Annotated in this window: 104 protein-coding genes, 1 tRNA gene and 1 riboswitch (2 of these 106 cut by a window edge); of the genes, 45 read left to right on the top strand and 60 right to left on the bottom strand. The window is 45.6% G+C overall.

Annotated features, from left to right (window positions below):
• The 4 genes from ABDW33_RS12435 to ABDW33_RS12420 all read right to left on the bottom strand — a co-directional run.
• Window positions 1-505, bottom strand: partial view of a RagB/SusD family nutrient uptake outer membrane protein gene (locus ABDW33_RS12435; protein WP_343690391.1) — the start only. Its footprint begins 1,088 nt before the window's first position; the window shows 505 of its 1,593 coding nt (coding positions 1-505); it begins with the start codon at window positions 503-505; the stop codon falls past the left edge of the window.
• Between the two features lie 18 nt (window positions 506-523).
• Window positions 524-3,481 carry a SusC/RagA family TonB-linked outer membrane protein gene (locus ABDW33_RS12430; protein WP_343690390.1) on the bottom strand — a complete coding sequence of 986 codons (2,958 nt, stop codon included), beginning with the start codon at window positions 3,479-3,481 and terminating at the stop codon, window positions 524-526.
• Between the two features lie 325 nt (window positions 3,482-3,806).
• Window positions 3,807-4,814 carry a LacI family DNA-binding transcriptional regulator gene (locus tag ABDW33_RS12425; protein ID WP_343690389.1) on the bottom strand — a complete coding sequence of 336 codons (1,008 nt, stop codon included), beginning with the start codon at window positions 4,812-4,814 and terminating at the stop codon, window positions 3,807-3,809.
• 54 nt (window positions 4,815-4,868) lie between these two features.
• Entirely contained in the window at window positions 4,869-5,213 is a 345-nt protein-coding gene (locus tag ABDW33_RS12420) for a hypothetical protein (RefSeq protein ID WP_343690388.1), read from the bottom strand.
• 161 nt (window positions 5,214-5,374) lie between these two features.
• On the opposite strand from ABDW33_RS12420, the gene nirK reads away from it, so the two are divergent.
• From nirK to ABDW33_RS12380, 8 genes are all read left to right on the top strand, one after another.
• Entirely contained in the window at window positions 5,375-6,814 is a 1,440-nt protein-coding gene (gene nirK / locus ABDW33_RS12415; protein WP_343690387.1) for a copper-containing nitrite reductase, read from the top strand.
• Complete coding sequence (locus ABDW33_RS12410; protein WP_343690386.1) at window positions 6,814-7,635, top strand: formylglycine-generating enzyme family protein; 822 nt, start codon at window positions 6,814-6,816, stop codon at window positions 7,633-7,635. The genes nirK and ABDW33_RS12410 overlap by 1 nt, the downstream gene beginning before the upstream one ends.
• Before the next feature lie 2 nt (window positions 7,636-7,637).
• Complete coding sequence (locus tag ABDW33_RS12405; RefSeq protein ID WP_343690385.1) at window positions 7,638-8,198, top strand: SCO family protein; 561 nt, start codon at window positions 7,638-7,640, stop codon at window positions 8,196-8,198.
• 126 nt (window positions 8,199-8,324) lie between these two features.
• On the top strand, window positions 8,325-8,900 hold the full coding sequence (locus ABDW33_RS12400; protein WP_343690384.1) for a TerD family protein: 576 nt from the start codon (window positions 8,325-8,327) through the stop codon (window positions 8,898-8,900).
• Window positions 8,901-9,000: 100 nt separating this feature from the next.
• On the top strand, window positions 9,001-9,636 hold the full coding sequence (locus ABDW33_RS12395; protein WP_343690383.1) for a VWA domain-containing protein: 636 nt from the start codon (window positions 9,001-9,003) through the stop codon (window positions 9,634-9,636).
• 9 nt (window positions 9,637-9,645) lie between these two features.
• On the top strand, window positions 9,646-10,701 hold the full coding sequence (locus ABDW33_RS12390; RefSeq protein WP_343690382.1) for a TerY-C metal binding domain-containing protein: 1,056 nt from the start codon (window positions 9,646-9,648) through the stop codon (window positions 10,699-10,701).
• 3 nt (window positions 10,702-10,704) lie between these two features.
• Complete coding sequence (locus ABDW33_RS12385; protein WP_343690381.1) at window positions 10,705-11,952, top strand: PP2C family serine/threonine-protein phosphatase; 1,248 nt, start codon at window positions 10,705-10,707, stop codon at window positions 11,950-11,952.
• 3 nt (window positions 11,953-11,955) lie between these two features.
• Complete coding sequence (locus ABDW33_RS12380; RefSeq protein WP_343690380.1) at window positions 11,956-13,488, top strand: kinase; 1,533 nt, start codon at window positions 11,956-11,958, stop codon at window positions 13,486-13,488.
• A gap of 123 nt (window positions 13,489-13,611) precedes the next feature.
• Here ABDW33_RS12380 and ABDW33_RS12375 read toward each other — a convergent pair whose 3' ends face one another.
• The 3 genes from ABDW33_RS12375 to ABDW33_RS12365 form a co-directional block, all read right to left on the bottom strand.
• Complete coding sequence (locus ABDW33_RS12375; protein ID WP_343690379.1) at window positions 13,612-13,887, bottom strand: hypothetical protein; 276 nt, start codon at window positions 13,885-13,887, stop codon at window positions 13,612-13,614.
• Window positions 13,888-14,095: 208 nt separating this feature from the next.
• Window positions 14,096-14,644, bottom strand: coding sequence for a putative glycolipid-binding domain-containing protein (locus ABDW33_RS12370; protein WP_343690378.1), 549 nt, complete (start codon window positions 14,642-14,644; stop codon window positions 14,096-14,098).
• A 117-nt stretch (window positions 14,645-14,761) separates the two neighbouring features.
• Entirely contained in the window at window positions 14,762-14,926 is a 165-nt protein-coding gene (locus ABDW33_RS12365; RefSeq protein ID WP_343690377.1) for a hypothetical protein, read from the bottom strand.
• Window positions 14,927-15,035: 109 nt separating this feature from the next.
• On the opposite strand from ABDW33_RS12365, the gene ABDW33_RS12360 reads away from it, so the two are divergent.
• On the top strand, window positions 15,036-16,307 hold the full coding sequence (locus ABDW33_RS12360; RefSeq protein ID WP_343690376.1) for a DUF2130 domain-containing protein: 1,272 nt from the start codon (window positions 15,036-15,038) through the stop codon (window positions 16,305-16,307).
• Between the two features lie 727 nt (window positions 16,308-17,034).
• Here ABDW33_RS12360 and ABDW33_RS12355 read toward each other — a convergent pair.
• From ABDW33_RS12355 to pyrF, 3 genes are all read right to left on the bottom strand, one after another.
• Complete coding sequence (locus ABDW33_RS12355) at window positions 17,035-17,985, bottom strand: FAD:protein FMN transferase (RefSeq protein ID WP_343690375.1); 951 nt, start codon at window positions 17,983-17,985, stop codon at window positions 17,035-17,037.
• A gap of 1 nt (window position 17,986) precedes the next feature.
• A complete protein-coding gene (locus ABDW33_RS12350) occupies window positions 17,987-19,165 on the bottom strand; it encodes an acyl-CoA dehydrogenase family protein (RefSeq protein ID WP_343690374.1) in 1,179 nt (392 codons plus the stop codon).
• Between the two features lie 184 nt (window positions 19,166-19,349).
• The gene (pyrF, locus tag ABDW33_RS12345) at window positions 19,350-20,171 is read right to left on the bottom strand and encodes an orotidine-5'-phosphate decarboxylase (protein ID WP_343690373.1); all 822 of its coding nucleotides are present in this window, start codon (window positions 20,169-20,171) and stop codon (window positions 19,350-19,352) included.
• A gap of 667 nt (window positions 20,172-20,838) precedes the next feature.
• Here pyrF and ABDW33_RS12340 point away from each other — a divergent pair.
• Window positions 20,839-21,648, top strand: coding sequence for a sugar phosphate isomerase/epimerase family protein (locus ABDW33_RS12340; RefSeq protein ID WP_343690372.1), 810 nt, complete (start codon window positions 20,839-20,841; stop codon window positions 21,646-21,648).
• Window positions 21,649-21,661: 13 nt separating this feature from the next.
• Complete coding sequence (locus ABDW33_RS12335; RefSeq protein WP_343690371.1) at window positions 21,662-23,017, top strand: Gfo/Idh/MocA family oxidoreductase; 1,356 nt, start codon at window positions 21,662-21,664, stop codon at window positions 23,015-23,017.
• Window positions 23,018-23,106: 89 nt separating this feature from the next.
• Here the strand turns inward: ABDW33_RS12335 and ABDW33_RS12330 are convergent, their stop codons facing one another.
• Window positions 23,107-24,204: an Mrp/NBP35 family ATP-binding protein gene (locus ABDW33_RS12330; RefSeq protein ID WP_343690370.1), complete on the bottom strand. Its 1,098-nt coding sequence runs from the start codon at window positions 24,202-24,204 to the stop codon at window positions 23,107-23,109.
• A 167-nt stretch (window positions 24,205-24,371) separates the two neighbouring features.
• On the opposite strand from ABDW33_RS12330, the gene ABDW33_RS12325 reads away from it, so the two are divergent.
• Complete coding sequence (locus ABDW33_RS12325; RefSeq protein ID WP_343690369.1) at window positions 24,372-25,037, top strand: carboxypeptidase-like regulatory domain-containing protein; 666 nt, start codon at window positions 24,372-24,374, stop codon at window positions 25,035-25,037.
• 70 nt (window positions 25,038-25,107) lie between these two features.
• The gene (locus ABDW33_RS12320; protein WP_343690368.1) at window positions 25,108-26,004 is read left to right on the top strand and encodes a 3-hydroxybutyryl-CoA dehydrogenase; all 897 of its coding nucleotides are present in this window, start codon (window positions 25,108-25,110) and stop codon (window positions 26,002-26,004) included.
• 25 nt (window positions 26,005-26,029) lie between these two features.
• On the opposite strand, the gene ABDW33_RS12315 is transcribed toward ABDW33_RS12320, so the two are convergent.
• From ABDW33_RS12315 to ABDW33_RS12300, 4 genes are read right to left on the bottom strand one after another with little or no spacing between them, the layout of a single operon-like run.
• Entirely contained in the window at window positions 26,030-26,626 is a 597-nt protein-coding gene (locus ABDW33_RS12315) for a YigZ family protein (RefSeq protein ID WP_343690367.1), read from the bottom strand.
• 9 nt (window positions 26,627-26,635) lie between these two features.
• On the bottom strand, window positions 26,636-27,910 hold the full coding sequence (locus ABDW33_RS12310) for a hypothetical protein (RefSeq protein ID WP_343690366.1): 1,275 nt from the start codon (window positions 27,908-27,910) through the stop codon (window positions 26,636-26,638).
• A gap of 1 nt (window position 27,911) precedes the next feature.
• Window positions 27,912-28,877 (bottom strand): bifunctional diaminohydroxyphosphoribosylaminopyrimidine deaminase/5-amino-6-(5-phosphoribosylamino)uracil reductase RibD, encoded by a 966-nt coding sequence (gene ribD / locus ABDW33_RS12305; RefSeq protein WP_343690365.1) that lies wholly within the window; start codon window positions 28,875-28,877, stop codon window positions 27,912-27,914.
• The gene (locus ABDW33_RS12300) at window positions 28,832-29,104 is read right to left on the bottom strand and encodes a hypothetical protein (RefSeq protein WP_343690364.1); all 273 of its coding nucleotides are present in this window, start codon (window positions 29,102-29,104) and stop codon (window positions 28,832-28,834) included. The genes ribD and ABDW33_RS12300 overlap by 46 nt, the downstream gene beginning before the upstream one ends.
• 74 nt (window positions 29,105-29,178) lie before the next feature.
• Between ABDW33_RS12300 and prmC the strand changes: the two genes are divergently transcribed.
• Window positions 29,179-30,036: a peptide chain release factor N(5)-glutamine methyltransferase gene (prmC, locus tag ABDW33_RS12295; protein ID WP_343690363.1), complete on the top strand. Its 858-nt coding sequence runs from the start codon at window positions 29,179-29,181 to the stop codon at window positions 30,034-30,036.
• Window positions 30,037-30,267: 231 nt separating this feature from the next.
• On the opposite strand, the gene ABDW33_RS12290 is transcribed toward prmC, so the two are convergent.
• The 3 genes from ABDW33_RS12290 to pepT all read right to left on the bottom strand — a co-directional run bounded on the left by ABDW33_RS12290 (window position 30,268) and on the right by pepT (window position 32,890).
• Window positions 30,268-30,684, bottom strand: coding sequence for a biopolymer transporter ExbD (locus ABDW33_RS12290; protein WP_343690362.1), 417 nt, complete (start codon window positions 30,682-30,684; stop codon window positions 30,268-30,270).
• A gap of 8 nt (window positions 30,685-30,692) precedes the next feature.
• The gene (locus ABDW33_RS12285) at window positions 30,693-31,409 is read right to left on the bottom strand and encodes a MotA/TolQ/ExbB proton channel family protein (protein ID WP_343690361.1); all 717 of its coding nucleotides are present in this window, start codon (window positions 31,407-31,409) and stop codon (window positions 30,693-30,695) included.
• A gap of 236 nt (window positions 31,410-31,645) precedes the next feature.
• Window positions 31,646-32,890: a peptidase T gene (gene pepT / locus ABDW33_RS12280; RefSeq protein WP_343690360.1), complete on the bottom strand. Its 1,245-nt coding sequence runs from the start codon at window positions 32,888-32,890 to the stop codon at window positions 31,646-31,648.
• 224 nt (window positions 32,891-33,114) lie between these two features.
• On the opposite strand from pepT, the gene metE reads away from it, so the two are divergent.
• Window positions 33,115-35,409, top strand: coding sequence for a 5-methyltetrahydropteroyltriglutamate--homocysteine S-methyltransferase (metE, locus tag ABDW33_RS12275; protein WP_343690359.1), 2,295 nt, complete (start codon window positions 33,115-33,117; stop codon window positions 35,407-35,409).
• A 70-nt stretch (window positions 35,410-35,479) separates the two neighbouring features.
• Complete coding sequence (locus ABDW33_RS12270) at window positions 35,480-35,695, top strand: cysteine-rich CWC family protein (protein ID WP_343690358.1); 216 nt, start codon at window positions 35,480-35,482, stop codon at window positions 35,693-35,695.
• Between the two features lie 170 nt (window positions 35,696-35,865).
• On the opposite strand, the gene ABDW33_RS12265 is transcribed toward ABDW33_RS12270, so the two are convergent.
• Window positions 35,866-36,294 carry a peptidylprolyl isomerase gene (locus tag ABDW33_RS12265; protein WP_343690357.1) on the bottom strand — a complete coding sequence of 143 codons (429 nt, stop codon included), beginning with the start codon at window positions 36,292-36,294 and terminating at the stop codon, window positions 35,866-35,868.
• A 134-nt stretch (window positions 36,295-36,428) separates the two neighbouring features.
• On the opposite strand from ABDW33_RS12265, the gene ABDW33_RS12260 reads away from it, so the two are divergent.
• Together ABDW33_RS12260 and fmt are read left to right on the top strand one after the other, a co-directional pair.
• Window positions 36,429-37,592, top strand: a complete 1,164-nt coding sequence (locus ABDW33_RS12260; RefSeq protein WP_343690356.1) for a DUF1343 domain-containing protein — start codon at window positions 36,429-36,431, stop codon at window positions 37,590-37,592.
• Entirely contained in the window at window positions 37,582-38,514 is a 933-nt protein-coding gene (gene fmt / locus ABDW33_RS12255) for a methionyl-tRNA formyltransferase (RefSeq protein WP_343690355.1), read from the top strand. The genes ABDW33_RS12260 and fmt overlap by 11 nt, the downstream gene beginning before the upstream one ends.
• Before the next feature lie 19 nt (window positions 38,515-38,533).
• Here the strand turns inward: fmt and ABDW33_RS12250 are convergent, their stop codons facing one another.
• On the bottom strand, window positions 38,534-40,855 hold the full coding sequence (locus ABDW33_RS12250) for a TonB-dependent receptor (RefSeq protein ID WP_343690354.1): 2,322 nt from the start codon (window positions 40,853-40,855) through the stop codon (window positions 38,534-38,536).
• A gap of 256 nt (window positions 40,856-41,111) precedes the next feature.
• Here ABDW33_RS12250 and ABDW33_RS12245 point away from each other — a divergent pair, with 256 nt between their 5' ends.
• Window positions 41,112-42,215, top strand: coding sequence for a hypothetical protein (locus tag ABDW33_RS12245; protein WP_343690353.1), 1,104 nt, complete (start codon window positions 41,112-41,114; stop codon window positions 42,213-42,215).
• 52 nt (window positions 42,216-42,267) lie between these two features.
• Here the strand turns inward: ABDW33_RS12245 and ABDW33_RS12240 are convergent, their stop codons facing one another.
• The 7 genes from ABDW33_RS12240 to hemH all read right to left on the bottom strand — a co-directional run bounded on the left by ABDW33_RS12240 (window position 42,268) and on the right by hemH (window position 50,133).
• The gene (locus ABDW33_RS12240) at window positions 42,268-43,248 is read right to left on the bottom strand and encodes a LysM peptidoglycan-binding domain-containing protein (protein ID WP_343690352.1); all 981 of its coding nucleotides are present in this window, start codon (window positions 43,246-43,248) and stop codon (window positions 42,268-42,270) included.
• 69 nt (window positions 43,249-43,317) lie between these two features.
• Window positions 43,318-44,700, bottom strand: coding sequence for an RNA methyltransferase (locus tag ABDW33_RS12235; RefSeq protein WP_343690351.1), 1,383 nt, complete (start codon window positions 44,698-44,700; stop codon window positions 43,318-43,320).
• A 78-nt stretch (window positions 44,701-44,778) separates the two neighbouring features.
• Complete coding sequence (locus ABDW33_RS12230; RefSeq protein WP_343690350.1) at window positions 44,779-46,155, bottom strand: NAD(P)(+) transhydrogenase (Re/Si-specific) subunit beta; 1,377 nt, start codon at window positions 46,153-46,155, stop codon at window positions 44,779-44,781.
• Between the two features lie 3 nt (window positions 46,156-46,158).
• Window positions 46,159-46,470, bottom strand: coding sequence for an NAD(P) transhydrogenase subunit alpha (locus tag ABDW33_RS12225; protein WP_343690349.1), 312 nt, complete (start codon window positions 46,468-46,470; stop codon window positions 46,159-46,161).
• Between the two features lie 7 nt (window positions 46,471-46,477).
• Window positions 46,478-47,593 (bottom strand): Re/Si-specific NAD(P)(+) transhydrogenase subunit alpha, encoded by a 1,116-nt coding sequence (locus tag ABDW33_RS12220; RefSeq protein ID WP_343690348.1) that lies wholly within the window; start codon window positions 47,591-47,593, stop codon window positions 46,478-46,480.
• 159 nt (window positions 47,594-47,752) lie between these two features.
• Window positions 47,753-49,093: a protoporphyrinogen oxidase gene (hemG, locus tag ABDW33_RS12215; protein WP_343690347.1), complete on the bottom strand. Its 1,341-nt coding sequence runs from the start codon at window positions 49,091-49,093 to the stop codon at window positions 47,753-47,755.
• 2 nt (window positions 49,094-49,095) lie between these two features.
• Window positions 49,096-50,133, bottom strand: coding sequence for a ferrochelatase (hemH, locus tag ABDW33_RS12210; RefSeq protein WP_343690346.1), 1,038 nt, complete (start codon window positions 50,131-50,133; stop codon window positions 49,096-49,098).
• A gap of 338 nt (window positions 50,134-50,471) precedes the next feature.
• On the opposite strand from hemH, the gene hemA reads away from it, so the two are divergent.
• Genes hemA through hemL form a run of 7 tightly spaced genes read left to right on the top strand, consistent with a single transcriptional unit; the run spans window position 50,472 to window position 57,583 of the window.
• Window positions 50,472-51,725: a glutamyl-tRNA reductase gene (gene hemA / locus ABDW33_RS12205; protein WP_343690345.1), complete on the top strand. Its 1,254-nt coding sequence runs from the start codon at window positions 50,472-50,474 to the stop codon at window positions 51,723-51,725.
• A gap of 5 nt (window positions 51,726-51,730) precedes the next feature.
• Window positions 51,731-52,651, top strand: a complete 921-nt coding sequence (gene hemC / locus ABDW33_RS12200; protein ID WP_343690344.1) for a hydroxymethylbilane synthase — start codon at window positions 51,731-51,733, stop codon at window positions 52,649-52,651.
• Entirely contained in the window at window positions 52,641-53,345 is a 705-nt protein-coding gene (locus ABDW33_RS12195) for a uroporphyrinogen-III synthase (RefSeq protein WP_343690343.1), read from the top strand. The genes hemC and ABDW33_RS12195 overlap by 11 nt, the downstream gene beginning before the upstream one ends.
• Window positions 53,346-53,350: 5 nt before the next feature.
• Window positions 53,351-54,376, top strand: a complete 1,026-nt coding sequence (gene hemE, locus ABDW33_RS12190) for a uroporphyrinogen decarboxylase (RefSeq protein WP_343690342.1) — start codon at window positions 53,351-53,353, stop codon at window positions 54,374-54,376.
• Complete coding sequence (gene hemF, locus ABDW33_RS12185) at window positions 54,376-55,284, top strand: oxygen-dependent coproporphyrinogen oxidase (protein WP_343690341.1); 909 nt, start codon at window positions 54,376-54,378, stop codon at window positions 55,282-55,284. The genes hemE and hemF overlap by 1 nt, the downstream gene beginning before the upstream one ends.
• Window positions 55,285-55,311: 27 nt before the next feature.
• Window positions 55,312-56,280 carry a porphobilinogen synthase gene (gene hemB, locus ABDW33_RS12180; protein ID WP_343690340.1) on the top strand — a complete coding sequence of 323 codons (969 nt, stop codon included), beginning with the start codon at window positions 55,312-55,314 and terminating at the stop codon, window positions 56,278-56,280.
• Between the two features lie 16 nt (window positions 56,281-56,296).
• Window positions 56,297-57,583 (top strand): glutamate-1-semialdehyde 2,1-aminomutase, encoded by a 1,287-nt coding sequence (hemL, locus tag ABDW33_RS12175; RefSeq protein ID WP_343690339.1) that lies wholly within the window; start codon window positions 56,297-56,299, stop codon window positions 57,581-57,583.
• A gap of 62 nt (window positions 57,584-57,645) precedes the next feature.
• Here hemL and ABDW33_RS12170 read toward each other — a convergent pair whose 3' ends face one another.
• From ABDW33_RS12170 to ABDW33_RS12160, 3 genes are all read right to left on the bottom strand, one after another.
• Window positions 57,646-58,419, bottom strand: coding sequence for an alpha/beta hydrolase (locus tag ABDW33_RS12170; RefSeq protein ID WP_343690338.1), 774 nt, complete (start codon window positions 58,417-58,419; stop codon window positions 57,646-57,648).
• Window positions 58,420-58,550: 131 nt separating this feature from the next.
• Window positions 58,551-59,345 carry a class I SAM-dependent methyltransferase gene (locus tag ABDW33_RS12165; RefSeq protein ID WP_343690337.1) on the bottom strand — a complete coding sequence of 265 codons (795 nt, stop codon included), beginning with the start codon at window positions 59,343-59,345 and terminating at the stop codon, window positions 58,551-58,553.
• 4 nt (window positions 59,346-59,349) lie between these two features.
• Window positions 59,350-60,087: a glycosyltransferase family 2 protein gene (locus ABDW33_RS12160; protein WP_343690336.1), complete on the bottom strand. Its 738-nt coding sequence runs from the start codon at window positions 60,085-60,087 to the stop codon at window positions 59,350-59,352.
• Between the two features lie 275 nt (window positions 60,088-60,362).
• On the opposite strand from ABDW33_RS12160, the gene ABDW33_RS12155 reads away from it, so the two are divergent.
• Both ABDW33_RS12155 and ABDW33_RS12150 read left to right on the top strand, forming a co-directional pair.
• The gene (locus ABDW33_RS12155; RefSeq protein WP_343690335.1) at window positions 60,363-61,613 is read left to right on the top strand and encodes a hypothetical protein; all 1,251 of its coding nucleotides are present in this window, start codon (window positions 60,363-60,365) and stop codon (window positions 61,611-61,613) included.
• Between the two features lie 80 nt (window positions 61,614-61,693).
• A complete protein-coding gene (locus ABDW33_RS12150; RefSeq protein ID WP_343690334.1) occupies window positions 61,694-62,635 on the top strand; it encodes a LysR substrate-binding domain-containing protein in 942 nt (313 codons plus the stop codon).
• Window positions 62,636-62,677: 42 nt separating this feature from the next.
• On the opposite strand, the gene ABDW33_RS12145 is transcribed toward ABDW33_RS12150, so the two are convergent.
• From ABDW33_RS12145 to prmA, 3 genes are all read right to left on the bottom strand, one after another.
• Window positions 62,678-63,484, bottom strand: coding sequence for a M48 family metallopeptidase (locus tag ABDW33_RS12145; RefSeq protein ID WP_343690333.1), 807 nt, complete (start codon window positions 63,482-63,484; stop codon window positions 62,678-62,680).
• A 165-nt stretch (window positions 63,485-63,649) separates the two neighbouring features.
• A complete protein-coding gene (plsY, locus tag ABDW33_RS12140) occupies window positions 63,650-64,288 on the bottom strand; it encodes a glycerol-3-phosphate 1-O-acyltransferase PlsY (protein ID WP_343690332.1) in 639 nt (212 codons plus the stop codon).
• Between the two features lie 135 nt (window positions 64,289-64,423).
• Window positions 64,424-65,245: a 50S ribosomal protein L11 methyltransferase gene (gene prmA, locus ABDW33_RS12135; RefSeq protein WP_343690331.1), complete on the bottom strand. Its 822-nt coding sequence runs from the start codon at window positions 65,243-65,245 to the stop codon at window positions 64,424-64,426.
• A gap of 168 nt (window positions 65,246-65,413) precedes the next feature.
• On the opposite strand from prmA, the gene ABDW33_RS12130 reads away from it, so the two are divergent.
• Window positions 65,414-65,986, top strand: coding sequence for a hypothetical protein (locus tag ABDW33_RS12130; RefSeq protein ID WP_343690330.1), 573 nt, complete (start codon window positions 65,414-65,416; stop codon window positions 65,984-65,986).
• Window positions 65,987-66,086: 100 nt separating this feature from the next.
• Here the strand turns inward: ABDW33_RS12130 and ABDW33_RS12125 are convergent, their stop codons facing one another.
• From ABDW33_RS12125 to ABDW33_RS12110, 4 genes are all read right to left on the bottom strand, one after another.
• Window positions 66,087-66,899, bottom strand: a complete 813-nt coding sequence (locus ABDW33_RS12125; RefSeq protein WP_343690329.1) for an NIPSNAP family protein — start codon at window positions 66,897-66,899, stop codon at window positions 66,087-66,089.
• Window positions 66,900-67,043: 144 nt separating this feature from the next.
• Window positions 67,044-69,416, bottom strand: coding sequence for a polyribonucleotide nucleotidyltransferase (locus ABDW33_RS12120; protein WP_343690328.1), 2,373 nt, complete (start codon window positions 69,414-69,416; stop codon window positions 67,044-67,046).
• An 87-nt stretch (window positions 69,417-69,503) separates the two neighbouring features.
• A complete protein-coding gene (gene rpsO / locus ABDW33_RS12115) occupies window positions 69,504-69,776 on the bottom strand; it encodes a 30S ribosomal protein S15 (RefSeq protein WP_072361215.1) in 273 nt (90 codons plus the stop codon).
• 165 nt (window positions 69,777-69,941) lie between these two features.
• On the bottom strand, window positions 69,942-70,637 hold the full coding sequence (locus ABDW33_RS12110) for an ATP-binding cassette domain-containing protein (protein WP_343690327.1): 696 nt from the start codon (window positions 70,635-70,637) through the stop codon (window positions 69,942-69,944).
• Window positions 70,638-70,732: 95 nt separating this feature from the next.
• On the opposite strand from ABDW33_RS12110, the gene ABDW33_RS12105 reads away from it, so the two are divergent.
• From ABDW33_RS12105 to ABDW33_RS12095, 3 genes are all read left to right on the top strand, one after another.
• On the top strand, window positions 70,733-71,107 hold the full coding sequence (locus ABDW33_RS12105; protein ID WP_343690326.1) for a BlaI/MecI/CopY family transcriptional regulator: 375 nt from the start codon (window positions 70,733-70,735) through the stop codon (window positions 71,105-71,107).
• Window positions 71,104-72,279: a M56 family metallopeptidase gene (locus tag ABDW33_RS12100; protein ID WP_343690325.1), complete on the top strand. Its 1,176-nt coding sequence runs from the start codon at window positions 71,104-71,106 to the stop codon at window positions 72,277-72,279. Before ABDW33_RS12105 ends, ABDW33_RS12100 begins: the two co-directional genes overlap by 4 nt.
• 115 nt (window positions 72,280-72,394) lie before the next feature.
• Window positions 72,395-72,850 (top strand): energy transducer TonB, encoded by a 456-nt coding sequence (locus ABDW33_RS12095; protein ID WP_343690324.1) that lies wholly within the window; start codon window positions 72,395-72,397, stop codon window positions 72,848-72,850.
• A 94-nt stretch (window positions 72,851-72,944) separates the two neighbouring features.
• On the opposite strand, the gene ABDW33_RS12090 is transcribed toward ABDW33_RS12095, so the two are convergent.
• A complete protein-coding gene (locus ABDW33_RS12090; protein WP_343690323.1) occupies window positions 72,945-74,123 on the bottom strand; it encodes an AIR synthase related protein in 1,179 nt (392 codons plus the stop codon).
• Between the two features lie 259 nt (window positions 74,124-74,382).
• On the opposite strand from ABDW33_RS12090, the gene ABDW33_RS12085 reads away from it, so the two are divergent.
• On the top strand, window positions 74,383-75,315 hold the full coding sequence (locus tag ABDW33_RS12085) for a bifunctional riboflavin kinase/FAD synthetase (protein ID WP_343690322.1): 933 nt from the start codon (window positions 74,383-74,385) through the stop codon (window positions 75,313-75,315).
• An 82-nt stretch (window positions 75,316-75,397) separates the two neighbouring features.
• On the opposite strand, the gene holA is transcribed toward ABDW33_RS12085, so the two are convergent.
• The gene (holA, locus tag ABDW33_RS12080; protein ID WP_343690321.1) at window positions 75,398-76,393 is read right to left on the bottom strand and encodes a DNA polymerase III subunit delta; all 996 of its coding nucleotides are present in this window, start codon (window positions 76,391-76,393) and stop codon (window positions 75,398-75,400) included.
• Between the two features lie 8 nt (window positions 76,394-76,401).
• Window positions 76,402-77,130, bottom strand: a complete 729-nt coding sequence (locus ABDW33_RS12075) for a ribonuclease H-like domain-containing protein (protein WP_343690320.1) — start codon at window positions 77,128-77,130, stop codon at window positions 76,402-76,404.
• A 108-nt stretch (window positions 77,131-77,238) separates the two neighbouring features.
• Between ABDW33_RS12075 and ABDW33_RS12070 the strand changes: the two genes are divergently transcribed.
• Both ABDW33_RS12070 and ABDW33_RS12065 read left to right on the top strand, forming a co-directional pair.
• On the top strand, window positions 77,239-78,201 hold the full coding sequence (locus ABDW33_RS12070) for a hypothetical protein (RefSeq protein WP_343690319.1): 963 nt from the start codon (window positions 77,239-77,241) through the stop codon (window positions 78,199-78,201).
• 343 nt (window positions 78,202-78,544) lie between these two features.
• Window positions 78,545-78,943 (top strand): response regulator, encoded by a 399-nt coding sequence (locus ABDW33_RS12065; RefSeq protein ID WP_343690318.1) that lies wholly within the window; start codon window positions 78,545-78,547, stop codon window positions 78,941-78,943.
• 84 nt (window positions 78,944-79,027) lie between these two features.
• Here the strand turns inward: ABDW33_RS12065 and ABDW33_RS12060 are convergent, their stop codons facing one another.
• Window positions 79,028-80,674, bottom strand: a complete 1,647-nt coding sequence (locus ABDW33_RS12060; RefSeq protein WP_343690317.1) for an ATP-binding cassette domain-containing protein — start codon at window positions 80,672-80,674, stop codon at window positions 79,028-79,030.
• Between the two features lie 213 nt (window positions 80,675-80,887).
• On the opposite strand from ABDW33_RS12060, the gene ABDW33_RS12055 reads away from it, so the two are divergent.
• From ABDW33_RS12055 to ABDW33_RS12025, 7 genes are all read left to right on the top strand, one after another.
• Window positions 80,888-81,541 (top strand): carbonic anhydrase, encoded by a 654-nt coding sequence (locus ABDW33_RS12055; protein WP_343690316.1) that lies wholly within the window; start codon window positions 80,888-80,890, stop codon window positions 81,539-81,541.
• A gap of 4 nt (window positions 81,542-81,545) precedes the next feature.
• On the top strand, window positions 81,546-82,364 hold the full coding sequence (murI, locus tag ABDW33_RS12050; protein WP_343690315.1) for a glutamate racemase: 819 nt from the start codon (window positions 81,546-81,548) through the stop codon (window positions 82,362-82,364).
• A gap of 275 nt (window positions 82,365-82,639) precedes the next feature.
• Window positions 82,640-83,230 carry an RNA polymerase sigma-70 factor gene (locus ABDW33_RS12045; protein WP_343690314.1) on the top strand — a complete coding sequence of 197 codons (591 nt, stop codon included), beginning with the start codon at window positions 82,640-82,642 and terminating at the stop codon, window positions 83,228-83,230.
• Between the two features lie 78 nt (window positions 83,231-83,308).
• Entirely contained in the window at window positions 83,309-84,481 is a 1,173-nt protein-coding gene (locus tag ABDW33_RS12040; protein ID WP_343690313.1) for a FecR domain-containing protein, read from the top strand.
• Window positions 84,482-84,506: 25 nt separating this feature from the next.
• The gene (locus ABDW33_RS12035; protein ID WP_343690312.1) at window positions 84,507-87,710 is read left to right on the top strand and encodes a SusC/RagA family TonB-linked outer membrane protein; all 3,204 of its coding nucleotides are present in this window, start codon (window positions 84,507-84,509) and stop codon (window positions 87,708-87,710) included.
• A 12-nt stretch (window positions 87,711-87,722) separates the two neighbouring features.
• Window positions 87,723-89,105, top strand: coding sequence for a RagB/SusD family nutrient uptake outer membrane protein (locus ABDW33_RS12030; protein WP_343690311.1), 1,383 nt, complete (start codon window positions 87,723-87,725; stop codon window positions 89,103-89,105).
• Window positions 89,106-90,242, top strand: coding sequence for a TlpA disulfide reductase family protein (locus ABDW33_RS12025; RefSeq protein ID WP_343690310.1), 1,137 nt, complete (start codon window positions 89,106-89,108; stop codon window positions 90,240-90,242).
• Window positions 90,243-90,337: 95 nt separating this feature from the next.
• On the opposite strand, the gene ABDW33_RS12020 is transcribed toward ABDW33_RS12025, so the two are convergent.
• The 8 genes from ABDW33_RS12020 to ABDW33_RS11985 form a co-directional block, all read right to left on the bottom strand.
• Window positions 90,338-92,398: a S9 family peptidase gene (locus tag ABDW33_RS12020; RefSeq protein WP_343690309.1), complete on the bottom strand. Its 2,061-nt coding sequence runs from the start codon at window positions 92,396-92,398 to the stop codon at window positions 90,338-90,340.
• Between the two features lie 106 nt (window positions 92,399-92,504).
• Window positions 92,505-93,836, bottom strand: coding sequence for a Gfo/Idh/MocA family oxidoreductase (locus tag ABDW33_RS12015; protein WP_343690308.1), 1,332 nt, complete (start codon window positions 93,834-93,836; stop codon window positions 92,505-92,507).
• Between the two features lie 172 nt (window positions 93,837-94,008).
• Window positions 94,009-94,773 (bottom strand): succinate dehydrogenase/fumarate reductase iron-sulfur subunit, encoded by a 765-nt coding sequence (locus tag ABDW33_RS12010; RefSeq protein WP_343690307.1) that lies wholly within the window; start codon window positions 94,771-94,773, stop codon window positions 94,009-94,011.
• A 53-nt stretch (window positions 94,774-94,826) separates the two neighbouring features.
• Window positions 94,827-96,800 (bottom strand): fumarate reductase/succinate dehydrogenase flavoprotein subunit, encoded by a 1,974-nt coding sequence (locus ABDW33_RS12005; RefSeq protein WP_343690306.1) that lies wholly within the window; start codon window positions 96,798-96,800, stop codon window positions 94,827-94,829.
• A 15-nt stretch (window positions 96,801-96,815) separates the two neighbouring features.
• Window positions 96,816-97,499 carry a succinate dehydrogenase cytochrome b subunit gene (locus tag ABDW33_RS12000; protein ID WP_343690305.1) on the bottom strand — a complete coding sequence of 228 codons (684 nt, stop codon included), beginning with the start codon at window positions 97,497-97,499 and terminating at the stop codon, window positions 96,816-96,818.
• A 209-nt stretch (window positions 97,500-97,708) separates the two neighbouring features.
• On the bottom strand, window positions 97,709-98,272 hold the full coding sequence (locus ABDW33_RS11995; protein ID WP_343690304.1) for a hypothetical protein: 564 nt from the start codon (window positions 98,270-98,272) through the stop codon (window positions 97,709-97,711).
• An 87-nt stretch (window positions 98,273-98,359) separates the two neighbouring features.
• Entirely contained in the window at window positions 98,360-99,175 is an 816-nt protein-coding gene (gene murQ, locus ABDW33_RS11990; protein ID WP_343690303.1) for an N-acetylmuramic acid 6-phosphate etherase, read from the bottom strand.
• A gap of 17 nt (window positions 99,176-99,192) precedes the next feature.
• On the bottom strand, window positions 99,193-100,038 hold the full coding sequence (locus ABDW33_RS11985; RefSeq protein ID WP_343690302.1) for an N-acetylglucosamine kinase: 846 nt from the start codon (window positions 100,036-100,038) through the stop codon (window positions 99,193-99,195).
• 164 nt (window positions 100,039-100,202) lie between these two features.
• Between ABDW33_RS11985 and ABDW33_RS11980 the strand changes: the two genes are divergently transcribed.
• The gene (locus tag ABDW33_RS11980) at window positions 100,203-101,813 is read left to right on the top strand and encodes a S41 family peptidase (protein ID WP_343690301.1); all 1,611 of its coding nucleotides are present in this window, start codon (window positions 100,203-100,205) and stop codon (window positions 101,811-101,813) included.
• Window positions 101,814-102,022: 209 nt separating this feature from the next.
• Here ABDW33_RS11980 and ABDW33_RS11975 read toward each other — a convergent pair whose 3' ends face one another.
• The 5 genes from ABDW33_RS11975 to ssb form a co-directional block, all read right to left on the bottom strand.
• A complete protein-coding gene (locus tag ABDW33_RS11975; RefSeq protein WP_343690300.1) occupies window positions 102,023-102,226 on the bottom strand; it encodes a hypothetical protein in 204 nt (67 codons plus the stop codon).
• 87 nt (window positions 102,227-102,313) lie between these two features.
• Window positions 102,314-103,636, bottom strand: a complete 1,323-nt coding sequence (gene der, locus ABDW33_RS11970) for a ribosome biogenesis GTPase Der (protein ID WP_343690299.1) — start codon at window positions 103,634-103,636, stop codon at window positions 102,314-102,316.
• 147 nt (window positions 103,637-103,783) lie between these two features.
• Entirely contained in the window at window positions 103,784-104,650 is an 867-nt protein-coding gene (gene era, locus ABDW33_RS11965; RefSeq protein ID WP_343690298.1) for a GTPase Era, read from the bottom strand.
• Between the two features lie 113 nt (window positions 104,651-104,763).
• Window positions 104,764-104,835, bottom strand: a tRNA-Met gene (locus ABDW33_RS11960).
• A 321-nt stretch (window positions 104,836-105,156) separates the two neighbouring features.
• Complete coding sequence (ssb, locus tag ABDW33_RS11955) at window positions 105,157-105,753, bottom strand: single-stranded DNA-binding protein (RefSeq protein ID WP_343690297.1); 597 nt, start codon at window positions 105,751-105,753, stop codon at window positions 105,157-105,159.
• Between the two features lie 190 nt (window positions 105,754-105,943).
• A riboswitch (TPP riboswitch) is annotated at window positions 105,944-106,036 on the top strand.
• Between the two features lie 93 nt (window positions 106,037-106,129).
• On the opposite strand from ssb, the gene ABDW33_RS11950 reads away from it, so the two are divergent.
• A complete protein-coding gene (locus ABDW33_RS11950; protein ID WP_343690296.1) occupies window positions 106,130-108,508 on the top strand; it encodes a TonB-dependent receptor in 2,379 nt (792 codons plus the stop codon).
• Window positions 108,509-108,681: 173 nt separating this feature from the next.
• Window positions 108,682-109,680, top strand: a complete 999-nt coding sequence (locus ABDW33_RS11945) for a hypothetical protein (RefSeq protein ID WP_343690295.1) — start codon at window positions 108,682-108,684, stop codon at window positions 109,678-109,680.
• Between the two features lie 53 nt (window positions 109,681-109,733).
• On the opposite strand, the gene argH is transcribed toward ABDW33_RS11945, so the two are convergent.
• The 6 genes from argH to argC all read right to left on the bottom strand — a co-directional run.
• The gene (gene argH, locus ABDW33_RS11940; protein ID WP_343690294.1) at window positions 109,734-111,065 is read right to left on the bottom strand and encodes an argininosuccinate lyase; all 1,332 of its coding nucleotides are present in this window, start codon (window positions 111,063-111,065) and stop codon (window positions 109,734-109,736) included.
• Window positions 111,066-111,071: 6 nt separating this feature from the next.
• Window positions 111,072-112,142, bottom strand: a complete 1,071-nt coding sequence (locus tag ABDW33_RS11935; RefSeq protein WP_343690293.1) for a M20 family metallo-hydrolase — start codon at window positions 112,140-112,142, stop codon at window positions 111,072-111,074.
• Window positions 112,143-112,145: 3 nt separating this feature from the next.
• The gene (argB, locus tag ABDW33_RS11930; RefSeq protein ID WP_343690292.1) at window positions 112,146-112,934 is read right to left on the bottom strand and encodes an acetylglutamate kinase; all 789 of its coding nucleotides are present in this window, start codon (window positions 112,932-112,934) and stop codon (window positions 112,146-112,148) included.
• 47 nt (window positions 112,935-112,981) lie between these two features.
• Window positions 112,982-113,935, bottom strand: coding sequence for an N-acetylornithine carbamoyltransferase (locus tag ABDW33_RS11925; RefSeq protein ID WP_343690291.1), 954 nt, complete (start codon window positions 113,933-113,935; stop codon window positions 112,982-112,984).
• 154 nt (window positions 113,936-114,089) lie between these two features.
• A complete protein-coding gene (locus ABDW33_RS11920; protein ID WP_343690290.1) occupies window positions 114,090-115,214 on the bottom strand; it encodes an aminotransferase class III-fold pyridoxal phosphate-dependent enzyme in 1,125 nt (374 codons plus the stop codon).
• Window positions 115,215-115,235: 21 nt separating this feature from the next.
• Window positions 115,236-115,343, bottom strand: the 3' end of a protein-coding gene (gene argC, locus ABDW33_RS11915) for an N-acetyl-gamma-glutamyl-phosphate reductase (protein WP_343690289.1). 876 nt of this gene lie beyond the right edge of the window; 108 of the gene's 984 nt are visible here — the last part of the coding sequence; its start codon lies beyond the right edge, outside the window — the gene reads right to left on this strand; its stop codon occupies window positions 115,236-115,238.

The raw sequence follows: 115,343 nt of genomic DNA, 5'->3' as shown, positions 1-115,343 counted from the left end.
GGAACCGGGCTTCTGCCCTGAAAGTTCTGGCCGTTTCAGCATCATTTCCACTGATACCATTGCTGCTCAGTTTCGCATCAGATGTCTGACGGATAAACTCATTACATTGAGAGATCTGGTAGAAAAGACGAGCAAACATCGCAGTGATGAAGTTGTCATCCGCTGTCCAGTTCATCCTGTGGAAGTTCTGGATCGTACCATCATTCCATCCCATCACCACTTCGTCAGTAGGTAATTCCTGCATCTGGAAATATGCACGGATGTAGTTGGAAGTACCTTCGTCAATACCACTGATATCGGGCGTACCAGTTGGCCCGGTTTGCCCTGTAGTAGCCAGCCCCGCGTACAGCTTGGCCAGGATACTTTTGTAGTTACTGAAGTTGGTATATACGCTGGCCGTTGTTGCCTCCGTAATAGGAGTGCGGTCCAGGTCTTTTGTACAAGCTGCCAGTCCCCATATCATCACACCGGCAAGTATTGTATTATATATGAATTTCCTGCTCATAACGTTCCTGTTTGTGAATTAAAAATCAAGGTTAACGCCCAGGGAATACACACGTGGACGTGGATAGAACTTATCATCTATACCGCTGAATACTTCCGGGTCCTGACCACTGTATTTAGTAATCACGAACACGTTTTGTACGTTCGCATTTACCCTCACACCCAGCTTCTGATGCCAGATACGACCAAAGTCATAAGCAAGGTTCAGGTAATCCATGCGCACAAATGAACCATTCTCTACGTAGTAGTCAGACCAGTACTGAGGATTGGCAAAATTTGTTTTCAGCACACTGGAAGACATATTTGCCAGGAACGCCGCATTCTGGAAAGACTTGTAGTTGCCGAAGTTGGAAGCCTGGTTGTTATAGATGTAGTTACCAATGTTGCTACGCAGACTGAAACCAAGAGTCCACTGTTTGTAATTGAAGTTTGAATTGAAGCTCAGGTATAAAGTAGGATTGGGTGATTTGTAACGGTATTTATCTGCCGCAGTAATCGCACCATCGCCGTTCCTGTCTTCATATAAACCTTCAATTGGTTTCCCGTTTTTATCGTAGATCTGTTTGTATACGTAGAAGGAATTGATCGCATAACCGGTAGAATTGATCTGGATAGTATTTCCCGTACCGCCGGAGATACCACCTGTTGCGAAACCTACGGCTGTATCACTCTTCACTTTGGAGAGAGACAGGATCTTGTTGTGGTTGTAGGTAATATTGAAACCAGCATTCCAGGTAAAGTCCTTCGTCATGATAGGTGTTGCATTCACAATGAATTCCACCCCCCTGTTTTCCAGGCTACCTACGTTCGTGAACAAGGTGTTTGTAAGGTTAGTACCTGCAGGAGCTGTGACAGTTGCCAGCAGATCGCTTGTTTTCTTGTAATAGAAGTCTACACTACCATTGATCCTGTTATTCAGGAAGCCATAATCCATGGCAATGTTGTAAGTAGCAGTTTGTTCCCACTTGATGTTCTGGTCATACCCCGCTGCACGCAGTGTTTTATAATAAGTATCTCCCAGCTCATAGGAAGAAGCAGCATCACCATAGGTATAACGGCTTACAGCAGCATAATCCTGCCCGATATCTTCCTGACCGGTTACACCATAACCCAGTCTCAGTTTCAGGTCAGAAAGCACTTTGGAATTCTTTAGGAAATTCTCATCCTTAATTCTCCATGCCAGTGCGACAGAAGGGAAGTTACCCCAGTGTTTCGCAAAGCGGGAAGTACCGTCGCGACGCAGGGTAGCGGTCAGCATGTACTTCTCATTGAATGTATAATTCAAACGACCAAAGAAGGACACCAGTGTATGCTGAGATTTGCTGTAGTTACCAGCCGCAGTAGTTGTATCACCAGCACCATCCAGTGTTGCAAATGCAGGAGTGGTTGTGATGAAATCCTGGTATGAATAACCAGCAGTCGCATTGATTGAACTCTTAATTGCCTTCAGTGATTTGGTATAGTTCAGGTAGAAGTCAAACAGTTTATCCTGTTTTTCCTGCTCGTAGTGATGGTAAGAACCACCCTTACCATTATAGTAAGACAATGCAGCATAAGCAGGGATATTAGTATTACCGGTACCTTTAGAGTAATCATACCCCAGGTTCATATTCGCATGCAGATCAGGCAGAAAATGGAACTTGTAGTCGAACTGTAAGTTGCCGATACTTCTCTTCACTGTAGATGCATCATTTTTCAGTTTCAGCATACCCAGTGGGTTTCTTGTAGCCAAAGCGAACAAAGCATCATTCTGCATCCACTCATAGTAACCACCGAAATTATCATTCCCGGAATAAACTGGTTTTGTAGGATCAAAAGCCACAGCTGCATTGATCGCTCCCGGGTCAGCAAAGCGGTTATCTGCCACAGCACCTTTAAGGTTCAGGTTAATTTTCAGGTGATCGTCAAAGAGACTTGGAGAAAGATTCACCGCACCGGAAGTTCTTTTCAGGTTAGAGGTTTTGAGAATACCATCCTGGTAAAGGTTGCCGATAGAAACACGGTAAGGTAATTTCTTCCAGGATCCGCTGATACTCAGGTTATTGTCAGTGCTCAGAGCGGACTGGTAAATCTGTTTCTGCCAGTCAGTATTATCAGTACCAAGCATGGCAATTTGTGCATCGGTACCATGAGCTTTCACAACATCGGTAAATTCTGCGGCAGACAATACCGGCGAGAAACTGGTGACTTTAGATACTGCATTGTTGGTGCTGAAAGCCAGTTTCAATTTATCGCCCGCACGACCTTTCTTCGTAGTAATGATCAGTACACCATTAGATGCACGGGAACCATAGATCGCGGTTGCAGATGCATCTTTCAGCACGCTGAATGATTCGATATCGTTGGGGTTCACCATAGCCAATGCATTGGAAGAACCGCTTACATTTCCATTCTCTACAGGTACACCGTCAATTACTACCAGCGGATCGTTGGTTGCATTCAGAGAAGCGCCGCCACGTACACGGATGGTACTACCACTACCAGGTGCACCACCATTGGAAGTGATCAGCACACCGGGTACTTTACCAGTAATCAGTTGTTCAGGAGAAGAGGCCGGGCCTTTGTTAAAATCTTTCGTAGATACGAGGGCGACAGATCCGGTAAGGTCACTCTTCTTTTGTGTACCATAACCAATTACCACCACCTCGCTTAATCCTTTTGTATCAGTTTTCAGTTGAATATTAAGTACTACATTTTCACTTCCTACAGTGATGGCTTTCTCCTGTGCTTCAAAGCCGGCCATCCTTACTACCAGTACATAACTACCGGCACTTATGCCATGAATAATGTAATGACCTACACTATCCGCTACTGCATTTTTGCTGCTACCTTTTAAGAAAAGGATAGTCCCCGGTGCCGGACTATTCACGTCGTCCGTAACGGTTCCGCTGATACTTCCTGACTGGGCATATACACCTGCAGTAAGCAGGATAAAACACAACAGCAGCGCTAACCGGGTAAAGTGTGTTCGTTTCATTTAACGTTTCATTTTAAAGACAAGGAATTGCTGATACGCTACTGCCTGATGCAGCGCGTTTAGTAAATGACAAGAAAATAGCAGTAGAATTCCTCCAAAGAATTCAGGTACTGTTTCATTGCTGTGATGGGAAGGGATAAATGTTGTTCAATAGCTGGTCCCAGTCCCCCTGTTATTTGTCCGTAATTTCTAAGTTGAAAGCATATGTATCGGTGTTGAACATTTCCGGGAACGTTCCCGGAACGTGGAATAAAAAAGAATTATGCAGCTAAAGTATGTAATTTTTTGTTTTCCCTAACATTTTGTTTCTTTTTTTTTCTTTTGCTTACACTTTGGCCGAGGAAAAACGCGGGATGAGTTTGGAGCCCAATACGATATGATTATTCTGGGGTGGAGTACCCTCCAGTACTTTGAAAAGCATTTCTGCAGCATGCGTACCTAACTCATAGGCAGGCTGTGTGATCGTGGACAACGCCGGGTTGAGGAGGGACGCAATTTCCAGGCTGGAAAAACTCACCACCTTCACATCCCTGGGAATATTGATACCCAGGTCATGGCAAACGTAATAACTGGAAATGGCAAGACGTTCTACTGCGGTGAACAGCCCATCAGGGCGTTCATGCAGGAGGAATTCCGTCAGTATCTGGTAGTTTTTGTCATAGTCATTGCTACAGTCCACCACCAGGCGCTCCTCGAATGGAAGACCAGCGTCCTGCAATGCATCTCTGTACCCCTGCATACGCACATTACCAATAGAAAGGCTCTTATTAATTACAAGAAAAGCAATCTTCCTGCACCCCGCTTCTATGAGATGACGGGTAGCAGCAAAACTACTTTCATAGTCATCTGTAGTTACTTTCGGTACATCTATATCATCATACACCCTGTCGAAGAATACCAGTGGGATCTGTTTGCTCCCCGTATTCTTCAGGTACCGGTGGTCATTAGCTTCCCCGGAGGCAGACATGATAATCCCATCTACCCGCCCGTTGTAGAGCTTTTCGATGAACATCACCTCTTTATCATAATCATCATCCGTAAGGTAGATCAAAGTATAATAGTCTTTCTCCCTGGCTACACGTTCTATGCCGTGAATGGCCTGGGAAAAAAAGTTGTTGGCTATTTCCGGTACAATGATGGCTATAGTATTGCTACGCTTATCCCGCAGGTTGCTGGCATGGTGGTTTGGCTGGTAATTGAATTCCTTTGCTGCAGCCAGGATTCTTGCTTTAGTTTCCGGATTGATATCGCTGTTACCTCTAAATGCCCTTGAAACAGTAGACGTGGATAGGTTGAGCTTTTCTGCTAATCTTTTTATATCAACACGCTCCATAAAAGGTGGTTTTTGACCCTAAGGCCCAAATTATAGAAAATAGTGGAAAAACAATCAGGTTATATAAAACAACCGGATAATTATACAACTCCCCAGTAAAAGCACCAACAAATGTATAAGCATGATACGCATGATTTTCTTCCTGTTTAAATCCAGCCGATTCCTGAACCCCAGCGTAATCAGGAATGAGATCAGGGAGACAATAACAATCACTCCTACCCCATAGGTCCACACCATATAATTGGGATCATGATGCGCTACTGGTCCTGGAATGCCATCTAATACCAGCTCTACAAAAGCCACCAGGTTATAAATTACCGTTAGATAAAAGATGCCCAGCAGACCAATTGCGTTCATCGCTACCAGCAGCAGTAGATAGATTAACTTCCCTTTCTTCATAACCAACACAAGATACTCATTTTTCTTCCTGACCAAAATCATGGGTCTGCATAACCAATATGGTTGTCCTCCCCAATTTCTCCGCATATTTTTGAACCAGTAAATAAAAGATAAAAAAGTCTTTTATTCAACACCCGATAAGCCACTCAAATACTTATACCATGACCAGACTCAAATTTTTCTTCAGCGTATTCCTCAGCGCATATTTGCTGAATTCCTGTTCCAGCAGCACACCGGAACAAACCAAAACATCCCCAGCAGAAATGAAGGTCGTAGGTGAAAGCATTGCTGAACTCACTTCGCCCCCGCTCGTGCCCAAACCTGTTGGCAACAGGGCGGCGACCAAACTCATTGTAAACATGGAAATAGTAGAGAAAGAAGGAACGATGGCCGATGGCGTTAAATACCTGTACTGGACTTTCAACGGTACTGTACCAGGTAGTTTCATCCGCACCCGCATTGGTGATGAAGTGGAATTTCACCTGAAAAATCATCCCAACAATAAGCTGCCGCATAACATCGATCTGCATGCTGTAACCGGCACCGGTGGCGGCGCCGCATCTTCCTTTGTAGCACCCGGCCATGAGGTGACCTTCTCTTTTAAAGTATTAAATCCGGGCCTCTTCGTTTACCACTGTGCAACGGCTCCTGTTGCGATGCATATCGCCAACGGTATGTACGGCCTGATCCTGGTTGAACCGGAAGGCGGCCTGCCACCTGTTGACAAAGAATACTACATCATGCAGGGTGACTTCTACACCAAAGGTAAGAATGGTGATCCCGGCCTGCAGCCTTTTGATATGCAGAAAGCCATCGACGAACGTCCTGATTACGTGGTATTCAATGGCCGCGTAGGCGCCCTGACAGGTGATAATTCCCTGAAAGCAAAAGTAGGTGAAACTGTACGCCTCTATGTGGGTAACGGTGGTCCGAATATGGTATCCTCTTTCCACGTGATCGGCGAGATCTTTGATCACGTCAATGTTGAAGGCGGAGACCTGATCAATCACAACGTACAGACTACGCTGATCCCTGCCGGTGGCGCTTCTATCGTCGACTTCAAATGCGAAGTGCCCGGTACTTTCGTGATCGTAGACCATTCTATTACCCGCACTTTCAACAAAGGTTCCCTCGGTATGCTAACCGTAACCGGCGATGAGAATAAGGAAATCTATTCCGGCAAGCAAACGGAAGGCATCTATCAACCTGAGGGCAGCACTATACAGAATATGCCTGGCGAAAAAGCACCCGATGCCCCCAAAGCTGAAAACCATGATGAAAGAGTGTCCCTGGGTAAATCTGTTTTTGCTAAAACCTGCCAGGCCTGCCACCAGGAAAATGGTCAGGGTATTCCGAATGCATTCCCTCCACTTGCGAAATCTGATTTCCTGAATGCGGACGTGAACAGGGCAATCGGTATCGTACTGCATGGTAAAACAGGTGAAGTAGTAGTGAATGGCAACAAATTCAATGGCGTCATGCCTGCCCAGGTACTGAGTGATGAAGAAGTAGCCAACGTGCTGACATTCGTCTACTCCAGCTGGGGCAATAAGAAACAGGAAATTAAGCCGGCAATGGTTGCTGCTCAAAGAAGTCACTAATGAAAACGACAATCCTTCTCGCTGCAGGCATCTGTTGCAGCCTGTCCTGCAAACGTGTGCCTTTGCAATACGATACGCATACAACTGTCACACAACCGGCATTAGTGCCGGTAGCTGATACTGTAAAGATGGCTGAAGTAGCAGGCGGCGCTTATACTCCTTTCTTTGGGAAAAAAGACACAACCATCGTAGTACGGGGATTCATGATGGACGTGGTCCCCGTTACCAACCGTCGCTTCCTGGAATTTGTAAAGCGCAACCCGCAATGGCGGCGTTCACAGGTAAAACACATCTATGCTGAAAGTAACTACCTCGTGAACTGGATGAATGACACGACCCTTTCTCCTGCTATAGATCCGGAAGCTCCCGTCACAAATATCTCCTGGTTCGCTGCCAAAGCTTACTGCGATGCCACCGGCAAGTCACTGCCTACTGTCGATCAATGGGAGTATGCCGCGATGGCGGATGAAAAAACAAAAGATGCCCGTTATAAAACCGCTTATAACCGGGAAATTCTGGGTTGGTATGAAAAACCCAACACTGCCGGTAACCGTGTAGATCAGACACCTGAAAATGTATGGGGTATCGCAGACCTGCATGGACTGGTATGGGAATGGACCGCTGATTTCAACGAAGTAATGTTGTCAGGTGAATCAAGGAAAGATGTATCCAGTGATGTGGCGAAGTTCTGCGGTAGTGGTTCTGTTGGAGCAACTGACCTGATGAATTACGCCGCGTTCATGCGCTTCGCTTTTCGTGGCAGTTTAAAAGCGAATTACTGTGTACAGAACCAGGGATTCAGAGCTGTTAAAAATTTATAACTATGAAAAGCATGATCTGCTTACTGTTTGCGCTTTGTATGGCTTGTAAGCAACCGTCAGCAACTACCAGCATTTCCGATAAATCTATTTTCAACCTCGTTGCTACCTGGCATACTGAAGAAGGAAAGGCCATTCAACTGAATGACCTGAAAGGAAAAGTATTGGTGGTAGTGATGATCTACACTTCCTGCAAAGTGGCCTGCCCCCGCCTGGTTGCTGATATGCAGGACATTCGTAAAAAGGTCGGCACAACTGATAAAGTACAATATGTACTGGTGAGTATTGATCCGGAAACCGACACACCTGAACGGCTAAAAGCATTCGCTATCGCAAAAGAGATGGATGGCAGTGAATGGACTTTTCTGCAGGGCGATCCGGAATCAGTCCGGGAGTTTGCAAATGTATTGTCTGTTAAATACAAAGAGATTTCACCGATGGACTTTTCTCACTCAAACATCATCAGCGTATTCAGTCCCGGAGGTGATCTGCTGCATCAACAGGAAGGCCTTGGGGTGAATAACAAAGAAACGATTGCGGCGATCTTACAGGCAGCCGGCCATTAATAGAAAACCTGCTCCGGTGAGCAGGTTTTTCTTTTTATATTTACATATAGTATATTTACCTTTAATGCGAATCAGATAGGGACAGTTATTGTTAACACTCACCCGAATTAACTAAATACCCAATATATGGCCATCAATTTACAGAAGGGACAAAGAATAAACATCGGCTTAAGCAAGATCACTATCGGACTAGGTTGGGACCCAAATGACGGAACAGGATATGCCTTCGACCTCGATGCCTCTGCATTCATGCTGGACGACAAACGCCTCATCCCTGCCGAAGGTTTTTTTGTATTCTATGGGAATGCTGATTCTGAAGATACCGCCCTCCATCACTCCGGCGACGACCCAACCGGCGGAAACAGCGATGGGGGCGATGACGAAAGTATCAAAGTAGACCTCTCTGTGGTAGATCAGCGTGTACAGGAAATACTGTTTGTTGTGACTATACACGAAGCCCAGCAACGCAGGCAAACTTTTGGCCAGGTGCGTAACTCCTATATCCGTATTGTAGATGATGCAAATGGTCAGGAAATAGCGAAATACGAACTGGGAGAAGATTTCTCTATCGAGACTGCCGTGGAATTCGGACGCCTGTACAAGCGGAATGATCAATGGAAGTTTGAAGCCTCCGGAATTGGTTACAGGGAAGACCTCGCTTTCTTCCTCTCCCGGCACTTCAAAGGACAGATCATTAAATAAGCCGTATCGCTATACGCCTGGTAAAAGATCAATCCATTGATATGAACATGCAACCTTGCTGAACTAAATATTGTAACCTGATAAAATACTTTAACCATACATGAGAAGACTACCCGTTTATCTCCTGCTGGATACATCCGGATCTATGAACGGAGAACCCATACAGGCATTAAACAATGCTTTAAGTGGTATGATTGCCAACCTGCGATCAGATCCGTTAGCCATGGAGACCCTTTGGATCAGCATCATCACCTTCGATAAGGAAGTGAAGGAAGTGCTGCCATTGACTGATCTTCCCTCTTATAATGTGCGGGAAATCACCTGCCCGGAAAGTGGCCCCACCCATACAGGGCAAGCCCTGGAGTTTGTGTATGAAAAAGTGAAACAGGAACTCCGCAAGGGCAGCGATACACAAAAAGGAGACTGGCGGCCTTTACTGTTTATTTTCACCGATGGGCATCCCAATGACCTGTACCTCTACCAGGAGATGATACCACAGGTCAGATCGCTGAACTTTGCCTCTATTGTGGGTTGCGCAGCAGGCAAACTCTCCAGCGACGAATTCCTGAAAGATCTCTGTGATGTAGTAGTACACCTGGATGTGGCTGATAGCACTACTTTAAAAAGCTTCTTTAAATGGGTGTCAGCAGCCATTGAGCATGGCAATAAGAGCATGGGCACTACTGATACCATTGACCTGCCTCCCCCGCCAGATGAGATTCATTTTGTCATTTAAACTGATCGTATGCGAAGACTACCCATATACTTCCTGATTGACGTTTCTGAGTCAATGGTAGGAGAACCTATTTCACAAGTCGAAGAAGGGATTTCGACCATCATACAGGCATTGAAAACAGATCCTACTGCGATCGAAACTGTATGGATCTCTATCATTGTATTTGCAGGCAAAGCAAAAACCATTCTTCCATTGCAGGATATTATCAGTTTTTATCCGCCTAAATATCCCATCGGCAGCGGCACTTCGCTGACTAACGGTTTGCGACACCTCATGAACGAACTGGATGGCAACGTGAAGAAAACGACTGCTACTTCAAAAGGCGACTGGAAGCCGATCGTATTCCTCTTCACCGATGGGGTACCCACTGATCATACAGATACTGTGATCAGTGAATGGAAACAACGATGGCAACGCGCTGCCAATCTCGTCGCTGTATCTTTTGGCAGCGAAGCAAATGCCGGGATCTTAGGCCAACTGACGGAACATGTATTATTCTTCAGGAACGCGAACATCGACTCCTACAAATATTTTTTCAAATGGATCACGGCATCTATCACTACCAGCAGTGTCAATATTGAAAACAACGGCACGGGATTAGAACTGGAGAAGATCGACAATGACTGGTTGTCGAAAATAGATATCTCCAAAAGCGACCCGGTTGTGCAGCTCGTGGATGATAACTTTGTGGTGTTGCTGGCGAAATGCCAGACATCCCACCGTCACTTTCTTATCAAATACAGGAAGAGCATTGGCAGCAATAACTGGGGTGGATTAAACCTTGATACCCGTTCTTATTTGCAGGTGGGCGCCTTTCCACTAAAGGATGATTATTTTGAACTATCAGACGGCGCAGGCAATCAGAAGATCAATACAGCTGAGTTGGTAGGTGCACCTGCCTGCCCCTGCTGCAGTAACCAGTTTGCGCTGGCACAATGTAGTTGTGGCCAGATTCACTGTATTGGTTATGAAGAAATGAATACCTGCCCCTGGTGTGGTAAAACATCCAGGTACATCGTAGTGGAAGAAGGAGGCGGATTTGATGTAAACCGTACACAGGGTTAGCTTATGGAACATACAATCGAGAACAGGATCAACGATATTCTCACCGCACCTATCACTATCCCCAACGGTAGTGTGAATAAGCCCTACAAAGCTGTCATTGATCCTGAACAATGGCACATGGGCGATGTAGTGTACCTCGAATGGAAAGGCCTGGAGGCCATTGGTCTGGCATACAACGCGGAAAGCAAAGCAATTGAAGGCACTCCCACCGTAAGCGGAGATGTGAAAATTCAATTACTCTTTAGTTTACCGGGTACCCCTGTTCATGTAAAGGTATTGAACCTGATTGTAAACCCGGATCCCCGAAGTTTATGGAAAGACACACCGGTCGATATAAATGATCCTTACTGGAAACCGGATGATGTAATAAAGTCGGGCACATTAGGTGACAGGCACATTGCAGTTGTTTCAAAACGCGGACGGTCACACAAAAACACCGGTGCCTTCAGGGACGATGATTGCGCATTCCATTCATTTGAAGAAAAAGGCTGGTCTGTAGTAGCAGTGGCAGATGGCGCCGGTAGCAGCCCCTTTTCAAGAAAGGGAGCAGAGATCGCCTGCAGGGAGACAATCGCATTCTTCAAACAATATTTTGCTGACAACAAAGAAAAAGAAATCGAACATGCAGCCCCTGACGATATGAATAGTATCGCTAAGCAACATATGTACCTTGTGGTAAAACATGTATCTGACAAAATAAAAGAAGAAGCAGCACGACATGCAGCCACACACCCGGGATTATTTACCGGCAGGCATACAACAGCCATCGAATACTATCATACAACATTCATTTTTGCAGCATTCAGGCGGTTCGATTTTGGGTATATGATCCTGACTTTTGGTGTAGGAGATTGCCCGATTATTCTGTTGAATAACGATCAGGTACAACTCCTGAACCGGCTGGATATAGGTGAATTTGGCGGAGGTACAAGATTTATCACACAACCTGACATCTTCGCTTCGAAAGAGATTCCCATAGAGTCTAGGTTCAACGTTACGATCACACAGGAGATGTCCTACCTGTTCCTGATGACCGATGGCATTTACGATCCTAAATTTGAAGTGGAAGTCAACCTGCGTAGCCTGGCACACTGGCGGCAATTTATGGAAGATCTAAACGGGAATAATGAAGCGAAAGTAATAGTAGATTTTAAGCAACCTGCCAATGAGGTAGCGAATCAACTTGCTCACTGGATGGACTTCTGGAGTCCCGGCAACCATGATGACCGAACACTGGCAATAATATATTAAGCGATGACTGTAAAAGTAGTGCACTCTATAATTCATCCCGGAAAGACCTATCAGTATGTAGATGATGGCGAACCTATGAAAGGCGGGATGAAAGATGTATTTTTCAGTCCCGACAAATCGTACGTGGTAGCTATTTACAGAACAACACCTGATAATAACGCCAAAGAAAGACTTCGAAAGATCGTCACACAATACTTCGACAGCTTCTTTAACAAGGAAGGTGGCAGCTACTATAAAGCGCTGTATAGCTGGCCGGTGGATGTAGTAGAGACGGACCACAAAACAGGCATCATAGTACCGGTTTACAATGATAATTTCTTCTTCAAAAAGGGGTATGCAAACAATGACCTGCTCAAAGGCCGGGAAAAAGAAGGAAAATGGTTTGCCAGTGCCAGGTTCAGGTCACCCAAATCAAGAACAAAACTGGCTGATTCAGAACTGGGTGACTGGCTGAGCTACTTCCAGGTAGGCGTCAATATTGCCCGGGGCGTAAAGCGTCTACACGCCGCAGGGCTGGCGCATTCTGACCTGTCATACAAAAATGTACTGATCGACCCGGTAAGTAAAACTGCTGCTATCATAGATATTGATGGTCTGGTGGTGCCCAACTTATATCCACCGGATGTGTTAGGCACGGCGGATTTTATTGCCCCTGAAGTACTTGCAACAAAGCACCTGGACAAAAACGACCCGGCCCGTAAACTCCCCAACCGGCTCACAGACCTGCATGCATTGGCAGTATTGATCTATATGTACCTCTTTTACAGGCATCCCTTAAGAGGTGGCAATTATTTCGGTCCCCTTGAATCCGAGCAGGAAGAAGAGCTACTGATGGGCGAAAAGGCATTGTTCATAGAACATCCTACAGATAGCAGCAACCGTAACTTTGCCAGGGAATATGGTGATAATATGGCCATTTATCACCCGTGGACGGACCTCGCAAAAACACCCTATACTATTGCCGGTCCTTATCTGAAAGAGCTTTTTGATCAGGCATTCATAACGGGCCTCCACGATCCCTTACAGCGCCCTACTGCGGATGCATGGGAACAGGCATTGATCAAAACCAATGACCTGAAATTAAGGTGCGCAAATGATAACTGTAGCCAGAAGTGGTTTATTTACAATAATACAAAGCATACCTGTTGTCCGTTTTGTGGCACGCAGTACAACGCCAGTATACCCGTACTGGATTTGTACTATCAGTTTAAACCTAATGTATGGAAGCCGGATAATTTAAGATTGGTTATCTACCATCATACAACATTACATTACTGGCATGCAAACAGGCATATCATGAGAAATGAGCGCCTGGCAGACGGCCTGAAAGATAGAGTGGGATACTTCTCGTATCATAATGGACAATGGTTATTTGTGAATGAGAAATTGACCAGTGCGAAAGACATTACCAGGGGAGTAGAGATTGAAATTGGTGCAGCAGTGGTATTGGAAGATGGGAATAAATTACTATTATCTAAAGAAGAAGGTGGTCGTATAGTGACGATCACCTTCGCAAATAAACCTGGCGGCAGTTAAAAAGTGCCATTTCTTCATCTCTGGTTCAATGCTTTTATACATGCAGACACAGCATCCGCATATCGCTGGCACTCCCTTTTACATCAATGCCCGGTAAAAGGCAGATACACCCCAAAGTAGTGACTACTTCATCCTGTTCAATCCATTCATCACGCCTGCAATCTCCTTCATCACCCGCCGGGTCTTGTCCACATTCCCCTCAGCCTCTGCAAAAGCATTCTTCAGCACAAGCAGGCTGTCCATTATACTCGCTGAACAGGTACCATACTTCTCTAAAATTGTAAAAACTTCCTCCAGTTGCGGAGCTGCATAACTATGAATCTTGAATGTATAGGGCGGATCAAGAAAGTACAATTTGATCTCCGCCATCCGCACGGTGTCCGTATTATTCATTTTCATAGTACAAAGGTACGATAAATAAAAAAACTGGCAGGAATCAACCTGCCAGTTTAGTACTATTCATATTGTGCGAACAATATGTCTATGTGTTAAAAAATTTCTTTTATAGTCAGTTTTTCATGGATTTAACAGATGTGGAAGATAAAAAAGCGGGTTAGGAGATAAAGTTGGCGCAATCCTGATCTAAAATTATCGCATAGTCACAATCTTAATATATCTGCTGCCATATACCCGGATAGTCTACAACATACCCGTCCTTATCGACAATTAACTCAGAGATATAACCTGAGTCTTCATTTTCATACTTGTAAATCTGACTACCCTTGTTCAGATAACGCTGTTTCACTGTTTTAACCACCCCGTTCCTGACGTCTACATACACCACTTTGATGTCCTGTCCCTCACCTTTCGTGAGTTGCAGCCGGTTGATGGGTAATGAATTTGTAAAAGGAGTAAAAGAGATATCTACATCTATGCAACCATCGAAGGCTGCCAGATGCTCTCCCTTTTCATTCATCCACTGCTGCAATTCGTTCTTATGCAACGAAATGGTGTAGTTCTGCTCAGACATTACTTCAATGAATACAGTCTGTGCCTCCCAACGTGGATTGAGTGTCAGCGTATAATTTACCTGCCACGGCTTCTCATAGCCTTCGCCGGTAATATATCCTTTGACGGTAGTCATTTCTTCCTTTTCAATACTGACGAATTCAGTCAGATTCATCATACTGTTTTTCCAAACTTTTATCTTTTGCATATCTTAATTTATGAATTTTAATCCTTCTCTTCAAATAGAAAGGCAAAAAATTAACGCCAACATAATCGCAGAACAATAGATTAATTTTGATAACAATATATTTCGTGTACATATATACTACAGTACGATGGAGAGGTCAGCATATGCACGGTAACTGCTGATAATTGTACAGGTGGAGGGATGTGCCGCCAAAATACAACTTGCTGTATCTTCAACAGGCATGCCGGTCATCCATGTAAACAAAACGATCAACAGCCGATCGCATTCCGGAAATAAGTGCATAATCAAATCTACTTACTACCCTCCAGGTGAGCTGTGATATATAGGAAAAAAAGCGATACGCATATCCAATGCGTAGCACCCCTTGTACTTTTATCGTAACTTCGAAGTCATGGGAACACAAATCACCTGTCCTAACTGCAGGCACCAGTTTGTCATGGAGGATGCATTTGCAGCAGATATTGAAAAAGAGATGCGCGGTAAAATGGAAACTGAATGGCGCAAACGTGTGGATGCATTACAAAATGAAAAGAACCAACTGGCACAGATCCGCCAGCAGGTAGAGCAACAAAAGCAATCACAACAGGAAGAACTGACGAGATTACTTGAATCAGAAAAGAGTAAACTGCAGGCTTCCCTATCTGAGAATATCCGTAAGAGCGTATCCGCCACTTATGAAAACCAGTTGCAACTACTGCAGCAGGCCAACTCCGAACAGGAAGAAAAGCTGAAAGAGGCCCGGCGCCAGGAGCTGGAGTTCCTGCGCAAGGAACAGGAATTACTGGCCAAAGAACAGGAAATCGAAATCGCCATCCAGAAAAAACTGCTGGAAGAACGGAACCTGCTCACCGAAAAGATCCGCCGGGAAGAGGCGGAGCGCAACCAGCTGAAAGACCATGAGCACCAGTTAAAACTGGCTGAAATGGCCAAACAACTGGAAGACCAGCGCAAGTTAGCCGAAGAAATGCGTCGTAAAGCAGAACAGGGTTCTACCCAGTTACAAGGGGAAATCCAGGAACTGGTCCTGGAAGAATTGTTGAAAGGTGCCTTTCCTTTTGATGAGGTCATGGAAGTAGGCAAGGGTGTAAGAGGTGCTGACTGTATTCAGCTGATCAGGAACCAGTTTGGTCAGGAATGCGGCAAAATCATCTATGAAAGCAAGCGTACCAAAGACTTTGCCAGGGACTGGCTGGAAAAACTGAAAGCAGATATGCGTAGCCAGGGGGCGGATATTGCCATCCTTGTTACCCAGGCGATGCCAAAGGATATGGAACGCTTTGGAGAAAAAGAGGGCGTATGGATCTGTACCTTTGCAGAGGTAAGAGCACTGGCACATGTACTGAGAGAAGGTATTATCAAGGTGGCAGGTGCACTCAAGACCCAGGAAAACAGGGGCGATAAAGTGCATATGCTCTATGGCTACCTCACCAGTGGTGAATTTGCGGAACAGTGGAAAGCGATCCGTGAAGGATTTATGGCCATGAAGATCTCCATACAGAAGGAAAAAGATGCGATGGAGAAAATCTGGAAGGCCAGGGAAAAACAACTGGAAAAGGTGCTGTTGAATGCCGCGCATATCAAAGGCTCCATCGAGGGTATTGCCGGTACAGATTCTGTGGATCTGAAATTATTGGAAGATGCCGCAGATGCCATGCTGGACTAAGCAGCCAGCTTACAAAATACTCAGTTAACAATAAAAGCGCTTTTGCCTTACGGCGAAAGCGCTTTTTTCATGAAACGAACTGATTCCACAAGTGTTACATAAAAGTGTAGCTTTTCTGCTACAGTATTTCTCATTCCTTTTACTCACATTTTTTAGTAAACTCAGCCGGATCCTGGCAAAATAAATCATATCATCATATGATAACATTAAGATAATCAATAAGTTAATTTTAATACTACATTAACAATTGATGAGTGAACTTTGGATAACATTTTGGTGTTAAAATCGTTGTATTAGAAGTGATAAAACTGTTTGGCATATTTCATGTTGTAAAAAGTGTAATACCACTAAAAAAACTAACTACATTACAATCAGTTTATTTTCGTTGAAATTCGTGAACAGTACAGAGGGCAATTTTTTTACTTTCATATTTTTGAATAATAGATAATAATTTAGGATATTGGTGATTGAGTATTATTGGATTAGCAAAACCGTATCATATTATTATTCCGTATGTAATAATGCGTTGGTCTGCTAACTAATTTGTGAGTAATTCTTGCCAGCGTTCTTTAATTGAAAAATCACCCACTTAGTTGAAAAATGAAATGTGTCTTATTACTATGTAATAAAGGATAGAGATATACGTGTGGGTGAACAAAAAAATGGATTTTCGCATATTCTATAAAAAACCAAAGTATGAGAGGGCTGCTATTTTTAGCAGCCCTGATTATTTAGGGAAACCCGTTGAGTAAGCCTCCTGTATATTACCTTCGGCATCTTTATAAATGAACCCTGCTTCCAGTTGCAATGCCGGGTGGCGTTTTATAAAATCGAACGCACGTGTCACGCCCATCAGGATAAGTGCATTGTCAAAACCGTCCGCTGTGATAGCATCTTTTGCGACGACGGTGACACTAATGATATTATTGTGAATGGCTTCACCACTTCGCGGATCTATTGTGTGAGCAAATCTTTTTCCCCCTGAATCAAAAAAGCGGCGATAATTACCGCTGGTAGTCACCGCGCGGTTCTCTAATGGGATGATGCGCTGATCTTCTCCTTCTATACCTACCGTCCAATATTGCTGATGTGCATTCCGGCCACGGGCACAAAGCTCCCCTCCTACATCCACCAGGTAGTCCGTGATACCTTTGCTATACAGGAACCGACCTATTACATCGGTCGTATAGCCCTGCGCAATACCGTTGCAATCAATCGTTACTTTTGATTTGGTACGAAAAAGCTCCCGGCCTTTTACTTTTAGATATTTAGATCCGATATAAGCAAGAATGGTATGGAGTGTATCGCTGGAAGGGATCTTTCTTTCTACCGGCCTGTTTACGCCAAATCCCCATGCATCCACCAGTGGCTTGACGGTGATATCAAAGGCGCCGGCGGTCATCCTGCTGATCTCCAGCGACCTGGTAATCACGGCCTGCATGTGTGCATCCATCTGTACATGCCCTTTTTCGTTGAACTGGTTGATCAGGGAGTTGGGTTGGTACAAAGAAAGGGATTGGTCAATACTGGCAAAAATCGAGTCAATCTCTGGCTGCAGGGAGCTGGTATCAGCCGCGATGTATTTAATGACATAGTAAGTCCCCTGCGCTTTGCCCTCCAGCACCGTCTGGGCGAAGGCTGTCAAAGGCAGGAATAAGAACAATAATAATAACCGCATATCAATGAAAAGCATCCAGTCCGGTGATGTCCTGACCTGTGATCAATAAGTGAATTTCGTGGGTACCCTCGTACGTAATCACGCTTTCGAGGTTCATCATGTGTCGCATGACCGGGAACTCCCCGGTGATGCCCATTCCTCCCAGTATCTGCCGGGCGTCACGGGCTATTTTAGTGGCGATGTCGCAGGAGTTACGTTTGGCCATGGAAATCTGGGCGGGGGTCGCCTTACCTTCATTCTTCAGCACACCCAGTCGCCAGTTCATCAGCTGCGCTTTGGTGATCTCGGTGATCATTTCAGCCAGCTTCTTTTGCGTGAGCTGAAAGCCCCCGATAGGACGTCCGAATTGCTCTCTTTCTTTGGCATAACGAAGTGCAGTATCATAGCAATCCATTGCGGCACCGATCACGCCCCAGGCAATGCCGTAACGGGCGGAAGACAGGCAACTCAGCGGGCCTTTGAGTCCTTTGGCCCCTGGCAGTATATTATCTTTCGGTATCCTGACATTGTCAAAAACGAGTTCGCCGGTGGCGCTGGCCCGGAGGCTCCACTTCCCTTTTGTTTCAGGTGTGGTGAACCCTTCCATGCCTCTTTCTACGATAATCCCTCTTATAATTCCCGCTTCGTCTTTGGCCCATACAACAGCGATCTGTGCAAAAGGAGCATTGGAGATCCACATTTTTGCACCATTCAGGATCACGTGATCTCCATCTTCCCTGAAATGGGTGACCATTCCGGAAGGATTGGATCCGAAGTCAGGTTCGGTAAGGCCAAAGCAACCCATCCATTCGCCAGTAGCTAGTTTGGGCAGGTATTTTCTTTTCTGTTCTTCACTGCCAAAGGTAAAAATGGGATACATGACAAGAGAACCCTGTACAGAGGCGGTGGAGCGAACACCGCTATCTCCTCTTTCCAGTTCCTGCATCATGAGACCATAGGCAATGTGATCCATGCCGCCACCACCATACTCCTGTGGGATAGTAGGACCAAAACAGCCGAGTTCACCCAGTCCCGGAAGTATCTGGGATGGAAAGGTAGCTTGCTGGCAGGCGTCTTCAATAATGGGCGAGATTTCTTTTTTAACCCATTGTCTGACAGCGTCGCGCACCATGAGGTGTTCGGAGGTAAGGAGGTCGTCTATCCGGAAGTAGTCGGGGGATTGAAACAAGTCTTTCAGCATGTGGAACAGGTTAGATAAGAAGTCAATTTAATGAAAATATGCGAAAAATCCGGTCAGCCATTGGTTGGCCGGATTTTTCGAAGGGGTGCATAAAAAAACACCGCCAGTGAGCGGTGTTTTTATGCTTGATTCATGAAAGCCATCAGTAAACTAAAAAGTAACAGGGGATCTAAAATAATCCGGCTTACCTGGCAGCAGGTGCCACGTCCAGATATTCTGCCATCTCCTGCTGTAAAGCCTGTGCAGCGATCCTGGCATCCTGTGCGAAATCCTCTCCATTACCTGCATAAATAATAGAGCGGCTGGCATTCACCAGCAATCCGCAATCTTTATTCATGGCAACGGCAGATATCTCCTGCAGGTTACCGCCCTGTGCTCCTACCCCGGGTACCAGGAAGAAATGATCCGGTACCAATTGACGGATATAGGCCAGCTGCGCACTCTGGGTGGCACCAATCACGAACATCATATTGTCCGGGGTGCCCCAGCTCATACCTGCTTTCAGCACCTTCTCATACAGCATTTCATCTCCGCTCTGTGTAAGCTGGAAATCCTGGCTGCCTTCGTTGGAAGTAAGACCCAGCATAATGGTCCACTTCTCATGGAAAGAGAGGAAGGGCTGTACACTGTCGCGACCCATATAAGGCGCAACAGTCACGGCGTCGAAATTATATGTGTCAAAGAATGTCTTGGCATACTGTGTAGAGGTATTACCTATATCTCCGCGTTTGGCATCGGCGATGGTAAAGTGTGTGCTGGGGATGTACTCCACTGTGCGTTGCAGCGACTCCCAGCCACGGATACCCATACATTCGTAAAAGGCAGTATTGATCTTGTAAGACACGCAAAGATCCTTAGTGGCATCGATAATAGCCTTGTTAAAAGCAAATACCGGGTCTGCATGTGAAAGCAAGTGACGGGGAATCTTCGTGATGTCGGTGTCTAACCCAACACACAGATAAGATTGCCTCTCCTTGATCAGATTCACCAGTTCGTGTCGGTTCATATAAATACTTATTTGGGGCGCAAAGGTAAGTAAAACTTAATCAATGCGGGCGTGATGAGTGATATTATACAATTTTATTATGACTATATAGCAGTAAACTCCCTCTCGTGAAAGTTAAAGTTCTGGTAAATTTTTTAAAAAATGAAAAGAACCTTTAATGGGTCGTGCTATGTTTTGGTTAACTATATGTTCAATGCGCTTCAGCCAAAGGTCTGCAGGGTCAACAGGCAATTTTAATGATTAAATATCCCGGTAGGTCAGCGATAGGTAAAATACAGGACTAATAGTACACTAATAGGTCATTATAAGGGCACTAAAAGGACACTTCAATATCCCGGGGATATTGAGGTGATATATTGGTGCCCTTTTAGTGCCCTTATAATGAACTGTAGGTTATGGAGAAGAAGTATCGTTTCGCTATGGAAAACAGGAAGGAATTACCGGAAAAAATGGAGGGAAGTACCCGTAACAAGTTGTTTTACCCCAAAACTGGCTCGAACAGCCGGCATTCAGCCGGGTAAGCACAAACAGCCCAGGGGCGCCTACCGTTTATCAAGAAGATTTTTGATTTTTTAAATAATGTTCCTACCTTTTCTATCCACGTTTCATGGAAGGATATATGAAAAACTCCCCCAGCTGGCTAATATGCCTTTTTTTATTCATTTGTTTGCAATCGGTTGCACAAACCCGGCTGCCCACATTAGGTGTTACGACCACTTATAGAAACGACTCCCTGTTATACACCGCCGGATTTGACTATATTGAAGGCAGCGTTGGTAAACTCCTTTCTCCTGACATTCCGGAAGACACCTTCCAGGTATTCCTCAGAGACCGGCAAAAGATGCGATGCTCGTTCAACACCTGCAATGGCTTCATTCCCGCCGAAATACCTATCGTAGGCCCGCAGGCCGATGAACAGAAAATCCTGACATATGTAGATAAAGTAATGCAGCGGGCTAAAAAAGCAGGCGTGAAAACCATCGTGCTTGGCAGTGGCAATGCCCGTAAACTTCCTGAAGGCTGGACTCCTGAAAAGGAAAACCCTCACTTCGTCATGATCTGCCGGAAGATTGCAACGACAGCGGCTAAATACGACGTGACCATTGCCATCGAAAACCTGAACAGTACAGAAACGAATTATATCAATACACTGGCCGATGCAAATGCTATCGTGACAGCTGTGAATCATCCGAATTTTAAACTCACGGCAGACATTTACCACATGCTGAAGGAAAATGAACCTGCTGCAAACATTGTAAAAGCTAAAAAGAACCTGGTCCACTGCCACATTGCAGAGAGAGAAAAACGGACTGCACCCGGTGTAGCCGGTGATGAAGTGAGACCTTATATTGCAGCACTGGCAGACATCCATTACCAGGGAGGTATTTCTGTAGAAAGCCGCTGGGATCCTATGGACGTACAGGCTGCGCCAGCACACCATTATTTACATCAACTCATCCTTGAACTGTATCATTAAAAATTCTAATCCAATGAAATCACGTCGTGAATTCCTGAAGCAATCCCTGCTGGCCGGTGCAGGTGTTTCTATCACAGCCATGGGCATGCCAGCCAGTAGTTATGCCCGCATTCTGGGGGCCAATGACAGGGTAAATATAGGATTGGTCGGATTTTCTGATCGTGCACGTCAAACACTCCTGCCCTGCTTCTTTAACAACAACAAAGAACTGAATTTTGATATCATCGCTGTATCGGATATCTGGAAACGACGCAGAGAAGAAGGGAAAGCTTTTATCGCTCAAAAAGCAGGACATGATATTCAGGCATGTGTCAACAATGATGAACTGTATAAGATCAAAGATCTCGATGCTGTGATCATTGCCACTGCCGATTTTCAACATGCTTACCACACGATTGAAGCCGTAGGACAGAAGAAAGACGTGTACTGCGAAAAACCATTTGCAGAAACGATGGATGATGCCCGTAAAGCATTGAAGGCCGTGAAAGATTCCGGCAAGATTTTCCAGGTGGGTACGCAACGTCGTAGTGGCGATAGCTACCACGCTGCCAACAACTTCATCAAAGAAGGAAAATTTGGTCCTATTACCATGGTTGAAATGACCTGGAATGTAAACCAGCCTGGTCGCTGGCGTCGCCCGGATTTAGTAAAAGAGATCAGGGAGCAGGACACTGACTGGACCCGTTTCCTGGCTGGCCGACCAAAGGATAGCTGGGATCCGAGGAAGTACCTGGAATATCGCCTTTTCTGGCCTTACTCTTCTGGTATTTTCGGCCAGTGGATGACGCACCAGATCGATACGGTGCATTGGTTTACAGGGCTGAAACATCCACGCAGTGCAGTGGCAAACGGCGGTATTTATATGTGGAAAGATGGGCGTAAAAATGCAGATACCATCACGGCTGTATTTGATTACGGCCCTGACAATGATCCTACTTCAGGGTTCCAGGTACAGTATAGCTCCCGTTTCTCCAATTCAGCAGGTGGCGTGAAGGAAATGTATTACTCTAACGGTGGTACGATTGATATCGATAAGAATAAGATCTCTCCTACCGGGGGGCTGACTGAACACGAAGCAAAAGAAATGGGCATGCATGCGAACCTGCTGCCTGAAATGACGTTGAGCAGCAACAGCACAGGTGTGGCCACCGGTGCTAATATGGGTGGTGATCCACTGACAAATGCACATGTACGTAACTGGATGGAGAGTGTGCGGAGCAGAAAGCAGGGAAATGCACCGATTGAGGCTGCTTATTCACATTCCATTGCGCTGATTATGGCCAATGCGGCATATAGAACAGGAATGAAGGCGACGTTTGACGAGAACAAACAGGATGTAATAGTAGGTGGCAAGCCATTTATTATATAGTCAGTTTTAACAGCACAAAAAAAGCTTCCACCTTCGGCGGAAGCTTTTTTTGTGCCCATTGGCCTGTAGCCGGCCTACATGCAATATGCTTATACAAATACTTCTACAATCTTCGTAGGCGCTACATTCGCATTTCTCATCGCAATGCTCCTCGCTGCCGTACTTGCAAATCCCATAAACGCCAGCTTGGTCGCATCCTCCCCGCTCAGCATCGCCGGTACACCTTCATCTCCACCTTCACGAATACTCTGTACAATCGGAATCTGGCCCAGGAATGGTATTTCCAGGTCCTCTGCCAGGCGCTTACCGCCATCTTTACCAAAGATGTAATATTTGTTGTCAGGCAGCTCAGCCGGTGTGAAATATGACATGTTTTCCACCAGCCCGATGATCGGAACATTGATCTGTGGACCATTGAACATGGCAATTCCCTTTTTGGCATCCGCCAGTGCCACATCCTGCGGCGTAGTCACAATAACAGCGCCTGTAACCGGTACAGTCTGTACCAGGGTCAGGTGGATATCGCCGGTGCCGGGAGGCATGTCAATTACAAGATAATCCAGCTCACCCCAGTATACATCGGTGATGAATTGCTTGAGGGCGCTGCTGGCCATAGGACCACGCCATACTACCGCCTGCTTCTCATCGATCAGTAAACCGATGGACATCAGCTTGATACCATGCTTCTCCAGAGGAACGATCATGCCCTTTCCTTCTACATTCACCATCATAGGACGGTGACCACGAACTCCAAACATAATAGGTACTGAAGGTCCGTAAATATCTGCATCCATCAGCCCTACTTTGGCTCCGCCTTCACTCAGGGCGAGGGCCAGGTTGGCCGCTACAGTGGACTTACCTACGCCTCCCTTCCCGGAAGCCACCACGATGATGTTTTTCACCTCCGGCAGCAGGCTCTTTCCATCCTTACGGTTGGAATTAACGTTGGCAGTCATATTTACATGCACTTCAGCATCTTTGCTAACCAGGTGATGGACAGCATTGATACAGGCATTTCTGATCAGATCTTTCAATGGACAGGCAGGGGTCGTAAGCACAACGGTGAACGTCACTTTATTCCCATCTATCTCTATGTCTTTCACCATGTTAAGCGTTACCAGGTCCTTCCCCAGATCAGGCTCTTCCACATTGCTCAAAGCCTTTAAAATCTGTTCCGTAGTGATCATAAATAGTTGTTAATTTTAATTCGAGGCTGTAAAGTTAACCTAATTGCTAGTTACTTTGTCAGCGCTGTCCATAGTTTTTGTCAATTGCTTCCGTTCATCCATCTATATGTACAGGAAAAAATTCCTATGGCTTGTGTTTAATTCAAATCATTTATCTTAGAGGCGGCATGCATAAGAAGATTTCCTACATACTGTTTTCACTTTTGTTCCTACCTTTTCTGCTGAAAGCTCAGTTAACGCAGTTCAAGGATAGCATCATCCAGATTTCCGGTATTACCATGACCGCCGATAGTTTGAGAGCGGTGCCTGCAGTCAGCATTCTCATTAAAGGACAGAACAGGGGTACCATCTCCAACTCCCAGGGGGTGTTTTCCATCGTTGCGTTTAAAGGTGATACACTGACTTTCTCAGCAATTGGCTATAAGAAAAAGGAATTTAAGATTCCCACCACCCTGCCAGGTAACGCTTATTCCCTGTTGCAGCTGATGGTAGATGATACGACTTACCTGCCGGTGACGATCATTAAACCCTATCCTTCCAGGGAGGAGTTTGAAAAGGCATTTGTAAGTATGGATATTCCTGACGACCAGTATGAACTGGCCAGAAAGAATACGGAAGAGGCGAAAATGAGGGCAATTTCGAGATATGTGCCACCAGATGCGGCCGAGGCAACAAATATGTACTTCAACAGGCAGGCGCAGAACCTGTACTACGCAGGACAGTTACCGCCGCAGAATATTATGAACCCCCTGGCATGGGCCCAGTTTATACAGGCATGGAAGCGAGGGGATTTCAAGAGTAAGAATAACAACCAATACGGATACGGATATTAAAAAGAAGAACCCTCCGGCTTACGCCGGAGGGTTCTTCTTTTTTGCCTTAAATTTGGCCAAATTCAATTCCATGTTCTCATCAAAAAATATTGCCGTGATCGGCGCCGGCACCATGGGTAATGGCATCGCACACGTTTTTGCCCAAAACAATTTTACCGTTACCCTTATCGATGTATCTGCACCCGCCCTGGAACGCGCCCTGCAAACGATCGACAAAAACCTGGACAGACAGGTTGCAAAAGAAACTATCTCTGTCGGTCAAAAGGCACAAACCTTACAAAATATTACCACCTCTACCGACCTGGCTACCGGTGTTAAAAATGCCGACCTCATCGTGGAAGCTGCCACTGAAAACACTTCCCTGAAACTGAAAATATTCCAGGACCTGGATCAGCATGCCCAGCCAACGGCGATCCTCGCCACCAATACCTCTTCGATTTCTATCACGAAGATCGCTGCTGCCACCAAACGCCCCGGCAAAGTGATCGGCATGCACTTCATGAATCCTGTGCCTGTAATGAAACTGGTGGAGATCATCAATGGCTACGCCACCGAGAAAAGTGTGACCGAAACCATCGTTGCTCTCTCTGAACAGCTGGGCAAAGTGCCTTGCGTAGTGAACGACTATCCGGGTTTTATTGCTAACAGGATCTTAATGCCCATGATCAATGAAGCCATCAGTTCATTGTACGAAGGCGTAGCAGGGGTAGCTGAAATTGATACTGTTATGAAACTGGGAATGGCACATCCCATGGGGCCTTTACAGTTAGCCGATTTTATCGGGCTGGATGTATGCCTCTCCATCCTGAGAGTGCTGCAGGACGGATTTGGCAATCCTAAATATGCCCCTTGTCCGCTACTGGTGAATATGGTCACAGCAGGTTACCTGGGGGTGAAAAGCGGGGAAGGATTTTACAAATATGAAAAGGGAAGCAAAGACCTGATCGTCAGCGATCGTTTTAAATAAAGCTTTTAAAAAAATAAAGAAGGCGTTATGCCTTCTTTATTTCTAATCCATGAATATCTTTTAATTTTAACAACGCCAGCTCCTCCACAGCTTTCGGAATCCCGATATCCATACTACAGAACAGCTGCAGCTCCTGTGCGTATACGGTACAGTTCTGCTGCTTTACGATGATCATGATATCATTCAGGATCGTGTAATCAAAAGTCAGATGATACTTTGCCTCAACATTTTTCTGTACCGCCGGAATGACCTGCAGCACCATAGATGCAGACATCTTGTAGGCATTGATCAATCCCGGCGCACCTAACAATGTACCACCAAAGTAACGTACTACGACGACTAACGTATCTGTCAGTCCCTTGCTGTCAATCTGCCCCAGTATTGGTTTGCCGGCAGTGCCGGAAGGTTCTCCGTCGTCGCTGGCGCGAAACTGTAATCCATCTGTACCCAGCCTGTAAGCAAAACAATGATGGGTAGCTTTGGGGTGCTCTTTTTTCACGTCCTGCAGGCATTCCTTCACCTGCTCTACCGACTTCACCGGCCATGCATAAGCCAGGAACTTACTGCCCCGGTCCTTAAATTCAGCCGTTGCTGATTTTTCTATAGTAAAATAAACGTCCATGCCTGATTGTTAAGGGGTATAATTGATCAAAAGCAGGTTGTTCTGCTTCAGATCCGTCTTGACGCGCACATACTTCCTGATCCTGCCTGCAGTGATCTTCATCACGGCAGTGTTGGGAGGAATACTCCCCAAATTGTCTGCCAGTAATATCATCCGGTTTTCGCCCGGTTGGAGTGTAACGGCTAATTTTTGTTTACGCTTTAATACCGGGAATCCGCTCACGACAATCTTATCGTTCAGGCGGATGGAAATACTGTCCCCATCTTCAGCAGCATCATCCCAAAGCTCCAGTTCCACCTCTCCTGTGTTCACGGTGATCTGGTCCAGCAGGCTGTTACGCCTTTCCGTTACCCTGTTATCCACCGGGGTAGCCGGTATTTGTTGCCGGGGATTTGCTTTTCTATATACCTGCGCTACCAGGAAAGTAGCATAGAAATTCGATTTGTCCCGGAAATCGTAGATCGCTGCTACACTATCCGTCCTGATCTTAAAAGAACCGGTGTTGGGGGGAAGTCTGCCGTAGTTATCAGCAAAGAATCCCAATATATTCATGCCCGTGTCCAGCTTCACCTGGAAGAGGGAGCCGCCGGGACTTATATATTCTTTGTTCAGGAGGGTCTTGCCATTGTGTACAAAGGTGACAGTGTCCTTATCGTCTACATCTTCATCTCTGATGAAAATGGGAATAATGGAATCAGACACAGTGATCTTATCATACACACCGAAGTAAACGGAATCACCTTCAGGATGTACCATGCGTTGGGTATCGGGACTTTTCCAGGCTATGTTATCCTTCTTCTTTAATAAGATAGGTTTCTTTGACAGCATTTCACGGAGGTAGTCTTTCATTGTACCATAAATCTCATCATCATCATACAATCCCTGCATGTACAATTCAAAGGAGTTAATCCACATGCGATCTACAGTGATGCCATTAGGTGTAAGATTCAGGGTACCATTGAGGTACAGCATCCAGGCACCGATCCTGAATGGCTTTTCAGAGATGGGGTATTTATTTCTGCCGATGCCAAGTTCGTGATCGTTCTTTTTGCACAACAATACTTCGTACGATGCGGAAAAAGTGCGGTAGTCAATTCTGAGCAACGCCGGATACAACATTTTGTTGGTAGGTTCGCTGATCTGCAGTTCCATCGTAATTTTGGAAGAGCCAGTGGGGGTATAGTCCATATGCCAGGTACCGGTCCATTTATCTTCCTGGCCCACTGCCTGCAGTGAACAAAGAATGAATAACCATATGCATATCGGAGCCCTGAATTTATACATGTTATTGTTCCCTGTGGTAAATAAAAATATGATCGCCCAATAGTGATGTTTCAGCAGTTAACTTAGCATTTGTAAGCCTGGGTGCAGACAATCCTCCCGGCAGCGTGATCGCCCCTCTGATCACACGTGCTTCATCCCAGAGACCGGCTTCAATAAAGCGATGAAGGGTACCGGCACCTCCTTCTACAATTACACTGAGCACGCGTTGCTCATGTAGTTCCTGCATCAGTTGTGCCAGTGTCTGGCCGCTAAAGAAAAAGGTCGGCTGACTACCATCGTACAGGTGATGGGTATGGGGTACCTTCTGCTGCGGGTCGATCACAATTCTCAGGGGATCTTTGCCAGTCCACAACCTGTTATTGAGCCGGGGATTATCCATTACTGCTGTACCGCTGCCAACGAGGATGCTACTTTCCTCACTGCGCCAGCGATGTACGAGCCTGTCAGTATATTGATTGGAAATACGCACAGGATGCCCATCCTCACTTCCCATATATCCAGCCTGGCACTGGGCCCACTTCAATATGATGTAAGGACGTTTTTGTTCATGAAAAGTAAAAAACCGGCTGTTCAATTCCCTGCATGCTGCTTCCAGGATACCGGTCCGCACGGTGATACCAGCGTTTTCCAGGATACGGATGCCTTTGCCGGATACAGCACTGAAGGTATCGACACAACCGATCACCACTTCAGGTATCTTTTCGGCTACGATCAGGTTAGCACAGGGAGGAGTTTTGCCGTAATGCGCACAGGGTTCCAGGCTCACATAGATCGTGGCCGCCGGAATCAGGTGGCGGTCTGCTTCCTTCACGGAATTGATACAATTTACCTCGGCATGGGCCTGCCCGTATACCTCATGGTATCCTTCTCCGATTATCCTGCCTTCGTGTACCAGCACCGCGCCTACCATAGGGTTCGGGGCTACAGACCCCGCTCCCAGGGTAGCCAGCTGTATACAACGTGACATGAAAAATTCATCATTCCGGCGGTCCATGATTGTGTTTGTATCTTTAATTTGCCTGGGAAAATATCATCCTGAATAACAGGAAGATCATCCTCCACAGTGTTCGTATCTTTAATTTCACCTGCAAAAATATCATCCTGAATTACAGGAAGATCATCCTCCACAGTATTCGCATCTTTAATTTCACCTGCAAAAATATCAACCTGAATTGCAGGAAGACCATCTTTCACAGTGTTTGTATCTTTACTTTTGCCTGCAAAAATATCGTTTACGCAGGGATTTTCCCTTTTTTATACCAGCGCTTATGACCATTCAGGCCGCATTTATACAGATCATCTCCGTCCTAACCCCCATCCATGGCGACCGGGAGGCTGCCAGTATTGCTCACATATTAATGGAGCATATTACCGGCTGGGGCAAAATGGACAGGATTGTTTATAAAGATAAAGAATTGACTGAGGATCAGCATGTTCAGTTTGAGAATGCCTTGCAGGCTATGCTTCGGCATGAACCGGTACAATATGTAACGGGCACGGCGTGGTTTTATGGGATGGAACTCAGGGTCACCCCGGATGTATTGATTCCCAGACCCGAAACGGAGGAACTGGCAGAATGGATCATAGCAGATGTGAAGAAGGCAGGTACACAACCAAGGGTCCTGGATATAGGCACCGGCAGTGGGGCCATCCCGCTGGCGATTAAACAACATCTGCCCCAGGCAGAGGTAAGTGCGATTGATATCAGTGCAGGGGCATTGGGTATAGCGCAGGAAAATGCCGAAAAACTGTCATTAGCGGTGAATTTTTCACTGGTGGATGTGTTGGATGAGGGAGCCACGGCAGCATTGGGAGAATTTGATATTATCGTAAGTAATCCACCCTATATCTGTGAGCAGGAGCGTGCAGGTATGCAGGAGCAGGTAGTGAGTTATGAGCCGGGTATTGCGCTGTTTGTACCCGATAATGATCCTTTGCGGTTCTACCGGAGAATAGGGTTGCTGGCACAGGAGAAGTTGGCCGCAGGCGGGGCGCTGTATTTTGAAATCAATGAGGCATATGGGCCACAAACGGTGAGTTTGCTGGAACAGCAGGGGTATCACCCGGTCCTATTAAGGCAGGACCTGTTTGGGAAGGATAGGATGGTGAAAGCGGTGAAACTTTAACACTTTAATTTTTAAACCCTGGTTGTTAACGATGGTCTTTATAACAGCAGTCTGTCATCTGCATGCGAACTAACTTTTTTTATTGCTGCTTAATTTCTTATTACTTCTCAATGGGCAAAAAAAGAACGGCTCCGGAACTGATGCAGTTCGGAGCCGTTTAAGTTTCGTCTTCTTATTGTCGTTAGACTGACCGGGTAAAATCTCCAGATCTGCCGGGAGTAAAAAGTATCCTTACTTTGTTTCCGGCGGCTTGCTGGTCGCCAGTACTACCCTGGCGCCTATTTCACGTGCTATTTCCATGATAGATACAACATCTTCTACCGGTACAGACTTTTCCGCGTTGACCACAATAGTAGGATCTACTTCTTTGGAATCGCGGGCAATAGATGCCGCAAGCATCTGCTTGAGACTTCCAAAGGCCACCTTGTTGGTACCTACAAAGAATTCCCTTTTATCATTAATGCTGACAACCACGGTCTGTTTAGACTTGGTATTGCTCTTCGCTTTTGGCAAAGTCAGCTTGATTACGTTTGGATTAGCCAGCGTAGATACGATCAGGAAGAAGAGCAGCAGAATGAACAAGATGTCATTCAGCGCACCGCTGTGCATCTCCACGTGATTTTTATTTCTTCTGTTGCGTAAGTTCATAAGCTTGATTATCTGGTTGGCTCCTGTAAAATATCAATAAACTCAGCAGAAGCAGCTTCCATTTTATTGATAGTCTTGTCTATCTGCGCATTCAGGAAACTGTAGCCGATATACGCCACCAGACCGATAATCAGACCCGTCGCAGAAGTGATCATCTTCACATAGATACCACCGGCGATGGTGCCAAGCGTGATATCGGAGGTGATAGATATGTTGAAGAAGGTCTGGATCATACCGGCGATGGTACCAAGAAACCCGAACATAGGAGCGATACCGGAGATAATGGAGAGGATCACAAGGTTCTTTTCCATTTTATAAATTTCCAGTTTACCTACATTTTCCATGGACTTTTCAATGCTCTCGATAGGCTTACCTATACGCTGTATGCCTTTGTCGATCATACGGGCAATAGGGCTGTTGGTGTTCTTTGACAAAGAACGGGCAGCCTGTATATTACCATTGGAGATATGATCACGGATCATTGGCATAAAGTTATCTTCCAGTTTGCCCGCTTTGGAAATGGTAAGGTACCTTTCTACGAAGGAGAAAACGGCGATAATGGAAAGAATCCCGAGAGGGATCATGAGGACGCCCCCCTTCACCAGCAGGTCTAATAACCTGATATGCTGATCGGCAGCGGCGGCGGTACTTACGCCGGCGGCCACTGTATCGGCCTTTGGCGTTAATAAGGAATCCTGGAGTAATGTTACTAATCCTAAGAGCATGAATAAAAATTTAACCTTGCAAAAGTATTACATCAAATGCAACAAGCAGGGAAAGATACCAATATTATGTAAACATTTAACGTATATGTCCTTAAAATATTATCCCCATCTATCATAAGAAGGTTGTGTAACCCCTCCGTTAGTAATGAGTTGGCTATGTAAACCCTTTATCAGCGATTTCTATGCCAGATGTAAATAAGCCCTGGTTAATCTTCTCTGGAAGGAATTTATCACATCTACGCCTTCTCCTCCCATACCTGTGCAAGGTGTACAATCGTCTGCACCGCCTTTTGCATATCCTGTATGCTTACATATTCAGACTTACCATGCAGCGCCATTTCGCCTGTAAAGATATTCGGACAGGGTAATCCCATAAAAGAAAGACGGGAGCCATCTGTTCCACCACGGATAATCATTTTCAGCGGCGCTACCCCTGCCCTGCTGATGGCCTCTTCAGCATAGGCAGTGACCTCCGGATGCAGGTTCAATACTTCTTTCATGTTGCGGTACTGCTCTGTCACAGTGAGTTTCGCACTCGCTGCAGGATATTTCGCCATCACCGTATCCAGTATATGCTGCAGGAAAGCTGCGTGGTCTTTGAGTTTGGCCGTCACGAAGTCGCGGAGAATAAAATCGATCTCGGCATGTTCTACGATACCGCTTACTCTCACCGGGTGAATGAACCCCTGCCGGTCTTCCGTCGTTTCAGGTGAAAGGCTGTCTTTAGGCAATGCCTCCACTATTTCTGCCGCTATCTTGATAGCACTCACCAGTTTATCCTTTGCAGTACCCGGGTGTACACTCACCCCTTCGATCACGATTTTAGCGGCATCTGCACTGAAACTTTCATCTTCCAGTGAGCCCAGCTCACCGCCATCCATGGTGTAACCAAACCGGGCACCGAGTTTAGTCATGTCCAGTTTTTCCACGCCACGACCCACTTCTTCGTCAGGCGTGAAAAGTATACGAATCTTACCGTGCCTGATGTCGGGATGTGTGATCAGGAAATAGGCTGCGTCCATAATTTCCGCAACGCCTGCTTTGTCATCAGCACCTAACAAGGTATTGCCGGCAGCAGTGATAATGTCATCCCCTTTCTTGGAAGCAAGGTATGGGTGAAGTGCGGCTTTGATCACCGTATTATCTTCCGGCAGCTCGATATCTCCTCCGTCATATTGCATGTGGATAATGGGCTTTACACCTGTACCACTGCAATCACTGCTGGTATCCATGTGTGAGCAGAAACAAATAACAGGAACGTCTTTAGTAGTATTAGCAGGGATGGTGGCGAATACATAGCCATGTTCATCCATTTCAGCATCAGCGATCCCGATCTCCTGCAGTTCCTTTACGAGCAGGCGACCAAGGTCTTTCTGTTTTTCTGTAGAAGGAAAACTTTTACTCAGCGGATCTGACTGGGTGTCTATCTGGACGTAGCGCAGGAAGCGCTCAGTAACGGTGTATTTGTAATTATTGAACATAGTGCAAACGTAAGAAATATGGGGAAAAGAGAAATGTACTATTTGATACGGGAAACATGGCTGTTTGTAGTACAAATGGATAGTTATTTCTTATTTATTAGAATTTTAAACCAAATTATCATTAAATAATAGTTCATTTTATCTTTATTAATAGGTTTGCGTAGAATTTTGTACTACGGAATAAGCCGGGTGCAGTTTTTTTCACCTTCAAAATCATATTTATCATGAAAACCAACGTTCCCGGCTATCCGCGTATTGGTAGCAACAGAGAATTAAAGAAAGCAAATGAAGCCTATTGGGCCGGTAAAATTTCACTGGAAAAACTACAGATGACTGCCCGGCAATTGAGGCGGCAGAATTGGGAAACCTTGCGTGATGCAGGTATTGACCTGATTCCGTCCAATGACTTTTCTTATTATGACCAGGTACTGGATCTGTGTATCATGATGAATGCCATTCCATCCCGGTTCCAGCCGTTACAGGCTTCACAGGCTGCCGGTAATAGTCCTGAGTTATACTTTGGCATGGCGCGTGGCTACCAGAAAAATGGATTTGACCTGACTGCGATGGAGATGACAAAGTGGTTTGACACCAACTACCATTACCTTGTGCCCGAGTTTGATAGCACACAACAATTTGCGCTCACGTACAACAAAGCGCTGGAAGAATTTGAAGAAGCAAAGGCATTAGGCATTCACACGAAACCTGTGATTATCGGGCCGGTGAGCTTCCTCTTGTCAGGCAAGATAAAAGACGATCAGTTGCAGGTAGCAGATCTGCTGGACAGATTATTGCCGGTGTATATTACACTGCTCCAGTCTTTAGAGCAGGCAGGTGCTACCTGGATCCAGATAGATGAGCCAATGCTGGTGATGGATCTAACACCTGAGCAACAGGCCCTGTTTCAATATGCTTACAATAAAATAGCGGCCGTTCTTTCGTCTGTGAAATTGTTGCTGACCACTTATTTTGGCGGGTTACAGGATAATACAGCATTGGCTTTAAATCTACCGGTGCAGGCCCTGCATATTGACTTGGTAAGAGCACCGGCGCAATTGGAAGTCGTGTTAAACACTATTCCCAAACACCTGCAACTCTCTCTGGGCGTAGTGAATGGCCGGAACATCTGGAAGAATAATTACGAAAATAGCCTGGCACTTATTCAAAGAGCGGTGCAGGTAATCGGTGAACAAAATGTAATGATCGCCAGTTCCTGTTCCCTGCTACATGCACCATATGACCTGGATCTGGAAGAATTGACGCCACAGTTTAAAAACTGGATGGCGTTTGCAAAACAAAAGGTATACGAGCTGGCAGATCTTAAAAAGATCCTGGCGGGTGATGTGGAGGTGCTCCATAAAAATAAAGCTGCCATGTTGGATAGAGCCACCGCTGATATTATTCACAACCCTGCGGTCAGGGCCCGTCTGGCAGCACTGACTGCCGGTGATGCAAATCGTAAGAGTACGTTTGCAATCCGCCAGCAGGCGCAGGAGGCAGTGTTGAAATTACCGTTGTTCCCGACAACTACTATTGGTTCATTTCCACAAACAGCAGAGATCCGTCAGCTGAGGGCGGATGTGAAGAAAGGTGTGATCACGCAGGAGGCGTACGAAGTTTCGATCCGCAAAGCAATTAGTGAGTCAGTACAGCTGCAGGAAAGCCTGCATATAGATGTACTGGTGCATGGAGAATTTGAGCGGAATGATATGGTGGAATACTTTGGTGAACAGCTGGAAGGTTTTGTATTTACTAAAAATGGCTGGGTACAGAGTTATGGATCACGGTGTGTAAAACCGCCGGTGATTTATGGAGACGTATCAAGACCGGCACCGATGACAGTTGCCTGGAGCAGTTATGCACAATCGCTGACACGTAAGCCAATGAAGGGAATGCTGACCGGGCCGGTGACTATTTTGCAGTGGTCGTTTGTGAGAGATGATCAGCCGAGGGCGGATACAGCATTACAGATTGCGCTGGCAATCAGGGACGAAGTGCTCGATCTGGAGAAAGCGGGGATCAGGGTGATACAGGTAGATGAACCAGCCATCAGAGAAGGATTGCCCTTGCGCAGGGCAGACTGGCCGGCATACCTGGAGTGGGCAGTGCGCGCTTTCAGAGTAGCGGTTGCAGGGGTGGAAGACGCGACGCAGATCCATACCCATATGTGTTACTCCGAGTTCAATGATATCATGGAGAGTATTGCTGCGATGGATGCAGATGTAATTACGATTGAGACTTCGCGGTCACAGATGGAATTACTGGAGGTGTTTTCAACATTCAGGTATCCCTATGAAATAGGGCCGGGCGTGTATGACATACATTCGCCAAGAGTACCCACAGTAGAAGAGATGAAGGTATTGCTGGAAAAGGCAGTACAGTTATTGCCTGCGAGGAATATATGGGTAAATCCGGATTGCGGGCTAAAGACGCGGAAATGGCCGGAAACGGAGCAGGCGCTGAGAAATATGGTGACGGCAGCAGCGCTGCTGCGCGTAGCTGTTGCCCAGCCAGCCTGATCGCCGGTTCCTGTGAACAGTTCCGCTGTTCACTAAAATCGTACGAGTGGTATTTCCGTATCTTTGTAACATGGCAGAACATGAAACAGTCAGTTGTCCACGCTGCAAAAAAACATTCGAATGCCGGGTCGGCTCTATTCTTCGTTGCCAATGCCAAACAGTACAGCTAACGGCCGAAGAGCGGTTATATATTGCAGACAATTATGCAGGCTGTCTTTGTGCCGCATGCATGGAGGAGATGAAAGAAAAATACAAATCGGCCATACCACATTCGAAGCGCCAATAATCATTGTGCCACCTATATGTACATTTTCAACGATCAGTGATGAAAAGCTGCTGATACCTGTTTCTATTGCATATTATGATTGGCTGCTGCATGACATAACATGATGTAGATTATATAAAAAAAGGGTGTTTGCCAGTGGCAAACACCCTTTTTAAATGCGATATCCTTGATTATACGATCTCTACTAATTCAATATCAAAGATCAAAGGCTCACCAGCCAATGGATGGTTTGCATCCAGGGTGATGAATTCGCTGCTGATAGCAGCTACCTTCACAGGAAATACCTGACCCTGCGGATTGCTCATCTGCAGTTCCATACCTACCTGAGGATTTAAATCAGCGGGTATATTCTCTTTAGGAAAATCCATGATCAGTTCATCGTTTTTAGGACCGTAGGCTTCTTCCACAGGAATATTCAAAGTCTTCTTTTCGCCTACTTTCATATCCATCACACCGTTATCGAAGCCTTTAATAACCATACCGGCGCCAACCTCAAATTCCAGCGGGTCTCTGCCTTCGGAAGAATCAAATGTAGTTCCGTTAGTCAGACGGCCATGATAATGCACGCGCACCTTATCTCCGTTTTTAACTGCTTGCATAAAAATAATTTGTTAAGTGTTTAGGAAATTTATTACCTGCAAGGTAAGAAAAATGATGAAAGTGCCAAGTGTTTGGGCGCATTCTGTCTGCACTATAGGAAAATTAGCTTTTAAATTTTACTATTTTTGATCCTATGTATAAATTCCTTCTTTCCTTCGTTATTTCAGCCTCCCTCCTGCTGTCTGCCAGGGCACAGGTGATCACCGGGGCAGACCGGACAGCTGACTATCTCCCCCTGCTCAAAGGCAAAAGAGTTGCCCTGCTGGTCAATCAGACAGCTACTATCGGCCATACCCACCTGGTAGATTCATTATTGAAACTCAAGGTGAATATTCAAAAGATCTTCAGCCCGGAACATGGTTTCAGGGGCAAGGCTGACGCCGGTGAAAAGGTAGGCAACAGCAAGGACGCCGCTACCGGCCTCACCATTGTATCGCTGTACGGTAAGCATCGGAAGGCCGATGCCAATGATCTGAAAGATGTAGACATCCTCATCTTCGATATTCAAGACGTGGGCTGCCGTTTTTATACCTACATCTCCTCCCTGCAGGAACTCATGGAATCTGCTGCTGAAAACAATAAACCACTCATTATTCTCGACAGGCCCAATCCAAATGGCCATTACGTAGACGGACCTGTATTGGACACGGCTGTTCGCTCCTTTGTCGGCATGCAACCCATCCCGATTGTACATGGCATGACCGTCGGTGAATATGCACAATTACTGAATGGAGAGAAATGGTTAAAGAACGGCGTACAATGTAAACTTACCGTGATCACCTGTAAGCGATATGATCACCACACGTATTACCAGTTGCCGGTGAAACCATCTCCCAATCTGCCAAACATGGCGTCTATCTACCTGTATCCCAGTATGTGCCTCTTTGAAGGAACTGCATTGAGTCTGGGTCGTGGCACAGATCTGCCTTTCCAGGTATTTGGCAGCCCTGAGTATCCAAAGAACCTCTACTCTTTTACACCACGTAGTACGGAAGGTGCAAAAGAACCTCCGCTGAAAGATGTAACTTGCTACGGCTACAACCTGACCGGCACCCCGGAGGAGAGCCGGGCGAAGATGAACAACCAGGTACAGCTCAAATGGCTCATACAGGCTTACAAATTGTTCCCGAATAAGGATAAATTCTTCATCGGCAGTTTTAACAGGTTGGCAGGGAATACTACCTTGCAGCAGCAAATTAAACAGGGTATGAGCGAAGCTGCTATCCGTCAGAGCTGGGAACCGGCTTTGAAAAATTTTAAAACTATCAGGAAGAAATATTTACTATATGCAGAGTGATTCTCTTAGGATCGTATTTATGGGTACACCGGATTTTGCAGTGGCATCACTGGATATCCTGGTACAGAATGGATTTAATGTAGTAGGTGTGATCACGGCACCAGATAAGCCGGCAGGCCGTGGTTTGCAGTTGCAGGAAAGTGCAGTAAAAAAGTATGCAGTGAGTAAAGGATTGCATGTAATGCAGCCGGAGAAACTAAAGAATCCTGCGTTTCTGGAAGAGCTGCGCGCTTTGAAAGCTGACCTGCAGGTGGTGGTAGCCTTCCGTATGCTACCAGTGGTGGTGTGGGATATGCCGAGACTCGGTACTATCAACGTACACGGATCTTTGCTACCTAATTACAGAGGTGCCGCACCGATCAACTGGGCAATTATCAATGGAGAAAAAGAATCGGGTGTAACGACTTTCAAGTTGCAGCATGAAATAGATACAGGTGATGTGATGTTTAGCCAGGCGGTACCTATCCGCGATGATGAAACTGCCGGGGAATTGCATGATGCATTGATGGCGACGGGAGCTGAGTTATTGCTTAAAACGGTAACGGCTATTGCAAACGGCGACGTACATGAAATTCCACAGGCACAGATGAAAGCGGAAGATATCAGGCACGCACCCAAGATCTTCAAAGAAGATTGCCAGATCAGGTGGGAAGATAGTATCCATCATATCTATAACCTGGTGAGGGGATTGAGCCCATACCCTACTGCCTGGTCATATTTGCAGGGAAAGAGTGTGAAGATCTTCAGAGCGGCGAAGGAAGTTGTGCCACCGTCAGTAGCACCCGGCGAATTTGTAACAGATGGGAAAAGCTATCTGAAGATAGCGGCGAGTGACGGGTATCTGAGCTTGCTGGATCTCCAGCTGGAAGGCAAGAAGAGAATGGATATTGACGCATTCCTGAGAGGATTCAGAGCGAATTAATTACTTTTTGCCCTGGGTATCAAATGATCACTTTGATGCCCAGGGCTATATTACGACCCGGCAACGGTGCCAGGTATTTCAGCAATGAATTTTGCGGGCGTGCTTCCACATTCAACAGATTGTTCCCACTCACATAATATTCCACCATTTTTCTTTTGTAAGAGATGCGGCTTCCCAACATGGAATAAGCCGGCATAGGTGGTTCAGGATTAATATTCTTACCTAAATATTTCTGCTCCAGGTAGCGATCAAACAATACACTTATTTCCATTTGCTGGTACTTAATCTTACCTGTAATATTATACCTGCTGGTTGGCATATCAGGCATGTAATCGCCTTCTGCCCACTGTCTTAAAGGGTCGTTAGAAATGTTGATATTCTTTACCAGGTCAAAGAATGAAGACAACTCCCAGGTGCCTTTGTTCCTGATATTTGATGTATACCCAAGTGTTGCTTCCCAGCCCTGTACTTTAGTAGCTGACTGTCGCCATTCTTTTACAACAAAACCACGGGAGCGTGCAATACCTGTATGTGCGAGATACATATAATTATTGAAAACAGTCTGGTAGCGGGTGAGTGAGACATGCAAGCCATGATAGGCCATACCAGTGCTCAGTTCAATAGTTGTCGCTACTTCTTTTTTTAAATGGTCATCGCCGTTTTCTTCCAGCATGATGGCATAATGATCATTACCTGCATATAACTCATTGACATCAGGGGCACGTTCTGCATGTACATAGGCAGTTTTCAGGTAACCTGTTTTACACACATCCCATTGCAAGGCACTATTAAAATGATTTAAATGAAAATCGCGGGGAGATAATTTTCCGCCAGCTAATCCGCGGCCGGGTTGATAGCCGTTACCGGGTATTGCGCGGCGTAGCGAAATATCGTGGCGGTAGCCTGCATCTGCATGTAACTGGTGGAGGATCGTGATGTGTTGCAGGGTAAAGGCACCGTAATCACGACTTTTATTGTCCGGCAAATATCGTTGTTCTCCTCTCCCTTTTATGTTGACAGCAGAGAAATCAATACCACTGATACCTGTTAAGTACTTTAATGGTTGTTGTTCCAGTTCGAGTCTTGCTACATGGCGATGGGTGATAAACCTGTTTGATTCATGGCTACCGGATAATTCTTCGTCATCAGCCAGTTGCAATAGGTAGTTGAGGCGCAGGGATGCTATACCGGGTAAGGGTGTATGTATGCCTGATTCCATCAGGAAGCTGTTTGACTGCGATCTGATATTGATCGGCAAATAGCCTGTTTTATACCATGCAAAACCGGGAATACCATAGTCGCTTTCAATACTACGATAGCCGATGCCTGCATAACCCTGATCGGTTATGTAACCGACACCTGCGTTGATGGAGCGGCCTTCGGAGTGACTGTTAGGAATGACGCCTTTTTTCACAGGGCCATCATCATAAATGCCTTTTACAATTGTGGTGGATAGTGGCGTATTAGGATCCTGTCCGGGAATGTATTTATCATTCTTCGGATTTTGTACAGTTTGTCCGTCAATGACGGAGGTGGACTGGAAGGTATAGAGATCGGCTTCACTGAGCCCCCATGCAGGATTGTTCATATTATCGAGTACAAACTGGCTGATGTAGGGATAGACGCTCAGGTTTCTGACGATCTCTTTGTCAACCCTTACCTGTGCCATAGTTTGGGTGAGGTCGTCGATGGCAGGATCGTAGGCAATGGAGGCCTTGGTATTGCCGGGAATACGAATGTTTTTGTTCCGGTGATTCATTGCACCCAGGTGCCAGGACCAATGTCTGGCAATGTTCCCATTGAGATCAAAGGCTTGTTTATAGCCATTGTTGGTGGTTCCCTCTGCTGTTGTGAATCCGGTCAGTTCTTTTGAAACGCGCGATGTGGGAATAGTGTTGTCCTTCAGGTTCACTGCGCCACCAATAGCTTTGCCGCCATATAGAATACTGGCGCCTGTTTTGTAAACATCTATGCCCAGCAGGTTATCCATGTCTGCCATTACATTCAGACCGGGACTGATACCTGAAAGATCATTGACTGCGAGGCCGTTTGACAGCGTACGTACGCGATTGCCACTCAGGCTCCTGATAACCGGTGCACCAGCATTAGGGCCAAAGTAGGAGTTTTGTACACCGGCAATATGACTTAATGTTTGTCCCAGTGTAGAAGACTGAAATAGTTCCAGGTCTTTGCCGCTGATTGTTTGTGCATTTTGATTATTGGTATTTGTCCTGGCGGATATGGTGACTTCGGAAAGGTCTACTTTCTTCAATGTATCGGGTGTGTGATGTAGCTGTGCAAATGCATGAGCACCCATGAACAGGAGTGTTACAGTTAGCATACAGGCAGCAGACTTTTTTAGCAGCATTATTTCTGAGAATTTGATATTCGCATCGGCGTTGCAAAGATATAAATCAGCCATTCATTAGCAACAGTGTTGCATATATTATTTTTTAAATGGTTGTTTTTAATTTATAAAACATTGAATTACATACAGATAATTCCAATAAGAAGATAATAAGTTCACTTACATTAAATGCAATAAAGTTGCAATTATAAAATATTCGTCTACTTTCGCCGAAAATATTCTGATAGTTATGCGTAGCATTTACACCAAACTTTTAGTCATTTCAGGCGGGGTACTGTTGACTATTTTTTCATCCTGTAAGAAGGAGGAGCAAAAGCCGGCAAAGGAAGTAGCGATCAATATGCCCACTACACTTTCATTGACCTATGGGGAGGAAAAGGACCTGGATATACCGGCGGAGTTGCTTTCTCAAAGCGATGTAAACTTTACACTGGCATTTACTGAGAATGAAAATATTCAGATCAGCACGAATAGCCAACTGTATGATCAGTTAGCGAAAGCGATTACGGTAGACAAACAACAGGGAAAGATACATGTGAATAGTGCATTGATGTATCCTAACGGTGCGGTATCTGCCAGTACGGGGAAGAAGTTGCCGGACAGCTATAAGGTGACGATCGTTGTAGGTAATACGGCGAAGACCATCACCGGGCGGCAGACAATTGCGATGACTGTAACTGCAGCGCAATTAAGCGTTAAAGGAATGAACAATACCGGTGATCTGTCGTATGCTTATGTACTGTACGGTGATGCAGCCGTGACTTTTGAGCTGGCGGCAAATGGGCTTTCATTAGACGGCACGTCCTGGAACCTGGATAGCACGGGCGTTTCAAATGTAGTGACGTTGCGTGGTAATCAAATTGAGTTTAAGAAAGGCGCGGGTAATCCTGATAAGAAGACGGAGCAGGCGTATAATCTTGTGTCTACGCTGAGAAAGGATGGTTTTGATGTGGCAGCTGTAAAGTTCCGGGTTACTTTTATTCCGCAGATAAAGTTCTTTTACGGCACTTATTATCCCGAATATGATCTGACCGTGTTAACAAACCAGGTATATATCGCATTAGGAAATGCATATGTATCTGCGGCGCCTACATTGTATCCGGCGAATTATACATCCGGTTTTAGTATCACTGGTATTGAGAAGGATGGAAAAGCATTTGACAACAACGACGGGTTGTTTGTACTGAATGAAAAGACAGGAGCGATTACGGTGAAGAAGAATACGACATTGGCGGAGGGAAGTTATAAGTTGACGGTGAAAGCGATAACGACAACAGGGTTAGAATTTTCGGCCACGATGACGTTGAATATGTCGAAGTTAGAAGACGAATAAAAAAAGGCGGCTCACGTAGGTGAGCCGCCTTTTTTTGTATAAAATTATGTGCTTAGTTCTCGTAGCTTAATTCGCAATAGAACTTCGGATCATTGGTACCCAATGCTTCCAGTGCTGAATCACTCAGCTTGATAATCAATCCTGCATTGCCCTTGATCTGCGGAATAGTTTCCAACACTTTTGCATAGATGAATTTACCATTCAGCGGATTGGTAACCTTGATGATCGTACCTCGCTGCGCGGTGTTATGCAAAGCATAATATTTACCTGCAGCTGCGTTACTCTTGAACCATCCACCAGGCCCTTTCTCTGTTGTTGCATTCTTACCATTGCTGGTCTGCTGCATATACAGCGATTCAAATGTAGCACTACCAGTTGTAACCGGTTTTGGCGTATTTTCCGCAGGTGCTGGTGTATTGTTAGCCGGAGCTGGTGTATTGTCAACAGGAGGAGCCGGGTTGTTGTTACTTACCGGTGCCGGAGCAGGGGCCGGTGTGTTGTTCACCGGAGCCGGCGTATTGTTTACCGGCGCTGGTGCCGGTGTGTTTGCAGGTGCCGGTGTTGGCGTATGAGCTACGGCGCCGCTACCACCTTTCAGATACCCGATGATCACGTAGGTATCTTTCTTCAATCCATCACCTGTCATGTTATTCCAACGACGGATATTATCCAGTGGTACCTTGTTATGATTGAGGCTCAGGCGATAGAGTGTTTCTGATGCCTCTACTTTATGATACAGGGGGGCACCACCTGCAGCCGCATCTGCCTTTTGTGAAAAGTTCGCTGCATTCAGCGGGATCTTGATATTCTGTCCCAGCTGCAGCCCTTTATCTGCAGAAATGTTATTCTCTGCAGCTATATCCTTGATAGGCAGACTAAATGTCCTGCCCAGGCTATATAACGTTTCCCCTTTTTTCACGGTATGCATTACATACAGGTCCGGACTACTCCCCTGCACCTGGATGATATCCTGTGCGTATGCGCCTGCTACTGATAATACAAGTACCGCTAATGTCATGAACGATTTTACCATACTTCGCTGTTTATACCTTTCGGGCAACTAATTTATAAATATTTTACGGTTTGATACCTATGCGGTGTTTCAACCCTGGATTTCTTTCAGAATACGGAGTTCCTTCGGATAATAATTATTGATACGGTTTGGCAGTACCTTAGCCCAGCCCAGCGACATTCCACCATATTGCATTAATGCCCATCCTTTTAGCGAAACAGCCACATCGGGATCTTCTTTTCTCAGGTACCTCAATGCCTGTTCACGGGTCAATGCTACCTGTTGCACATGTGCTGCCACCAGTGGACTCATTGCCAGCTGGTGATCTGGTATCAGTTCTTTGGCAGCCAGCTGGCCGGCCCTGACACCCGCTTTCCGCAAATATAAGTGCTGCTGCAATACCGAGACAGCCCCCTGCATCATTTCAGGGAATAATAGTACCTCTCCCTGATGCTCCATCATATAGAGTCCGTCGCTGTTTTGCAACCACGGCGTGACCTTTTCCCTGTCTTTTTTGGTGACTGCTATGAGTGTATCACGTTGTTTCTTAGCGCTATATTCTTCTCCTGATTTCCGGCGGAAGCAAGTGATAAAAAATCCTTCTCCCTTTACTTTGTCAGGATAAAAACGATATCCTTCTGCTGCGGTTTTGACGATGTGCCAGTCTGCCTGCAAAGGCACGGGTATATTTTCCAGGTCGAAGTTAGCCGTTAACCAGTCCATGATCTCCTCATCTTCTTCCCTGCTATAAGAACAGGTGGCGTAGATCAGTATGCCTCCTTCTTTCAGTGCCGGCAATGCATCGGCCAGGATTCGCTGTTGCCGCTGACTACACAGCATCACATTCTCTACCGACCATTCGCTGATGGCCTCAGGTTCTCTGCGAAACAGACCCGAACCTGAACAAGGAGCATCTACCACCATCACATCAAAGAAACCCGGCAACCGGCTAAAGTCTCTCGGATCATTGTTGGTCACTACCACATTGGCAGCTCCCCATTTGGAAATATTGTCTCCCAGCAGGGCCGCCCTTGTTTTGATCACCTCATTGGATACCAACAGGCTCTCCGGGCTGATCAGGGATTGCAACAAGGTTGACTTACCACCCGGTGCTGCACAAAGGTCCAGCACTTTGAGGGGAGCGGTCAGGTCAACAGCCTGCCTTAATACCTGTTCAAGGAACATGGAAGAAGCCTCCTGTACATAGTAGGCCCCTGCGTGAAAATATGGATCAAATGTAAAAGACGGCCTCTCAGCCAGATAATACCCGTCAGTCGTCCATGGGACCCTGCTATAGCCATTGGCAGCCAGTTCTCCCAGTATTTTTTCTGTCGTGTCTCTCTCTTTTATCTTGTTCGGATTGATACGCAGCGAAGTTACCTTTTCTCCCGCCGCATGTACACGCAAAAAAGCTGCCAAATCCATTTCAGGCAGCGAAACCAAACTATCAGTAAATTTTTTAGGAAGCTCCAACCCGCTTTTTGCGGCAAAATACTGAAAATAAAGGTATGATAGGCTTAGTTAAATTTGAATGGGAGGAAGCGGTGTAAGTTATACCTGCGCGATCTCAGCGATCAATTGCTGCATCACAGCTTTGGCGTCTCCGAACAACATGGCGGTCTTAGGTCTGAAAAACAGGTCATTCTCAATACCCGCGTAGCCGGGCTTCATACTTCTTTTGTTAACGATCACCGTTTTGGCAGCTTCTACTTCCAGTATAGGCATCCCGTATATAGGGGAAGCAGGATCACTTTTCGCAGCAGGATTTACTACATCGTTGGCACCCAGCACCAATACCACATCGGTTGTGCTGAATTGCGGATTGGCCTGTTCCATTTCCAGCAGTTTCTCGTAAGGAACATCTGCTTCTGCGAGCAACACATTCATATGCCCGGGCATTCTGCCTGCTACCGGGTGGATGGCATATTTTACTTCTACGCCTTTGCCTTCCAGTAATACTTCCAGTTCATGACAGGCATGTTGAGCCTGCGCCACCGCCAATCCATACCCGGGTACGATCATCACTTTGTGAGCATAGGCTAATACCACCGCGGCGTCTGATAAACCGATCTCCCGGTAAGCCCCCTGTTCCCGGTTGCTACTTGCTGTGGGGCCGCCACCGAAGCTGCCGATCAGTACATTTTTCAGTGAACGGTTCATGGCTTTACACATCAATATGGTCAGTATGGTACCGGCAGATCCTACTAAGATACCGCCGGTCAGCATCACCGGGTTATCATATAAGAATCCTCCGCAAGCGGCTGCCACACCGGTAAAAGAATTCAGGAGAGAGATCACCACCGGCATATCTGCACCTCCGATGGGCAATACAAAAAATACGCCGTAGAACAGCGACAATACCAGTACTGCTGCGACGCATAAGCGTAGTTCTGCTACCTGCATACTTACTACAAATGTCGTAAGGGCGACAATCACGACCAGTAACAGTATATTGAAAATATGCTGCCCTTTAAAGGCAATATCCCTGATCTTTCCGTTCAGTTTTCCCCAGGCGATAACAGAACCCGCAAAAGAGACGCTGCCGATGATCAATCCGGCAAAAATTACCAATAAATGCAGACCTGCCGTTTCAGCCCCCACATGTCCAAACTCTACTATTGATATCAATGCAGCACAGGCACCTCCCATTCCATTGAACAAACTCACCATCTCCGGCATGGCGGTCATTTTCACCTTCTTTGCAGATACCCATCCCATGGCTCCTCCTGTCAATAATCCGCCTGCTATCCACCAGAAATTGTGCAGGTGCTCACCATTACGTGTATACAGAAATATTGTTCCCAGTATGGCGATCGTCATCCCGCCAGCCGCTATCAGGTTACCTTTGCGGGCAGTAGCAGGATGGCTTAACATTTTCAGGCCAATAATAAATGTAACAGAGCCAATCAGGTAGATCAATGATAACATGGGTTATTTATTTTTCTTTGACTTGAACATTTCCAGCATGCGGTCTGTCACCACAAAACCACCCACTACATTCAGTGTTCCTAGTATGACAGCCAGGAAACCCAGTACCAGTGCGAGATAATTATCTTTCTCCGCCTCTCCCATCACGATGATCGCACCGATGATGACCACTCCATGAATGGCATTCGCACCACTCATCAGTGGTGTATGCAATACGGATGGCACCCGGGAAATGACTTCTATACCCAGGAAAACGGAGAGGATCACTACATAGGTCATCTCCATATGTTGTTCGAAAAACGATAGTATGTCCATTGTGCGCTTATTTTAATACAGCCTGCAGTCGTTCACTGATCACTGTTCCCTGGTGTGTGATGCAGGCGCCTTTGATGATATCGTCCTGGAGGTTGTTGACTAACTGACCATCTTTGATCAGGAGTTGCAGGAAGTTGAATATATTCTTAGCATACAGTTTACTGGCATCGGCAGGCATGCTGGCCGGAAGATTGGAGTCACCTATGATTGTAATGCCATTGTGCAATACTGTTTGCTGATCTTTGGTAAAGACCGTATTCCCGCCTGTACCCGCAGCCAGGTCTACGATCACGCTTCCCGGTCGCATACTGTCGATCATGGGTGCTGTGACCAGTAGTGGTGCACGTTTTCCCGGGATCTGTGCAGTTGTGATCACGATATCTGCTTTGGCAATACTGGCAGCGATCAGCACTTCCTGTTGTTGTTTGTAACCGGCGGATTGTTCCACTGCATATCCACCCGCATGAGAGGCATCTGCGGCCCCTTCTACGGAAATGAATTTAGCACCGAGGCTCATCACTTCTTCTTTCACTACAGGCCGGGTATCAAATACTTCTACGACGCCGCCTAATCTGCGGGCAGTGGCAATCGCCTGCAGGCCAGCAACACCTGCACCAAGGATCAACACTTTGGCGGGTGCAATACTACCTGCTGCGGTCATGAACATGGGAAAATAGCGGCCATACGAGACTGCTGCCACCAGTACGGCCTTATAACCGGCTATATTGGCCTGGGAGCTGAGTACATCCATGGATTGAGCGCGTGTAGTTCTGGGGATGTTGTCAAGACTGTAAGTGGTAAGCGGGTGGAGCGCCCACTGTTGCATTAATTCGTGGTGATGTAATGGTTGATAAACACCGGCTAAGATGGTGCCGGCCCGGAGTAACTGCCAATCGTCCGGAATCTGTATGCTGCATACCAGGTCTGCGTGTTGCAGGATCTCAGCCCTGGGCCTGACAGTGGCCCCTGCCTGTATATAAGTATCATCGGCATAAAAAGCGGCTGCGCCCGCACCTGGTTCTACCCAAACAGTTACGCCCTGTTTTTCCAGCTGCCTTACTATGTCCGGTACTAAAGAAACCCTTTTTTCCGGTAGCTGTTCTTTTAGAACCCCTATGATCATTCAGTGGAATTTATGTACTGAATATACGGTTCTTTTTGGCCATAAAAAAAATGCATTTCCAGGGGTACATTTGTTTTATCACTAAAAGAGAACCGCCGTTTTTTGCTGATGCCGGGAGCATCAGCAAAAAACGGCGGAGCGGCATAACCGGTGGCCCGTTTAAATGCGTTCAGCAATTCCTTTTGCCCCCGCAATGATACCGGGGATAGAAACACCTGTCACATAATTACCTGCTATGATAATACCAGGATATCTCTGTTCAAATGATTTTATTTGTTGCCTGGTAGCAGCGAAACCTACATTCAACTGCGGGATCGCTTTCTGCCATTCACTGAATTGTTGTAACTCAGGTGGTGTGGTCAGCCCCAGCAGTTCCATGAATTCTTTTACAACGATTGTCTGCAACTGTGCAGCACCTATCGTATCGAATAATGTTTCCTGTTGTGCACCGCCTATGAATACCGTGAACAATACTTTTCCTTCAGGTGCCCTGGACGGAAAAACAGCAGAGTTACAAATCGCTCCCAGGAAATGTTTCCCTTCCGCATGCGGTACAAGGAAACCGAAGCCTTCCGGAATTTTGCTTTTGGCTGCTTCGCCAAAACCAAGATGCAATACACCCATATGTGGATAATGCAATTCCTTTAACGTGGAAGACAATCCTGCGTCGAGGGTAGTGATCGCACTACCGGTAGCATAGGAAGGCGTGGTAAAGATCACCTGTGCGGCATTCAGCATCTGTGTCTGTCCGTATTCTTCATATTGTACGATATAATCTGCAGCACCTTTGGTAATGCCTGTTACCTTACAGCCTAATTTCACGGGTGTTTTGAGCAATGATACCAGGCGTTCCGGCAATACCTGATTACCGCCTTTGAAAGCAACGATCTTGCGTCCACCCATTTCACCTTTACTCTTCATCATGCCTTTGGTCACACTACCGTAGGTCTTTTCCCACTTTGGCAGCATGGGCAATACTTCCTGTATAGACAATTTATCAGGATTACCTGCGTAAATGCCGGACAGTACGGGTTCAAATACATATTTCATGATCTCCGTACCAAAACGGCGGGTCACAAAGGAGGAAACGGATTCTTCCTCTGTAGTGGTCGCTGCTTTGCGGAAACTTTCTGTGAACAATCGCCACTTAGCACCACCACTTACATATTTCGAACTGATTATTTTTGCCGGGTTGGGCGAAATGCTATGTAACTGTCCGTTTCGAACGAGAAAACGATTTTTGCTGGCAGCCGTTGCTTCCATCACTTCATCTTTCAATCCGATCTCTGTGAGAAACGACAACGTATCTGGTGTAGCACCAATAGAGTTAGGTCCTGCATCCAGCTCATACCCTTTGACGTGCATAGAGCGGATCACGCCTCCGGCCTTATCTCCTGCCTCCAGTATCTGATAAGGGATTCCTTTTTTCTGTAACTCGTAGGCGATGCATAGCCCGGCAATACCGGCGCCTACGATGATAACAGGTTGTTGTGTATCCATGATTAATTATTGGCTTGCATCGCCCCCATCCACTTCACGATTGCCTGCACCCATAGCGGGTGTATATTCAAACAGGGGATCATAGTAAAACTGTCTCCACCGCTACTGATAAAAGAATGTTTTCCTTCCACCGCTATTTCTTCCAGTGTTTCGAGGCAATCGGATACGAACGCCGGGCAAGCCACCAGCAGGCGTTTCACACCTTGCTTAGGCAACTCTTCCAGTTGCGTAGCCGTGTAAGGTTTGAGCCATTCTTCCCTTCCCAGTCTGGATTGAAAAGATACACTCCATTTCTCGCGTGGAATATTGAGTTTTTCTGCTACCAGTTCTGCAGTGATATGAACCTGATGACGGTAACAAAAATCATGTGCGGGAGAGTCTACATGGCAGCAATCGGCTACCTTCAGACAATGCTTGCCGGTGATATCACCTTTGTGTATATGCCTTTCCGGTACGCCATGATAACTGAACAGCAGGTGGTCAAAGTCCTGAGACACGTAAGGACGCATGCTCTCTGCCAGTGCATTGATGTAATCAGGTTCTTTATAATAAGGAGGTACCACCGTGAGTTTGAACGGGTACTTATTCTTTTTATGTACACTCTTCGCATGCTCCACCGCTGTTTCATAAGATGACATTGCATAATGTGGATACAGCGGCAGTAACACCACCTCTTTCAGGTTCGGATTCTGTTTCAGCAGGTTTTCGTAGGCCGCTTCCTGAGAGGGATTACCATAACGCATCGCTATTTCTACCGGCATGTCCAGGTCATGACGCACTGCATTCTGCAATTGCTTTGTCAATACAATCAGGGGCGAACCCTCCGGCCACCAGATAGACTGATATGCCTCAGCGGACTTCGGCGCGCGCCGGGGTACTATGATACCTTTGATCAGCAATAAACGAAACAGGTAAGGGTAATCGATCACCCTTTTGTCCATCAGAAATTCATTTAAATATCGCTTAACATCGGGTACTGCGGTAGAATCTGGTGAACCTAAGTTCATCAGAATGATTCCTATATCAGATTTAGCTTCCATTCGTATCTTTAAAGTTGATGCAAATGTAATAGGTTTGACGTCCTGCAAATGTCATACAATTGTTGAAATAACGGATAGTGACCTATTTTGCCATTTATCCCACTCAAAATAGTCACTATTGGAATCCTCAGCAGGGCCGGAACAGCCCCTGACAGGCCCGGAACCCAACCTGGATCATCATTTCAAGGTAGTCTGACCAGAAACACCTCACAACCTGATAAAAATCATTTTTCACCTAATCCTGATCACCATCAGTGGAAATGACTAACTAATGACAGCATGAAGCCTGATGTTGCACTGTAGGAATGTATTTTTGCACCGGAAGCTTATAATAAACAATGCAGGGTAGTCAATCAAAGGATATAGCCCACTATCATATAGTTGGTATCAACTATAAAAAGACAGATGCAGCTATAAGGGGGTCGTTCGCAATCAATCAGGCACAATACGGGCAATTGCTCGAGCAGGCAAAATCTGCGTACCTCGATGATGTGTTCGTACTGTCCACTTGTAACAGAACAGAGATCTATGGCTTTGCTGAAGATCCACAACAACTGGTAGAAATGGTGTGTCGCCAGACAGAAGGCGATTGCAACCTCTTCAGCCAGCTCTCCTATGTTAAATCGGGCGAAGAGGCCATCAAGCACCTGTACCAGGTAGGTACCGGTCTCGATTCTCAGATCCTGGGTGACTATGAAATTATTGGTCAGATCCGCAACGCAACAAGGTTCGCGAAAACCAACGGATGCCTCGGCGGTTTCCAGGAGCGACTTGTCAACAGCGTTCTGCAGGTATCCAAACTGATTAAGAATGAAACCGCACTCAGTGCCGGTACTGTATCGGTAGCTTTTGCTGCTGTTCGCATGCTGGAATACAAAGTGCCGGACATCCTCAATAAAAAGATATTACTGGTAGGTGTAGGTAAGATAGGTCGTAACACCATCAAGAACATGATGGATTACCTGGGCGTTGCAGATGTAACACTGGTCAACAGGACACTGTCTGTAGCCGAAGACTTTGCAAAACAACATGGCCTCCGCTATGCGCCCTACGAAAACCTTTCCGCAGAACTGAACAGAGCCGATATTATCCTGGTGGCTTCAAATGCACCAGAACCAAATATTCTCAAAAGTCACTTTGAAGGTTCAGCACCCAAACTGATCATAGATCTTTCTATCCCCTTCAATGTGGCACCGGAAGTCTGTGAACTCCCCCATATCTCTCTGGTAAACGTAGATGAACTGTCAAAGATCCAGGACGAAACGTTGCAGATGCGCCAGCAGGAAGTGCCCAAAGCACTTTCCATTATCGAGGAGCATATGAATGAGTTCCTGTACTGGTATAAGATGCGTAAGCATGCAGTGGTACTCAAAGCCGTGAAAGATAAGCTGCAGGAGATTCATACCAAAGAGATCCAGCAGCAGAAAAACGGTGCGCAATATAAACTGGAAGATATGGAAGCTGTCTCATCTCGTATCATCCAGAAAATGATCAACCTGATGGCTGGAAAAGTGCGCCGGGAAACAGATAAGAGTGACCAGTACATCTCCATGATCAACGATATTTTCGAGGCAGGAGTTAAGCAGGATTAATTATAATGAATAAAGAAATCAAGATCGGCACAAGGGAAAGCCAGCTCGCATTATGGCAGGCGAATAAAGTGAAAGACCTCCTGGAAGCACAGGGTTATAGTACTGTGCTGGTGCCCATAAAAAGCGAAGGCGATATAGACCTCGTCACTCCACTGTATGAAATAGGCGTACAGGGCATATTTACCAAAAGCCTTGATATTGCCTTGCTGAACGGACGAATTGATATCGCCGTACATTCTCTCAAAGACGTTCCCACACAACTACCTGCAGGTATTATACAGGCTGCGGTACTCGAAAGAGGCCCTGTAAAAGATCTGCTGGTATATAAAACAGATACTGCTTTCCTGGACCAACCTGATTATGTGGCAAATATCGCAACCAGCAGCGTACGTCGCAAGGCACAATGGTTGCGTAAATATCCACAGCATCAGCTGCACAACCTGCGTGGAAATGTAAATACACGCCTGCAGAAACTGGCTGCTGAAAACTGGGATGGTGCCATCTTTGCTGCCGCCGGACTGGAAAGAATTGGTGTACGACCCGCTACTTCTGTGGAAATAGACTGGATGCTGCCCGCTCCTGCGCAGGGCGCGGTTGTGGCAGTATGTCGTGAGCAGGATGATTACTGCCGCCAGGCACTCGAAGCACTGAATGATCTGTCTACTGCATTATGCACACGTATTGAACGCGACTTTTTACGCACACTGATGGGTGGTTGTACCACTCCTATCAGTGCGTATGCCTTTATTAAAGATGGTGTCGTGCATTTCAACGGTGAACTTTGCAGCCTGAATGGAGATACTTTGCTGAGCATCGGGGATCTTGCTCCCCTGGAGGAGGCTGGTAGTATAGGCAAGCGTGCTGCTGAAAAAATTCTCGCACAAGGTGGGGATAAAATTGTAGCACAGATAAAAAATGGCAAATAGGTACACCATATTAAGTACGAAAACGCTCCCTGCTATTCTTCATGAAATAGCTGAGGAGAACAATATCCTGCTTCGCACACATGCCTTTTTACAGATAACACCTGTTTATTTTTCTACAGAAGGTAAAGAGGAGATCAATCAACTGATACAAACATCCGATGTCACTGTTTTTACCAGCCAGCATGCTGTAAAAGCAATTGCGGAATTTGCCATCCCTCCGGCAAGGATCTGTTGCATAGGAGGCAACACGCTTGATACGGTTCAAAAAATATTTCCGCAGGCAGCCATTGTTGCGACCGGTGATAATGGCGCCTCGCTGGCCAGTGAGATAATCGCTGACGAAAATATTCATTCAGCTGCTTTTTTCTGTAGTAAGATACGCCGGGATGTATTGCCGGAACGCCTGCTGCAAAATAATATCGCGCTCAGGGAAGTGATCGTGTATGAAACACTTTCTGACTCCATTCCAATTGAAGGCCCCGTCGATGGTATCCTTTTTTTCAGCCCCAGTGCAGTAGCGTTTTATTTTCAAAATAATACCCTTGCACCAGACACGGTTTGCTTTGCAATCGGTCATACTACCGGCGATTCACTGAAAGAATATACCAGCAATACGGTTGTGGTGAATGAAGATAAACCATCTGCCCAGGCCCTTCTGCAACTTGCAATAACTTATTTTAACAATCATAATTAAGACGAATGAACGCATTAAAGAATGACCTTTTACTGAGAGCTTTACGCGGAGAGAAAACGGAACGTACCCCTGTATGGATGATGCGCCAGGCCGGCCGTTATCTCCCTGATTATATCAAGCTACGGGAAAAATATTCCTTCTTTGAACGCTGTATGAAACCTGAGCTGGCGACAGAAATCACTGTTATGCCTGTACACCAGGTGGGCGTAGATGCCGCCATTATCTTTTCCGATATCCTTGTAGTACCACAGGCCATGGGCCTCGAAGTACAGCTGATCGAAAAGACAGGCCCCGTATTACCAGATCCTATCAGGAGTGTGGAAGACATGAAGCGGGTATGTGTACCTGATGTAAATGATAAACTGGGATATGTATTCGATGCCCTGCGTATGACCAAACAGGCACTGGATGGTGCAGTTCCGCTGATCGGTTTTGCAGGTGCGCCATGGACCCTGCTGTGCTATATGGTACAGGGCCGTGGTTCCAAAACGTTTGACGGTGCCAAGCAATTCTGCTATCAGCAACCCGCGGTAGCCCATCAGCTGCTGCAAATGATCACAGACACTACCATCATTTATCTGAAAGAACAGGTGAAAGCAGGGGCTGACCTCGTTCAGATCTTTGATTCATGGGGTGGTATGCTGAGTCCTGAAGATTTTGAAGTTTTCTCTCTCCAATACATGCGCCAGATCGTAGCAGCGCTGAAAGACGTCTGCCCTACTATCCTCTTTGCAAAAGGAGCCTGGTTTGCCCTGGAAGAAATGGCTGCAACCGGCGCCCATGGCCTTGGTATAGACTGGTGCATCAAACCTGAACTTGCCAGACAATTTGCCGGTCCGAACGTAACTTTACAGGGTAATTTCGATCCTGCTAAATTACTGGCGCCTATCCCGGAGATCGAAAAAGCGGTGAAGAACATGCTGAAAAGCTTTGGTGGGCACAGACACATTGCCAACCTGGGACACGGCATTCTGCCAAATGTACCGGTCGATCACGCAAAAGCATTTGTTGAGACAGTAAAAGCGTACTAATGAGTGTTAAAGATCAATTTATTCCATTTATACATCAGCTGCAGGATGATATCTGTACAGCACTGGAAAATATAGATGGGAAAGCTACCTTTCGCGAGGATCGCTGGGAACGGCCTGGTGGCGGCGGTGGGAAAACCCGTGTGATCGCAGACGGTAATGTATTTGAGAAAGGTGGGGTAAACACGTCTGTAGTAGAAGGTGAATTGCCTGAAGTGATGGCAAAACAGTTTGGTGTAACGGAAGCACAGTTTATGGCCTGCGGTATTTCGCTGGTGATCCATCCACTCAATCCCTACGTACCGACAGTACATGCTAACTGGCGCTACTTTGAACTGTACGATGAGAAAGGTGGTATCAAAGACAGCTGGTTTGGTGGCGGGGCAGACCTCACACCTTACTACCTGGATGAAGAAGATGGTAAACACTTCCATCGCACTTTTAAAAATGCCTGTGATCCTTTTGGTGCAGAAATATATCCGCTCTATAAAAAACAATGCGACGAATACTTTGTAAACAAGCATCGTAATAATGAGACACGCGGCATTGGCGGTATCTTCTACGATTACCAGCGCCCTGATGCGAACAGGACCGGGGAAGATCTGTACCGGTTCAGCAAAGCGACCGGTGAAGCTTTTATTCCAGCTTATCTGCCGATCGTAAAGAAGACAAAAGACCTGCCTTATACTACTGCCAATAAAGACTGGCAGGAGTACAGGAGAGGTCGTTATGTAGAGTTCAACCTGATCCATGACAGGGGTACACTATTTGGCCTGAAGACGAATGGCAGAATTGAATCTATCTTAATGAGCTTACCTCCAAGAGCCCGCTGGGAGTATGATTATCACCCGGAACCAGGTAGTCCTGAAGCCCGGCTGGTAGAATACCTGCAACCACGTGAATGGGCATAAATTGCTAACAACAAAAACAGAGATACTATGATTCGCCGTAACAGAATTTTGAGGACTAATCCCTCCATACGTGCTATGGTAGCGGAAACGATTTTAAGGCCGAGCGATTTCATTGCCCCCTTATTCATTGTAGAGGGAAATAATGTAAAAGAAGAGATCATTTCCATGCCCGGTTATTACCGGTATTCACTGGATCTGATCATTACAGAGGTGAAAGAACTGTGGAGTCTGGGTATAAAAAGTGTACTGCTGTTCGTAATGGTTCCTGATAACCTGAAAGATAATAAAGGTACTGAAGCCGTAAATCCCGACGGATTGATGCAGCGCAGTATCAAAGCCATCAAGGATGCTGTTCCGGGTATGGTGGTAATGACGGATGTGGCACTGGATCCTTATTCTATCTATGGCCACGATGGTATTGTAGAGAATGAGCAGATCGTAAACGATGCGACAGTAGAAGTACTGACCCGTATGAGCCTGAGCCATGCACAGGCAGGTGCTGATTTTGTAGCGCCCAGTGACATGATGGACGGGCGTATTCTGGCCATTCGCAATATCCTGGAAGCGAATAACTTTACGAACACGGGTATCATGGCATATAGTGCAAAATACGCTTCCTGTTTCTACGGACCATTCCGTGATGCACTGGATTCTGCACCGGGTTTTGGTGACAAGAAAACTTACCAGATGGATTATGCGAACGCGACAGAAGCGATCCTGGAAACACAGCAGGATATAGAACAAGGCGCGGATATTGTAATGGTAAAACCTGCATTGGCTTACCTCGATATCATTCGTATCCTGAAAGATAATGTGCATGTACCCATCAGTGCATACCATGTGAGTGGAGAGTATGCAATGATCAAAGCAGCCGCACAGAGAGGCTGGCTGGATGAGAACAAGACAGTACTGGAAACTCTGACCAGCATCAAGCGTGCAGGAGCAAGCCTGATTGCTACTTATTTTGCGAAAGACGCAGCTAAATTATTACAATAAACAGCTTTTAACTACCATGTACGAGCAAAGCAATAAACTTTTCGACCAGGCAAAAAATGTCATTCCCGGTGGTGTAAACTCTCCTGTACGCGCATTCAAGAGTGTAGGCGGAACACCCGTTTTCATGAAGAGCGCCAGGGGTGCATACCTCTATGATGTAGATGGCAACAGATACATCGATTACATCAATTCCTGGGGACCAATGATCATGGGGCATGCCTATGAACCGGTGGTGAAAGCTATTCAGGAGTATGCTGCCTATTCTACTTCCTTTGGTGCGCCAACGGAACTGGAAACTAAGATTGCGGAGCTGATCGTGCGCATGGTACCGAATATTGATATGGTGCGTATGGTAAATTCAGGTACAGAAGCCTGCATGTCGGCCCTGCGTGTAGCAAGGGCTTTTACCGGTCGCAATAAGTTCATCAAATTTACGGGTAACTATCATGGTCATGCCGATGCATTTCTTGTGAATGCAGGCAGCGGGGTAGCTACTTTAGGTATACAATCTGTGCCGGGTGTTACGCAAACTGTTGCGGAAGATACGTTGACCGTTCCATACAATAATTTACCGGCTGTGGAAAATCTGGTGAAGGAGTATCCGGACCAGATAGCAGCAATTATCGTGGAGCCGGTAGCGGGCAACATGGGTTGCATCCTCCCCCAGCAAGGGTTTTTGGATGGCCTCCGTTACATCTGTGATGAACATAATATCCTGCTGATCTTTGATGAGGTAATGACAGGTTTCCGTTTGGCCAGAGGGGGTGCGCAGGAACTGTTCAATATTAAAGCAGATTTGGTTACCTTTGGCAAGATAATTGGCGCAGGTATGCCTGTAGGTGCCTTCGCCGGACGTAAGGAAATCATGGAAAATGTAGCTCCGGCTGGTAAAGTCTACCAGGCAGGAACATTGAGTGGCAATCCTATAGCCATGATAGCTGGTTATACGCTTTTGCAGACGTTAAACGACAATCCTGACATCTACCGGCAATTGGCAGAGAAGACAGCATACCTCTCAGGTGGTTTACAATCAGTATTAAATGCGGCTGGCATCGTTCATCAGGTAAATAGCATTGGTTCAATGCTGAGTGTGCATTTCGCAGAATATCCTATTATTGATTTTGACGCAGCCTCCGGCGCAAACAACGAATTATTCAAGCGTTTCTTCCATTCAATGTTAGAAAAAGGTATTTACCTGCCGCCTTCTGCATTCGAAAGCTGGTTCTTAAGTAATGCTTTGACAATCGAAGATCTGGACACAACAATCGCAGCTGCAAAAAGCGCTATTGAGTCCCTGAAATAGTTAACAATTCAAATCCTGTGCAGAGTGGAAAAACGCCCCGGTCAAGTCGGGGCGTTTATTTTTTATTTACGCCTGTGCGAAAGCAGCCAGGGTACCAGATCCGGTTCAGCAAAAGCATTATCCCAGCTATTATGTCCTACACCGGGATATTCAGAATATTTTACTTCTGCCTTCAGTTTTTTCAGTGCTTCGTAGTAATCTCTTGAACCTTGTACAGGCACTACAGGATCAGCACCACCATGGAAGATCCAGACAGGAACGTTTTTGAATTTCTTTGCGTTCTCTACGGCACCGGCACCACAGATCGGGAAGCCGGCAGCCCACTTTTGCGGGTAACGGGCCAGCAGGTCGAAAGTACCCATCCCACCCAGCGATAATCCCCCGATGTAGACTTTCTTCGTTTCGATTTTTCCTGTTTTATTTAAGCTGTCTACCAGTTCTCCCACTAACCTGCCGGAGGCTGTAGGAGGTGCATCTGCAGGGAACATACGGCCTGTTTCTGTACGCTCCAGTGGTCCCCAGGTAGAATCGTTCGGGAGTTGAGGAAAGATGACGAATGCAGGGTATTTTTCCCGGATAGAATCTGTTAAGAACAATGCGCCACCGTGTGTGAGTTGGGCAGCGTTGTCACGGCCACGTTCTCCGGAGCCATGGAGGAATACGATGAGGGGGTATTTTTTATGGATGTCGTAGTGCAAAGGAGTGAGCATTCGGTAACGGAGGGTATCGCCGTTATGAATGTATTGCTCATAGCTGTAGGCACTGTAATCGGGTGTTTGTGCTGTTGCGAGAGATATGATCAGGCATAGCAGCACGGTAAAATATGTCTTCATCATGGGTGGAACTTTAAGTGCGTAAAATAGGAAGTTCCTTACTGTGAAAACAAATTTTTAAATTTTGCATACATCTGGCATGCAATTGAATGCCCCGTTTGTACGGTACGAAAAAGGGTACCTGGTGGTACCCTTTAATATTTTAATACAAAGTGTTGTTTGATTTTCATATCCGGCAGGAAGAACACCAGCCCGATAAAGAACAAATCAACGGTAAATGTTACGCGCGGATGATCCTGAATGGTCTTCCATGCTTTCTCCATGTCCTCCGTCCAGTGAATATCATCGAAGATAAAAATGGAGTGATCATGCGCCTTTGCCAGGCACTGTTCAAAGTATTCCAATGTTGGTACAGAGCGATGGTTTCCATCGATAAATACGTAATCCAACTGTGGCAATTCATCCAGCACACCTGCCAGCACGTGGTCAAAATTTCCTACACGCTGGGTAATATTCTGTATACCGAGGGACTGAAAATTCTTTCCTGCTTTTGCTGCGATATTCGGACACCCTTCTATCGTATACACCTTTGCACCTGGTGCTGCAGCTTTCGCCATATAGGATGTAGACAGTCCCATAGAAGTACCTAACTCCAGCAAATACTTCGGTTGGTAGTATTTTATCAACCTGTAAAATAACTGTCCGAATTTAGGCGGTTTCGCAGCGTGGCGGGTAATATCTCTCACAGCCCGTTCATTGCCGGCGTTCATGAGGGATCCTGCCCCGAGGTCAGTTACCTGCAGGGTTTCATTACTCTTCAGCAGGTCTTTCCGCAGTTGTTCGACTGCTTTATAATCAGCAGGCTGGCTTTTATCTCTCAATACGTCTTCAATCATGGTATACACAAACGGAGAGTGTACATCATGCCGGTTACCGGCTGTGAAGTAATAATTCAGGTATTTCTTAGCAAGTTGCCACTGTACATTCATCAGCTTAATAAATTTTCGACCGGATCAGCCCCATTTTATGCAGGCAGTATTGCACTGATACGCGCAATACACCCAGTCCGTAGATCGTACTTCTTTTAAAGTTAATACTGGATGCCTCATCAAAGTACTTGGTAGGGCAGGTCACCTCCCCTATTTCGTAACCTTTCATGAAGATCTGGGACAACATCTCATTATCAAAGATAAAATCGTCATTGTCAGCCATATAGTTGATATCCCTGAGAACAGTTGCTGAAAATGCACGGTAACCGGTGTGGTATTCACTCAGTTTTTCGTTCATGAGCAGGTTCTGGAACAGGGTCAGGAAACGGTTAAAGCAGTACTTATAGATGGGCATTCCACCTTTTAAGGCACCTTTTCCCAGGATCCTTGAGCCAAGCACTACCGGATAGACGTCATTGGCAATGATTGAACTCATCGCGATAATCAGTTTTGGCGTATACTGATAATCAGGATGTAACATGATTACAATATCTGCGCCTAATTCCAGGGCCTTGTTGTAACAGGACTTCTGATTACCGCCATAGCCCTTATTGGCATCATGACGGATGATATGGCGGATGCCCAGTCGCTTTCCTACGGCGACTGTCTCGTCTTTACTGGCGTCGTCGACCAATACAACGTCATCCACTATATCAAATGGAATTTCCTGGTAAGTTTTTTCCAGTGTTAATGCAGCGTTGTAGGCAGGCAATACCACCACTATCTTTTTACTATTCAGCATGCTAGTGGGTAGATTTGGGGGCAAAGGTAATAAAGTAGTTGAAAGACTGGCAATTTCAACTTAGTATAAATTGTTATCTTTGTGCTAACAAGCATTTTGGCACTATATTTTCTTAGCATTTAGGTTGATATAGTTCCAAAATGCTAATAATAGCATGCTAATTCACTTACAGGTCTCAACTGCTGGTTATTGATTTTATAACCTTAGGAGGAGATTGTACCTGACAGTGAACAATTTGCAAATCAAATCAGGCCAATATCATGCATTTAAATTCTATGAGATATCTGACACTTTTATTGATCTGTCTTGCCGGCACTCAAATTGCCCTGGCACAGGAACCTAAGCCTCAACAACCTACGGATTCTAACGCTGAATTAAAGAATGTGGTGATGCCACAAGTTAGGAGCCAGGACACTATCATTCGCAGAATAATGGATGAATTGCAGCGGATCCAGGCGAGCGATCAGACAAATTCAAACGCCATACAGGGGTTACTGCAGGGCCGGGAAATTGATAACATCACCAAGTACCAGCTGATCAGGAACAACATTGTTTATGCAAGCGAAACCTACTACCTGCTGAACAAAAAAATTATTGACCTGAAGTCGCGTACGACTACCAACAATCTTGATGTATTCATCACCTCACTGAACAACCCTGAGAGTAAAGAACTCGGGTTCTCACTGAGTGACCGTATCGTAGAACTGGTAGAGAAAGTAGTACTGAAAGGTAAAAAGGATAAAAACGATGACAAGAGTAACAAAATCGTAGAATCGACCAAGTCTATCATCGCGAGTCCTATCTTCCAGAGCTTTACATCATTGACTCCTCCGCTGGCGATCGCTAACTCTGTCATGAACTTCCTGCACAGTGTAAGTATCAACAATAAGGAAATCAACCAGCAAACGCTGAAGGAGTTCGAAAAAGAACTGAACAAATATGTAGTATACTATACTGCGTTGAATGATGCGAACAACAAGTTTGAGTACGGTCTGAACTTCAACAAAGACCAGCTCAACCTGCTGCACGACAACCTGTATGATCACATTATGTTTACAGCAAGCGCCCTGAAATTTAACCTGCCACAGCGTGGTAACAAATCGCTCGGCGAAACACTGAACGACTTTTTCTTTGATTTCAAAAAAGAGAAAGTGGTGTTGTTCTTTGACGACCTTGAAAACAAGTATACCAAGGGCAAGAAGGTAGATTACGAAGCACTGCTGCGTGAGAATCCAAATCTGAAAGAGGTAAACAACCAGCTGGAAGACCTGGTATTGCAGACAAAACGCTTTGAGAATCTGTACAATGAATACTTTACCCTGCTGGATTCTTATTATGGTAAAGTAGCCAATGCGCTGAAGATTGCACAGGACAATGGCCTGGCAGATAAGGCGACCATTGATGCGAAACAATCTGAGTTCCGTAACCTGAAGGATGAAGCAGTAAAAGAAATTCAGGCTTCTATCAACATCAAGGAACTTTACAACAACACTGACAAGATCAAATATCGTTACAGAATATTCTAATTCAGCATGGCAAATGCTGATACACTCCCCGGGAATTATGACAATAATTTTCGGGGAGTTTTTTTATGTTACTTTTGCTTATGACTACCGTTCAACTGGAATATATTGTTGCTGTAGACACCTACCGCAGTTTTGTCGTCGCCGCCGAGAAATGCTTTGTTACACAACCTACGTTGAGTATGCAGATTCAGAAGCTGGAGGATGAATTAGGAGTGAAAATATTTGACCGAAGTAAACTTCCGGTAGTACCTACCGAGATAGGTGTGGAAATAGTCGAGCAATCCCGTGTTATACTGAAAGAAAACAGCCGGATCAAAGAGATTGTAGCTGGTCATAAAAAAGAGGTACAGGGTAATCTTCGTGTTGGTATTATTCCTACACTGGCGCCTTACCTGCTGCCACGTATTCTGACAGGTTTTATGAAAAAATATCCGAAGGTAAAACTGGAGATCTGGGAGTATCCTACGGAGCAGATCGTACAACAGTTAAAGCTGGAACAACTGGATTGCGGCTTGCTGGCAACACCGCTGGAAAATCCGAACCTGGAGGAGCAGCCATTGTTCTACGAATCTTTCGTGGTGTATGCTGCCAAAACAAATCCGCTGTTTGAGAAGAAAGTGGTCAAGCCGGAAGACATCGATGTACGTGAAGTATGGTTGCTGAATGAAGGGCATTGTATGCGCAACCAGGTGTTGAATATCTGCAGAGATAAGTTTACTATGGGAGAGTACAAAAACCTCGAGTATAATACAGGGAGTGTAGAGACACTGAAGCGGATGGTAGATCTGAATGCAGGGTACACGATATTGCCGGAGTTGTCATTGCAGGACCTGTCGGCGAGACAAATGAATATGGTGCGGTTTTTTAAGTCGCCCGAGCCGGTAAGAGAGATAAGTCTTGTGACACATCGTTTCTTTGTAAAACAGGCGTTAATTGCGGCTTTTAAGAAAGAAATCCTGGCACATGTGCCGGAAAAGATGAAGGCGCAGAAGAATAAGAAGGTGGTAGAAATTAGTTTATAACATAAAAAAGGGGCCGGTAATACCGGCCCCTTTTTATCAATATCATTTTACAGGTTTGTAGTACTTCATCGCTTCAGGCATCAGGTTCTGCAACTGTGCGATTCTGCGCTCATCGCTCGGGTGAGTGCTCATCAACTCCATTGGCTTGCTGCTGCTGGCACTGGCTGCCGCCATTCTCTGCCAGAAAGGAATGGCTTCCTGTGGGTTATATCCCGCCATTGCCATGAAGATCACGCCCAGGTGGTCTGCTTCCAGTTCATTTTGTCTTGAAAACGCCAGCATACCCAAATTACCCCCTACACCAAAAGACTGCAGGAAGATATTCTGCGCCTGTGGATTTTTGTTCAATGCAACAGACCCGGCGATCTCGATACCCTGAGATACCAGCTGCTGGCTCATACGCTCATTACCATGCCGTGCGATCGCATGTGCAATTTCGTGTCCCATTACACAAGCCAGGGAGGTTTCGTTCTGTGTAACCGGGAGGAGACCAGTATATACGACTACTTTACCTCCGGGCATACACCAGGCATTCACCTCCTTACTATCCACCAGGTTGAATTCCCATTTATAATTTGCGACTTCATTTCCCATGTTATGCTGGGTCATGTATTGCGTAACGGCAGCACTGATACGTGCCCCTACCCGCTTTACCATGTCAGCATCTTTGTTGCCGGCAGCAGTAACGGTTTTATTTTGCGTAAGGAAAGTCTGGTACTCTGTCAGTGCCATGGACTGCATCGTGCTTTCCGGAATCAGGTTTAACTGGCTGCGACCAGTGATAGGTACTTTCGCACAGCTCATCATCATTGCTACACTTGCTCCAATAAACAGGAATTTTTTTTGCATCTGATACAAATTTGAATTTTATGGGGGGCGCCCCTTTATTAGCTACAGTCTATAAACGGATTTGATCATGGCCATTACGAATGTCGTAATAATCATGATCAAAATATTATTAAAATAAAGTAAATAATCTGTGGTACAGTGCAAGAGATATGCCAAATACAGGGATTACTTCCTGTCTCTGTGCCTGAACAAAGGTACTTTGCTTTCGTTACCGTTCAGCAGACGGAAGATATTTTTCTGGTGGGTGAGTACCACCATCAGTGCAACAGCGATAGCAAAGATGCGATAGAACTTCTCAGGTTCATTGAAGATGAACAGGATCAGGATCGGGAATGCAATACTTGCTATAATAGAGCTTAACGATACGTATCTGGTTAGGAACAGGATCAACAGGAACACGCCTACACAGCAGATAGCTACCAGTGGCTGGATGGCCAGTACTAAACCGAAAAGGGTAGCGATACCTTTACCACCACGGAAACTTGCCCAGATGGGGAAGATATGTCCAACTACTGCTGCCAGGCCCAGACCGATCTGCAGGTTGACAAGCTGCGTCAGGTGATCCGGATTGTTATAATAACCTACCAGATAAGCCAGTCGCACAGCCATTACTCCTTTGATCATATCGACCAGCATCACAAACGATCCGGCTTTGGGACCCAGGACACGGAAAGTATTCGTAGCACCGGCATTGCCGCTGCCATATTCCCGGATGTCCATACCAAATACGCCTTTACTCACCCATACCGCAGTAGGTATGGACCCGATCAGATAAGCACAAAAAAGCAACAATAATTCTGTCATACAATAAGTTAGGTTTTGCTAAGATAGTAATTTTCAATGTTAAAGTCCGTTAAAGTTAAGAAAATATTAAAATTAACATTAACACGAACATTGGATTATCAGGACTTATTATATAAGCATGTTATAACATATATGCTATTTCCTTGCTAAGAGTTTCATAGCCAGCCAATTATCCTTATCTAGTGTGGTCTCCAGGACTAAACCATGCTGCCTGGCGGCTTCCAGAATAGCAGGTTCATCTTCTTTCAAAATGCCGCTCAACAGCAAAATACCATCTCTTTCCAATAATCTACGCATATCTGCCATGAATTCCAGCAGGATGTTGCGGTTGATATTAGCTAACACGATATGGTAAGTGTTCCGGATATTCTTCAGGGTATCAGACTGCCATACTTTTACGGCCAGTGCGCCATTATTTTCGATGTTTTCCCGGGTATTTTCCACGGACCAGGTATCGATGTCGATAGCATCGATCACTGCGGCACCCATTTTGGCAGCAAGGATAGCCAGGATACCGGTACCGGTACCAAAGTCAAATACTTTCTTACCCCGAAAGGCAATGCCCTGCATCAGTTTGATCATAGATGCAGTAGTAGCATGGTGCCCTGTGCCGAAAGACATCTTAGGTGTAATGACCACTTCATGTAGCGGTGTTGGATCAAATGGTGCATGGAAAGAGGCCCTGATACCGCAGAAATTGTCAACCAGTACAGGTTGGAAATTGCTTTCCCATACTGCATTCCAGTTCTCCTGTTCTACAATTTTGCTCGTATAGGCAACGTCATAGGCACCAGTGAGGGTATTCACTGCCTCCTCATCAAAATTAATAGCTGGAATATAGGCTACCAGCGTAGCGCCTTGTTCTTCAAACCCGTCGAATCCTATTTCAGATAATTCAGCTATAAGAATATCTTTTATTTCATTGGTGCAGGTAAGGGTGATAGCTGTATGTGTCATAAAGCAAATTTAATAAAATCGACCACTTTTGCGTAGGGCGGTTGTACGTTAATGCCTCATTTTCATGTTATTGTAATGTTAATGGTAAAATATCCCTGTTTACAGCTATATAACACATAACATGTTAATTTTATATTTGCATTATAGTTAATATAAAATTTGCATCCTATGAAGACCTGTTTACTTGCTATCGCGGCCCTCTTTCTTTCCCTCATGACCCAGGCACAAGATGTTGTGAAGTTGTTCCATGATGATACCATGGTGGATTCAATTACTTATACAAACAACACCAGTGTCATAGTTATCAACAAGGTTGACCTGGTAAATTATTTCAAGGTACTGGACACAATGCTGTACAACAATTGTTATGATCCCAGGAGTTTCCGTAACATCCAGTTTGCACACCTGACCAACCAGGAAGTTGAGAATCACTTCAAAGCGGCCAAAGCATGGCTGGATGATTCGACTCATACTGAGTACAATTTCGATACTAATAAATTTACGCTGTTCTGGACGCAGGGCGCAGGTATCCTGTTGCCTTACATAGAAGACATGCTATCGCAGTTGCTCGTAGATGGCAGACTGGCTGTAGTAGAGAAAGCTACGAAAGTACGTGTACCTCAGTATAATATCTTCTACGAGTATATTGGTGGAGGAGAGTATAAGATATATAAACTGCCAGGTGGCAAGATCATTTTCAGAGAAAGTAATATTTACCTGGAGCAACTGAGCAAAAGCTAACTAACCCAACATTTGATATTCATGCTTGCTGAAAATGGCGCCCGCAGGGGCGCCATTTTTATTTCGTGGTAAATATTCTCCAGGGTAAAAAAGACGCCTTTTAATAGTCTGAGTAAGGTTTTGCATGACACAAAATAATATCCTGGTGAGATACATTGTGTGCATAATAGCTATCCCCTATTAATTTTTTCCATTCCGCATCTGCGCCAAATGCTTTCCAGTGGGCTTCTCTTTCTGCCCTGCTGGTAAAGCTCGTCATATACATGAGGTTAGGCATCCTGCTGCCACTGAGCACACTGGAATAAAATATCGCATTAAAGCCAAGGCGGTTGAAAATACCTACTTCATTGCCTTTATTAAACATATCTACCTTATTCTGGTATAAGCGCTCTGTAGGGCCTTCATAACTCCGCAGTTCATAAATGGCGCCTGTATCTTTTTGAAAGCCCGGCGTGGCCATGTGTGGCATTTCAGGAAAAGCTTCCAGGATGATGTTCTCCATTCTGCTGTATGCAGGTTTATCCCAGGCCGCTTCCAGGTATTCCTTTCCATCGCGGACATAAGCAGCATCTTTCATGGCGTTTTCAGGCCATTTGAGCAGCTTTCCCAGATTGGATGAAGGGATGAGTATGTAAAGCGTGGTATCGTTGTTAATCGGCTTAAACACACCTATTTTACCGAACCCCTGCTTATGCAGAACAGGGAGGAGTGCCTGCTGGCAATAGTTATCTAGTATGGCCTCCTGCCCTTTATCCTTCAGATGATATACCAGCAAACTATAGAACTCTTTTTTTGGTGGTACAGGATGTGCCTGTGTCATCCAGGGCAGGAGAAAAAAGAACAGGCAAAGCACATTAAAATTGTTTCCGTTTAAGAAATAGCGGGTGTTTTTCGATGGCAGTGGAATCTTCATAATAAAATTCAATCTGTTATGAAATTATAGTAGAATATCTGATAATGGCATATAAATGTTAGGAGCGGTCAATGGGGAGTGATAAGCATAAAAAAAGGTGTATCAGTCATCTGATACACCTTTTCTCTTATAGAAGAATATAAACTATTCGTCAAACATTGGTTCCATTGGCTCATCAGCCTGGCTGGACATTGGAGGCTGCTGCTGAGGGCGTGGGCCACGATCACCACCATCACGACGATCTCCACGGTCACCACCTCTGCTACCACCACGATCGCCACCGCGATCATTGCGGAAACCACCACGGTCGCCACCTCTGCCGCCGCGATCATCACGACGATCTCCACGGTCACCTCTGTCGCCACGCTCCGGACGGTCACCTTCAGGTCTTTCTACATAACCTTCTGGTTTTGGCATCAGGATACGACGGCTCAGTTTGAACTTACCGGTCTTAGGATCAGTACCTACCAGTTTCACTTTCACTTTCTCCCCTTCGGTCAGCACGCCATCCATATTTTCCAGACGTTTCCAGGAAACTTCGGAGATATGCAGCAAGCCTTGTTTACCAGGCAGGAATTCAACGAAAGCACCGTAAGGCATTACTGATTTTACAGTAGACTCATACACTTCGCCAATTTCAGGCACCGCAACGATACCCTTGATCCAGGTGAGTGCTTTGTCCAGACCTTCTTTCTGTGCAGAGAAGATGCTCACTTCGCCGGTTTCACCAACTTCTTCGATGTTGATGGTAGTACCGGTTTCGCGCTGGATCTCCTGAATCACTTTACCACCTGGTCCGATCACAGCACCGATGAATTCGCGGTCGATGATCAGTTTCTCCATACGTGGAGCATGTGGTTTAGGCTCAGGACGAGCGGTTTCGATACAACCGTACATCGCATCGATGATGTGCAGACGACCATTACGGGCCTGTTCGAGTGCTTTACGCATTACGTCCATGCTCAGACCGTCTACTTTGATATCCATCTGGATACCACAGATACCATCACGGGTACCAGTTACTTTGAAGTCCATATCACCCAGGTGATCTTCATCTCCAAGGATGTCGGTCAGTACTGCCCATTTGCCATCAGAAGCACGGGAGATCAGACCCATTGCCACACCAGATACGTGTTTAGGCAAAGGAACACCCGCATCCATCAGCGCCAGGGAACCAGCACAAACAGTTGCCATTGAAGAAGAACCGTTTGACTCCAGGATATCGGATACGACACGTACAGTGTAAGCATATTCACTACCTGGCATCATCTGCTTCAGGGAACGCATTGCCAGGTTACCATGACCTACTTCACGACGGCCAGGTCCACGCATTGGCTTTACTTCACCTGTAGAGAACGGAGGGAAATTATAATGGAGGATAAATTTAGAATACTTGGACGTAGCAGCGCTTTCGATCAGCAGTTCATCATCCGGTGTACCGAGGGTAACAGTAGTCAGGGACTGTGTTTCACCACGGGTGAACAGTGCAGAACCGTGAGGAGAAGGCAGGATATCAATTTCCATGTTCAGCGGACGAACCTGGTCGAGGCTACGGCCATCCAGGCGAACGCTTTCGTCCAGGATCATGTTACGTACCACTTCCTTTTCGAGGTCATGGAAATACCTGCCTACCAGTGGCGCATCTTCTTCCGGCAATTCGCCGAGAGATTCTTTCACTTCGTCTTCGATGGCATGGAATGCATCGCTACGTTCGTGTTTGCCTGAACCAGACTTAGCTACTGCCAGGATCTTTTCTTTAGCAAACGCTATGATTTTAGCTTTCAGTTCCTCATTTTCATAAGGCTTCGCATATTCACGTTTTCCGGTTACACCAGCCAGATCACGCAGTTGTTCCTGCGCCTTCACCTGGGTACGGATCGCTTCGTGTGCGAATTCGATCGCTTTGATAATATCTTCCTCGCTGCACTCCTTGCTTTCACCTTCCACCATCATGATGTTCTTGTCAGTAGCACCGATGATGAAGTCCATATCAGCTTTTTCCAGCTGGGAGCGGTTTGGATTTATAACTAATTGACCCTCAATGCGGGCAACGCGTACTTCAGAAATAATTTCCTGGATAGGTACATCAGATACTGCGAGTGCAGCAGATGCAGCCAGACAAGCCAGTGCATCAGGCATCACCTCATTGTCAGAAGAGATCAGGCTTACTAATACCTGTACTTCGCAGAAATAATCGTCAGGGAACAAAGGGCGCAGCGCGCGGTCGATCAAACGTGATATTAAAACTTCATAGTCGGATAATTTTCCTTCGCGCTTGAAGAAGGAACCTGGGATACGACCAGCAGAAGCAAATTTTTCCTGGTAATCAACTGTGAGGGGGAAGAAAGACTGTCCGGGTTTGGGTTCTTTATTGGCAACTACGGTGGCCAGGAGAATATTATTTCCCAGACGAACCGTTACAGCACCATCAGCCTGGCGGGCTAACTTACCAGTCTCAAGGGTGACAATCCGGCCATCTCCTATATCGAAAGTAACTGATTTAGGTGTCAGATTCATAAAAAAGTGAAGATTAAAATGGTATACCTAAAAAAAAACTATTCCCAACCTTAAAAGTTGGGAATAGCGCTATAAAAAAGTTTCAGTTTATTTTCTGAGACCTAACTTCTCAATCAGAGCGCGGTAGCCTGTGAGGTTTGTTTTAGACAGGTAAGAAAGTAAACGCTTTCTTTGACCAACCATTTTCATCAAACCGCGGTGTGTAGAAAAGTCTTTTTTGTTTTCTTTCAGGTGACTGGAAATGCTGTTGATACGCTCAGTCAGCAGTGCAACTTGTGCTTCTACAGAGCCGGTATTTTTCTCGCTTCCACCAAATTCTTTAAAAATATTGGCTTTCTTTTCAACAGTTAAGTAAGACATCTTGTAATAAATAATAAAATGATAAAGGTTATTAGTCGCTATTTTTCCGGGGCAAAGGTAAAATAAAATTATTAATTAACCATCACAAGTAAAAATATTCCGTCCGGTATAGCGACAATTGTCCCCCGGTCTGGAATTTTACACCCGAATTGTAAGCTGTTTCTTTTATACGAAATTGACGGTAGCATGGTCTGACACCCGCCCATTCTCTGTTCTCAACACTCTTGACGGAAATTTCTGTAATAATATATAGTCATGCGTAGCCATCACGACTGCAGCCCCTTCTTCCCGGCTAATGCGGAATAACAGCTGCATAATGCCATCGGAAGTCTCCGGATCCAGGTTCCCGGTAGGCTCATCAGCCAGGATCAGCTTAGGCGAGTTCAGCATAGCACGGGCTATATCCACACGTTGCTGCTCTCCCCCACTCAGTTCATAAGGCATTTTGAACCCTTTTGTGGTCAATCCCACCTTTTCCAGCACATCATCGATCTTTTCTTCCATCTTCTTTTTGTCTTCCCAGCCAATGGCGCGCAACACAAATTTCAGGTTGTCATGTACGTTCCGGTCTGTCAGCAGCTGGAAATCCTGGAATACCACGCCCAGGTTACGACGCAGGAAAGGTACCTTTTTCCAGTCCATCTTTTTCAGGTCGAACCCTACTACCTGACCCGCCCCCTCTTTCAGGGAAAGATCCCCGTACAGGGTTTTCAGCAAACTTGACTTGCCTGTTCCCGTCTTTCCAATCAGGTATACAAATTCACCCTTGTTGACCGTAATATTTACATCTGACAAGATCAGGGAATTCCCCTGGTAAATATTAACGTTTGATAACTGTATAATCGGTTGTTCTGCGCTCATGTACTTTTGAAAATGGGTTTAGTATAACAAAAATAGCTAAATCCATGCTAGTTTGTTAGAACTAATTTATTAGTTTACATTATAAATTCAGAGACATGTCGGGAATAAAAACATTGACCAAAGCAGAAGAACAGATTATGCAGGCCCTCTGGCAGATAGGACCCGCCTTTGTAAAGGACATTATTGAAACACTTCCGGCACCCAAACCGCATTATAATACCATCAGCACGCTGGTGAAAATCCTGATTGACAAGGGATTTGTTGATTTCAAGGCATATGGTAAGTCACACCAGTATTTTCCTTTGGTTACCAAGGAAGAATATAGTCAGAATACGCTACAACAGGTCGCGAAGGGGTACTTTGCCGGTTCTTTTAAAAATATGGTGTCTTTTTTTGTGAAAAAAAACGACCTCAGCATCTTAGAATTGGAATCGCTGCTGGAACAAATCAAAAAAGCTGAAAACAAATGATGCTACCATATATCCTAAAGGTATTGATCTGCTCAGGGGTGTTGTATGGCTATTATGCACTTGCTTTGAAAAACAGCACACTGCATCAGTGGAACCGGGTATTCTTACTGCTGGCACCAGTTATTTCACTGGTATTACCATTGATTCAATTTCCTTTTGTACAAAAGGGGATGATGATGAAGATGCTGGAAGTGAGAGCCTATACCAGCACCCAGGTTGCTGCGCCGGGAGGTACTTTTAATATGGTTTCTTTCATATATACCTTATATATAGGAGTGGTCATCGCATTGCTGGTCCGCATGGTGCTGAGCTGGCGGAAACTGCGGCTCCTGGTATTGCAGGGCGAGGTGCAGGAAGATGCCGGGTATACTGCGATCCGACATACCGGGGTGTTAACGCCCTTTTCTTTTTTTAACAGGATCTTCTTTCATGAAACACTCGATGAACCAGTGCTGCGGCATGAACTGGCACATATAAGGGGCTATCATACCATCGATAAGCTATGGATGGAAGCATTGTGTGCTGTTTGCTGGTTGAATCCTTTCTTCTATCTGATAAAGAAAGAACTGGCGATGGTACATGAGTTTATAGCAGACAGGGAAGCTGCTGCTGATACAAAGGCAGATTATGCAAAGGTGCTGTTGCAGATGACTTTGCAGACAAAGTCGCTGATTGGAGTGAGCACATTTGGACAATCGCCGGTGAAGAGAAGGATCAACATGTTACTTGCGCATAAGACGAATTATACATTCCTAAAGAAGATTTTCATTATCCCTATAGCTATTGTTTTGTTGCTGATAATGGGTAGTCAGCGGCCCACCATGGCAGTCACCAACCCGACTGCCATGGAAGAGGTCTTTACTTTTGTAGAAAAGCCTCCGACGTTCATGGGTGGTGAAAAAGAGCTGGTGAAATACCTGTCTGGCACTATTCATTATCCGAAGGAGGCGCAGCAGGCAAATATTGGCGGGACGGTCTTTGTGCAGTTTATCGTGGGTGCTGATGGGGCGATACGTGATGTGAAGACGGTGGGAAAATTCCTGGGACATGGATTAGAGGAAGAGAGTATCAGGGTGGTGAATGCCATGCCTAAATGGATGGCAGGATCACAAGCGGGGAAACAGGTAAGCGTGCTGTTTTACCTGCCGATCAGGTACCAGTTGGAGAGCTAGACACAGGAACCTCATGCATCATTGGAGGGAGGAGATCCAATAAAATGATGCCTCCCTGTCAGTTTTGCGCTCCCTGGGAAAAAATAATAAATATTTTCTTTAGTTTGCCCCTATTATGCGACACATCATCCCTATTTTATTGCTGTACCTGAGCATGTTTTCAACCAATTGCCTTGCCCAATCCTCCGCTACTGACCCTACCGGCACCAACACCGTCTATTATAGTAACCCGGCAAACAGACCCACATTCCCCGGCGGCGAAAATGGGTTGACGAAGTACCTCAGGAAGAACTTACAATATCCACAGGAAGCACTGGAATCAGGTATTGAAGGCACTGTCACTGTTCAGTTCACCATCAACGAAGATGGCACCATCAGCCATGTTACCACTATCAGTCCCAAGCTGGGCGGGCACCTGGAAATGGAAGCCATTCGCCTCATCAGGTCTATGCCTAACTGGAAGCCCGCGATAGAAAATGGGAAACCAGTACCTGCAGAATGTAATATTCCAATAATATTTAGTCTCAAAGCGTACTACGCTAAAAAGAGAAAAGTATATCCCATGTTCTAAATAAAACATGTATGAAATGCGCTAACGCGCATGAAAATTATTGTCAAAAAAAAGAGGCGGGTCAATCGACCCGCCTCTTTTTTGAATAATATACTTAGTGATAGATAAACTCACCTTTTTCACTCCTCACCGTCACCTGCTTCTTCGCTGCTGCCTCTACCCTTCCTACTATCTTCGCTTCTATATTAAAGCTTTCACTGATCTTAATAATATCCGCTGCAATTGCTTCAGGTACATACAGTTCCATTCTATGTCCCATATTAAATACCTGATACATCTCCTTCCAGCCAGTACCTGATTGCTCCTGAATCAGACTAAACAACGGCGGGATCGGGAACAGGTTATCCTTAATCACATGTACATTGTCAACGAAGTGCAACACCTTTGTTTGCGCCCCACCACTACAATGTACCAGGCCATGGATCTGTGAACGATAACCTTCCAGCACTTTCTTGATCACCGGTGCATAAGTACGGGTTGGAGACAATACCAGTTTACCCGCATCAATGCTACCAAAGCCAGGTACCTCCACTTTGTCTGTCAGTGCTTTCTTACCACTGAAGATCAGGTTATAAGGAATACCCGGATCATAGCTCTCAGGGTATTTTTCTGCTACACTTTTATTGAATACATCATGACGGGCAGAAGTCAGACCATTACTACCCATCCCACCATTGTAAGCGGATTCATAAGAAGCCTGACCATAAGAAGCCAAACCCACAATCACATCTCCTGCCTGGATAGTGTGATTAGAGATCACTTCCTCTCTCTTCATACGGCAGGTCACAGTAGAATCTACGATGATGGTACGTACCAGATCTCCTACATCCGCCGTTTCTCCGCCGGTAGAGAAAATGCTGATACCATAGCTTCTCAGTTCTTCCAGAATTTCTTCCGTACCATTGATAATGGCAGCGATCACCTCTCCCGGAATCAGTTGTTTATTACGACCAATGGTAGAAGACAGCAGGATATTTTCAGTAGCACCTACGCACAGCAGGTCATCAATGTTCATGATAATAGCATCCTGTGCAATACCTCTCCATACCGAAAGATCACCTGTTTCTTTCCAGTAAGTATAAGCCAGAGAAGATTTGGTGCCGGCACCATCGGCATGCATGATATTACAATAGTCTGCCTGTCCGCCGAGAATATCGGGTACAATTTTACAGAACGCCTTTGGAAACAAGCCCTTGTCAATGTTCTTTATGGCATTGTGCACGTCTTCTTTTCCAGCTGAAACACCGCGCTGGGCGTAGATATTCTGATCCACCGGTTAATTTTAAAATGATTAATCAAAGTGCAAAAGTAACGGATTCCCCCTTCCCGCGCAAACCATTCACTTTCAGTTCCTGGCTCACAGGCAGTTTATGCACAAAGAAGGGTGATGTGGCCTTTGGCCTGCCTGTACGTTCGGGAGAAATTCAAAAAGGGCCGCAATGCAAGGGAATAATCAAATTGGACCGCCGTCATACAATCAATTATATCTAAATGTTGTAATTTGCATAGAATATTTATATCGAAGGCGTATTATGCTCATACACAGGGACCTCACCCAATTGCCAGCTTTTAAGCGGGCAGTTATTACCATCGGAACATTTGACGGCGTTCATACCGGGCACCGCCACATCATTCGGCAACTACAACAGGCTGCTGAAGCCTGTGATGGTGAGACAGTGATTGTCACATTTGACCCTCATCCCAGAGAAGTGCTGCAACCCGGTAGTAACCAGGTTCGCCTTCTCACCACTTTAGACGAAAAGATTGCTTTACTGGCTATACAGGGGATCGACCACCTGGTGATCGTGCCATTTACCCGCGAATTCTCTGAACGCTCTGCACAAGCCTACCTGGAGGACTTCCTGATAGAAAGGTTCAATCCACATACTATCATTATTGGCTACGACCACCGTTTTGGGCATAACCGTGAAGGAGGCCTGGAACTGCTGGAAGCAGAACAGACCCGTTACGGGTTTAGCCTGATTGAAATTCCGCAGCAGGTCGTACATGATCTCACTGTAAGTTCTACCAAGATCCGGAAGAGTTTGCAGGAAGGGAATGTACATCTGGCAAATGAGTTACTTGGTTATCAGTATTTTCTGGAAGGTACGGTCGTACATGGAGATAAAATGGGAAGAAAACTGGGATACCCAACGGCAAATATCCAGCTTCCTGATCCGCGTAAACTGATCCCTGCGCAGGGCATCTATGCAATCCGGGTGCATACGAAGGGAGACGTGCAACCGTTGAATGGGGTGATGAGTATTGGTACCCGTCCTACTTTCAACGGGAATGATTTACGGTTGGAGGCACATATTTTTGATTGGAAAGGAGATCTCTATGACCAGGTAATCAAGGTGGAAATGATTAATTATATACGTGCGAATCAGAAGTTTGATAATGTGGAGGCTCTGATTGCACAAATGGATAAAGACAGTGCGCAGGCAAGAGCTCTGCTGGCATAAGCTATAAAAACAGGAACGCTTTTACTGAAAGTAAAAGCGTTCCTGTTTTAGGCCCGGTCCTGCGATACTTCATGCTATAGCCCTAATTCATTATCTTATAAGCGAGTTCCTTCATCAACTCTCCATCCTCTACCCCGCTATCATTAATTCCTATACTACGCAAATTATAATGATGCAATAACAGGATGGCCTTCTCTGTACCCTCTACTCCATACTGCCTTGCTGCAGCCATATAATCCTTCACAAAAAAAGGATGTACGCCCAGCGCCGCCGCAATTTCCTTCTCCCCTCCTTTCACGCCAAAGATCTGGCTCATCTTGCTAAAGAAATTATACAATGCCGGCAATACCATCTGTATAGGTCCTGCCTTGGGATTCGCCGCAAAATATTGGATGATACGCATCACCTTACCCATATCTTTCTGCCCGATAGCATTCTGTAATTCAAATACATTGTATTCCTTACTGATGCCCACATACTTTTCAATATCATTCTCATCGATCTTCTTATCAGGAGGCAGGTTCACCAACAATTTCTCTATCTCGTTCGCCATCCTCGAGAGGTCATTACCAATATGATCTACCAGCAGAATACCCGCTTTTTGCGAAATTGCCCTTCCCAGTCCACTCACAAAAGCCTCTACCCAGCCGGGCAACTGATTATCATACATCTTCTTGGTACTAAGTAGCACTCCTCTCTCTTTAATCAGTTTGGCCATCTTACTACGACCATCGATCTTTCCCTGCTTATGTGCCACCACGAAAATGGTGGATTCCAGTGGCTTATCGATATAAGCTTCCAGTTTCAGGATATCTTTCATCGCCTGCGCTTCTTTCAGCACCACTACCTGCCTTTCTGCAAACATGGGATAACGCCTGCAGGCATTGATCACCGCACTCCAGGAAGTTTCTTTTCCATATAAGATGGTGAGGTTAAATCCCTTCTCCGATTCATCCAGCAGGTGATGTTCTGCATAATTAGTCACCTGATCGATAAAGAAGTCTTCTTCTCCCTCCAGCCAGTATAAGGACTTGAATTTCTTTTGTTTCCAGTCTTTTATTATATCCTGATAATCCATGCCCTAAATTATTTAATATATACGACATCCCCATCTTCCATAAGGGGAACTCCCTTGAACCGCATGAGGAGCTGACCGACTGCGACCACATCTTTCTGACAATAGGTAACAATCCTCTCCAAACCATTGGGTTCTTCATAATATACCCTGGCTACCATACTCCCATCAATATCATCTTTGGGTGTAGGAATGCCAAGTATAGCTGTTAATAACTTCAGGGATGTATAATTTTTAAAGTCGCCAAAGCGCCATAACTGCATCGTATCCAACATAGGTACCTCCCATGGTTTGAGATTATGCAGCTGTAAAGCCGGCGGCAAAGATAACAGGTTGATCACAGATCGCCTGCAAATAAAAGGAATATCAAATTCTTTGATGTTATGGCCAGCAAACTGGAATTTCGGGTTTTTTATATAAAATTTATTCACCAATTCTAAAAAACTGCTTAATAAAACCTTTTCATCGTCATGATAAATTGATTTGATTCGCAATTGATAACGACCATTTTCTACGGTAAAAAACCCAACCGAAATACAAACAATCTTCCCGAATTCGGCAAAGATCCCCGCCCTGTCAGCGTATAGCTCCTCTCCTTCGGCTGAATCTGGCGCAGTTTTTGCAATTTTGTCAAGCCAAAGCATTTGCATGTTTTCCGGAAGACAGTCGAAAGCCTTGACAGCAGGTGTTGTCTCAATGTCGAGCAGTAATAATTGATCTAATGCGATATTCGGTAACACAGTTGAAAAACAGTTTATAAATTTTTATAATTAAAGTATTTTTAACGCTTACATTTGTATAATCAGTTTTAACCATATAACAATTAAACTTAAATAAATAAAACGACTATGACTGAGAACACATTTAACAAACCTGCTTCGGGCTCTCCCGGATCTGAAAAACCAAGAAGCCGTAATGGATTGATATATGGTATTTTGATAGCAGCATTAGCCGGTACCTGGATCTACATGCTGTATGACAAAAATAAAACCAGCGATACGATCGCACAACAAGGTGCCCAGATAGATTCCATTTCTTCTTCACGGGATGCACTGCAGCAGGAATATAATGCAGCCAACGCACGCCTGGATGACCTGATTTCCCAGAACAGCCGCATGGATAGTCTGGTGAAAACAAAAGATAAGGAAATTGCAGACATGAAAGCAAGAATCCAGGGCATTTTGACTAACAAAAATGCTACGCAATCTCAGTTGGCTGAAGCTCGTCGTCTGATCGAACAACTGAAAGGCAACATCAGCTCTTATCAGGAAACTATCGAAAAACTGGAAGGCGAGAAACTGGTACTGACCGACGAGCGTAACTCCGCACGTCGTGAAAGAGACTCGGTGGGTACTATCAAAGATAGCCTGAACAGGAAAGTAAGTCTTGGTTCGGTATTACACGCCTCTAACATTCACTTACAGCCAATCATGCTGAAAAAGAATGGTAAAGAAGTAGAAACAACCAAGGCAAAACGCGCTGATATGATGCGTGTAACTTTTGACCTGGATGAGAATAGAATCGCTCCAACCGGTGACAAAGAACTGTATGTGGCAATCACCGCACCTGATGGCACGCCGCTGGCTGTTGAAGCACTGGGCTCCGGCAGGTTTACACTGGATGATGGCACAGAAAAACTGTATACTGCAAAGAAAACTGTAGCCTATACATTAGGTCAGAAACAAACCGTAGTAATGGACTGGAAACAAAACTCCGATTTCAAACCCGGTGATTACACCGTTGAAATCTACCATGATGGTTTCAAAATCGGTCAGGGTAAAGTAACGCTGAAGAAAGGCGGATTGTTCTAGTAGTTTTCTTCTATATATTATTAAATTAATCCCGGTGTCTTTTGATACCGGGATTTTTTTTTGCAATCATAAAGGTAGTAGTCCTTTCAAAAGTTAACATAACCATCATTTTGTTAATGATTAGTTATTTGGAAAAATACATATATAATATTCTAATTAAATCCCCCATCTTTGCACTGATCTTTTATGGTATAGATGGAAACCCATGACCCTAAAGGTTGCAATTTCATGTGAAAACCGGGGAATGCATAATCTTGCATCACCATGTGTCCCCCTCGCTATCTTATAATGTATGTTATTGGGATTGAGTTCAACTAACAGTGTTAAAATACAGGAAACGATTATGCAGGAAAACACGAAGCAGGTGTACGTTGTAGACGATGATGAGATCTTCCATTTCATCCTGAAAAAGATGTTGGAACAACAAACCGACAATCTCGAGATCACCAGCTTCCTCTGCGCAGAAGATGCGCTGGCTCAGTTACAGGACCAGCCGCAATATTTACTGCCTTCCTTAATCATCCTGGACATGAACATGCAACGTATGAATGGCTGGGACTTCATAGAAGCCTATAAAACGATCAAACCAAGCCTCAGCCAGCATATTCCCATCATCATGTGCTCTTCATCTATGGACATGCGGGATATGCAGAAAGTACAACGTACACCGGAACTAATGGCCTACATTACCAAGCCTTTAGACCCGATGAAGATGAAAGTGATCACCGATGTACTTGCCTGAGCACCTGAACCAGATTATGGAATGGACAATACAATAAAAAAACGCCGGCGTTCTGCCGGCGTTTCTGTTTATAACCTATTATGATTAAGCTAATTGTACCTTACCACCATACATTTCTTCTCTCATCGCTTTCACTCTCTCATCTGCCAGGTATTCATCGAAGGTCATCAGCCTGTCAATCACACCCTTAGGCGTAATCTCGATGATACGGTTCGCAACGGACTGCATGAAGGTATGGTCATGGGTGGTGAACAATACCACCCCCTTGAAGTTGATCATACTTTCGTTGAATGACTGGATACTTTCCAGATCCAGGTGGTTGGTAGGCTCATCCAGTATCACTACGTTAGGATCCTGCAGCATCATACGGCTGGTCATACAACGTACTTTTTCACCACCACTCAGTACACTGGTCTTCTTCATGATCTCATCGCCACTGAAAAGCATCTTACCCAGGAAACCACGCAGGAACGGCTCATCCACATCTGTTACATGTGGTGGTACATACTGGCGCAGCCAATCCATCAGGTTAATGTTGGTATCAGTAAAGAACTGGGCGTTATCATTTGGCAGATAAGCAGTCGTTACCGTGGTACCCCACTCATATTTACCGCTATCAGCTGTATCTTCCCCGTTTATGATTTCGAAGAACGTGCTCAGTGCTACGTGATCCTTAGACAGGAAAGCGATCTTATCACCCTTGTTCACGGTAAAGGTCACATCACCAAATAGCTTGTTGCCTTCGATCGATTTTTCCAGTTTCTCAACGTTCAGGATCTGGTTACCTACCTCACGTTGCTGCTTGAAGATAATACCCGGGTACTTACGGTTAGAAGGCTGAATGTCTTCAATAACCAGTTTTTCCAGGGCTTTCTTACGGGAGGTCGCCTGTTTACTCTTGGAAGCGTTCGCACTGAATCGGGCAATGAAGTCCATCAGGTCTTTACGCTTATCTTCCATTTTCTTGTTCTTATCCGCAATCTGGCGCGCCATCAGCTGAGAAGACTCGTACCAGAAGGTATAGTTACCAGAGAAGATTTGGATCTTGGCACGGTCTACGTCTGCTACGTGGGTACATACAGCATCCAGGAAGTGACGGTCGTGCGATACCACAATCACAATGTTTTCGTAATCTGCCAGGAAATTCTCCAACCAACCGATGGTTTCCACATCCAGGTGGTTGGTAGGCTCATCCAGCAGCAGGATGTCCGGGTTGCCAAACAGTGCCTGTGCCAGCAGTACACGTACTTTTAAGCTACCACTCAGGTCCTTCATCTGAACTGCATGCAGATCTGCGCTTACACCCAGATCGCCCAGCAGGGTTCCGGCATCACTCTCAGCAGTATAACCGCCCATTTCACCGTATTCAGCTTCCAGCTCACCCGCACGCATACCATCCTCTTCGGTAAAGTCTTCTTTAGCATAGATACTGTCTCTTTCATGAGCGATCTCCCAAAGCTTCTTATTACCCATTAATACGGTATTCAATACAGTCACCTCGTCAAACTCAAAGTGGTTCTGTTTCAGTACGGACATGCGCTCACCAGGGGTGATTTCCACAGATCCTTTGGTAGGGTCTATCTCACCTGAAAGGATCTTCAGGAAAGTCGACTTACCGGCACCATTTGCACCGATTACACCATAACAGTTGCCTTTGGTAAAGTTGAGGTTAACTTCATCAAACAACACTCTTTTTCCAAAAGAAAGCGATACGTTTTTAACACTGATCATGCTGGCTAAAGAAATTTAAGGCGCAAAGTTACGAAAAAATATACGGTTTCAATATTTTATCACATTAATCGAAAATTAAGCCGGCCCGGGGCCAACACCCCGAATCCAGCGGCTTTGGCTGTTGGTTGCACACATCACCCCCCGCAATTTTTCTTCTCATGCTAATACCTTAATTTTAACCCTTGCATTGATCCACTTTTAATCACTTTCGCCATGACCAAGTACAACGAGATTTTTGAGAACAACAGGCGTTGGATAGCCTCTAAAACAGCTACCGACAAGGAATTTTTTGAAAAATTGGCAAACGAACAGCGTCCGGATTATCTCTACATAGGTTGTAGCGATAGCCGGGTACCTACAAACGAAATCATGGGACTGGATGCCGGTGAAGTATTTGTTCACAGAAACATTGCCAACCTGGTCAATAACACCGACCTGAATGTGATGGCAGTGATCAATTATGCCGTTCGTCACCTGCAGGTAAAGCACATCGTCGTATGTGGCCATTACAACTGCGGAGGCGTTAAAGCCGCCATGCAGCCTGCTGACCTGGGCCTGCTCAATCCATGGTTGCGTAACATCCGCGATGTATACCGCCTGCACAAAGATGAGCTGAACGCTATTCACGATGAACATGAACGCTATAACCGGCTGGTAGAACTGAATGTACAGGAGCAATGCGTGAATGTTATCAAAACTGCCGCAGTACAACAATCTTACCTCCAGAACCAGTTCCCGACCGTCCACGGCTGGGTATACGACCTGCGTAATGGAGAATTGAAAGACCTGGCGATTGATTTTGAAAGAGTCCTGCACGAAATTCAGGAGATATACGACCTGACAGGTGAAGGATTGATGAAAAAATAAAGAAATGACAACTGGTCCAATCGGCGTATTCGACTCCGGCTATGGAGGACTCACGGTGCTCAAAGAGATCATCGCCTCCCTGCCTCAATACGATTATATCTATCTGGGCGACAACGCCCGTGCCCCCTATGGCAACAGAGGATTTGAAACCATCCATACCTATACACTGGAATGTGTACAGCACCTTTTTGACATGGGCTGTCCTTTGGTAGTATTAGCCTGTAATACGGCTTCTGCAAAGGCCCTCCGCACCATTCAGCAAAAAGACCTGCCGAACATTGCACCCGATCGCAGGGTGCTGGGCGTGATAAGACCTACCACCGAAATGGTGGGAACACTCACCCAGACCGGCGAAGTAGGTATCCTGGCTACAAAAGGTACGGTGAGTTCAGAATCGTACCCCATCGAGATCAAAAAGTTCTTTCCACATGTGAAAGTACATCAGCTGGCTTGCCCCATGTGGGTACCTTTGATTGAAAATGGAGAAGCAGACAGCGAAGGCGCTGATTATTTTGTAAAGAAATACCTGGATCAGATCCTGACCGATGCACCAGATATCGATACGCTGGTTTTAGCGTGCACACATTATCCGCTCCTGACAAAAAAGATAAAACAGTTCTTACCAGGTGGTATCACTTTGCTATCTCAGGGGAAAATAGTGGCACACAGCCTGAAAGACTATCTGATCAGGCATCCTGAAATGGAAACGAGACTCAGTAAAAATGGTAACCGCAGATTCTTTACTACAGATGATCCGGTTATCTTTGAAAAACTGACAAACATCTTCTTCGGGGAAACAGTAAAGACCGAATTCCTGGGATGACAATAGCACGCCTGCGTTGGAAAGAGAATGCAGGCGCGCTTTTTCAATAACTGACATACATCGGCCCCTTTTTTTCTGATGGCATTAGTTATCTTACATTTTTTCAACGTCATTCTTAAAAAAGAGCCGGCTCAGGGGGAGATAGCCAGCTTTTATAAATGATACACCAAAATTATCTTTTTCCGTCGTTCTTACCTCGCAGATCGGGGCACTTCAGGTTGTAAACCGGTTGAAGCAGATTTCAGAAAATTTTTGTTCAGCAAAAAAAACTGCCATTGGATGCTGCAATAGACAAAGACTTATTATTGCTGATAGCACAGGGAAATGAAGAAGCCTTCAGACAGCTATTTAATGCGTATTTGCCAAAAATAACCGGTTACCTGAATCCTATTATCAAATTTCCCGCCGTTGCAGAAGAAGTTGCCATGGATGTTCTGACCAAGATCTGGTTAGCACGCGACATGCTGCCACAGGTGCAAAATATCGACGCGTTTTTCTTCAGGATAGCGAAGAACAAAGCGATCGATTATCTCCGCTCCGTTGCCAATAAGCCTGAAATACAGGATGAAACCTGGATACACTCACAGGAACTCACAGAATCTGAAATGGCAGATTATCAATTATGCCAGCGTGAATTCACTACCGCTTTAATGAATGCCATCAATCTACTGTCTCCCCAGCGCAAAAAAATATTCCTGCTGAGCAGGGAAGCAGGAATGACCCATGAACAAATCAGTAAACTGACCGGACTATCCAAAGCTACTATTAACAATCACCTGACTGACGCACAAAAATTTCTCCGCACCCACCTCTTACAACAGGTGGATCTTATCACACTCCTGATCTTTTTACATAAAATCCATTAATTTTTAAATTCCATTAGTTATCACGCTTCTTTTCTCCGTCATTATAGGTAGAGCGTTTTGTTTTTAATTAAGATGTAAATGGAAAGATCAACCAAAAATCTATTGGACGCCTTTATTCATGGTAACCTGACAAAAGAAGAGTGGGACAAGCTATTGCAGGATATCAGGGATAACCGCGAAACATTTTCTGCGCTGGATGAATGGTGGCCGGATGCCGTTGCCGATATGCCCGATAGCCGGAAGGAATTACTGTTCAATCAATTGATGCATACCGTACAGGAAACAGCAGGCAGCCGCCGCAAAAGACCTTTGCGTAACCGGCGTATCCGCCAGGCTATCGTATGGGGCGTGCCTTTTGTACTACTTATAGTATTGATATTCAGCTATCATCGTAAACAATCAGGTTTACCCAATATTGCCCTGCAGGCAAATGACCTGCTGCCTGGTAAAGCCAATGTAATCCTCACTCTCTCTGATGGCAGTGAGGTAAAACTTTCGGAGAACCAGCACCTGCAACTCTCAGATGGCAACAACTCCATTGTTGCATTGCCAGATGGCACACTCCGTTATGCACCTGCCTCAGCAAACTATACTTCCGGCACCGCGGCCATGCATACGTTGCAAACAAAGGCCGGTAACAAATACCGCGTCATACTCGCAGATGGGACAATCGTATGGTTGAATAATGCTTCTTCCCTCCGGTACCCCGTGCGGTTCACCGGCAAAACACGTGAAGTGATGTTAACCGGAGAAGCTTATTTTGAAATTGCTACAGATGCAAGGCATCCCTTTGTTGTGAAAACAGGACACCAAAATGTCGAAGTATTAGGCACGCATTTTAACATCAATGCATACCACAGTGAGGATAGTATCGTCACTACCCTACTGGAAGGAAAAATCAGGGTATACGATACACGCAAACCTATGCAGGCACTGGTTGTTCATCCCAGCCAGCAGGCGGTATTCCAGGATCAGCGCATCAGCGTTACCACCACCACCGCAGATACCTCTCTGGCTGTAGGATGGAAAAATGGACTCTTCAGCTTTGATAACACACCTGTAAAAGATGCCCTGGAAGAAATAGCCAGGTGGTACAACGCTGACATACGTTTCGAAGGATCTATTCCTGATAAACGCATCAGTGGACAAATACATCGCAATATCAGGTTATCACAATTACGTGAATTACTACGCTACGACGGGATTGATTTCTATGTAGAAGATCAGACCATCGTTGTACCTGCACAATAATCAACCAACCATTATTTAAGCTTTCATGAAATTTCTGCTCTTCTCCTGTGCCTGCATTGCAGGCCTGCTATTCAGTACATGCATCCAGGCACAGAACGTGACACTGCATTTACATCAGACTACGCTGCCTAAAGTGCTTTCCGAGGTTTCCAGGCAAACCGGTTATACGTTTGTCTATGACCCGCACGAAATGGATAAGAAAATTTTCGACATAGATGTTAACGAGACGCCATTGACCGGTGTTCTCCAGTATTGTCAGAAGTTCGTTCCTATTCAATACAAAATCATAGACAAAAATGTGGTGATAAAACTCTCCACTCCCCCACCGGGACAAAGATTTACCTTCTCCGCACACATTACCGACGAGGAGGACCGCCCCATACCAGAAGTATTCGTTTATATACCGCGATTGCAGAAGTTCTTAATGGCTGACAAACAGGGAGCCATTACGATACCCGATATTGAGGCAGGCGATTCCATACAGCTGAACTATATGGGATACGATCAATTGATCTCCGTTATCAGTCAGCCCGAAATGAAGTTCAAAATGTCTACCGCGGATAATGCACTGGATGAAGTAGTCGTTCTTGCTTACGGTCAAACAGTTAACAAACGGCTCAATACCGGTGCCAGCGTTAAAATCACCGCAAAAGACATTGAAAAAACAGCTACAATGGATCCATTACAGGCACTATCCGGCCGTGTACCGGGATTAGTGGTTACCCCCAGTAGCGGGCTCGCAGGTGCATATTCCACGATTAACATCCGTGGCGTTAATTCCATGGGACTCACCAATAACGGGACCTATAGCGTAACAGCTCCATTATTTATTATTGATGGTATCCCGTTTAATAACAATTCCCTTTCCAACATCTCTACAGCTACCTATAGTGAAAGCCCCTTCAAATCGATTGATCCATCTTCGATTGAAAGTATCCAGGTACTAAAGGATGCAGATGCGACGGCTATATATGGCGCCAGAGGAGCCAATGGAGTCATCCTGATCACCACCAAAAAAAATACAGGAAGCGGGCTGCAATTTTCACTGGATGCGGCTACTACCATGCAGAAAATACCCAAACATGTACCCATGCTTGACATTTCGCATTACAGGGCCATGCGCAGACAAGGCTTTGCCAATGATGGTGTGGACATAGACAGTACAAATGCACCCGACCTCTTGTTGTGGGATTCTACCATTAACCATGACTGGCAAAAAGAATATTTTAACAAAGCGGCCCTCATGCACAATGTACAGTTTTCTGTAGGTGCCGGCGGCAATTACAACAGCTTCCGGCTGGCTGCCGGGTATGGCTCACAATCTACTATCTACAATAGCCGGTCAGGACTGCGCAAAGGGAATTTCTCCTTCTCCGGAAATCATACCTCCAAAGATGGGAAGCTGCAAACAAATGTGATCCTTGGTTATTCAACGGACCACAATGATGTAATTCCCATGTCTCTTACCAGCTTTATCGCATTACCTCCCAATTTCAGTCTTTACAATGCTGACGGCAGCCTTAACTGGTCTCTTGCCAATACCGCAGGTAACCCTATTGCTGGTCAGCAAAGTACCTTCTACAATCAAACAAAATCGTTCACCAGCAGCGTCAATACCAGCTACCTGCTTGGTAAGGGCTGGGAAGCTAAAATCACTGCCGGTTACAATCGCATGCAGCTAAATGAATTTGGGAAAAATCCACTGGCGTCACAGCCCCCCGGCAGCACGGCTCTGGCTAATGCACAAAAAGGCAATAATGTAACCTATACACTCAATATTGAACCTCAGTTAACATATACCTTCACCACCGGCAAAAACCATTTCGATGTGCTGTTGGGAGGGACTTATATGAGAACACTTCATGAAATGAAATCACAATATGCCACCGGGTTCACGAAAGATGAGGATCTCACCGACTTTTCAAAAGCCCAGGCTGTCAACTACTATTATTCTGAAGGCACCTATAAGTTCCTGAGTGGTTTTACCCGCATCTCCTATAACTATGACGAGAAATATGTACTGAACCTCACCGGGCGCCGGGACGGCTCCTCCCGCTTCGGACCCGGTAGAAAATACGGTAACTTCGGTTCTGTCGGCGCTGCATGGAACTTCTCCGCAGAGCCCTTTTTTAAATGGATGAAGCCAGCGATCAGTTTTGCTAAACTGAGAGCCAGCTACGGTATTACCGGTAGTGATGCCATTGGCGATTATCAGTATTTTGTCAATTACGTCCTTTCACAATCACCTTACGAGAATGTTCAGGGCTATCATGCGAACAACCTGTTCAATGATAAATACCAGTGGGAAACTACCCGTAAAATTGACGTCGGACTGGAACTGGGTGCCTGGAAAGATAGAGTATCACTGACATTGGATTATTATCGCAACAGGTCAGGGAACCAGCTGGTCGCATATACCCTCCCATCATTCGTCGGCAATGACAATGTAGCCGCCAATCTAAATGCCCTGATTGAAAATTCCGGTGTTGAAATGACTTTCCAGGTAGATCCTGTAAGGAAGAAAAATTTCAGCTGGACCAGTAGCTTTAATATATCCATTGCCCGGAATAGACTCGTCGCTTTTCCCGGGCTTGAAAACTCTCCCTACCGTTCACAGTTCTTTCTCAATAAGTCGATCTCTGCCATCCTCGGTTACAGGAACGCCCACGTAAATCCCGCAGATGGTACTGTGATTGTTGACGATGTGAATAAAGACGGTGTGATTTCACCTGACTATGATTATACCTACCTGGGATCATCTCTGCCGCATTATACTGGAGGAATAGATAACAAGTTCACCTACAAGAACCTGACACTTGATATTTTCCTGAGCTTTAAGCACCAGGACTATGCACAGTTCTACGAGTTCAAACCCGGTTCTATCTACAACCAGCCAGCCATTATATATGGTAACGTATGGGAGCAACCAGGTGACGTAAAAAGATTCCCCAAAGCATCTGCTACCGGTAGTAACGATGCCAGCTTCTACTATTTCAATAATTCTCTTGCGGCCTACTACTCCGGTAGTTACCTCCGCATATCAAGCGTTTCGGCCAACTACCTGCTACCTGAGAAATGGTTCAAAAAATGTCGCATTACCCGGTTAAATGTTTATGCGATGGTGAACAACCTCTGGACGTTTACTTCCAACCCGGGCTTCGATCCTGAAACAGGCATGAATATGCCGAATTTAAGGGCATTCACTTTAGGTATCAGATCTGCATTTTAAACCAGCATTATTATGAAAATTAATCGCAATCATCATATCCTTTTAGCGCTTCTCACCTTGTGTGGTATTACCCTATCATGCAACAAAGCACTGGAGGTAACACCCAAATATATCCTCAATGAAGAGAAGGCTTTCCGAAATGACTCCGTCGCAGCATTGCAGCTGGCAGGCATTTATAGTGAATTTGCCAATAGTGGCACCCTCTCTTATGGTATACACCTCGATCTGTCGTTCATCAGCGATGATATGGAGCCTTTGAGCTACCTGGCAGTCCCCGGTTCCGCCGGCTACGTGCTTTATAACTATCAGCTCCGTCCTATTGACGCACCAACCAACGATTACTGGACTAACTTCTACAGGTACATCTATTACGCGAACAGCATCATAGCAGGTGTAGATGCTTCTACCGGTATGTCTGCCGGCTTTAAAAATCAATGTAAAGGCGAAGCACTGGCCTGGCGTGCTTTCTTCTACTATTACCTCACCTCCTTCTATGGTCCTTTACCTTATGTTACTGATGGAAATTATGCTGTAACCAGTCATTTTACAAGAACCGGTACAGATAGCATACTCACCTATTGTATGACAGACCTGAAATTAGCAGATTCTCTCGTGTCCCAGGATTATCCTACAACAGGTCGGTTCCATTTTAACCGTGCCGCTGTAAATGCATTGCTGGCGAGAGTCGCACTCGCAAAAGGCGATTACCAGGAAGCGATCAATGCCGCCAGCACAATACTCAACGACAGCCGGTATGCCCTGGCTACACTGAATGATATGTTCAATGCATCCAGCAGCGAAACGATTATGCAGTTATGGAATCAATACAATTATTCCCCGGTTGGACAGATAAGTAATAACACCAGTACGACCTATGGCGTCACACATGATAGCAACGGCAGCCTATATAGCGCTTTTGACGAAAATGACGCCCGTAGGGACCGTTTTATTAAACAGGAGGACGATGGAACAGGCACACTGCTTTTTGTCAACAATAAGTATCTGAATAACGGTAATGATGATAATGCCCCGGTGGAATACCTGGTTATGTTCAGATTGGATGAAGTCCTCCTCAACAGGGCAGAAGCCTATGCACGCTTACAGCAAAATGAAGAAGCGCTGGCTGATGCGAATATGCTTCGTCAGAGAGCCGGCATTGACAACCTGCCGTCGTCTCTCAATGGACAGGATCTTACCGATGCGATTATTGAAGAACGACGCAGGGAACTTTGCTTTGAATGGGCTGACAGATGGCTAAGCCTCAAGCGGAATAAAAATATCAATGCGGTACTGGGAACTTTTAAACCAGCTACCTGGAACGAGAAATACATGCTGTTTCCGATCCCACTCAGTGACGTAAAAAATTCATCATTAACTCAAAACCAGGGATACTAAATGAATGGTGCGACCAAAGCAATATATCTACTTCTTCCTGTACTGGCTTGTTTTACCCGGTTACAGGCACAACACACATCCGGTTCATTTTCTATCACAGGAAAGGTGAGCGGAACCAAACAGGATACATTGCTATTTCAACGCTACAGTCCAGGCAATCTTATTATTGACACGGTCCTTGTAGAAAATGCCACCTTTGTGTACAACGGGCAGGTAAATGAACCTGAATTTACCAACGTAAAATTCATGGGAGATAATCACCCAAACAACCATGAATTTTACTTTTTCACAGAAAAAGGCGCCTATAGCCTCGATATCAATGGGAACGACATCAGTCAGTCTGTCGTGAGCGGTGCTGCTACCAACCAGGCATATTTCACTTATCAGCAGGAGAACAAGCCCCTCCTGGATGAGATCTTATCATACACATTCGCTTATCTGGAACTCGAAGATAAGGTCACGCCAGGGTTGTCCACACAGGATACCCTCGCTGTCCTTAACGGCAAAATAGATTCCCTGAATGAGATCCTCTTCAGGAAAGATGAAGATTATATACAACATAATCATCAACATTTCTTCAGCTTATATGTACTGTCTCAGGATATAAAAAATGGCATGGATGCAGAAACTGCTGCCAGGCTATTTAACGGCCTGGATAGTTCACTACAGCAATCAGCAAATGGGGTTAGTGTAAAGTCTGTTATTGACAAATCGCTGCAGTATGCTGTTGGAAAGAAAATTCCTCCACTGGTACTGGCAGATGCCAATAAGCAATCCAGGAATATCATGACCACTATTAAGCAAAATAAATACACGCTAATAGACCTTTGGGCCAGCTGGTGTGTGCCATGCAGACAGGAATTTCCGTTCCTGAAAGAGGCATATGCCCGTTATCATCCAGGTGGATTTGACATCTACGCTATATCGATGGATCTGTTCAGAAATCCCTGGCTGAAAGCGCTGAAAGACCTGCAGCTGCCATGGGTAAATGTGATCAGTAACAACAAACTTCCCCGTTTCTACCAGGTAAATGCCATTCCTTTTAATGTGCTGGTCAATAACAAAGGGGTGATTATAGCAAAGGACCTGCGGGGCGCAAAACTGGATAAAAAGTTAAGGCAATTATTTCAGCAATAATCATTGAGGTATTTAAAACACTACTGCCTGCCGCAAGCATTGTATAATGCGCGCTGACAGGCAGTAGTCATTTTTACCGGTCTTTCTCCGTAAAATTATTTCCCTTCAAGCCCCAATAGGAATGCATACTGCAAAGCCACATCCTCCAAAGGTTTAAACCTTCCCGAAGCTCCACCATGCCCTGCTTCCATATCTGTCTTGAACAATAACAAATGCTTATCCGTCTTCAGCGCTCTTAACTTCGCTACCCACTTAGCCGGTTCCCAATACTGTACCTGTGAATCGTGCAACCCCGTCAACACCAGCATATTCGGATAATCCTGTGCTACCACATTATCATAAGGTGAGTAAGACTTCATGTAATCATAGTACTCCTTATTCTTCGGATTACCCCACTCATCAAACTCCCCTGTTGTCAATGGAATGCTTTCATCCAGCATTGTTGTCACCACATCCACAAACGGCACCTGTGCAATAACGCCGTTCCATAATTTTGGACGCATATTTACCACAGCACCCATCAGCAAACCGCCGGCACTACCGCCCATTGCGTATAAGTGCGCGCTATCCGTATACTTCTGTGCTACTAAGTACTCCGCACAATCAATGAAGTCATAAAAAGTATTCTTCTTCTTAAATAACTTTCCATCTTCATACCACTGTCTGCCCATCTCCTCGCCGCCACGGATATGCGCGATCGCATAGGCAAAGCCTCTATCCAGCAAACTCAACCTGTTGGAACTGAAACCCGGATCAATGCTATGTCCGTAAGATCCATATCCATATAGCAGCAGCGGTCTTTTACCATCTTTCTCAAAGCCTTTCTTATACACAATGGAAATAGGTACTTTCACGCCATCTCTTGCCGTAGCATACAAACGTTCTGTTACATAATTCTTAGGATCATATCCTCCCAGTACTTCCTGTCTTTTCTTCAACTCTTTCGTCTTTGCATCCATGTCATAGTCATAAGTGGAAGATGGCGTGGTCATTGAAGTATATACAAAGCGCAAGGTCTTCGTATCAAATTCAGGATTGATGGAAACACTGGCCACATAAGCAGGTTCATCAAACTGCAGGTAATGTTCCTGATGTGTATGTGTATTGATCACACGCAGCTGGGTCAGACCATTTTTACGCTCGCTCAGTACCATATGCTCTTTGAACAACTCCTGTCCTTCCAGCAATACATCTGCACGATGAGGGATTACCTCTTTCCAGTCCTTAATAGAAGTCTTGTCCAGCGAACATTCCATCAGTCTGAAATTCTTCGCTTCGAAGTTGGTCCTGATATAAAAATGCTGGTCCTGGTGATCTACATCGTACAGCATATCATGCTGACGTGGATAGAAGATCCTTGCATCCGCCAGTGGCTTTGAAGCATCCAGTATCCTGTATTCAGACGACAATGTACTCTCGCTCGCTATGAAGATGAATTGTCCGGATTTACTTCTGTAAGCAAATGTATTGAAGGTCTCATCTTTCTCGTGGAAGATCTCTTTATCTTTTGTGGTCTCAGTACCTACTATGTGCCTGCCAATTCTGTCTGCACGCAGGGTAACCGGGTCTTTCCCCGTATAAAAGAAAGTCTTGTTATCACTGGCCCATGCTACCCCCCCGGTTGTATTCAGGATCGCATCAGGAAGTATTTCCCCTGTTTGCAGGTTCTTGATATGAATAGTATACTGACGGCGGCTCACGGTGTCGACACCGAAAGCTAACCATTGCCCGTCCGGACTTACTGCCATACCACCTACCTGGTAATAATCATGGCCCAGGGCCATTTCGTTAACGTTAAGGGTGATTTCTTCTTTAGCCTCCAGGCTACCTTTCTTGCGGCAATAGATGGGATATTCCTTCCCTTCTACATAACGGGTGTAATAGTAATAACCATCTTTCAGATAAGGCACACTGGCATCTGTTTCCATGATCCTGCCCCTCATCTCCTCGTACAGTTTCTTACGCAGCTGAGCAGCTGGTGCCATCATCGTATCCAGGTATGCATTCTCTGCATTCAGGTATGCAAGGACTTTCGGATCATTTCGATCATTCATCCAGTAGTAGCTATCTATACGGGTATCTCCGTTTATAGTAAGCGCTGTATCCTTCTTCTCCGCTACAGGGGCGGCTATTGTTGTCGTTGATTCTGCTGACATAACTTTCTTTTTTTCCTTACAGGCAAACAGGACCATAGCTGAAACCAGATAAAAAGCAGCGGCTATCCTCATAGGTGGTAATAATTGAGACTACTAAAGTACAAAATTAACCCACCACCACCATCTTCACCGGGTCCCACTTTATAGGGCGTTGCTGAAAATAGCTTTCATTTGTCAGCAAAGCTGGTCCTGCAGCCCGCAATCCAAAGGTAGCATCTTCTACCACATTTGCGCCGGTTCGCACAGATGTATAAAAGTTCGCAAGATGCTCGAAGTGGGAGTTATAGCCCTGAGGTGCCTTAAATGAGCTCTCTCCTTCCTGTACAGGTTGCTGCCGTTGCTCAGGGGTATACTTCTCATTATATTGCTTTACATACGCCTCCTGTGTGGCTTTCGTGAAGGTATTATAAGTATCCCATCCCCCATATCCGGGGGCAGCAGGCAATTTGTGTTTCTTAATTTTAAAATCGTCCCAGCCCAGTTCCAGTACGCCTTCTGTACCTACCAGCCTGGTAAATTCCCCGCCACCGCCACCGTCTGCAAAGTTCACCTGGAGGCTCACCTGGAAACCGGGATAGTCAAAGAGTGCCATTACTACATCCGGTACATCTCTCCCATCATTCCACTGTTTCAGGTTGCCGGTGGCATATATTCTTTGAGGCCCGGGAACGCCTGTCATGAAATGTAAGCCTGAGATAAGGTGTACAAACAGATCTCCCGGAATACCCGTTCCATAGGCCTTATAATTGCGCCAGCGGAAGAAACGGACAGGGTCAAAAGGAATCTTTGCCGTGTCTTTCAGCCAGGTATCAAAATCTACTGTTTCCGGTGAAGCATCCGGGGGAATGGAATACTGCCAGGCACCCAATGCATCGTGGCGGTTCATATGTGCCTCGACCAGCACCAGTTCGCCGATATCGCCTGCCAGGTAGCGCTTTCTGGCTTCGGCAAGCCCTACACTGCTTACACGCTGGCTGCCTACCTGAAATACGGCCTTCGTTCTTGCCTGCGTAGCGATCACCTCATGCCCTTCTGAAATCTGCTGTACCATGGGCTTCTCGCAGTATACCGCCTTTCCTTTCTCCATGGCTGCAATAGAGATAGTATCATGCCAGAAGTCGGGCGTAGCTACAATGATGGCGTCGATGTCTTTTCTTTCCAGCAACTGCCTGTAATCGCGGGTGGTAAATACATTCCTGCCATATACTTCTTTGACCTTATCGAGGTGGCCGGTGTAAAGGTCTGCTACACCTGCCAGCTCTACACCGGGCACGCTGAGAGAATCTTTTACATCAGCAAAGCCCTGGATACCCATGCCGACACAGCCTATACGGATCTTATCGTTGGCAGAGAATCTGGCAAAAGAGGAAAATGGGCCTAAGAGGGCAGCTGTGCCGCCAAGGTTACGTAGGAATGTTCTTCGGGATTGATGAGTCATAACGGAATTTTTTTGGGAACTACAGGAAATTACAAATTATGACTGCAATAAACGACGGGAAAATGGAGGAACGGACAAATGGTATTCATCAAATGAAACCACCAGGGATATTAACAAAAAAGGATGTACCGGAACATCCGATACATCCTTTATATTTTCAATTACGACGATATTACTTACCGTAAGTAAAACCTGCACCAATGAACTCTCTGTTCAGGCGGGCAATGTTAGTCAGAGAAATCTCCTTTGGACATTCTGCCTCACAGGCACCTGTGTTCGTACAGCTACCAAAGCCTTCTTTATCCATCTGAGCCAGCATGTTGAGTACACGTGTTTTTCTCTCAGGCTGTCCCTGTGGTAACAATGCCAGCTGAGACACCTTTGCCGCTACGAACAGCATCGCTGAAGAGTTTTTACACGCAGCCACACAAGCACCACAACCGATACACGCAGCAGCAGCAAATGCCGCATCCGCATCGTCCTTCGGTACAGGAATGTTGTTAGCATCCTGTGCATTACCTGTATTTACAGACACGAAACCACCTGCTTCAATGATACGGTCAAAAGCAGCACGGTGTACGGTCAAATCTTTTACCACCGGGAAAGCACCTGCTCTCCATGGCTCTACAGTAATGGTATCACCATCCTTGAAAGCACGCATGTGCAGCTGACAGGTGGTAGTACCCTGCCATGGACCATGCGCACGGCCATTAATATGCATAGAACACATACCGCAAATACCTTCACGGCAATCGTGGTCGAAAGCAACTGGTTCTTTTCCTTCATTAATGAGGCGCTCATTCAGCACATCGAACATTTCAAGGAATGACATTTCAGAAGAAATCTCACTTACCTGATAAGTTTCAAAATCACCCTTCGCCTCTGAATTTTTCTGTCTCCACACTTTAAGTGTGAGATTCATGTTATAATGTTCCATATCTGGTTGGACTATTATTGTTGTAAATAATCTGGCCGAAGCCAGACATGACCTTATTTATAGTTACGCTGTGTAGGTTTACAAACCTCAAATACCAGCGGCTCTTTGTGCAGCTCGTATTGGTTAGGACCTTTGTATTCCCATGCAGATACGTAAGAGAAGTTTTCATCATCACGTTTTGCTTCACCACCATCTTCCTGGGATTCTTCACGGAAGTGACCACCACATGATTCTCTACGGTTCAGTGCATCGCGACACATCAGCTCACCCAGTTCCAGGAAGTCAGCCACACGGCCAGCTTTTTCCAGTTCAGGGTTGAACTCGTTTAATTCACCTGGAATACGAACGTCGCTCCAGAACTCTTTCTGCAGCGCAATGATCTCATCGATTGCTTCTGTCAGACCTTGTTCATTACGCGCCATACCGCATTTGTCCCACATGATCTTACCCAGTTTCTTGTGGAAGTAGTCAACGGATTTGGTGCCCTTGATACTCATCAGCTTATTCAGGGTGTCCCGTACACTCTTCTCCGCTTCTTCAAAAGCAGGATGTGTAGTAGGGATCGCCTTGGTTCTGATATCGTCTGCCAGGTAGTTGCCCAGGGTATAAGGAATCACGAAGTAACCATCAGCCAGACCCTGCATCAGTGCAGAAGCACCCAGACGGTTGGCACCGTGGTCGGAGAAGTTAGCTTCACCCAATGCATACAGACCTGTTACAGAAGTCATCAGTTCGTAGTCTACCCACAGGCCACCCATGGTATAGTGTACCGCAGGATAAATACGCATTGGCACTTCGTAAGGATTCTCACCGGTGATCTTTGCGTACATATCGAACAGGTTACCATACTTCTCAGCTACCACCTCTTTACCCAGCTTGGTAATCAGTGCAGGAGATGCATCGTGCATCTGACGCTTGTTAGCTTCAATCTTACCATAACGCTCGATTGCAGAAGCGTAATCGAGATATACAGCCTGTTTGGAGCTACCTACACCATAACCGGCATCACATCTTTCTTTTGCTGCACGGGAAGCCACGTCGCGAGGTACGAGGTTACCGAATGCAGGATATCTTCTTTCCAGGTAATAATCCCTTTCCTCTTCAGGGATATCAGCTGGCTTGCGGGTATCGTTTTGTTTCTTAGGCACCCAGATACGACCATCGTTACGCAGTGATTCAGACATCAGTGTCAGTTTGGACTGATGGTCACCGGAAACAGGGATACAGGTCGGGTGAATCTGTGTGTAGCAAGGGTTACCGAAGTAAGCACCTTTCTTCGTAGCCTTCCAGGCAGCGGTTACGTTAGAACCCATCGCATTGGTAGACAGGTAGAATACATTACCATAACCACCGGTACACAGTAATACTGCGTGACCAAAGTGGCGTTCCAGCTTACCGGTGATGAGGTCACGGGCAATGATACCACGTGCTTTACCATCGATCGTTACGATCTCCAGCATTTCGTGACGGGCATACATAGTGACGTTACCTAAAGCCACCTGGCGCTGTAATGCTGAATAAGCACCCAACAGCAGCTGCTGGCCGGTTTGGCCTGCGGCGTAGAAAGTACGCTGTACCTGGGTCCCACCGAATGAACGGTTGCTCAGCATACCACCATACTCACGCGCAAAAGGAACACCTTGTGCCACGCACTGGTCAATGATATTTCCGCTCACTTCTGCCAGACGATGCACATTCGCTTCGCGGGCACGGTAGTCACCACCTTTTACAGTATCGTAAAACAAACGGTAAACAGAGTCACCGTCGTTCTGGTAATTTTTAGCAGCGTTGATACCACCCTGTGCAGCAATACTGTGTGCACGGCGGGCGCTATCCTGGAAACAGAAAGCTTTTACTTTATATCCTAACTCGCCCAGTGAAGCAGCAGCAGATGCCCCTGCGAGACCGGTACCCACAATGATCACTTCCATGTTGCGCTTGTTAGCCGGGTTTACCAGCTTACAATGCCCCTTATATTCTTCCCATTTATGTTCTAATGGTCCGGCAGGAATTTTTGAGTTCAACATATCTCCTTACTTTACTTAATGTTTTAAATAGATAATCACGGGAATAACAGCAAAACCAATAGGAATCAGGATTCCCCATACCCATACACCTAAGAAATTGATCAGGCCATTGTACTTTACATGGTTCAGACCAAAAGTCTGGAAAGCACTCTTAAAGCCATGGATCAGGTGGAAAGACAGGCCAACCATACCGATAACATACAGTATCACCAACCACAGCTGAGTGGTGAACGCCGTGTACACAGTACTGTACAGGTCAGTCATTTCTTTGCCACCGAAATCTCCTTTAGGCAAATCACCATAGTGCATTGCCCACCAGAAATCTTTCAGGTGAATGAGCAGGAACACCAACAGAATACTTCCCATGATCGCCATCTGACGGCTGAACCAGGAAGAAGTCTGATTACCCGGGTTAACTGCATACTTAACCGGACGTGCTTTTCTGTTACTGAAAGTAAGTTGTAATGCAACCCAGAAGTGGATAATTACCGCGACTTTTAAACCCCATGCCACAAGCTGAATCAGTTCGTTGTGGGCCATGAAATCCGCGTAAGTGTTGAAGGCTTCCCCGTTATCATTGAGCAGCAGCTGAAGATTACCTACAAGATGCACAATAACAAAACTACAAAGGAACAGGCCGGTAGCACCCACTAATAATTTTTTACCGATAGAGGTATTAAAAAACTGTGACCACTTCATAAGTAAAATTAGCTTCCTTAAAAGATGATATGATAATTATTCGAATATATCGCGCAAAGTTAAACCGGGAAAAATAAAAACCAAATGATATTTCTCATTTTTCAGGTGGATCAAAACCTCATCGGTGTTCATATCCAATGAGGTAGGTATGCGTGTTCCTTCACCCGGCAGAAGGCCACGTGGAATTTATGAATTACCCGATGCGATCACTACTCCAACCTCCGCATCATCAGGTTATCTATCTCATTGTAAATGTGTTGGGGTTGATAAGGCCGCCATTTCTCGACATCCAGTAAGTGAACATAGTTGTCCAGATGTGCTTTCTCGAACTCCTGTCTGGTCTGCACCGGCATGTTCATCGCTACAATCCACCCACCGTCGTCTTTAATATCATCCCACCACTCCTCATAATAACAATCATCCGAGGAGTGAAAGTTCATTACGTTTTCAGTAATTAACAGAAATTTCCTGATTCCTGTAGCAATCATCACATCAATGATGTCCCGCTTAAGGGTCATAATGTCATTCTCAATAGCATCATTCCACTCGCCCAGCAACTCAATGATGACATAATTGAACTGGTAATCAGCATACAGTACCTTCATATACAGGTTCCTGGAACCAAATTCATCCCACTGGGGGTGAACATAATAATTATATACCGTGTTCGAAAACGTGAATTCACTGTACTCCCTGCCGTAGAAAGGAGAACTCTCGTCCTCTTCCGCAGCATATAAATGGCGCCAGTTATAAAAGGGTTCTATATCGTGCATGGTTATTTTCTGAAATTATTGTTTTCACAAATTTCGCGAAAAAACTGCAATTATCATCTCATCCGGATGCAGGATAAAATGCTATATCTATTTCCTGTATGCTTCCATCGCCTGCTTTACACTCCCCGCCTTCAGCAACAATTCTTTCGCCTGCTCATAGTCGGTAAGGCCCAGCTGCCCCATCAACATCTTCACTCCCCTGTCTACCAGCTTATCATTCGTCAGCTGCATATTCACCATCTTATTGTCCTCTACCCTTCCCAACTGGATCATCACTGCCGTCGAAATCATATTCAGTACCAGCTTCTGTGCAGTGCCACTCTTCATCCTCGTACTACCTGTCACAAATTCAGGTCCTACTACTACTTCAATCGGATAGTCCGCTGCCGCTGAAACCGGTGCACCGGCATTACAACTGATACTCCCTGTCACGATCCCTTCTTCCCGGCATTTATTCAACGCTCCTATTACATAAGGGGTGGTACCACTCGCAGCAATGCCAACTACAACGTCTTTCTCGGTAATATTATGCGCTAAAAGATCCTTCCAGCCCTGCTCTCTGTCATCTTCCGCAAACTCCACCGCCCGGCGTATTGCCGTATCTCCCCCTGCAATCAACCCAATTACCAGCCCAAATGGCACTCCAAATGTAGGGGGGCATTCACTCGCATCCACGATGCCCAATCTGCCGCTGGTACCGGCTCCTATATAAAATAACCGGCCGCCTGCCAGCATTTTATCGGCAATCACCGTAACCAGTTTTTCGACCTGGGGTATTGCTTTCTCTACAGCCTGGGGTACAGTTTTATCCTCTTGGTTGATATTACTCAGGATCTCCTGCACACTCATCTTCTCCAGGTGTCTATAGTGTGAAGGTTGTTCAGTGGTTCTCTGAAAAGACATTTTCGAATTGATAAATTTTAAGATTGATGATACTCCAGCAACCCTTCCATCGGGCTCCGTAATATCCTTCCCAGCTGCAGCTCATACAGCTCACACAGCTCCTGCAGAATATCCCTGAAGTTCCAGGCTATGCTACCAGTGAAGTGCAGCGGATGTGTCCAGCTCTCGCTGTATTTATAAATGTGGTTGAAAAAAAACTCGTTTAGCCCATCCTCCAGGATGTTCTCAATGATATAATGCCCTCTGTTCTCTCCCAGAAAACGCGCAAAACCCGCCAGGTAACGATTAGGCAATGGCTTACGGTAAACATTTTCCAGAATTTCATCATTGGTCGTATTGTACGTAGCTTCAAAACGGGCCTGCAACTCCTCGTCAAAGGATTTGTACAGGTACATCTGCAATAGCTTCTTGCCCAATACAGCACCACTCCCCTCATCGCCCAGTACATAACCCAATCCCGGATTATTCTTTACAATGCGTGTGCCATCGTAAAAACAGGAATTGGATCCTGTACCCAGAATACTGGCTATACCAGGGTTCCTCCCACACAGTGCCCTTGCCGCTCCCATCAGGTCATGATTCACTGTCACTGCCGCCACCGGCCACACAGATTGCAGGGCTGTCTGCACAATCTGCACGCTCTTTGGCTGTAAACAACCGGTACCATAATAAAAAATTTCTGCGATCTGAACGTCAGGAGGCAACTGCGGCAACAGCTCTCTTTCCAGGATTTCCCTGATCTGCTGCGCATTTAAAAAATAAGGGCTGATGCCCTGTGTAGCAAAATGTACTGTTTCATTGCCCCCTGTTAAACACCAATCCGCCTTGGTGGACCCACTATCTGCGATTAGCTTTATTTTCATGACACGCCCGTTAAGGTTTGAGGTTTAGGTGATGATTATTTGTTATTATACTATTTTTGCCCCACAAGTTAAACAAAACAGGATTATATATACTACTGCGGTAAAAATTACCTAAAAATGGCCACAGCGCAGCGGACATTGCCGCAATCTTAATATCGAAGTTTATGTCGAACAGGAAATTGAATGTTTTTTTACCGTTACTTTTAGCCGTTGTACTGGCGTTGGGAATGTATCTGGGCCATAAAATGCCAGGAGCTAACACCGGAGCGCAAACGCTCCTCTTCAGCCGGGTAGACAGGGGACCTTTACAGGAAGTCATGGACCTTCTCAAAGTAAAATACGTGGATACCCTGCAACTGGGCAATCTGCAGCAGGAAGCGATCGAAGGCCTCCTCACCCACCTCGACCCCCACTCTATTTATATCCCCCCTTCCAGTCTGGAAGAAGTAAATGAGGATCTGGACGGCAACTTTCAGGGCATTGGCGTAGAATTTAATATTACGGCCGATACAGTCAATGTGATCTCTATAATCGCGGGCGGCCCCTCTGAAACAGCAGGCGTGCAGACAGGCGATAAGATCATCAAAGTCAACGATAGCCTGGTAGCTGGCAATCATATTACCAGCGACAAAATCCGCCAGCTGCTGCGCGGTCCGAAAGGATCCAAAGTAACAGTCACCATGATGCGTAATCATAAACTGCTACCGATAGAGATCACCAGAGGTATTATTCCACTGTACAGCGTTGACGCCAGCTATATGGCCACCCCGGAGATCGGTTATATTAAAATAAGTAAGTTCAGCAACACCACCTTCGATGAATTCATGGCTGCCTTGCGTAAACTGGAAAAGCAGCACATGACGAAACTCGTGATCGACCTGCGCCAGAATCCAGGTGGCTATCTTGATGCCGCTACCCGCATTGCAGACGAACTGCTGGATGATAATAAGCTCATCCTTTATACAAAAGGTAAGAGCTATCCCCGTACCGACTACAAATGCGAGAAACCCGGCCTGTTCGAAAAAGGTGCTTTAGCCATCCTCACAGACGAAGGTTCCGCCAGCGCCAGCGAAATCCTGGCAGGTGCCGTGCAGGACTGGGACCGCGGTACGATCATTGGCCGCCGCACCTTCGGTAAGGGCCTCGTGCAGGAACAATTTGACCTGAGCAACGGTGGCGCATTACGCCTTACTGTAGCACGTTACTACACCCCTTCCGGCAGAAGTATCCAGAAGTCTTACGCAAATGGTCGTGAAGCTTATGAAGAAGACATCCTGAACAGATTCAACCACGGTGAATTTGTAAACCAGGATAGCATTAAAGTAATGGATACGGTGAAATACAAAACTTCCAAAGGGAAAGTCGTATACGGCGGCGGAGGCATCACTCCCGATATATTCATCCCGTTTGATACCAGCCGGTTCTCCCCGGTGATCTCAAGTATGTATTCACGCAGTGCATTCAGTAATTTCGTTTATCAATATTATATCAATCACAAAGAGGAATTCAAACAATATAAAGATGCCTCACAGTTCGTGAACCAGTACCAGCTTCCAGCCAGTATCATGAGCGCCTTCAGGAGCTATGCCGAACGTGATAGTATCAAGGGTTTGAGTGGATTGAAACCACATGATGAAGTTGAAATTCAAAATCGTTTAAAGGCAATTCTGGCCAGACAGATCTGGAGTTATGAAGGATATTGGGAATCCCTGAACCAGAATGATGAAATGATGAAGAAAGCGATCGATGTGCTGAACAAAGAAACAAACGAATAACAACCCACGCGAATAAATAAAGAGGTAAACTCAAAAGTAAATCTAACCGCTCTTATGCGGTTACCTGAATACAGGGAATTTCGTACAAACGATTCCCCACACATTCAGTTTACTTTTGAGTTTACCTCTTTTCTTTTATAGGCATCCCCTAAAAACAAAAACGCCTTCCTGCAGGGCAGGAAGGCTAAATTCTTAGTAAAACCTTAGTCTTACTTAGCAGCAGCAGCAGTGTCAGCAACTGGAGCAGCAGCAGAAGAGTCAGCAACTGCAGCAGTAGTATCCTGAGCAACTGGAGCAACAGCAGCGGTATCAGCTGGAGCTGTAGCAGTAGAATCCTGAGTTGTAGAAGAACCACCGTTACATGCAACGAAGAACATACCAGCAGCAACTGCTAAAAAGAATAATTTTTTCATGCTTTGATAATTTTAAAGATGGGCAAAGGTATATAGTTATTTTTAATTATAAAACACTTTCACCCATATTTTATTAAAAAACGATCGCTATTTCTTACGGAAAAACAATTTAATCGGAACACCCTGGAAGTCAAAATGCGTACGTAGCTGATTCTCAAGATAATTACGATATGGTGTTTTTACATCATCTGGCAGGTTACAGAAAAATGCAAATGCCGGTGTATAAGTAGGCAACTGTGTCACATACTTAATTTTGATAGGAATACCCCTTACTACCGGAGGATGGAATGACTCAATCGCCTTCAGCATCACTTCATTCAGCTTGGAAGTCTGTACTTTACGCTGACGGTTTTCGTATACGCGCAACCCTTCTTCTATTGCCTTGAAAATACGTTGCTTCTCGTGTACAGAAGTAAAGATGATCGGCACATCATTGAATGGTGCTAATCTTTCTTTCAGTTGCTTTTCGTAATCACGCGCAGTGTTGGTCTTCTTTTCTTCAATCAGATCCCACTTATTCACCAGGATCACCAAAGCCTTACCTTTACGCGCTGCCAGACTAAAGATGTTCAGATCCTGCTGGGTAATACCATTCACTGCATCCAGCAGTAACAGGCATACATCTGCTTCATCCATCGCCTTGATCGCACGGATCACGGAATAGAATTCCAGGTCTTCATGTACTTTCGTTTTACGACGTAAACCAGCAGTATCGATCAGGATGAAATCCTTCTGGAACATTTTGTAATGCGTATGAATGGTATCTCTGGTAGTACCAGGAATATCAGACACGATGTTGCGTTCCTCACCGATCAATGCATTCAACAATGAAGATTTACCTACGTTTGGCTGACCAATGATGGCAATCTTGGGTATTTCTTTTTTCTCCTCATCTGCTGCATTCTCCTCTTCTTCAGGTATCAGCTCTACTACCGCATCGAGCAACTCACCACTTCCGCTACCACTCATAGACGATAAAAAGAATACTCTCTCGAAACCAAGACTATAAAACTCGGTTGCCTCCAGCATACGGTTGTTGTTATCTACTTTGTTGACAACAAGGAAAACCGGCTTGGAAGAGCGACGCAACAACTCCGCCATACTATCATCAAGATCCGTAATACCAGTCGCAGCATCACACATGAAGAGCAACACGTTTGCTTCATCCATTGCAATTTTTACCTGCTTGCGGATCTCACGCTCAAATACATCATCACTACCGTGTACAAAACCACCGGTATCAATTACGTTAAAAGACTTGCCATTCCAGTCGGCTACACCGTACTGTCTGTCTCTCGTTACGCCACTCACGTCATCCACAATGGCTTTGCGCTGTTCCAGCAAACGGTTGAACAGGGTAGACTTACCCACATTAGGACGACCGACAATTGCTACTGTAAATCCAGCCATAATATTTAAAAATTACTAAACTTAAAACTTATACTTTTCTGCGAACACAGTATCATCTATCTGTACCAGCTATCAGAAGGCTTCATGGCAAAAGAGGTTTCGCTTACACGCTAATCTCCATTCTGGTCTGGCACCTGCATACAAACATCAATACCCGTACTCCTTCAAATAAAGATCATTATCTCTCCACTTACCTCTCACCTTCACAAACAACTCCAGGAACACCTTCTGCCCTATAAACTTCTCTATCTCCTCACGCGCCATAGTGCCCAGCTTACGAATACCACTTCCTTTATCTCCCAGTATTATCCCCTTCTGCGTATCTCTCGTCACGATAATTTCTGCAGAGATCTTTACCAATGTCGTCTTCTCCTGGTACTGCGTCACCACTACCGCCGTGTGATAAGGAATTTCTTCTTCATACAGATGAAATATCTTCTCCCTGATCATTTCTGCGACAAAGAAACGGGTAGACTTATCTGTTAAAGTATCTTCAGGATAAAAAGGATCACTCTCCGGCAGCAGTGCAACGATCTGTTTCAACAGTGCATCCACGCCTTTATGCTGCAACGCAGAGATCGTGATCACCGGCGCCTTTCCCCACTCTTCACATTGCTTTACCACTTCCTCCAGTTTCTCCTTCTCCATCACATCCATCTTGTTGATCACAAGCAAACACTTTGCTTTCAATCGCAGGGAGTCAAAGAGCGCAAGATTCTCCGCCACATTATCTCTTGCATCCATCAGCAACATAGCCACGTCTGCATCTTCCAGCGCAGACTTAACAGCGCCCATCATTTTTTCGTGTAACCGGTAACGCGGATCTATAATGCCAGGCGTATCAGAAAAAACGATCTGATAATCTGCCGTGGTAACAATCCCCGTAATACGGTGTCTGGTAGTTTGTACTTTCGGCGAAACAATAGCGAGCTTTTCGCCTATGAGTGCGTTCATCAGGGTACTTTTCCCTGCATTTGCCTTACCGAAAATATTTACAAACCCTGCTTTATGCATGTAATAATAATTCTATTCTAATTTCCTAAATTGCCACAAATAAAAAAAGCCGAATTGCTCGGCTCTTTTCTGAATGCTATAAAAAAATCCCGACCTAGCCGGGACTTCGTTTGTAGCGAGGAGGGGATTCGAACCTCTGACCTTCGGGTTATGAGCCCGACGAGCTACCTCTGCTCTACCTCGCAATGAGATTGCAAAGATAGACAAAGATTCCTCCCTGCCAAATCTTTTTTGAAAAAAAACCGCTTTATTTCCAGGCACCTAAACAGATTGATGCGCTAGAGACCAGTACTATAAAGGATTTAAAAGCAACCTTTTCTATAAAAAAAAGTTAACAAAAAGTTTTTCTTTCAGCATACACATCACTAAAAAACTCACTCCTGCTGATGGCAAAAGTGAGTTTTTAAGATTCATAGAAATGAAAATATCAATGAATTGCCGACATCACGCAGGGATAAAGAACAGACCTATAGACGAAACGTATCCCTTATAAAAAAGGAAATTCATTAAAAAGGCAAATCATTTCTGACTCCATCTTCCTCCCCATTTCTTTCACTCACATTATCCTCACTCCCCTCTTTTTTATTTCTCCCACTTCCTCCACTTACAACTTTTCCACCTCTCACACTTCCACTTTTACCTCGTCTCTTATCTCCGCCATTCCCCATGTCATCATGGTCAACTTTGTCGTCTGCTACCTCAATTGCTGCGACCTCCTCCAACTGCACCTCGCTCCCCTCTTCCTCTCCATCGGCTACCACTCCCGCGATACCCGTTCCCAACACACCTCTTGCACCGGGCAGCAATGCCAGCTCCATCACGATCATGTTCACCCCGGCCAGGACCTCCCCCTGCCGGCCCGCATACCCCTTAAACATTGGCCGGCCTTCTACATATACCAACGTCCCCTTCCTTAAATACGGCGCCAGGTTCTCCCGCCCCCATACAGAACAATTAATCCAGGTCGTACGCTCCTGGACCTCTCCATTTGAATTCCTATACTGTTCGTTTTGTGCTACACTGAAAGACAGCACAGATTTCCCATTGATGACTTTTTTCAAAGCATCATGCCCCAGATGGCCAATGACCGAAAGTCTGATCATGCAATTACAAATTGATGGTTAACAATAAAAAATAAACGTGTGAAATCTTTCCAGGGGGGATAATATATATGCTATTCTAATTTAACGATTTTCTTTCATTTTAAAAAAAAATCTCGTTTTTAACGAACCACATTATACCTTTGTGCCGGAATCCGGTATGTACAACCGTACATTTTCAAAACCACCAACCGGCTTCACCTCGGGGTGCCTTACTATCAGGCTGAGATCAGACCCGTTGAACCTGATCAGGTAATGCTGATTAGGAAAGGTAAGTGAATCAATTCTTCCTTACCCACATATGGCAAGCTGCACGCACATGCGTAGCAGATAACTTAATGCTACCCTCGAACCGTAGCTTTTTTAAACTAATGCGTCCATGAGACAATTTTTACTGCTATGGCTGTTGTTCGCCACAGTCTCGGTTCATGCACAAACTGTGCTGACCGGTATAGTCACTGACAAGAAAACCGGCCGCCCCCTCGAAGGCGTGTCTGTTAGCATCCTTTCTGCCGACAATACCGGCGCTTACTCTAATGTGAACGGGGTTTACCGCATTTTACTCCCCTCACAGGGCACTTTTACCGTCAAGGCCACCTACCTGGGCTTTCAACCTCTCACCACTTCCATTCAGACAAATGGCCTCCGTACTAATGCCGACCTGCAACTGGAAGAAACAGGACTTTTCGTTCAACCCGTTGAGATCACCAGCCTCCGCGTTGGCCAGCATGCCCCCTTCACCCAGTCTACCATCACCGCCGACGAGATCAAAAAGCAAAACCTGGGTCAGGACCTGCCAATACTGCTCAACCAAATGCCGGGTGTAGTCACCAACTCCGATGCCGGTACTGGTATCGGCTATACCAGCATGCGTGTAAGAGGTACAGACATTACCCGTATCAACGTAACTAACAACGGGATTCCGGTAAATGACGCCGAATCACAGGGTACCTATTTTGTAGATATGCCCGATCTCGCCTCCAGCGTGAGCAGCATTCAATTACAACGCGGTGTCGGCACTTCTACCAATGGAGCCGGCGCTTTTGGTGCTTCTCTCAACATCAGTACCAACGACTACAGGGAAAAAGCATATGGTGAGATCTATAGCAGCTTCGGCTCTTTCAATTCCTGGAAGAACACCGTCAAAGCTGGTACCGGCCTCATTAACGGCCATTTTACAGTAGATGCACGCCTCTCAAAAATCACCTCCGATGGCTATATAGACCGTGCCAGCTCTAACCTGAAATCCTTCTATACCTCTGCTGCCTATATCTCTAAAAACACCGCCATCAGGCTGAATATCTCATCTGGTACGGAAAAAACTTACCAGGCATGGAACGGCGTGCCTTTTGACTCACTGGCTACCCACCGTACCTATAACTCCGCCGGACAAAAATCCGATGGCTCTTACTATAAAAACGAAACTGATAATTACCAGATGGATAACTACCAGTTATTCCTGAACCAGGTGATCAGCAATAAACTCAACTTTACAGTAGCAGCTCACTATACCAAAGGAAAAGGGTATTATGAGCAATACAAAGAAGCACAGGCTTACAGCGCCTATGGCCTTACAAACCCTGTCATCAATGGCGCTGAAGTAACCAGCACTGACCTCATTCGCCAGCTATGGCTGGACAATGATTTCTATGGTAGCATCTTCTCTGTCAATTACCAGGGAAACAGGTTCTCCTGGAGCATCGGCGGTGGCTGGAACCGTTACGAAGGCAATCACAATGGCCAGATCATCTGGGCACAATATGCCATCGATAAAGACCACAAATATTACGACCTCGATGCCATGAAGCGGGATGCCAATATTTACTGGAAAGGTGAATACAAAGTAACCAATGCCCTCCGTGTATTTGCGGATCTGCAATACCGTGATGTGAAATACAATATCGATGGCTTTGAAGATAATCCGACCCTCATCCAGCATAACAAATACAAGTTCTTCAATCCCAAAGCAGGTATCACTTATTCTATCAACGAGCAGCAGGATGTATATGCCTCCTTCGCTGTGGGGAACAAAGAACCTAACCGCGACGACTTTGAAGCTGCTAAACAGCAAACACCCAAAGCTGAATCACTGCGTGATGTAGAAGCAGGTTACACCCTGCGTAAACACGACCTCGTATTACAGGCAAATGTTTACTACATGAACTACAAAAATCAGCTGGTACAAACCGGTAAACTGAATAACGTAGGTGCTTATACCCGTACCAATATTCCTAAAAGCTACCGGGCAGGTATCGAGTTGCAGGGTACCCGGCGACTGGGCCGCTTCTTCAGCATTGGCCTGAATGCTGCACTCAGCCAGAATAAAGTGAAAGACTTCGTCAGCTATGTGGACAACTGGGATACCGGCGGTCAGGATACCCTCGTTTCCCGCAGCAGCAACATTGCCTTCTCTCCTGCTTTTGTAGGTGGGTATACTTTGACGGCAAAGCCGGTTAAACACCTGGAGCTCAGCTTACTGGGCAAGTATGTAAGCCGTCAGTACCTGGATAACACCGGGGAGAAAGAACGTAGCCTGGATGGCTATTATACCAATGATCTGCGGATTAATTATATCGTACCACAAAAACTCTTCAGGGAACTGGGCATACAGTTCATGTTAAACAATATCTGGAACGCTATGTATAGCCCTAATGGCTATACATATATACACAGGGAAAACGGACAGTTAATTTCGACAAACGGGTATTACCCGATGGCTGGCAGGAATTTCTTCGCCGGCATAAACATCGGATTCTAATCAGGTATCGATTAGGATTAAAATCTAAAAATGGCTGCTGGCCTGTTTTGTATTGTATGCCAAAAGATAGCGGCCGATTGCCCGATCTGAATGGAGCCACCAGCCACAAACGCTTCTGCATAGGGCAGAAGCGTTTTTTTTATATCTTCGCCCTGACCCTAAATTTTAACTATATGTCAATTAAAGAACTGATGAAAACAAGATGGTCTGTCGAGCATGATAGAATTACCATCTACCCCTACGGTTGGTACTTTGTCGTAAGCGTTATCATGGCCGTACTTTTTATTGGATTTGCCGTCGCTGTTTATGTACTGGAGCCCTATAGCCTTGGTACGGTCATGCCTATCCTGCTGCCATTTTTCTTAGTCATGATCGCATTGTTCTTTGCAGGTGGATACACCCATATTGTCTTTGACAATAACAATTTTACCATGACGAAACGCTGGATGGGAATAGTCCCTGTGGTCACCAAATCCTTTGATCAGCTACATGGTGTCAATGTAATGAGGCAATCGACCGGTGGGTTTAACTTCAGGATCTATCCAAGGAACGATAAATTCGGGAAAGGCGTGGCGATCTCCTCCTATTACAACAAAGACACTCATCCCAATTGTGTGGCATTTACAACGGAAGTCATTCCCCTGATACACAAGTACCTGGACATGAATAGTCCACTGCCTGTACAACAGGAGATCATTACCGAATACATCTACTTTACGGAGAGTAACGGCGTATACACCTACAAACAGCGCAGGTTAACCATGGTTATATTCTTCGTGGCCTGCCTGGCACTGGGTATTCACGAACTAACCCCATACGCATTCAGTTTGGATAAAGGCGATGCATTCCACATTGCCATGATAGCCGGCCCTTTGCTGTTTGCACTGGTCTTCCTGAATGCGCTGTTCATGACAATCACATTCGATACTAAAACCAGGATGGTGGAAAAAAAGAGCCCTGCCAGGATAGGCAACCTGAAAATGCCGTTTGAGTACTTTCAGAATTTTCACATGATCAGGAAGACAACGAATGGCGCTTATGCTGGTACAGAAGTACACATGATTTTTCACGAGCCGGGTGCGAAGAATACAAAAAGTATGATGATCCGGCAGGTGCAGAATACCAGGAAGATCGACAGGCTGGTAGAAGAGATAAAAAACATTATGCGATAATAAAAAAGGGGTGGATACATATCCACCCCTTGATATAAAATCGGTTAGTAAGTTTATTTAGTCAATGCCGCAATCGCAGCATCCACTTTTACAAAGTTAAAACCTTTCAACACATCTTCCATCATTTTATTTATTTCCGCTGTACCCGGGTTACCAATACTCCCCTCATGTGTATGTTGAACAGCTTTTTCCGGTGCAAACACGCCTTTCTCTATATCCAGTCCCACCTGCTTGTAAGCCTCTCTGAAAGGCACTCCTTCCAGCACCAGCTTATTCACCACTTCCACACTAAACAAATACTGGTACTTCGCATCATCCAGGATGTTCTCCTTAATACGAATATTTGACAGCATCAATCCAGTCATCTTAATACAATCTTTTAAGACCCCAAATGCAGGAAACAGGTTTTCCTTCAGCAACTGCAAATCCCGGTGATAACCTACCGGTAAATTGGTGATCATCATCGCAATCTCATTTGGCAAAGCCTGTAACTTATTGCAATGGGAACGGATCAGCTCCCACACATCCGGATTCTTCTTGTGTGGCATGATACTGCTGCCAGTCGTCAGCTCATCAGGGAAACTGATAAAGCCAAAGTTCTGGTTCATAAACAGGGTTGCATCCATCGCCATCTTAGCCAATGAAGCGGCAATTCCTGCCAGTGCAAAGGACACGATTTTTTCCGTTTTACCACGACCCATCTGCGCATACACCACATTGTAGTTCAGATCATCAAAACCTAACAACTGCGTAGTCAGCGTACGGTTCAATGGAAATGATGATCCATATCCTGCAGCGGAACCCAATGGATTTTTGTTCACTACCTTGTAAGCACCCTGCAACATCGTCAGGTCATCTACCAGGCTTTCTGCATACGCACCGAACCAAAGTCCAAAAGAAGACGGCATCGCAATCTGCAGGTGTGTATACCCCGGCATCAGGCGATCCCTGTACTCCTCACTCTTCTGCTGCAGCAGATCGAACAGGCTTTTTACTTCCTGTACCAATGCCTGTAACTCTGCACGCAGAAATAGTTTCAGGTCTACCAGCACCTGGTCATTCCTGGAACGTCCGCTATGGATCTTCTTGCCCACCTCACCCAAACGGCGGGTCAGCAGCAATTCTACCTGGGAGTGGATATCCTCTACCCCGTCTTCCAGTACAAAGTTGCCTTCCTGTATCTCTTTATAAATTTGTTTCAATTCCTTTTGCAACACAGCCAATTCTTCTGCTGTAAGCAGGCCAATCGTCTGCAGCATGGTCGTATGCGCCAGTGACCCGAGCACATCGAAAGGCGCGAGAAAAGCATCCATTTCACGGTCTTTACCTACCGTGAATTTATCTACTTCAGCAAGGGCTGCTTTGTCTTTTTGCCAGATTTTCATTTCCAATTAGTTTTTAATAATCTCTTCCAACAATGATATATAACTGTCTATTCCCTGCCTGACTTCATCCACAAATATGAACTCATCAGCCGTATGTGATCTTGCTGAATCCCCAGGTCCCATTTTAATGGAGGTGGCAGGGATCAATGCCTGATCGGATGTAGTAGGTGAACCATAACAGGTTTTCCCTAACCGCACCCCTGCCTGCACAAACGGGTGATCCAGCGGAATGCCCGAAGGGCGCATACGAATGGAACGTGGCTTCACTTCACACTGTACATTCGCCTGGATAATCTCCAGGACCTCTTCCAGCGTATATTGTTCTGTTACCCGCACATCTACTACAAACGATACATCTGCCGGCACCACATTGTGCGCCTTGTTCGATGTATTGATCACCGTCACACTCATCTTCACCGGCCCCAGTGTTTCCGATACTTTCGGATATTGATAGGTACGAAACCATTCAATATCCGGCAGCGCCTTGTAAAGGGCATTTTCGCCCTCATTCCTGGCCGCATGACCCGCTTTCCCATACACGGTGCAATCCAGTACCATCAGCCCTTTTTCGGCTATCGCCAGCTGCGTCTGTGTAGGTTCTCCTACAATGGCGAACTCGATGGCCGGCAACTGGTCGAGTATACTCTCAATACCATTGTGACCACTTATTTCTTCCTCGGCAGTAGCCGTGAGAATGATATTATATTTCAGATCCTGCCGATCATAAAAATGCAGGAATGTAGCGATCAGGCTCACCAGGCAACCACCTGCATCATTGCTGCCCAATCCATACAATTTGCCATCCTCAATATCCGGGGAGAACGGAGGACGGGTATATTGCGGGTTCGGTTTTACGGTATCGTGATGGGAGTTGAATACGATCACTGGTTTAGCAGGATCGAAGTATTTATTCTGCGCCCAGATGTTATTCAGATGCTGGTTGAAAGGAATGCCCCTCGCTGCCAGGAATTCACCGATCAGCTTCGCAGTATCCTGCTCTTCCCTGCTCAGTGAAGGCGTTGCGATCAGCGACTTTAACAGTTCAACAGCATCGGTATACAGTTGTTGGTTCCACATAGGTTAGCGTATTAAGGTGCCAGCTACGGTGTCAGAGGTATTACTCAGCACATCGTCTGCATGGCCTATCAGCACTTCATTTACGCCACTCTCGATAGCAGCAAATGCGTTGTTCAGTTTTGGCAGGATGCCATCTGTCAGCACACCGTCTGCCAGCAGCTCGTTATAGATCTGGCGGTCGATCAGGTTAATGACTGCATGGTCGTCATTCGCATCGTGCAGTACCCCTTTCTTTTCAAAACAATAGATCAGTCTGACGTTATATATTTTCGACATTGCAATCGCCAGTGCAGCTGCAATCGTATCCGCATTCGTATTCAGGATCTGTCCCTTGCCATCGTGCGTCAGGGAAGCAAATACCGGTGTCAGATCTGCTTCCAGCAATGCTTTCAGCGGCGCTGCCTGTACCTGGTCGTTGTTGATGTCTCCTACAAATCCGTAGTCTATCTCTTTTACAGGTCGTTTTACAGCAGGGATAATGTTGGCGTCAGCACCAGTCATACCAATCGCATTGCAACCATTAGCCTGCAATTTAGCGACCAGCTGTTTGTTGACTAAACCACCATACACCATGGTCACTACATCAATTGTATCCGCATCCGTAATACGGCGTCCATCTACATATTTCGATTCGATACCCAGCTTGTCACCTATCCTCGTTGCTATCTTACCTCCACCGTGTATCAGTATTTTCTTACCCTGAATGGCTGAGAATTTCTGTAAAAAAGTATCCAGTAAAGCAGGGTTGTCGATGACGTTACCGCCGACTTTAATGACAAAGAGATCGATCATATCTTATTTAAAAATTGGGAGGCATCCCTTGCGGGGATGCCTTCATATTATTTATTCTTCAAAATCTCGCTTAACACAGCCTGTGCAGCCCAGACACGGTTGCCGGCCTCTTGTATGACGATCGAGTTCGGCCCGTCCAGTACCTCGTCCGCGATCACTACATTTCGCCGCACCGGCAGGCAGTGCATGATCTTCGCATCATTCGTTCCGCGCAGTTTTGCATTGTCAACCATCCAGCTGGGATCTGTGCAGGTGATCTTACCGTAGTCATTGTAGTTAGACCAGTTTTTGACATACACAAAGTCTGCACCTTCCAGTGCCTTGTCCTGGTTGTATTCAATCTGTGCACTGCCGCTGAACTTTGGATCCAGTTCATACCCTTTTGGATGGGTGATCACGAAGTCCACTTCACCCCATGCATTCATCCACTGTGCAAAAGAATTAGGTACCGCCTGCGGTAATGCTTTCACGTGCGGTGCCCATGTCATTACCACCTTTGGTTTGCGCGGCTGCTGCCAGCGTTCTGCAATGGTAATTACGTCTGTAAGACTCTGCAGCGGGTGCAGCGTAGCACTCTCCAGGCTCACTACAGGTACACCAGCATATTTGATAAACTGGTTAATATACTTCTCTGTATAATCCGCTTCCTTGTCCTTCAGACCCGGGAATGTACGGATGGCCATGATATCAAAATATTGTCCCATCACCGCTGCCGCCTCTTTCACGTGCTCAGAGGTGCTGCCATTCATTACCACACCGTCATTCATTTCCAGTTGCCAGCCTTCCTTATCGATGTTGAATACAACTGCATCCATCCCCAGGTTCTTCGCCGCCACCTGTGAACTCAATCGTGTTCGCAAACTTGGGTTTAAGAAGATCATACCGAGGGTCTTGTTCTCACCCAGTTGCTTATCTTTAAAAGGCTGTTTTTTGTAGTCCAAAGCGATCTCCACTAAACGTGGGACACTTGGTACATCATCTACTGAAATAAATTGTTTCATTTTTTCTGTATGGCGCTCTAATGATGATAGTTTAAAAGATAGTGAGCGATTCATGCCTGATTTAAGGCCTGCCACAGGCGCTGACAAATGATACTGACAGCATCCGTGGCGGTTATTCTTTGCTTAAAGTTCAACGCGAACCGCCATCCATAGTTTAGTTCAGTTCTTTGCTGAAAGCAGTCAGGAACTCGTTGGCATGTTCCATGGTCAGTGCCAGTGATGGTAGCAACCTGATCACATTTGGCTTCGCTTCGCCTGTAAAGATCTTATGCTTAAATAACAGTTCTTTTCTCACATGGTTCAGTGACTCCGGCAGTTCGATACCGATCATGAGACCTCTTCCTCTTACCTCTGTTACCTGCGGGAATTTCTTCAGTTCGCTGATCAGGTAGTTACCTACTTTTTCTGCGTTGGCTATCAGCTGCTCTTTTTCCATTGTCTCCAGTACTGCCAGTGCTGCAGCACAAGCCAGGTGGTTACCACCAAAGGTAGTACCCAGCATACCGTAAGCTGGTTGAATATGAGGTGCGATAATGATACCACCAACCGGGAAACCATTCCCCATCCCTTTTGCCATAGTGTAAATGTCTGCATTCACACCAGCGTGATCGTGAGAGAAGAATTTACCACTTCTGCCGTAACCACACTGTACGCTGTCTGCAATAAATACAGCATTATACTGGTCGCACAGGCTTCTGATCTTTTGCAGGAAAGCTGCACTGGCTACTTTAATACCCCCTACACCCTGGATACCTTCAATGATCACAGAAGAGATGTCATTTGCTTTGAAAGCTGCTTCCAGCGCTGCCTGATCTTCCCATGGCAGGAAGATCACGTTGTCTGTCTGGTTAACGGGTGCTACAATCTTTGGATTGTCAGTCACCGCTACAGCCAGGGATGTTCTGCCGTGGAAACTGTTCCTGAAAGCAATCACCTTCTTTTTACCATTATAGAAAGAAGCGAGCTTCAGCGCATTTTCATTGGCTTCTGCCCCAGAGTTCACGAGGAACAGCTGGTAGTCAGGCTTCCCGCTCAGCTGTCCCAGCTTCTCAGCCAGTTGCTGCTGAATAGGAATCTTTACAGAGTTGGAATAGAAGCCAACTTTGTTCAGTTGTTCGGTCAGTCTCTTTACGTAATGAGGATGTGTATGACCAATAGAGATCACCGCGTGACCGCCATACATGTCAAGGTATTGATTGCCCTGATCGTCCCAGACGTTGGAACCTGCGGCATGATCAATAGTAATATTATTGATGGGATATACGTCGAATAAATTCATTTTTCAGAAGGATCTTAAATTTTAAAATACGATGGATTTCAGCTTCAGTCCTGCCGTTTCATCCAGTCCATACATGATGTTCATATTCTGAATGGCCTGTCCGGAGGCTCCTTTCACCAGGTTGTCTTC

This window comes from Chitinophaga sp. (assembly GCF_039596155.1).
Classification (GTDB): Bacteria; Bacteroidota; Bacteroidia; order Chitinophagales; family Chitinophagaceae; genus Chitinophaga.
Note: the sequence above shows the minus strand (reverse complement) of the source record. Positions and strands in the feature narration are given on the sequence as shown.

Coding starts and splice junctions, on each gene's coding strand:
- ABDW33_RS12430 (WP_343690390.1), bottom strand. CDS start 3,481: ATGAAACGAACACACTTTACCCGGTTAGCGCTGCTGTTGTGTTTTATC.
- ABDW33_RS12425 (WP_343690389.1), bottom strand. CDS start 4,814: ATGGAGCGTGTTGATATAAAAAGATTAGCAGAAAAGCTCAACCTATCC.
- ABDW33_RS12420 (WP_343690388.1), bottom strand. CDS start 5,213: ATGAAGAAAGGGAAGTTAATCTATCTACTGCTGCTGGTAGCGATGAAC.
- nirK (WP_343690387.1), top strand. CDS start 5,375: ATGACCAGACTCAAATTTTTCTTCAGCGTATTCCTCAGCGCATATTTG.
- ABDW33_RS12410 (WP_343690386.1), top strand. CDS start 6,814: ATGAAAACGACAATCCTTCTCGCTGCAGGCATCTGTTGCAGCCTGTCC.
- ABDW33_RS12405 (WP_343690385.1), top strand. CDS start 7,638: ATGAAAAGCATGATCTGCTTACTGTTTGCGCTTTGTATGGCTTGTAAG.
- ABDW33_RS12400 (WP_343690384.1), top strand. CDS start 8,325: ATGGCCATCAATTTACAGAAGGGACAAAGAATAAACATCGGCTTAAGC.
- ABDW33_RS12395 (WP_343690383.1), top strand. CDS start 9,001: ATGAGAAGACTACCCGTTTATCTCCTGCTGGATACATCCGGATCTATG.
- ABDW33_RS12390 (WP_343690382.1), top strand. CDS start 9,646: ATGCGAAGACTACCCATATACTTCCTGATTGACGTTTCTGAGTCAATG.
- ABDW33_RS12385 (WP_343690381.1), top strand. CDS start 10,705: ATGGAACATACAATCGAGAACAGGATCAACGATATTCTCACCGCACCT.
- ABDW33_RS12380 (WP_343690380.1), top strand. CDS start 11,956: ATGACTGTAAAAGTAGTGCACTCTATAATTCATCCCGGAAAGACCTAT.
- ABDW33_RS12375 (WP_343690379.1), bottom strand. CDS start 13,887: ATGAAAATGAATAATACGGACACCGTGCGGATGGCGGAGATCAAATTG.
- ABDW33_RS12370 (WP_343690378.1), bottom strand. CDS start 14,644: ATGCAAAAGATAAAAGTTTGGAAAAACAGTATGATGAATCTGACTGAA.
- ABDW33_RS12365 (WP_343690377.1), bottom strand. CDS start 14,926: ATGCACTTATTTCCGGAATGCGATCGGCTGTTGATCGTTTTGTTTACA.
- ABDW33_RS12360 (WP_343690376.1), top strand. CDS start 15,036: ATGGGAACACAAATCACCTGTCCTAACTGCAGGCACCAGTTTGTCATG.
- ABDW33_RS12355 (WP_343690375.1), bottom strand. CDS start 17,985: ATGCGGTTATTATTATTGTTCTTATTCCTGCCTTTGACAGCCTTCGCC.
- ABDW33_RS12350 (WP_343690374.1), bottom strand. CDS start 19,165: ATGCTGAAAGACTTGTTTCAATCCCCCGACTACTTCCGGATAGACGAC.
- pyrF (WP_343690373.1), bottom strand. CDS start 20,171: ATGAACCGACACGAACTGGTGAATCTGATCAAGGAGAGGCAATCTTAT.
- ABDW33_RS12335 (WP_343690371.1), top strand. CDS start 21,662: ATGAAATCACGTCGTGAATTCCTGAAGCAATCCCTGCTGGCCGGTGCA.
- ABDW33_RS12330 (WP_343690370.1), bottom strand. CDS start 24,204: ATGATCACTACGGAACAGATTTTAAAGGCTTTGAGCAATGTGGAAGAG.
- ABDW33_RS12325 (WP_343690369.1), top strand. CDS start 24,372: ATGCATAAGAAGATTTCCTACATACTGTTTTCACTTTTGTTCCTACCT.
- ABDW33_RS12320 (WP_343690368.1), top strand. CDS start 25,108: ATGTTCTCATCAAAAAATATTGCCGTGATCGGCGCCGGCACCATGGGT.
- ABDW33_RS12315 (WP_343690367.1), bottom strand. CDS start 26,626: ATGGACGTTTATTTTACTATAGAAAAATCAGCAACGGCTGAATTTAAG.
- ABDW33_RS12310 (WP_343690366.1), bottom strand. CDS start 27,910: ATGTATAAATTCAGGGCTCCGATATGCATATGGTTATTCATTCTTTGT.
- ribD (WP_343690365.1), bottom strand. CDS start 28,877: ATGTCACGTTGTATACAGCTGGCTACCCTGGGAGCGGGGTCTGTAGCC.
- prmC (WP_343690363.1), top strand. CDS start 29,179: ATGACCATTCAGGCCGCATTTATACAGATCATCTCCGTCCTAACCCCC.
- ABDW33_RS12290 (WP_343690362.1), bottom strand. CDS start 30,684: ATGAACTTACGCAACAGAAGAAATAAAAATCACGTGGAGATGCACAGC.
- ABDW33_RS12285 (WP_343690361.1), bottom strand. CDS start 31,409: ATGCTCTTAGGATTAGTAACATTACTCCAGGATTCCTTATTAACGCCA.
- pepT (WP_343690360.1), bottom strand. CDS start 32,890: ATGTTCAATAATTACAAATACACCGTTACTGAGCGCTTCCTGCGCTAC.
- metE (WP_343690359.1), top strand. CDS start 33,115: ATGAAAACCAACGTTCCCGGCTATCCGCGTATTGGTAGCAACAGAGAA.
- ABDW33_RS12270 (WP_343690358.1), top strand. CDS start 35,480: ATGGCAGAACATGAAACAGTCAGTTGTCCACGCTGCAAAAAAACATTC.
- ABDW33_RS12265 (WP_343690357.1), bottom strand. CDS start 36,294: ATGCAAGCAGTTAAAAACGGAGATAAGGTGCGCGTGCATTATCATGGC.
- ABDW33_RS12260 (WP_343690356.1), top strand. CDS start 36,429: ATGTATAAATTCCTTCTTTCCTTCGTTATTTCAGCCTCCCTCCTGCTG.
- fmt (WP_343690355.1), top strand. CDS start 37,582: ATGCAGAGTGATTCTCTTAGGATCGTATTTATGGGTACACCGGATTTT.
- ABDW33_RS12250 (WP_343690354.1), bottom strand. CDS start 40,855: ATGCTAACTGTAACACTCCTGTTCATGGGTGCTCATGCATTTGCACAG.
- ABDW33_RS12245 (WP_343690353.1), top strand. CDS start 41,112: ATGCGTAGCATTTACACCAAACTTTTAGTCATTTCAGGCGGGGTACTG.
- ABDW33_RS12240 (WP_343690352.1), bottom strand. CDS start 43,248: ATGGTAAAATCGTTCATGACATTAGCGGTACTTGTATTATCAGTAGCA.
- ABDW33_RS12230 (WP_343690350.1), bottom strand. CDS start 46,155: ATGTTATCATTGATCTACCTGATTGGCTCTGTTACATTTATTATTGGC.
- ABDW33_RS12225 (WP_343690349.1), bottom strand. CDS start 46,470: ATGGACATACTATCGTTTTTCGAACAACATATGGAGATGACCTATGTA.
- ABDW33_RS12220 (WP_343690348.1), bottom strand. CDS start 47,593: ATGATCATAGGGGTTCTAAAAGAACAGCTACCGGAAAAAAGGGTTTCT.
- hemG (WP_343690347.1), bottom strand. CDS start 49,093: ATGGATACACAACAACCTGTTATCATCGTAGGCGCCGGTATTGCCGGG.
- hemH (WP_343690346.1), bottom strand. CDS start 50,133: ATGGAAGCTAAATCTGATATAGGAATCATTCTGATGAACTTAGGTTCA.
- hemA (WP_343690345.1), top strand. CDS start 50,472: ATGCAGGGTAGTCAATCAAAGGATATAGCCCACTATCATATAGTTGGT.
- hemC (WP_343690344.1), top strand. CDS start 51,731: ATGAATAAAGAAATCAAGATCGGCACAAGGGAAAGCCAGCTCGCATTA.
- ABDW33_RS12195 (WP_343690343.1), top strand. CDS start 52,641: ATGGCAAATAGGTACACCATATTAAGTACGAAAACGCTCCCTGCTATT.
- hemE (WP_343690342.1), top strand. CDS start 53,351: ATGAACGCATTAAAGAATGACCTTTTACTGAGAGCTTTACGCGGAGAG.
- hemF (WP_343690341.1), top strand. CDS start 54,376: ATGAGTGTTAAAGATCAATTTATTCCATTTATACATCAGCTGCAGGAT.
- hemB (WP_343690340.1), top strand. CDS start 55,312: ATGATTCGCCGTAACAGAATTTTGAGGACTAATCCCTCCATACGTGCT.
- hemL (WP_343690339.1), top strand. CDS start 56,297: ATGTACGAGCAAAGCAATAAACTTTTCGACCAGGCAAAAAATGTCATT.
- ABDW33_RS12170 (WP_343690338.1), bottom strand. CDS start 58,419: ATGATGAAGACATATTTTACCGTGCTGCTATGCCTGATCATATCTCTC.
- ABDW33_RS12165 (WP_343690337.1), bottom strand. CDS start 59,345: ATGAATGTACAGTGGCAACTTGCTAAGAAATACCTGAATTATTACTTC.
- ABDW33_RS12160 (WP_343690336.1), bottom strand. CDS start 60,087: ATGCTGAATAGTAAAAAGATAGTGGTGGTATTGCCTGCCTACAACGCT.
- ABDW33_RS12155 (WP_343690335.1), top strand. CDS start 60,363: ATGAGATATCTGACACTTTTATTGATCTGTCTTGCCGGCACTCAAATT.
- ABDW33_RS12150 (WP_343690334.1), top strand. CDS start 61,694: ATGACTACCGTTCAACTGGAATATATTGTTGCTGTAGACACCTACCGC.
- ABDW33_RS12145 (WP_343690333.1), bottom strand. CDS start 63,484: ATGCAAAAAAAATTCCTGTTTATTGGAGCAAGTGTAGCAATGATGATG.
- plsY (WP_343690332.1), bottom strand. CDS start 64,288: ATGACAGAATTATTGTTGCTTTTTTGTGCTTATCTGATCGGGTCCATA.
- prmA (WP_343690331.1), bottom strand. CDS start 65,245: ATGACACATACAGCTATCACCCTTACCTGCACCAATGAAATAAAAGAT.
- ABDW33_RS12130 (WP_343690330.1), top strand. CDS start 65,414: ATGAAGACCTGTTTACTTGCTATCGCGGCCCTCTTTCTTTCCCTCATG.
- ABDW33_RS12125 (WP_343690329.1), bottom strand. CDS start 66,899: ATGAAGATTCCACTGCCATCGAAAAACACCCGCTATTTCTTAAACGGA.
- ABDW33_RS12120 (WP_343690328.1), bottom strand. CDS start 69,416: ATGAATCTGACACCTAAATCAGTTACTTTCGATATAGGAGATGGCCGG.
- rpsO (WP_072361215.1), bottom strand. CDS start 69,776: ATGTCTTACTTAACTGTTGAAAAGAAAGCCAATATTTTTAAAGAATTT.
- ABDW33_RS12110 (WP_343690327.1), bottom strand. CDS start 70,637: ATGAGCGCAGAACAACCGATTATACAGTTATCAAACGTTAATATTTAC.
- ABDW33_RS12105 (WP_343690326.1), top strand. CDS start 70,733: ATGTCGGGAATAAAAACATTGACCAAAGCAGAAGAACAGATTATGCAG.
- ABDW33_RS12100 (WP_343690325.1), top strand. CDS start 71,104: ATGATGCTACCATATATCCTAAAGGTATTGATCTGCTCAGGGGTGTTG.
- ABDW33_RS12095 (WP_343690324.1), top strand. CDS start 72,395: ATGCGACACATCATCCCTATTTTATTGCTGTACCTGAGCATGTTTTCA.
- ABDW33_RS12085 (WP_343690322.1), top strand. CDS start 74,383: ATGCTCATACACAGGGACCTCACCCAATTGCCAGCTTTTAAGCGGGCA.
- holA (WP_343690321.1), bottom strand. CDS start 76,393: ATGGATTATCAGGATATAATAAAAGACTGGAAACAAAAGAAATTCAAG.
- ABDW33_RS12070 (WP_343690319.1), top strand. CDS start 77,239: ATGACTGAGAACACATTTAACAAACCTGCTTCGGGCTCTCCCGGATCT.
- ABDW33_RS12065 (WP_343690318.1), top strand. CDS start 78,545: ATGCAGGAAAACACGAAGCAGGTGTACGTTGTAGACGATGATGAGATC.
- ABDW33_RS12060 (WP_343690317.1), bottom strand. CDS start 80,674: ATGATCAGTGTTAAAAACGTATCGCTTTCTTTTGGAAAAAGAGTGTTG.
- ABDW33_RS12055 (WP_343690316.1), top strand. CDS start 80,888: ATGACCAAGTACAACGAGATTTTTGAGAACAACAGGCGTTGGATAGCC.
- murI (WP_343690315.1), top strand. CDS start 81,546: ATGACAACTGGTCCAATCGGCGTATTCGACTCCGGCTATGGAGGACTC.
- ABDW33_RS12040 (WP_343690313.1), top strand. CDS start 83,309: ATGGAAAGATCAACCAAAAATCTATTGGACGCCTTTATTCATGGTAAC.
- ABDW33_RS12035 (WP_343690312.1), top strand. CDS start 84,507: ATGAAATTTCTGCTCTTCTCCTGTGCCTGCATTGCAGGCCTGCTATTC.
- ABDW33_RS12030 (WP_343690311.1), top strand. CDS start 87,723: ATGAAAATTAATCGCAATCATCATATCCTTTTAGCGCTTCTCACCTTG.
- ABDW33_RS12025 (WP_343690310.1), top strand. CDS start 89,106: ATGAATGGTGCGACCAAAGCAATATATCTACTTCTTCCTGTACTGGCT.
- ABDW33_RS12020 (WP_343690309.1), bottom strand. CDS start 92,398: ATGTCAGCAGAATCAACGACAACAATAGCCGCCCCTGTAGCGGAGAAG.
- ABDW33_RS12015 (WP_343690308.1), bottom strand. CDS start 93,836: ATGACTCATCAATCCCGAAGAACATTCCTACGTAACCTTGGCGGCACA.
- ABDW33_RS12010 (WP_343690307.1), bottom strand. CDS start 94,773: ATGGAACATTATAACATGAATCTCACACTTAAAGTGTGGAGACAGAAA.
- ABDW33_RS12005 (WP_343690306.1), bottom strand. CDS start 96,800: ATGTTGAACTCAAAAATTCCTGCCGGACCATTAGAACATAAATGGGAA.
- ABDW33_RS12000 (WP_343690305.1), bottom strand. CDS start 97,499: ATGAAGTGGTCACAGTTTTTTAATACCTCTATCGGTAAAAAATTATTA.
- ABDW33_RS11995 (WP_343690304.1), bottom strand. CDS start 98,272: ATGCACGATATAGAACCCTTTTATAACTGGCGCCATTTATATGCTGCG.
- murQ (WP_343690303.1), bottom strand. CDS start 99,175: ATGTCTTTTCAGAGAACCACTGAACAACCTTCACACTATAGACACCTG.
- ABDW33_RS11985 (WP_343690302.1), bottom strand. CDS start 100,038: ATGAAAATAAAGCTAATCGCAGATAGTGGGTCCACCAAGGCGGATTGG.
- ABDW33_RS11980 (WP_343690301.1), top strand. CDS start 100,203: ATGTCGAACAGGAAATTGAATGTTTTTTTACCGTTACTTTTAGCCGTT.
- ABDW33_RS11975 (WP_343690300.1), bottom strand. CDS start 102,226: ATGAAAAAATTATTCTTTTTAGCAGTTGCTGCTGGTATGTTCTTCGTT.
- der (WP_343690299.1), bottom strand. CDS start 103,636: ATGGCTGGATTTACAGTAGCAATTGTCGGTCGTCCTAATGTGGGTAAG.
- era (WP_343690298.1), bottom strand. CDS start 104,650: ATGCATAAAGCAGGGTTTGTAAATATTTTCGGTAAGGCAAATGCAGGG.
- ssb (WP_343690297.1), bottom strand. CDS start 105,753: ATGATCAGACTTTCGGTCATTGGCCATCTGGGGCATGATGCTTTGAAA.
- ABDW33_RS11950 (WP_343690296.1), top strand. CDS start 106,130: ATGAGACAATTTTTACTGCTATGGCTGTTGTTCGCCACAGTCTCGGTT.
- ABDW33_RS11945 (WP_343690295.1), top strand. CDS start 108,682: ATGTCAATTAAAGAACTGATGAAAACAAGATGGTCTGTCGAGCATGAT.
- argH (WP_343690294.1), bottom strand. CDS start 111,065: ATGAAAATCTGGCAAAAAGACAAAGCAGCCCTTGCTGAAGTAGATAAA.
- ABDW33_RS11935 (WP_343690293.1), bottom strand. CDS start 112,142: ATGTGGAACCAACAACTGTATACCGATGCTGTTGAACTGTTAAAGTCG.
- argB (WP_343690292.1), bottom strand. CDS start 112,934: ATGATCGATCTCTTTGTCATTAAAGTCGGCGGTAACGTCATCGACAAC.
- ABDW33_RS11925 (WP_343690291.1), bottom strand. CDS start 113,935: ATGAAACAATTTATTTCAGTAGATGATGTACCAAGTGTCCCACGTTTA.
- ABDW33_RS11920 (WP_343690290.1), bottom strand. CDS start 115,214: ATGAATTTATTCGACGTATATCCCATCAATAATATTACTATTGATCAT.